Annotated in this window: 121 protein-coding genes (1 of these 121 cut by a window edge); 75 read left to right on the forward strand and 46 right to left on the reverse strand. The window is 52.3% G+C overall.

The genetic code is table 11. The features are described from left to right. Positions 1–117: 117 nt before the first annotated feature. The 4 genes from KNP78_RS05865 to KNP78_RS05880 all read right to left on the reverse strand — a co-directional run bounded on the left by KNP78_RS05865 (position 118) and on the right by KNP78_RS05880 (position 2,851). Positions 118–891 carry a YflT domain-containing protein gene (locus tag KNP78_RS05865; RefSeq protein WP_214797375.1) on the reverse strand — a complete coding sequence of 258 codons (774 nt, stop codon included), beginning with the start codon at positions 889–891 and terminating at the stop codon, positions 118–120. A 13-nt stretch (positions 892–904) separates the two neighbouring features. Next, the gene (locus KNP78_RS05870; RefSeq protein ID WP_029596367.1) at positions 905–1,420 is read right to left on the reverse strand and encodes a YflT domain-containing protein; all 516 of its coding nucleotides are present in this window, start codon (positions 1,418–1,420) and stop codon (positions 905–907) included. A 113-nt stretch (positions 1,421–1,533) separates the two neighbouring features. After that, positions 1,534–2,457, reverse strand: a complete 924-nt coding sequence (locus KNP78_RS05875; RefSeq protein WP_233005141.1) for a hypothetical protein — start codon at positions 2,455–2,457, stop codon at positions 1,534–1,536. Next, a complete protein-coding gene (locus KNP78_RS05880; protein WP_034780495.1) occupies positions 2,438–2,851 on the reverse strand; it encodes a methylglyoxal synthase in 414 nt (137 codons plus the stop codon). Before KNP78_RS05880 ends, KNP78_RS05875 begins: the two co-directional genes overlap by 20 nt. Before the next feature lie 226 nt (positions 2,852–3,077). Here KNP78_RS05880 and KNP78_RS05885 point away from each other — a divergent pair, with 226 nt between their 5' ends. Continuing rightward, a complete protein-coding gene (locus KNP78_RS05885; RefSeq protein ID WP_034780497.1) occupies positions 3,078–4,865 on the forward strand; it encodes a mechanosensitive ion channel in 1,788 nt (595 codons plus the stop codon). 113 nt (positions 4,866–4,978) lie between these two features. Then, positions 4,979–6,457 (forward strand): HD domain-containing phosphohydrolase, encoded by a 1,479-nt coding sequence (locus KNP78_RS05890; protein ID WP_034780499.1) that lies wholly within the window; start codon positions 4,979–4,981, stop codon positions 6,455–6,457. 38 nt (positions 6,458–6,495) lie between these two features. Here KNP78_RS05890 and KNP78_RS05895 read toward each other — a convergent pair whose 3' ends face one another. Together KNP78_RS05895 and KNP78_RS05900 are read right to left on the reverse strand one after the other, a co-directional pair. Continuing rightward, positions 6,496–6,798, reverse strand: coding sequence for an AzlD domain-containing protein (locus tag KNP78_RS05895; protein WP_034780501.1), 303 nt, complete (start codon positions 6,796–6,798; stop codon positions 6,496–6,498). Continuing rightward, positions 6,795–7,523, reverse strand: a complete 729-nt coding sequence (locus tag KNP78_RS05900) for an AzlC family ABC transporter permease (RefSeq protein ID WP_084592950.1) — start codon at positions 7,521–7,523, stop codon at positions 6,795–6,797. The genes KNP78_RS05895 and KNP78_RS05900 overlap by 4 nt, the downstream gene beginning before the upstream one ends. A gap of 112 nt (positions 7,524–7,635) precedes the next feature. Here KNP78_RS05900 and KNP78_RS05905 point away from each other — a divergent pair, with 112 nt between their 5' ends. Further along, positions 7,636–8,337, forward strand: coding sequence for a CBS domain-containing protein (locus KNP78_RS05905; protein ID WP_034780503.1), 702 nt, complete (start codon positions 7,636–7,638; stop codon positions 8,335–8,337). On the opposite strand, the gene KNP78_RS05910 is transcribed toward KNP78_RS05905, so the two are convergent. Together KNP78_RS05910 and KNP78_RS05915 are read right to left on the reverse strand one after the other, a co-directional pair. Beyond that, positions 8,320–8,655, reverse strand: a complete 336-nt coding sequence (locus tag KNP78_RS05910) for an antibiotic biosynthesis monooxygenase (RefSeq protein WP_034780505.1) — start codon at positions 8,653–8,655, stop codon at positions 8,320–8,322. The two genes, KNP78_RS05905 and KNP78_RS05910, sit on opposite strands and share 18 nt — an antisense overlap. 78 nt (positions 8,656–8,733) lie before the next feature. After that, the gene (locus KNP78_RS05915; RefSeq protein WP_034780507.1) at positions 8,734–9,573 is read right to left on the reverse strand and encodes a M15 family metallopeptidase; all 840 of its coding nucleotides are present in this window, start codon (positions 9,571–9,573) and stop codon (positions 8,734–8,736) included. Between the two features lie 201 nt (positions 9,574–9,774). On the opposite strand from KNP78_RS05915, the gene KNP78_RS05920 reads away from it, so the two are divergent. Together KNP78_RS05920 and KNP78_RS05925 are read left to right on the forward strand one after the other, a co-directional pair. Then, entirely contained in the window at positions 9,775–9,993 is a 219-nt protein-coding gene (locus tag KNP78_RS05920) for a hypothetical protein (protein ID WP_034780509.1), read from the forward strand. A 60-nt stretch (positions 9,994–10,053) separates the two neighbouring features. Next, positions 10,054–10,524, forward strand: coding sequence for a hypothetical protein (locus tag KNP78_RS05925; protein ID WP_034780511.1), 471 nt, complete (start codon positions 10,054–10,056; stop codon positions 10,522–10,524). A gap of 17 nt (positions 10,525–10,541) precedes the next feature. Here KNP78_RS05925 and KNP78_RS05930 read toward each other — a convergent pair whose 3' ends face one another. Further along, the gene (locus KNP78_RS05930) at positions 10,542–11,648 is read right to left on the reverse strand and encodes a glycerol dehydrogenase (protein WP_034780513.1); all 1,107 of its coding nucleotides are present in this window, start codon (positions 11,646–11,648) and stop codon (positions 10,542–10,544) included. Positions 11,649–12,021: 373 nt separating this feature from the next. Here KNP78_RS05930 and KNP78_RS05935 point away from each other — a divergent pair, with 373 nt between their 5' ends. The 5 genes from KNP78_RS05935 to KNP78_RS05955 all read left to right on the forward strand — a co-directional run bounded on the left by KNP78_RS05935 (position 12,022) and on the right by KNP78_RS05955 (position 15,801). Further along, positions 12,022–12,681, forward strand: a complete 660-nt coding sequence (locus KNP78_RS05935; RefSeq protein ID WP_034780515.1) for a type 1 glutamine amidotransferase domain-containing protein — start codon at positions 12,022–12,024, stop codon at positions 12,679–12,681. A 109-nt stretch (positions 12,682–12,790) separates the two neighbouring features. After that, positions 12,791–13,216: a DMT family transporter gene (locus tag KNP78_RS05940; protein WP_034780518.1), complete on the forward strand. Its 426-nt coding sequence runs from the start codon at positions 12,791–12,793 to the stop codon at positions 13,214–13,216. An 11-nt stretch (positions 13,217–13,227) separates the two neighbouring features. Next, the gene (locus tag KNP78_RS05945) at positions 13,228–13,899 is read left to right on the forward strand and encodes a Crp/Fnr family transcriptional regulator (protein ID WP_084592951.1); all 672 of its coding nucleotides are present in this window, start codon (positions 13,228–13,230) and stop codon (positions 13,897–13,899) included. 11 nt (positions 13,900–13,910) lie between these two features. After that, positions 13,911–14,387, forward strand: coding sequence for a DMT family transporter (locus tag KNP78_RS05950; protein ID WP_131471707.1), 477 nt, complete (start codon positions 13,911–13,913; stop codon positions 14,385–14,387). Positions 14,388–14,475: 88 nt separating this feature from the next. Further along, positions 14,476–15,801 (forward strand): hemolysin family protein, encoded by a 1,326-nt coding sequence (locus tag KNP78_RS05955; RefSeq protein ID WP_138860144.1) that lies wholly within the window; start codon positions 14,476–14,478, stop codon positions 15,799–15,801. A gap of 10 nt (positions 15,802–15,811) precedes the next feature. Here KNP78_RS05955 and KNP78_RS05960 read toward each other — a convergent pair whose 3' ends face one another. Continuing rightward, a complete protein-coding gene (locus KNP78_RS05960) occupies positions 15,812–16,996 on the reverse strand; it encodes a M20 metallopeptidase family protein (RefSeq protein ID WP_214797380.1) in 1,185 nt (394 codons plus the stop codon). Continuing rightward, positions 16,987–17,439: an NUDIX hydrolase gene (locus KNP78_RS05965; protein ID WP_138860142.1), complete on the reverse strand. Its 453-nt coding sequence runs from the start codon at positions 17,437–17,439 to the stop codon at positions 16,987–16,989. Before KNP78_RS05965 ends, KNP78_RS05960 begins: the two co-directional genes overlap by 10 nt. A gap of 138 nt (positions 17,440–17,577) precedes the next feature. Between KNP78_RS05965 and KNP78_RS05970 the strand changes: the two genes are divergently transcribed. After that, entirely contained in the window at positions 17,578–18,126 is a 549-nt protein-coding gene (locus KNP78_RS05970; protein WP_034780526.1) for a LemA family protein, read from the forward strand. Between the two features lie 21 nt (positions 18,127–18,147). Beyond that, positions 18,148–19,029, forward strand: coding sequence for a zinc metalloprotease HtpX (htpX, locus tag KNP78_RS05975; protein ID WP_034780909.1), 882 nt, complete (start codon positions 18,148–18,150; stop codon positions 19,027–19,029). Between the two features lie 306 nt (positions 19,030–19,335). On the opposite strand, the gene nagE is transcribed toward htpX, so the two are convergent. The 3 genes from nagE to KNP78_RS05990 are packed head-to-tail and all read right to left on the reverse strand — an operon-like array spanning position 19,336 to position 22,176. After that, positions 19,336–20,823, reverse strand: a complete 1,488-nt coding sequence (gene nagE / locus KNP78_RS05980) for an N-acetylglucosamine-specific PTS transporter subunit IIBC (RefSeq protein WP_214823438.1) — start codon at positions 20,821–20,823, stop codon at positions 19,336–19,338. Then, complete coding sequence (locus tag KNP78_RS05985) at positions 20,820–21,668, reverse strand: PRD domain-containing protein (protein WP_034780531.1); 849 nt, start codon at positions 21,666–21,668, stop codon at positions 20,820–20,822. The genes nagE and KNP78_RS05985 overlap by 4 nt, the downstream gene beginning before the upstream one ends. 19 nt (positions 21,669–21,687) lie before the next feature. Beyond that, a complete protein-coding gene (locus KNP78_RS05990; RefSeq protein ID WP_051627763.1) occupies positions 21,688–22,176 on the reverse strand; it encodes a PTS sugar transporter subunit IIA in 489 nt (162 codons plus the stop codon). Between the two features lie 459 nt (positions 22,177–22,635). Between KNP78_RS05990 and KNP78_RS05995 the strand changes: the two genes are divergently transcribed. Continuing rightward, positions 22,636–24,546: an endonuclease MutS2 gene (locus KNP78_RS05995; protein ID WP_214823439.1), complete on the forward strand. Its 1,911-nt coding sequence runs from the start codon at positions 22,636–22,638 to the stop codon at positions 24,544–24,546. Between the two features lie 90 nt (positions 24,547–24,636). After that, on the forward strand, positions 24,637–25,344 hold the full coding sequence (locus tag KNP78_RS06000) for a membrane protein (protein ID WP_034780533.1): 708 nt from the start codon (positions 24,637–24,639) through the stop codon (positions 25,342–25,344). Positions 25,345–25,372: 28 nt separating this feature from the next. Here KNP78_RS06000 and KNP78_RS06005 read toward each other — a convergent pair whose 3' ends face one another. Beyond that, entirely contained in the window at positions 25,373–25,942 is a 570-nt protein-coding gene (locus KNP78_RS06005) for a hypothetical protein (RefSeq protein ID WP_214823440.1), read from the reverse strand. Positions 25,943–26,084: 142 nt separating this feature from the next. Between KNP78_RS06005 and KNP78_RS06010 the strand changes: the two genes are divergently transcribed. The 6 genes from KNP78_RS06010 (at position 26,085) to KNP78_RS06035 (ending at position 33,213) form a co-directional block, all read left to right on the forward strand. Then, positions 26,085–26,735 carry a response regulator transcription factor gene (locus KNP78_RS06010; protein WP_214823441.1) on the forward strand — a complete coding sequence of 217 codons (651 nt, stop codon included), beginning with the start codon at positions 26,085–26,087 and terminating at the stop codon, positions 26,733–26,735. Then, positions 26,732–28,009, forward strand: coding sequence for a sensor histidine kinase (locus KNP78_RS06015; RefSeq protein ID WP_214823442.1), 1,278 nt, complete (start codon positions 26,732–26,734; stop codon positions 28,007–28,009). Before KNP78_RS06010 ends, KNP78_RS06015 begins: the two co-directional genes overlap by 4 nt. Continuing rightward, positions 28,000–28,740, forward strand: a complete 741-nt coding sequence (locus KNP78_RS06020) for an AAA family ATPase (protein WP_084592953.1) — start codon at positions 28,000–28,002, stop codon at positions 28,738–28,740. The genes KNP78_RS06015 and KNP78_RS06020 overlap by 10 nt, the downstream gene beginning before the upstream one ends. A 211-nt stretch (positions 28,741–28,951) precedes the next feature. Then, positions 28,952–29,803: a BglG family transcription antiterminator LicT gene (gene licT / locus KNP78_RS06025; protein WP_214823443.1), complete on the forward strand. Its 852-nt coding sequence runs from the start codon at positions 28,952–28,954 to the stop codon at positions 29,801–29,803. Positions 29,804–29,902: 99 nt separating this feature from the next. Then, complete coding sequence (locus KNP78_RS06030) at positions 29,903–31,753, forward strand: beta-glucoside-specific PTS transporter subunit IIABC (RefSeq protein WP_214823444.1); 1,851 nt, start codon at positions 29,903–29,905, stop codon at positions 31,751–31,753. 14 nt (positions 31,754–31,767) lie between these two features. Then, positions 31,768–33,213 (forward strand): glycoside hydrolase family 1 protein, encoded by a 1,446-nt coding sequence (locus KNP78_RS06035; protein ID WP_214754354.1) that lies wholly within the window; start codon positions 31,768–31,770, stop codon positions 33,211–33,213. A gap of 120 nt (positions 33,214–33,333) precedes the next feature. On the opposite strand, the gene KNP78_RS06040 is transcribed toward KNP78_RS06035, so the two are convergent. Next, positions 33,334–33,768: a DUF6188 family protein gene (locus KNP78_RS06040; RefSeq protein WP_214710730.1), complete on the reverse strand. Its 435-nt coding sequence runs from the start codon at positions 33,766–33,768 to the stop codon at positions 33,334–33,336. Between the two features lie 238 nt (positions 33,769–34,006). Here KNP78_RS06040 and KNP78_RS06045 point away from each other — a divergent pair, with 238 nt between their 5' ends. Next, entirely contained in the window at positions 34,007–35,524 is a 1,518-nt protein-coding gene (locus tag KNP78_RS06045; protein ID WP_214823445.1) for a sensor domain-containing diguanylate cyclase, read from the forward strand. Beyond that, the gene (locus tag KNP78_RS06050; RefSeq protein ID WP_034780556.1) at positions 35,521–36,015 is read left to right on the forward strand and encodes a hypothetical protein; all 495 of its coding nucleotides are present in this window, start codon (positions 35,521–35,523) and stop codon (positions 36,013–36,015) included. Before KNP78_RS06045 ends, KNP78_RS06050 begins: the two co-directional genes overlap by 4 nt. Positions 36,016–36,053: 38 nt before the next feature. Here KNP78_RS06050 and KNP78_RS06055 read toward each other — a convergent pair whose 3' ends face one another. Beyond that, positions 36,054–36,926, reverse strand: coding sequence for an ROK family protein (locus KNP78_RS06055; RefSeq protein ID WP_034780558.1), 873 nt, complete (start codon positions 36,924–36,926; stop codon positions 36,054–36,056). Positions 36,927–36,939: 13 nt separating this feature from the next. After that, positions 36,940–38,724 carry a type I phosphomannose isomerase catalytic subunit gene (locus tag KNP78_RS06060; protein ID WP_214823446.1) on the reverse strand — a complete coding sequence of 595 codons (1,785 nt, stop codon included), beginning with the start codon at positions 38,722–38,724 and terminating at the stop codon, positions 36,940–36,942. A 141-nt stretch (positions 38,725–38,865) separates the two neighbouring features. On the opposite strand from KNP78_RS06060, the gene KNP78_RS06065 reads away from it, so the two are divergent. The 9 genes from KNP78_RS06065 (at position 38,866) to KNP78_RS06105 (ending at position 46,116) form a co-directional block, all read left to right on the forward strand. Beyond that, a complete protein-coding gene (locus tag KNP78_RS06065; protein ID WP_021067999.1) occupies positions 38,866–39,162 on the forward strand; it encodes a PTS sugar transporter subunit IIB in 297 nt (98 codons plus the stop codon). A 4-nt stretch (positions 39,163–39,166) separates the two neighbouring features. Further along, positions 39,167–39,511 (forward strand): PTS sugar transporter subunit IIA, encoded by a 345-nt coding sequence (locus KNP78_RS06070; protein WP_021068000.1) that lies wholly within the window; start codon positions 39,167–39,169, stop codon positions 39,509–39,511. A gap of 23 nt (positions 39,512–39,534) precedes the next feature. Beyond that, positions 39,535–40,845, forward strand: coding sequence for a PTS cellobiose transporter subunit IIC (gene celB, locus KNP78_RS06075; RefSeq protein WP_214754518.1), 1,311 nt, complete (start codon positions 39,535–39,537; stop codon positions 40,843–40,845). Between the two features lie 32 nt (positions 40,846–40,877). Next, positions 40,878–42,302, forward strand: a complete 1,425-nt coding sequence (locus KNP78_RS06080; protein ID WP_214823447.1) for a glycoside hydrolase family 1 protein — start codon at positions 40,878–40,880, stop codon at positions 42,300–42,302. A 79-nt stretch (positions 42,303–42,381) separates the two neighbouring features. Then, positions 42,382–43,110, forward strand: coding sequence for a GntR family transcriptional regulator (locus KNP78_RS06085; RefSeq protein ID WP_021068003.1), 729 nt, complete (start codon positions 42,382–42,384; stop codon positions 43,108–43,110). Between the two features lie 39 nt (positions 43,111–43,149). After that, complete coding sequence (locus KNP78_RS06090) at positions 43,150–43,824, forward strand: ABC transporter ATP-binding protein (RefSeq protein WP_214823448.1); 675 nt, start codon at positions 43,150–43,152, stop codon at positions 43,822–43,824. Continuing rightward, positions 43,821–44,828: an ABC transporter permease gene (locus tag KNP78_RS06095; protein ID WP_214823449.1), complete on the forward strand. Its 1,008-nt coding sequence runs from the start codon at positions 43,821–43,823 to the stop codon at positions 44,826–44,828. Before KNP78_RS06090 ends, KNP78_RS06095 begins: the two co-directional genes overlap by 4 nt. Continuing rightward, positions 44,825–45,436: a class I SAM-dependent methyltransferase gene (locus KNP78_RS06100; RefSeq protein ID WP_029596332.1), complete on the forward strand. Its 612-nt coding sequence runs from the start codon at positions 44,825–44,827 to the stop codon at positions 45,434–45,436. Before KNP78_RS06095 ends, KNP78_RS06100 begins: the two co-directional genes overlap by 4 nt. Positions 45,437–45,453: 17 nt before the next feature. Further along, positions 45,454–46,116, forward strand: coding sequence for an NAD(P)H-dependent oxidoreductase (locus KNP78_RS06105; protein WP_214823450.1), 663 nt, complete (start codon positions 45,454–45,456; stop codon positions 46,114–46,116). Between the two features lie 36 nt (positions 46,117–46,152). Here the strand turns inward: KNP78_RS06105 and KNP78_RS06110 are convergent, their stop codons facing one another. Together KNP78_RS06110 and KNP78_RS06115 are read right to left on the reverse strand one after the other, a co-directional pair. Then, positions 46,153–46,788, reverse strand: a complete 636-nt coding sequence (locus tag KNP78_RS06110) for a nitroreductase family protein (RefSeq protein WP_034780571.1) — start codon at positions 46,786–46,788, stop codon at positions 46,153–46,155. Then, on the reverse strand, positions 46,785–47,231 hold the full coding sequence (locus KNP78_RS06115) for a MarR family winged helix-turn-helix transcriptional regulator (protein ID WP_029596329.1): 447 nt from the start codon (positions 47,229–47,231) through the stop codon (positions 46,785–46,787). The genes KNP78_RS06110 and KNP78_RS06115 overlap by 4 nt, the downstream gene beginning before the upstream one ends. Positions 47,232–47,413: 182 nt before the next feature. On the opposite strand from KNP78_RS06115, the gene KNP78_RS06120 reads away from it, so the two are divergent. The 6 genes from KNP78_RS06120 to modB all read left to right on the forward strand — a co-directional run bounded on the left by KNP78_RS06120 (position 47,414) and on the right by modB (position 53,581). Beyond that, the gene (locus KNP78_RS06120) at positions 47,414–49,606 is read left to right on the forward strand and encodes a malate synthase G (protein ID WP_251128468.1); all 2,193 of its coding nucleotides are present in this window, start codon (positions 47,414–47,416) and stop codon (positions 49,604–49,606) included. Then, positions 49,603–49,899, forward strand: coding sequence for a hypothetical protein (locus KNP78_RS06125; protein ID WP_029596327.1), 297 nt, complete (start codon positions 49,603–49,605; stop codon positions 49,897–49,899). Before KNP78_RS06120 ends, KNP78_RS06125 begins: the two co-directional genes overlap by 4 nt. Before the next feature lie 66 nt (positions 49,900–49,965). Next, positions 49,966–51,246 carry an isocitrate lyase gene (gene aceA / locus KNP78_RS06130; RefSeq protein WP_214823452.1) on the forward strand — a complete coding sequence of 427 codons (1,281 nt, stop codon included), beginning with the start codon at positions 49,966–49,968 and terminating at the stop codon, positions 51,244–51,246. A gap of 147 nt (positions 51,247–51,393) precedes the next feature. After that, positions 51,394–52,101: an iron-sulfur cluster repair di-iron protein gene (gene ric / locus KNP78_RS06135; RefSeq protein WP_029596325.1), complete on the forward strand. Its 708-nt coding sequence runs from the start codon at positions 51,394–51,396 to the stop codon at positions 52,099–52,101. Positions 52,102–52,208: 107 nt separating this feature from the next. Continuing rightward, a complete protein-coding gene (gene modA / locus KNP78_RS06140; RefSeq protein ID WP_214823453.1) occupies positions 52,209–52,943 on the forward strand; it encodes a molybdate ABC transporter substrate-binding protein in 735 nt (244 codons plus the stop codon). Beyond that, positions 52,940–53,581 carry a molybdate ABC transporter permease subunit gene (modB, locus tag KNP78_RS06145; RefSeq protein ID WP_214823454.1) on the forward strand — a complete coding sequence of 214 codons (642 nt, stop codon included), beginning with the start codon at positions 52,940–52,942 and terminating at the stop codon, positions 53,579–53,581. Before modA ends, modB begins: the two co-directional genes overlap by 4 nt. On the opposite strand, the gene KNP78_RS06150 is transcribed toward modB, so the two are convergent. After that, positions 53,578–53,949 carry a DUF3221 domain-containing protein gene (locus KNP78_RS06150; RefSeq protein ID WP_034780581.1) on the reverse strand — a complete coding sequence of 124 codons (372 nt, stop codon included), beginning with the start codon at positions 53,947–53,949 and terminating at the stop codon, positions 53,578–53,580. The genes modB and KNP78_RS06150 overlap by 4 nt on opposite strands. 134 nt (positions 53,950–54,083) lie before the next feature. On the opposite strand from KNP78_RS06150, the gene KNP78_RS06155 reads away from it, so the two are divergent. From KNP78_RS06155 to KNP78_RS06185, 7 genes are all read left to right on the forward strand, one after another. Beyond that, positions 54,084–55,211, forward strand: coding sequence for an MFS transporter (locus KNP78_RS06155; protein ID WP_214823455.1), 1,128 nt, complete (start codon positions 54,084–54,086; stop codon positions 55,209–55,211). Then, a complete protein-coding gene (locus KNP78_RS06160; RefSeq protein WP_214823456.1) occupies positions 55,192–55,479 on the forward strand; it encodes a hypothetical protein in 288 nt (95 codons plus the stop codon). The genes KNP78_RS06155 and KNP78_RS06160 overlap by 20 nt, the downstream gene beginning before the upstream one ends. Further along, positions 55,472–57,718: a molybdopterin oxidoreductase family protein gene (locus KNP78_RS06165; RefSeq protein ID WP_034780591.1), complete on the forward strand. Its 2,247-nt coding sequence runs from the start codon at positions 55,472–55,474 to the stop codon at positions 57,716–57,718. Before KNP78_RS06160 ends, KNP78_RS06165 begins: the two co-directional genes overlap by 8 nt. After that, on the forward strand, positions 57,715–58,257 hold the full coding sequence (locus KNP78_RS06170; protein ID WP_015880388.1) for a 4Fe-4S dicluster domain-containing protein: 543 nt from the start codon (positions 57,715–57,717) through the stop codon (positions 58,255–58,257). The genes KNP78_RS06165 and KNP78_RS06170 overlap by 4 nt, the downstream gene beginning before the upstream one ends. 20 nt (positions 58,258–58,277) lie before the next feature. After that, positions 58,278–58,784, forward strand: coding sequence for a QcrA and Rieske domain-containing protein (locus KNP78_RS06175; protein ID WP_034780593.1), 507 nt, complete (start codon positions 58,278–58,280; stop codon positions 58,782–58,784). Then, positions 58,774–58,977 carry a hypothetical protein gene (locus KNP78_RS06180; protein WP_214718588.1) on the forward strand — a complete coding sequence of 68 codons (204 nt, stop codon included), beginning with the start codon at positions 58,774–58,776 and terminating at the stop codon, positions 58,975–58,977. The genes KNP78_RS06175 and KNP78_RS06180 overlap by 11 nt, the downstream gene beginning before the upstream one ends. A gap of 110 nt (positions 58,978–59,087) precedes the next feature. Then, positions 59,088–59,780 carry a Crp/Fnr family transcriptional regulator gene (locus tag KNP78_RS06185; protein WP_034780597.1) on the forward strand — a complete coding sequence of 231 codons (693 nt, stop codon included), beginning with the start codon at positions 59,088–59,090 and terminating at the stop codon, positions 59,778–59,780. Here KNP78_RS06185 and KNP78_RS06190 read toward each other — a convergent pair whose 3' ends face one another. Continuing rightward, on the reverse strand, positions 59,781–60,293 hold the full coding sequence (locus KNP78_RS06190) for a hypothetical protein (RefSeq protein ID WP_214754328.1): 513 nt from the start codon (positions 60,291–60,293) through the stop codon (positions 59,781–59,783). A gap of 222 nt (positions 60,294–60,515) precedes the next feature. Here KNP78_RS06190 and KNP78_RS06195 point away from each other — a divergent pair, with 222 nt between their 5' ends. The 10 genes from KNP78_RS06195 to KNP78_RS06240 all read left to right on the forward strand — a co-directional run bounded on the left by KNP78_RS06195 (position 60,516) and on the right by KNP78_RS06240 (position 67,776). Then, positions 60,516–61,832, forward strand: a complete 1,317-nt coding sequence (locus tag KNP78_RS06195) for an MFS transporter (RefSeq protein ID WP_211781932.1) — start codon at positions 60,516–60,518, stop codon at positions 61,830–61,832. A 63-nt stretch (positions 61,833–61,895) separates the two neighbouring features. Next, positions 61,896–62,903 (forward strand): GTP 3',8-cyclase MoaA, encoded by a 1,008-nt coding sequence (gene moaA, locus KNP78_RS06200; protein ID WP_214797395.1) that lies wholly within the window; start codon positions 61,896–61,898, stop codon positions 62,901–62,903. A gap of 5 nt (positions 62,904–62,908) precedes the next feature. Further along, on the forward strand, positions 62,909–63,412 hold the full coding sequence (locus KNP78_RS06205; protein WP_114164944.1) for a MogA/MoaB family molybdenum cofactor biosynthesis protein: 504 nt from the start codon (positions 62,909–62,911) through the stop codon (positions 63,410–63,412). Then, a complete protein-coding gene (locus tag KNP78_RS06210; RefSeq protein WP_214797396.1) occupies positions 63,409–63,957 on the forward strand; it encodes a molybdenum cofactor guanylyltransferase in 549 nt (182 codons plus the stop codon). Before KNP78_RS06205 ends, KNP78_RS06210 begins: the two co-directional genes overlap by 4 nt. Then, complete coding sequence (locus KNP78_RS06215; RefSeq protein ID WP_214797397.1) at positions 63,957–65,192, forward strand: molybdopterin molybdotransferase MoeA; 1,236 nt, start codon at positions 63,957–63,959, stop codon at positions 65,190–65,192. The genes KNP78_RS06210 and KNP78_RS06215 overlap by 1 nt, the downstream gene beginning before the upstream one ends. Next, complete coding sequence (gene mobB, locus KNP78_RS06220; RefSeq protein ID WP_034780611.1) at positions 65,168–65,644, forward strand: molybdopterin-guanine dinucleotide biosynthesis protein B; 477 nt, start codon at positions 65,168–65,170, stop codon at positions 65,642–65,644. The genes KNP78_RS06215 and mobB overlap by 25 nt, the downstream gene beginning before the upstream one ends. Beyond that, the gene (locus KNP78_RS06225) at positions 65,622–66,077 is read left to right on the forward strand and encodes a molybdenum cofactor biosynthesis protein MoaE (RefSeq protein ID WP_015880399.1); all 456 of its coding nucleotides are present in this window, start codon (positions 65,622–65,624) and stop codon (positions 66,075–66,077) included. The genes mobB and KNP78_RS06225 overlap by 23 nt, the downstream gene beginning before the upstream one ends. Further along, complete coding sequence (locus tag KNP78_RS06230; protein ID WP_015880400.1) at positions 66,074–66,301, forward strand: MoaD/ThiS family protein; 228 nt, start codon at positions 66,074–66,076, stop codon at positions 66,299–66,301. The genes KNP78_RS06225 and KNP78_RS06230 overlap by 4 nt, the downstream gene beginning before the upstream one ends. Positions 66,302–66,304: 3 nt before the next feature. Next, positions 66,305–66,769 (forward strand): cyclic pyranopterin monophosphate synthase MoaC, encoded by a 465-nt coding sequence (gene moaC, locus KNP78_RS06235; RefSeq protein WP_214718575.1) that lies wholly within the window; start codon positions 66,305–66,307, stop codon positions 66,767–66,769. Continuing rightward, on the forward strand, positions 66,766–67,776 hold the full coding sequence (locus KNP78_RS06240) for a ThiF family adenylyltransferase (protein WP_214797399.1): 1,011 nt from the start codon (positions 66,766–66,768) through the stop codon (positions 67,774–67,776). Before moaC ends, KNP78_RS06240 begins: the two co-directional genes overlap by 4 nt. Positions 67,777–67,814: 38 nt before the next feature. On the opposite strand, the gene KNP78_RS06245 is transcribed toward KNP78_RS06240, so the two are convergent. After that, the gene (locus tag KNP78_RS06245; RefSeq protein ID WP_214823457.1) at positions 67,815–69,008 is read right to left on the reverse strand and encodes a LysM peptidoglycan-binding domain-containing protein; all 1,194 of its coding nucleotides are present in this window, start codon (positions 69,006–69,008) and stop codon (positions 67,815–67,817) included. A 278-nt stretch (positions 69,009–69,286) separates the two neighbouring features. On the opposite strand from KNP78_RS06245, the gene KNP78_RS06250 reads away from it, so the two are divergent. Beyond that, entirely contained in the window at positions 69,287–70,042 is a 756-nt protein-coding gene (locus tag KNP78_RS06250; RefSeq protein WP_214823458.1) for a FixH family protein, read from the forward strand. Between the two features lie 34 nt (positions 70,043–70,076). Here KNP78_RS06250 and KNP78_RS06255 read toward each other — a convergent pair whose 3' ends face one another. Next, complete coding sequence (locus tag KNP78_RS06255) at positions 70,077–71,702, reverse strand: ABC-F family ATP-binding cassette domain-containing protein (protein ID WP_034780623.1); 1,626 nt, start codon at positions 71,700–71,702, stop codon at positions 70,077–70,079. Between the two features lie 132 nt (positions 71,703–71,834). Here KNP78_RS06255 and KNP78_RS06260 point away from each other — a divergent pair, with 132 nt between their 5' ends. Continuing rightward, complete coding sequence (locus KNP78_RS06260) at positions 71,835–72,446, forward strand: stage II sporulation protein M (RefSeq protein ID WP_214823459.1); 612 nt, start codon at positions 71,835–71,837, stop codon at positions 72,444–72,446. Between the two features lie 23 nt (positions 72,447–72,469). Here the strand turns inward: KNP78_RS06260 and KNP78_RS06265 are convergent, their stop codons facing one another. From KNP78_RS06265 to KNP78_RS06295, 7 genes are all read right to left on the reverse strand, one after another. Then, on the reverse strand, positions 72,470–73,192 hold the full coding sequence (locus tag KNP78_RS06265; RefSeq protein ID WP_214754829.1) for a DNA/RNA nuclease SfsA: 723 nt from the start codon (positions 73,190–73,192) through the stop codon (positions 72,470–72,472). Between the two features lie 2 nt (positions 73,193–73,194). Then, positions 73,195–73,641 (reverse strand): SACOL1771 family peroxiredoxin, encoded by a 447-nt coding sequence (locus tag KNP78_RS06270; RefSeq protein WP_214823460.1) that lies wholly within the window; start codon positions 73,639–73,641, stop codon positions 73,195–73,197. 55 nt (positions 73,642–73,696) lie between these two features. Next, positions 73,697–74,935, reverse strand: coding sequence for a peptidase T (gene pepT / locus KNP78_RS06275; protein WP_214823461.1), 1,239 nt, complete (start codon positions 74,933–74,935; stop codon positions 73,697–73,699). A gap of 145 nt (positions 74,936–75,080) precedes the next feature. After that, positions 75,081–75,755 (reverse strand): LrgB family protein, encoded by a 675-nt coding sequence (locus KNP78_RS06280; RefSeq protein WP_214823462.1) that lies wholly within the window; start codon positions 75,753–75,755, stop codon positions 75,081–75,083. Beyond that, the gene (locus tag KNP78_RS06285; RefSeq protein ID WP_034780640.1) at positions 75,752–76,108 is read right to left on the reverse strand and encodes a CidA/LrgA family protein; all 357 of its coding nucleotides are present in this window, start codon (positions 76,106–76,108) and stop codon (positions 75,752–75,754) included. The genes KNP78_RS06280 and KNP78_RS06285 overlap by 4 nt, the downstream gene beginning before the upstream one ends. A gap of 202 nt (positions 76,109–76,310) precedes the next feature. Beyond that, a complete protein-coding gene (locus KNP78_RS06290; protein WP_214823463.1) occupies positions 76,311–79,454 on the reverse strand; it encodes an efflux RND transporter permease subunit in 3,144 nt (1,047 codons plus the stop codon). A gap of 24 nt (positions 79,455–79,478) precedes the next feature. After that, entirely contained in the window at positions 79,479–80,051 is a 573-nt protein-coding gene (locus KNP78_RS06295) for a TetR/AcrR family transcriptional regulator (RefSeq protein ID WP_052090260.1), read from the reverse strand. Positions 80,052–80,279: 228 nt separating this feature from the next. Here KNP78_RS06295 and KNP78_RS06300 point away from each other — a divergent pair, with 228 nt between their 5' ends. The 3 genes from KNP78_RS06300 (at position 80,280) to KNP78_RS06310 (ending at position 83,826) form a co-directional block, all read left to right on the forward strand. Next, positions 80,280–81,347 (forward strand): Fe(3+) ABC transporter substrate-binding protein, encoded by a 1,068-nt coding sequence (locus tag KNP78_RS06300; RefSeq protein ID WP_034780649.1) that lies wholly within the window; start codon positions 80,280–80,282, stop codon positions 81,345–81,347. 134 nt (positions 81,348–81,481) lie between these two features. Beyond that, the gene (locus KNP78_RS06305; RefSeq protein ID WP_214823464.1) at positions 81,482–83,119 is read left to right on the forward strand and encodes an ABC transporter permease; all 1,638 of its coding nucleotides are present in this window, start codon (positions 81,482–81,484) and stop codon (positions 83,117–83,119) included. After that, positions 83,119–83,826 (forward strand): ABC transporter ATP-binding protein, encoded by a 708-nt coding sequence (locus tag KNP78_RS06310; protein WP_021068048.1) that lies wholly within the window; start codon positions 83,119–83,121, stop codon positions 83,824–83,826. Before KNP78_RS06305 ends, KNP78_RS06310 begins: the two co-directional genes overlap by 1 nt. 93 nt (positions 83,827–83,919) lie before the next feature. Here KNP78_RS06310 and KNP78_RS06315 read toward each other — a convergent pair whose 3' ends face one another. From KNP78_RS06315 to KNP78_RS06325, 3 genes are all read right to left on the reverse strand, one after another. After that, a complete protein-coding gene (locus tag KNP78_RS06315; protein ID WP_214823465.1) occupies positions 83,920–84,816 on the reverse strand; it encodes a class F sortase in 897 nt (298 codons plus the stop codon). Positions 84,817–84,836: 20 nt separating this feature from the next. Further along, positions 84,837–86,177 carry a globin family protein gene (locus tag KNP78_RS06320; RefSeq protein ID WP_214754841.1) on the reverse strand — a complete coding sequence of 447 codons (1,341 nt, stop codon included), beginning with the start codon at positions 86,175–86,177 and terminating at the stop codon, positions 84,837–84,839. Between the two features lie 82 nt (positions 86,178–86,259). Beyond that, the gene (locus KNP78_RS06325; protein WP_214823466.1) at positions 86,260–87,039 is read right to left on the reverse strand and encodes a helix-turn-helix domain-containing protein; all 780 of its coding nucleotides are present in this window, start codon (positions 87,037–87,039) and stop codon (positions 86,260–86,262) included. A 114-nt stretch (positions 87,040–87,153) separates the two neighbouring features. Between KNP78_RS06325 and KNP78_RS06330 the strand changes: the two genes are divergently transcribed. Together KNP78_RS06330 and KNP78_RS06335 are read left to right on the forward strand one after the other, a co-directional pair. Then, complete coding sequence (locus tag KNP78_RS06330; RefSeq protein WP_214823467.1) at positions 87,154–88,803, forward strand: glycoside hydrolase family 13 protein; 1,650 nt, start codon at positions 87,154–87,156, stop codon at positions 88,801–88,803. A gap of 104 nt (positions 88,804–88,907) precedes the next feature. Beyond that, positions 88,908–89,414 carry a flavodoxin domain-containing protein gene (locus KNP78_RS06335; protein ID WP_034780662.1) on the forward strand — a complete coding sequence of 169 codons (507 nt, stop codon included), beginning with the start codon at positions 88,908–88,910 and terminating at the stop codon, positions 89,412–89,414. Here KNP78_RS06335 and KNP78_RS06340 read toward each other — a convergent pair. After that, positions 89,378–90,976 carry a glycoside hydrolase family 55 protein gene (locus tag KNP78_RS06340; RefSeq protein WP_214823468.1) on the reverse strand — a complete coding sequence of 533 codons (1,599 nt, stop codon included), beginning with the start codon at positions 90,974–90,976 and terminating at the stop codon, positions 89,378–89,380. The genes KNP78_RS06335 and KNP78_RS06340 overlap by 37 nt on opposite strands. A gap of 267 nt (positions 90,977–91,243) precedes the next feature. Here KNP78_RS06340 and KNP78_RS06345 point away from each other — a divergent pair, with 267 nt between their 5' ends. The 4 genes from KNP78_RS06345 to KNP78_RS06360 all read left to right on the forward strand — a co-directional run bounded on the left by KNP78_RS06345 (position 91,244) and on the right by KNP78_RS06360 (position 93,059). Continuing rightward, positions 91,244–91,444 (forward strand): cold-shock protein, encoded by a 201-nt coding sequence (locus KNP78_RS06345; protein WP_016507985.1) that lies wholly within the window; start codon positions 91,244–91,246, stop codon positions 91,442–91,444. 126 nt (positions 91,445–91,570) lie between these two features. Next, positions 91,571–91,984, forward strand: a complete 414-nt coding sequence (locus KNP78_RS06350; RefSeq protein ID WP_029596304.1) for a pyridoxamine 5'-phosphate oxidase family protein — start codon at positions 91,571–91,573, stop codon at positions 91,982–91,984. A gap of 192 nt (positions 91,985–92,176) precedes the next feature. Further along, entirely contained in the window at positions 92,177–92,680 is a 504-nt protein-coding gene (locus KNP78_RS06355) for a DoxX family protein (protein ID WP_214754845.1), read from the forward strand. Positions 92,681–92,762: 82 nt separating this feature from the next. Then, positions 92,763–93,059 carry a DUF3817 domain-containing protein gene (locus KNP78_RS06360; protein ID WP_214797414.1) on the forward strand — a complete coding sequence of 99 codons (297 nt, stop codon included), beginning with the start codon at positions 92,763–92,765 and terminating at the stop codon, positions 93,057–93,059. A 21-nt stretch (positions 93,060–93,080) separates the two neighbouring features. Here the strand turns inward: KNP78_RS06360 and KNP78_RS06365 are convergent, their stop codons facing one another. Next, complete coding sequence (locus KNP78_RS06365; RefSeq protein WP_214715122.1) at positions 93,081–94,334, reverse strand: MFS transporter; 1,254 nt, start codon at positions 94,332–94,334, stop codon at positions 93,081–93,083. 110 nt (positions 94,335–94,444) lie between these two features. Between KNP78_RS06365 and KNP78_RS06370 the strand changes: the two genes are divergently transcribed. After that, complete coding sequence (locus KNP78_RS06370) at positions 94,445–95,635, forward strand: helix-turn-helix domain-containing protein (RefSeq protein ID WP_214797415.1); 1,191 nt, start codon at positions 94,445–94,447, stop codon at positions 95,633–95,635. A gap of 4 nt (positions 95,636–95,639) precedes the next feature. On the opposite strand, the gene KNP78_RS06375 is transcribed toward KNP78_RS06370, so the two are convergent. Both KNP78_RS06375 and KNP78_RS06380 read right to left on the reverse strand, forming a co-directional pair. Further along, the gene (locus KNP78_RS06375) at positions 95,640–96,647 is read right to left on the reverse strand and encodes a S66 family peptidase (RefSeq protein WP_214797416.1); all 1,008 of its coding nucleotides are present in this window, start codon (positions 96,645–96,647) and stop codon (positions 95,640–95,642) included. Positions 96,648–96,710: 63 nt separating this feature from the next. Next, positions 96,711–97,037 carry a winged helix-turn-helix transcriptional regulator gene (locus KNP78_RS06380; protein ID WP_034780682.1) on the reverse strand — a complete coding sequence of 109 codons (327 nt, stop codon included), beginning with the start codon at positions 97,035–97,037 and terminating at the stop codon, positions 96,711–96,713. A gap of 106 nt (positions 97,038–97,143) precedes the next feature. Between KNP78_RS06380 and KNP78_RS06385 the strand changes: the two genes are divergently transcribed. Then, on the forward strand, positions 97,144–97,944 hold the full coding sequence (locus KNP78_RS06385; protein WP_138860099.1) for a VOC family protein: 801 nt from the start codon (positions 97,144–97,146) through the stop codon (positions 97,942–97,944). A 14-nt stretch (positions 97,945–97,958) separates the two neighbouring features. Here KNP78_RS06385 and KNP78_RS06390 read toward each other — a convergent pair whose 3' ends face one another. Beyond that, positions 97,959–98,951 (reverse strand): 5'-3' exonuclease, encoded by a 993-nt coding sequence (locus KNP78_RS06390; RefSeq protein ID WP_034780689.1) that lies wholly within the window; start codon positions 98,949–98,951, stop codon positions 97,959–97,961. A 192-nt stretch (positions 98,952–99,143) separates the two neighbouring features. Further along, positions 99,144–100,466, reverse strand: a complete 1,323-nt coding sequence (locus KNP78_RS06395; RefSeq protein WP_034780692.1) for a hemolysin family protein — start codon at positions 100,464–100,466, stop codon at positions 99,144–99,146. Between the two features lie 191 nt (positions 100,467–100,657). Between KNP78_RS06395 and KNP78_RS06400 the strand changes: the two genes are divergently transcribed. After that, positions 100,658–101,455 carry a glucose 1-dehydrogenase gene (locus KNP78_RS06400; protein WP_034780694.1) on the forward strand — a complete coding sequence of 266 codons (798 nt, stop codon included), beginning with the start codon at positions 100,658–100,660 and terminating at the stop codon, positions 101,453–101,455. Positions 101,456–101,496: 41 nt separating this feature from the next. On the opposite strand, the gene KNP78_RS06405 is transcribed toward KNP78_RS06400, so the two are convergent. Beyond that, entirely contained in the window at positions 101,497–103,452 is a 1,956-nt protein-coding gene (locus KNP78_RS06405; protein WP_214797417.1) for a HAMP domain-containing sensor histidine kinase, read from the reverse strand. Between the two features lie 191 nt (positions 103,453–103,643). Here KNP78_RS06405 and KNP78_RS06410 point away from each other — a divergent pair, with 191 nt between their 5' ends. After that, positions 103,644–103,964, forward strand: coding sequence for a PadR family transcriptional regulator (locus KNP78_RS06410; RefSeq protein ID WP_034780699.1), 321 nt, complete (start codon positions 103,644–103,646; stop codon positions 103,962–103,964). After that, the gene (locus KNP78_RS06415; RefSeq protein ID WP_214823469.1) at positions 103,961–104,986 is read left to right on the forward strand and encodes a DUF4097 family beta strand repeat-containing protein; all 1,026 of its coding nucleotides are present in this window, start codon (positions 103,961–103,963) and stop codon (positions 104,984–104,986) included. The genes KNP78_RS06410 and KNP78_RS06415 overlap by 4 nt, the downstream gene beginning before the upstream one ends. A 58-nt stretch (positions 104,987–105,044) precedes the next feature. On the opposite strand, the gene KNP78_RS06420 is transcribed toward KNP78_RS06415, so the two are convergent. The 4 genes from KNP78_RS06420 to KNP78_RS06435 form a co-directional block, all read right to left on the reverse strand. Beyond that, on the reverse strand, positions 105,045–105,740 hold the full coding sequence (locus tag KNP78_RS06420; RefSeq protein ID WP_214823470.1) for a LutC/YkgG family protein: 696 nt from the start codon (positions 105,738–105,740) through the stop codon (positions 105,045–105,047). Continuing rightward, positions 105,737–107,140 carry a LutB/LldF family L-lactate oxidation iron-sulfur protein gene (locus KNP78_RS06425; RefSeq protein WP_214823505.1) on the reverse strand — a complete coding sequence of 468 codons (1,404 nt, stop codon included), beginning with the start codon at positions 107,138–107,140 and terminating at the stop codon, positions 105,737–105,739. The genes KNP78_RS06420 and KNP78_RS06425 overlap by 4 nt, the downstream gene beginning before the upstream one ends. Before the next feature lie 2 nt (positions 107,141–107,142). After that, complete coding sequence (locus KNP78_RS06430) at positions 107,143–107,880, reverse strand: (Fe-S)-binding protein (RefSeq protein WP_214823471.1); 738 nt, start codon at positions 107,878–107,880, stop codon at positions 107,143–107,145. A 238-nt stretch (positions 107,881–108,118) separates the two neighbouring features. Then, positions 108,119–109,408, reverse strand: a complete 1,290-nt coding sequence (locus KNP78_RS06435; protein ID WP_214823472.1) for an NCS2 family permease — start codon at positions 109,406–109,408, stop codon at positions 108,119–108,121. A 237-nt stretch (positions 109,409–109,645) separates the two neighbouring features. Here KNP78_RS06435 and KNP78_RS06440 point away from each other — a divergent pair, with 237 nt between their 5' ends. From KNP78_RS06440 to KNP78_RS06460, 5 genes are all read left to right on the forward strand, one after another. Further along, complete coding sequence (locus tag KNP78_RS06440) at positions 109,646–109,879, forward strand: hypothetical protein (protein WP_214715099.1); 234 nt, start codon at positions 109,646–109,648, stop codon at positions 109,877–109,879. Between the two features lie 11 nt (positions 109,880–109,890). Further along, entirely contained in the window at positions 109,891–110,850 is a 960-nt protein-coding gene (locus KNP78_RS06445; RefSeq protein WP_214823473.1) for a LacI family DNA-binding transcriptional regulator, read from the forward strand. A gap of 67 nt (positions 110,851–110,917) precedes the next feature. Next, entirely contained in the window at positions 110,918–111,199 is a 282-nt protein-coding gene (locus tag KNP78_RS06450; RefSeq protein WP_034780715.1) for a HesB/YadR/YfhF family protein, read from the forward strand. 94 nt (positions 111,200–111,293) lie between these two features. Then, a complete protein-coding gene (locus tag KNP78_RS06455; RefSeq protein ID WP_021068076.1) occupies positions 111,294–111,431 on the forward strand; it encodes a hypothetical protein in 138 nt (45 codons plus the stop codon). Between the two features lie 96 nt (positions 111,432–111,527). Beyond that, a complete protein-coding gene (locus KNP78_RS06460; RefSeq protein WP_214823474.1) occupies positions 111,528–112,457 on the forward strand; it encodes a manganese-dependent inorganic pyrophosphatase in 930 nt (309 codons plus the stop codon). Between the two features lie 51 nt (positions 112,458–112,508). Here the strand turns inward: KNP78_RS06460 and KNP78_RS06465 are convergent, their stop codons facing one another. Next, on the reverse strand, positions 112,509–112,612 hold the 3' portion of the coding sequence (locus tag KNP78_RS06465) for a DUF418 domain-containing protein (protein ID WP_214792955.1). Its footprint extends 1,024 nt past the window's final position; 104 of the gene's 1,128 nt are visible here — the last part of the coding sequence; its start codon lies off the right edge, out of view — the gene reads right to left on this strand; the stop codon is at positions 112,509–112,511.

Below are 112,612 nucleotides of genomic sequence, written 5' to 3' on the forward strand. Positions count from 1 at the left end.
AAACGGCTTGAGCCCTGTCGAATACAGGGCTCAAGCCGCCTAGGCTAGTTTTCATTATTTGCCCTGTCTACTTGACGGGGAGCAGTTCATTGTGGTCAGGTCCTTGTTGCATTTTGATTAGAAACGGCGGATATTGTCTGGATCTTCGTAATCGTTTCGGAGGGCCCGGTCATCGAGTCCACGCAACTTGTTCTCACGGTCAGTCAACTCGGATTTTTTATCCAATTTGTCCTGCTCGGGGTCGACGGCCCGGTTCGGATTGTCGGCCGTCGATTCGTTGAACGGTTTCGAATCGATTTCTACACCATCAGACGTATGGCGATCGTCCCGGTTCGCGTCACGATGTTTCGGGTCATTATATGGCTCCGAATCAATCTCCACACCATCGGACGTGTGATGATCTGAGCGGGTCGAACGGGTCGTGTCAGATTTCGGATCATTATACGGCGTCGAATCGATTTCAAGCCCATCGGCCGTATGGTGGCCTTGGTGACTCGTATCGTGTCTCGAGTCGGTATAAGGTGACGAATCGATCGTCAGCCCTTCATTATGACGACGCTCGAAATCTTCATCCACATAGATTAAAATCTTTCCAGCCTCGACATCGCTGTAGTGGCGCTTCACCTCGTCTTCGCTCAAGCCCATATTGCGAAGTCCGGCATGGACGTCCTCATGTCCGCTCAAGAAAGCCCGTACCTTATCAAACCAGCCGGCGTGGTGTGCTGCTTCGGTATGGACGTCCGTTTGACGACGCAAAATCGAGACGTTATCTTCATGTTTGGCGACGACATAGATGTCTGAGTCTTTATAGCCCTTCGCACGCAACTCCTCGACTTTTCCGAGTGCCGCGTCCTGTGTGTCATACATGCTGATAAACCGTTTCTCACTCATCTTCGTTTCCTCCTTATAATCGACGGTGGTCTTCTAGACCGGAATGTCCGCGGACGATCGGGTCCTCTTTCGTACCGCGAGGTTCTTCGTCGTGATCATTGAATGGCTTCGCGTCGAAGGCGATGCCATCCGCTTCTTCCCCTTTATCATGGTCGAGTTCACTATCTTTCTTATACATATTCGGATAGCGTTCGTATGAGTGTTTATCGATGTAAAGCAATAATTTGCCGGCATCGATCGACGTATAATACTCTTCAGCCTCCGCATCACTGAGTCCCATGTTCCGCAATTCATCACGAATGCGGTCACTGCCGTGAAGGAACGCTTTCACACGGTCCAGCCAGTTGACATCACGAATCCCCGATTCGGCGTTCACATCGGTATGGTAGCGCAAGGCGGAAATTTCCCCGTCCCGCTTGGCCACGACATGCATGTTTTTCTCTGCTTCCCCAGCTTGTTTGAGTTCGTTCACCTTATCCATTACTTCTTGCTCGTTATGGAACAACCCAATAATTTTGCGATCCGACATGTTGTGCCTCCTTCGATTTCGTTTCATTTTTTAATTGACGTCACGCTATTAGTAATTTCCGTTCTAGCAAAGGTTCAAACAAAAAACGCCATCTCCTAGAGAGAATGGCGTGATCAATAATAAATCATTAACGTCTCATTGCCGAGGTGGCACCGCGTGTTCTTCCAGACGAACTCGACCAATGTCCACATGGCCATGAATCCGCTGATCGCAAGCAGGATGAGCGCATACACAGGTGTCAATTGAATCAAGAACGACCATCCGAGTGCGAACAAGATGGGCTGGGTCAATAACACGAAACCGACGTACAAGGCTATGATGAGCAATGCGAAGACAATCCGTCGTCCTAGCGTTTGGAAGTGGTGACGGAAACGCGTCAATAGGCCAAAGATGGCACCAGTCAATAGAACAGGGAGGACGAAGCCGAAATAATCGAGCGGGTAAGGCGTAGCGGGTGCCGTGAACAAGCGCAGACTGAACACATCATCCATCACAAGCAATAAGTTGGCGTAGGCGAATGCCAAAATCATACCGAGTAGCCAACCGAATTGATTCCAGACGCGACGAGATGACTTGATTGCCTCAATTTTCGTATAGGCTAAAAAGGAGACATCACGCATCTCGACATCCTGGAGCTTGACTTGAACTTCGTTGAGCCGCTCAATCGCCCAATCGAATTCCCGATTCGCCTGCGCTTTCTCATGAGGTTTCAATTCATCCGTCGCCTCAATCATCATATGGTAGCGACGTTGGTACTCCTCGTTTGTCGCCGGTTGTTCAATTAAAAATCGAGCATAGTCGTGCGGGTTTTGTTTCGTGAGTCCTTCGAGAGGCTGCCCGTTCTTTTCCGCCTGTTGAATATAGCCGGCTAAACTGTCGAGCAAGCGATCGGCTTGCTGCTTGTCATCTAATAAGTCGTTTAAATGCGTACGGACTTGATCGTAAAACTGTTGAACGACCGGGTCGTTCGATACGTGTGGTTTCAGAAAAATTCCTCTCTTCTTCTTGATAAGTTGTTCATACAGGTGGTTTGTCATTATGGGTCAAGGTCAGCGATTCAAAATCGCCTTGCTCGATACTGCGGATGAGAATCTCACTTCCCCCCATATTAGTGGCCAAAGGGATGGAATAGACATCACAGAGACGCATCAAGGCACTCACATCAGGTTCGTGCGGTTGAGCCGTCAATGGGTCACGGAAGAAAATAATCATGTCCATCTCACCCCGGGCGACGGCGGCACCGATTTCTTGGTCTCCGCCGAGCGGGCCCGACTGAAAGCAATGGACGGGCAATCCGGTCGCCTCGGCAATGCGCTTACCGGTCGTGCCAGTGGCGAACAGATGGTGTTTTTCCAAGACATGAGCGTAGGCTTTCACAAGTACGATTAAATCATCTTTCTTCTTGTCATGGGCAATTAGGGCGATGTTCATCTTACTTCCTCCTCAAAAAGACTTCTTCTTTTAATTCGTATCACATTTGACCTAGAAAGACACGCCTTCTTTCTTTAAGAATGCTTTCTGAAAAAGCAGTTTTCCCATCAAGTCTTTATCGGGAAATAGGAAATGGCAAGGTTTAGGTAGATGAAAATGTTGGTATTTATACAAAGAGTCAAATAAATGAAATCATTTTTAAAAAGAGATGGGAGGAAGATGTTAGATGAACGAAACTACTTATAATTTCAACACGTTCATGTCATGGCTGCCTGAGCTTTTGCTCGCATTGCTTATTCTTGTCGTCGGATTCATTTTGGCGAAAGTTCTGGAAAACGTGACGCGCAAAGCGCTTCGCAAAGCACGCCTCGACGATCGTGTCGGTGTCAAACCAGAAGGGGAACCTGGAAAACCGGGTAAAGAGGAGAAACGATGGACGCCTGAGCGAATCATCGGGAAAGTCGTCTTCTTCGGCGTATTGCTTCTCGCATTTTTAATCATCTTCGAATTCATGAACGTACCGGCTATCACACAACCGTTCAGTCAAATCTATGCTGGCTTCTCTGGGTTGATCACAGGGGTCATCAAAGCGGGTCTCATCTTGCTCGTCGCATGGATTATCGCGACGCTCTTGAAAAAAGGTATTCAAATGGCGGGTCATCGCCTCAACTTGAACAAGTTGATGGAGAAGACGGGCCAAGAGTCGACGAGCGTCAATCAGACGAAATGGGTCGACACGGTCGCCAATATCGTCTTCTACCTCGTCTTATTGTTAGCTCTTCCGGCGGTGCTTGATGCGCTTGGGTTGCAAGGCATCAGCGGACCGTTTGAAGACTTGTTGAACAGTTTCCTCGCCTTCATTCCGAAACTTGTCGCGGCTGCACTCATCTTCGCGATTGGTTATATCGTTGCGAAAATCGTCCGTGACATCTTGACGAAGTTCTTGGAAGCAGCAGGTCTTAACCGCTTCGCTGAAAAACTGCACTTGTCAGATTACGTAAAAGGGTCAAGTCTCGCGAAAGTGGTCGGTACGATCGTCTTCATCTTGATTATGATCCCGGTCACGATTTCAGCGCTTGAAGCGCTCGATATTCGCGGAATCTCGGATCCAGCCATCTCGATGCTCAACGACGTCTTGGCAATGATTCCAAATATCATCGTGGCCATCGTCTTGATTCTCGCAGGTGTCTTCCTTGCTAAATGGTTGAAAGGCGTCGTTGTGTCTCTCCTTGAGAACTTAGGCGTCAACTCACTCGCTAGTAAAATGGGTCTCGGTGGTCGCTCGTCGTCATCGACATCGATCGCGCAAGTGATCGGAACAATCGTTCAAATCATCATCATCTTGTTGTTCGTATCGGAAGCCCTTCAAGTCGCAAACCTCGACTTTATGGCTTCGCTCGCGACAGCCATCTTCGCATACTTGCCAATGGTCATCGCTGCCATCGTTATCTTGGCGGTCGGTTTCTGGCTCGCGAACATGGCAGAGCGTCTCGTCGGCAGTGTGCTCGTAGATGGAGCTGGCCAACCGAGCGTCCTGCGCCACGTCGCGAAGTACGCGATTCTTGGAATCGCCTTCTTCATGGCCATCAGCCAACTTGGCATTGCGCCAATGATCGTCAATACGGCATTCTTGCTCATCCTCGGTGCAGTTGCTCTCGCCTTCGGCCTTGCCTTCGGTCTCGGCGGACGTGAGACAGCAGCTCGCTACTTGAAGAAAGCTGAGAAGCGAATCGATGAGACAGAAGTGTCAAAAGAAGGTCTCGAGCAAGAAAAAGCCCAAATGAACCAAGAAGCCGAGGCTGCGAAGCGACAGGCGAAACAAGGCATGGAGCAGTCGAAGCGTGAAGCGGATCAAACGAAACAAGAGTTGAAACGTGAAACGAATCGTCCGCAAGCCTCACAATCTGATGTGACGAACGTGGACGGTCCAGAACCGAACCCGTTCCATGACAACATCACACCAGATCAAGACAATCGTTCACTTGATGACAACGAAGGTCCACGTCGTCCGTAACGGTGAAGGACGGGTCCCTAAAAAGGGGCCCGTTTTTGTATTTCTGTAAAAAAGTGTCACTTTTGTCGATATAATAAGAAAGAGGTCGATGAAAAGGCAGGAGTGAGGGGAAGATGTTTCAACGATTTCAACACACATTAATCATGAATTACATATGGGGTTCAGGCATCGCCGTGTTCGGTGTCGGGGGGCTGTTCATCTTTCAGACGCTCGATTTATCCAAGACGGAGATGCTCATCCTCTTGGCTATCATGGGGCTGTCCGGGATGATGATGATTGGGCTTGAACTGCTCCTTTATCGACGTCACATCCGGCCGATCCGTCGTGTGTTTCAAACAGAGACACCAACGTATGAGGAGCTTCAACAGGCGTTCGATCAAACGAGTCACTTTCCTACGTTGACGGTGAAACGGATTCTCGGTCCACATTTGTTCGGCTTGTCCGTGCCGGCGATGAGTATGACGGCACTCGCCATCGAACAAGGGTGGATTGACTTGCCGTATCGGTTGATTGGCTTGGCGGCGTTCGGTGCTATTTTAATCGCCATCTTGCATGCGTTGATTGAATTCTTTTTGACCTATCGCTCGGTTGAACCGTTGTTGCTTCAGTTGCAGGAGATGAGCGGAAACTTGTACGGGCGGCCGCTCCAAGCGACGTATCGCTCCATTAGCGTCCGGACGAAACTATTGATCAGCATGCTCGTCATCGGTGTGTTCCCGGTCGCATTGTTCATCCTCGCGTCCGGGGTGCAACTGTCGACTGTCAATCAGGTCGATGCATACTGGCAGTGGGCGGCTGTGATTTTAGTCGTTATCATCGGGGTCGCGACGTTTAGCAGCTTTTTGCTGTATGACAACATCAAACGTCCAATCAGTGCATTAACCGAAGGGGTCGCCGCGTTAGATGCCGGACGATTGAATCAGATTGATAACCCTTACTCGGATGAGTTCGCCCAACTCGTCACGGGCTTTAATCAGATGGTCACGAACGTCACGTATCGAGATGCGGAAAACGAGCAACTGTTGAACAGTCTGTTCGTCTTGTTCGCTGCAACACTCGATGCCCGGGATTCGTATACGGCCGGGCATTCCGAGCGAGTCGCCGCCTATTCTGTCGAGTTGGCACAGGCGCTCCAGTTGCCGGCCGGACAAATCGAGCTGCTCCGCAAATCGGCGCTACTCCACGATATCGGGAAGATTGGTATCCGTGACGATGTGTTGTTGAAGGAAGGGAAGCTGACGGATCATGAGTTCGCGCAAATTCAAGAACACCCGACCATCGGAATTCATATTTTGAATCAAATTTCCCTCCCGGCTGCGTTACAACCGATATTGGCAGGTGTCCGGTCCCATCATGAACGGATTGATGGGCGCGGATATCCGGATCGGTTGGTCGGAGAGGAGATTCCGCTCTTCGGTCGTATCATGGCAATCGCCGACGCATATGACGCTATGACCTCCGACCGTCCATATCGGGACGGGATGCCAGTCGAGAAGGCTCTATCGATTTTAGAGAGCGGTCGCGGTACACAGTGGGATCCGGCGTTCGTCGATGTATTCATTAGGTTAAGACGTCAGGCCATCTCTGCTTAAACAAACAGGTCCGCCCCACAATTGGGCGGACCTATTTGTTAAAAGAACGTTTCAATGAGATACACCCCGGTGATGCCGCCGATGACGACGAGCATCAAGTTGACCCGAAGGAATGCGAGCGTTGCGGCGACCACCCCACCCGCTAAAGCTGACGTAAGACTAGTCGTTGCCTGCAGGATGCCCGGGAAAATGAGACTGGCGAGCACCGCATAAGGCGTGAAGAGTAAAAACCGCTTCAAGAGCGGAGGTAATTTCAAGTCCCGGAGCCATAGCAGCGGAACGAGCCGCGGAATGTATGTGACGAGCGCCATGGCAAGGACGAGCAACAAGAGGCTGATCATGTTTCGTCCTCCTTATACAGCAAGGCTCCGGCTCCAGCGGCGACAATCGTGGCCAAGATGATGCTCAAGCCGGACGACAGCGGGATGAATGGAGAGACGCCGAAGTAGAGAATGGCTTGAGTCAAGACGGCGATTGCAGCCACGACAATGACCGGTTTGCGGGTAAGGGATGGGACGAGTAGGCCGATGAACATGGCGTACAAGGCGATGCCCATACTCGCTTGGACCGAGGCGGGCAAGCCGAAGGCGAGAAAGACGCCAATCCATGTTCCGACGTTCCAAGCGAGAAAGGCGATCATATTCAACCCGAGCACAAAGTGGCCGCGCGTCGATTCGTCACGCGTCGAGGCGACACTGAACGTCTCATCGGTCACGCCGAACGCGATGGCGGCCAGAAATCGATTCGAGGTCGTCTCGAGACGCTGGGACAACGACGCCGACATGAGGAAGTGCCGTAAGTTCAGGATGAACGTCGTCAAGATAATCTCCCAATACATCGAACCGGCCATGATCAGTTGGACGCCAATAAATTGACTGGCGCCGGCAAAAATGAATAATGACATGGCGAGCGTGATGACGTTTGGCATATCGAATGATTTCGCAAGCAGCCCGAAAGCGATGGCAATCGGGATATAGCCGACAGCGACGGGAATACCGGCACGCATGCCGGAACGGAAGGCGTCCTTATTCGGGATCGGTGTCATTTGCGAGACCGGAGTTGCCATGAGAACCCCTCCATTTCATAGATGATTAGTTGTGGATTCGAGATTGGGTCACGCTTTCCTGCTCGAACCCGAAAAAAATAGGGTATATATAGGCGATAAGGAGTGTGAATATATGAGTCGTGCAGAAGAATTTATCGCATCGTATCACCGGATCGAGGATCATTTGAGTCGCGAGATGGGGGACGGCCAGCATTTCAGTTTCAGCAACATGGTCAATCGTCTTGCCAAACATAACCCAATCATTGAACGTTACAAAGAAGATTTACATCAAATGAGCCAATTGCGAAACGCCATCGTCCACGAGCGGCGCGAGCCAGATTTCATCATCGCGGAACCGCATGAATCGCTCGTTAATTTGATTCTCGAGGTGGAGAAAGAACTCCTTCATCCGCGTCAAGTCATTCCGATGTTCCGTAAAATCGTGACGACGTTCGACGCCGACGACTCGTTGGTCGACGTGCTCGGTGAGATTCGGGATAAGAACTACTCGCAGTTCCCGGTCTATAATCATGACGGGTCGTGGCGCGGATTATTGACGAAAAAAGGAGTGACCAGTTGGCTCGCCGAAACGGTCGACGGGCCTCGTGTGTCACTCGAAGGCGTGCAGGTCAAGCACGTGCTCCATCACGACCCGCACCTGCGACGGTATCGGTTTATCGCGAAAGAGACGTCGGTCATCGAGGCGCATCATCATTTCATCAACATGAAAGACGGAGTTCGGCTCGATGCCTTATTGATTACCGAGACAGGACAAGAAGATGAACCTTTGCTCGGGATCATCCGGCCGCAAGATATTTTATACGTCATCGGTTGAGGCGCCGTGCTCGATGGCGACCTCATATTGGGTGACCGTGTTTCCAAGGACGATGGGCTTCACTTCAGAAGTACCGTCGTCCCGTTTTTTATGGGCATGTTTATACGCTCCGCTATCACGCCAATTTTCGAAGCTCGCCGCATCGCGCCATGTCGTCATGATGACGACTTGATCTTTCGTCTCGTCCGACGTATCGGTCAACACTTGCATCCGAACGAACCCATCCATCGACTCGATGCCTTTCGTCGTCTGGAAACGGGCCGTGACCGCAGCGACTTTCCCTTTTTCAACGTCTAGTTTGTTCATGACAATCCACATGCACATGTCCTCCTCTGCGATATCGTACGCGTCCATTATACCTTGAACGCATTCAATGAATCGCTCGAGATGCTCGCGTCAACGTTTCGCCCACCAGTCCTCGAACGTCCAGTTTTGTTGTTTGATTATCGTCGCTTCTTTTACACCGACATAACGAAGATGCCACGGTTCATAATTGTAGCCGGTGATTTTCTCTTTGCCTTTCGGATAGCGAACGATGAACCCGTAACGGTGTGCCTGTTGGAGCATCCATTTTCCTTCAGGGGTTTGGTCGAACGAGGCATAGAGCCCCATTCGCATCCGCGCACTCGTCATATCGACGGCGAGTCCGGTCTGATGTTCGCTATGGCCGGGACGGGCGACATATTTTGAGGCGTATGCCGTGCCGCGGGTATTGACCCAATACGTGTAAAGCGATTTTTGCGTGGCATAGGAGCGATAGGCACTGAGCGCATACAGCGTATGTCCTTCTTTTCGACCGGCATAATAGAGACGAGCGAGGGCGTGAGCGGCTTCAGCGGCCATGAGGGTGCGCTCGCTTCCTTTTGTATAGACGGTCGGGATGGTCAACGTGACGAGTTGACGAGAGCGATACGTGCTCGATAGTCCGTGTTGTTTATTGACGAGTCGAAGCCGTTCTGTAGCCGTAAGTGTTGGGATCCCGGCTTTCAAATTACTAGACGGAGTGTAGTAGCGTGTGCCATTGATGTAGACATTCGACCAGCTTCGGTTGTAGGTCGTGTAGCGGACAGGCGTATTGGTCAAAAGCGTCTTGGCGACCGGAGACGATTGCATCGCCCGCCAATACAATTTCGTCGTCTTGATGGTATAGCCTGGCTGAGGTGAAGGCGTCGCGGCAAAGGTGGACGTGGTGGGGAAGATGAGCAACAGGACGAGGAGTACACGGATGAGCTTCACAGGAAAGACCCCCTTTTTTGCTGGATAGTCTTCTTTTCCCGGTTTTTAAGGGGATGAAAAGAAGAGAAATTGGGGAATAGTGAACAGGACTGTCTCCGTCTCTTGACCTGCTTCCTGTACTGCGCGAGCCCGATGTGATGGAGAGCGGGAAGTAGTACACTAAATGTAAGAGAATGGTTGAGACTAGAAAGGAGTGAGCGTATGGAACTCATTTTTGGTTTACCGTTATTGTTGCTCGTCTTGTTCTTCGCCTTTTTGTATTTCAACATCAAAGGGTTATCGAACATGTGGAAAGACTATGATCGGACGAAGTCGATGATGCCGCTCGGGTTCTTTATCGTCGGGATTATCGGAATCTTCACCGGCGTTTGGACGTGGCTCGTCATCTTGATTTACTATGCAGTCCGTCCGAAAGCCTGACCTGACACCATGTGCGAAAGCGCATGGTGTTTTTTGCTATACTGTGGGTGAGGTGTTGTCATGGAGAAATTGATCAAGGCGTGGTTCATCATCACGCTCATAACGTTTGTATTATTCAAACTCGGCGAGACGATGACTGCCGCCTATACAGAAACGGCGGGTGAAGGGAATCCCTACGTGCTCGTCTTGCTCATCGGTTGGCCGTTCGTCCTGTTGTTCATCTGGATTACGATTCGGCTTGCTCGGCGTGCGGTCGAATCGGTTCATCGCCTGGGACGAGTCGGTCTTTTAGCCGGAAGCCTCGTGATGGCGGGAATCGGTCTATATATCAACGCCGGTCAAGCGGCTTCGCTCCGGGCTGGAATCCGTGCTTCTGAGAATGCGGCGTACGCATCAGGATGGAACCAGTTCACGAACATCATTTATGCGAACCAATTGACGTTTTTCGTCTTGACGGTCAGTTGCATGGCAATCGGGGTAGCGTTCTCCTTCGTCACGCGAAAACAAACGAACGAGGAACGGCTCAACTAGCCGTTCCTCGTTCTTGTTCACTGCAATTTGTTTTGATAGAGACGAGCGTACCGGTCGGCCGCGATGATGGCATCGGCCACTTGTTCAGCGGTCACATCGAACCCACTATGAATCGTCTCACCTTCCGCCGTTGCCGCTTGACCGACTTTTAGGATGTCTTCACGGGAAGCGTCTTTCAACTTCACGTCTTCGAGTGTGACCGGCAACTCGAGCGCCATATACAAGGCGACGTAGCGGTCGAACTCTTCCTGCGTTCGGCCTTCGAGCGCAAGTTGGACGAGTGTGCCGAACGCGACTTTTTCCCCATGCGTCAAATGGTGGATGTCTCCGTGGAGGGCGGTGAAGCCGTTATGAATGGCGTGGGCCGCTGCGAGCCCGCCGCTTTCAAAACCGAGACCACTTAGAAGTGTATTCGCCTCAACGACGGACTCGAGTGCCGGAGTGACGACTTTGGCCTTCACCGATTCATAAGCAGGGATTCCGTAATCGAATAGCACCTCTTCGCAGCGTTTGGCGATGGCTTCCGCCGCAATCGTCGGGACACCACCCGCCATCGTTTTGCCGCCGAAGGCGAGGACGCTCCGGACTTCGACCCATGTCGCGAGCGCATCAGCAATCCCCGAGGCGAGGAATCGGGCCGGGGCCTCGGCGATCAATTTCGTATCGACGAGGACCAAATCCGGGTTCTTTTTATAGAAGCGATAGCTTTCAAAGTTTCCTTCATCCGTATAGATGACGGACAAGGCGCTCGTCGGGGCATCCGTTGAGGCGATGGTCGGGACGATGACGATGCGGGCATCGAGTTCGTCGGCGACAGCTTTCGCCGTGTCGAGCGTTTTTCCGCCGCCCATTCCGATGACGAAAGCAGTATGGCTCTCTGCTGCCGCTTTGGCGATCCGTTCAATCTCGTGACGTGACGCTTCCCCGACAAAATCGGCCTTTTCTGCGTTCACGCCACTCGACTTGAGTGAATCGGTCACCCGTTCCCCAATCAAGCGCCAGACGATGTCATCGGCAATCAAGAGAGCCTGTGATCCAAAATGGCTAACGTGTTCCCCGATGCGATCGATTGTATTTTTTCCTTGCACGTACTTGGCCGGACTGATAAATACGCGTTCTGACATATTCAACATCCTTTCTAAAGTAACAGTGACGACAGGACAACAGTAGGTTTGTTCCCGATACAGCCCCTCCTTCAAACAGTCCTACATGTGACATCTCGGTGAAACTGTTTTGGACTTCCTTCACAACCCGCCAATAATCACGAGTACCACAATCAAAGCGACGACGGCAAGAAATCCCCAGTCGAGTACATGCTTCATCACGGTCGTTCCCTCCTGCCAGCTGATGAGACCAGTATAGATGGTGGATTGATTTCTGCCATTCTAAAAATAGGACCGGGTCAAAAAAAGAGTAGCGTTACGGGTTACAAGGTTTGAATGAACTCACAGCGGGAACAACTCTTTCGTATGCTTAATTTAGAAGGAGGAATTTGCAATGTCTAAACATGTACTGATTGTCACGACTTCTGCGAATCAACTGGAGAACGGTCACGCGACAGGGCTTTGGCTCGAGGAGTTTGCTGCACCGTATCTTCAATTCGAGAAACAAGGTTATAAAGTCACAGTAGCGAGCATCGAAGGTGGAGACGTGCCAATCGATGCGAACAGCCTAGAAGGCGATTTGCCGCAAGAGGTGTTGGACACGAAGCACCTGTTGAAAGATACGGCGCGACTCGATCAAGTGGCCGATGACACGTATGACGCAGTCTTCCTTCCGGGAGGACACGGTACGGTCGTTGATTTCCCGAACAGTGAAACGTTACAGCGTGTCATCCGTGATACGTATGAAGGCGGAAACGTCGTCGCGGCCGTCTGTCATGGACCGATTGGACTCGTCAACGTTAATTTGAGCAACGGAGATCCGCTCGTCAAAGACAAGCGCGTGACAGGATTCACGGATGCCGAGGAACGCGAGATGCAGCTTGACTCAGCGGTACCTTTCCTCCTTGAATCGGCGATGCGCGAGCGCGGTGGAAAATTTGATGGCGCAGACAACTGGGCTGTCAACGTAACGGTCGACGAACGTCTCGTTACCGGACAAAATCCGCAATCTTCAGAACAAGTCGGGGCAGAAATCGTCAAATTGCTCGGATAATCCCACAGACAGCTTAGGTTATTCCTAAGTTGTCTTTTTTTCGGACATATGTCCTTTTCAAGCCTTCTCATCTCACGTAAAGTCAGACGAGGAGATAGGAGGAAATCGGATGGGTCTGTTATTTGCCGTGCTTTCGGGCACGTTCATCGCATTGCAAGGGATCTTTAATGCCAAGCTCGGCTACGCGGTCGGTGCTTGGATGTCGGTCACGGTCGTTCACCTCGTTGGTCTTGTACTTGCTCTTCTCATTTATGCGTTCAAGCGGGATGCAGACATGACGGCGTTTCGGCGCGTACCTTGGTACTATAGCTTGGGCGGTCTGTTCGGGGTGTTTGTCGTTTTCGGAGAACTGACCGCTATTCAACAGCTCGGTGTGACTTGGGCGATCTGCGTCTTGCTCGTCGCCCAATTGATCGGGGCGTTTTTGATTGATGTGAACGGATGGTTTGGTGTGAAACGGAAACCGCTCAACCAAGGTCAGCTCACAGGACTTGCCTTGATGGTCGCCGGGATTGGCATTTACACGTTCACGTAAGGGGGAGACGGATGAAAGTAGAGGCAGCACTAGAACGACTCGGGTGGGCCCACCTGTTCTCGGAACAAACATTAGAGGCATCGACGATTGTGACGTATCCGTCCGGAGCGATGCTCTGCACGAACGATAACCCGATCGAGTCTCTCTTCGTCGTGTTAGAAGGGCGTGTCAAAATCTATACGTTGAGCGAGGAAGGCAAGTTGCGCTTGCTCCGTTTAAAGATGGCCCCAACATTGATTGGGGATATCGAATACGCCAGCGGACGCAACGTACTCCACACGGTCGAGGCGGTCGGGGCAGTAACCTGTCTGCGCGTGCCGTTTGATGTGCTCCGCACGCATAACCGAACGATCGAGTTCACGGAGCATCTTCTGCGCGGCGTATCTGAGAAACTGTTCATCGAGGCGAATGCCTCGTCGAACCATCTCATGTCGACACTCGAAGAACGATTGGCGGGATATCTCGTCTCGCTCAGCGAATCAGGGAACGACTTGTTCCAAGACGAGATGAGTCAGTTGAAACGAAAAGAAGTGGCGGAATGGCTCGGGACGAGTTATCGTCATTTGAATCGGACGTTACAATCGTTCGCGGATGAAGGACTCGTCGAAAAGACGCGGACAAAAGTAACGATTTTAGATGCGACTCGATTAAAAGAACGTGCCAATGGCATGTTGTACGAATAAGGAGGCAACTCATGATAGTAGGAATCATCTGTTCGGCGGTAGCCGGCGCATTCATTAGTGTACAAGCTGCAGTCAATGCCAAAATGAACGCCCATCTGGGGGCATGGGCGACAACGGTGCTCGTCTTCATCGTCGGCTTGCTTGGATCGCTCGTCCCACTCGCTTTGTTCGGTGGTAATGTTCACGGCGTATTCGAAATCTCGCCGATATACGCGCTCGGTGGGTTGCTCGGGGTCGGTGTCGTCTTCTGTGTGATGCGAAGCATTCAATTGCTCGGACCGACGCTATCGGTGTCCATCATTCTCGTATCTCAGTTGATATGGGCGCTCGCCGTCGACTTAACGGGAGCGTTCGGGATGCAACAGTTGTCACTGTCCCCAGGGCAGGTCATCGGGTTGATGGTGTTGCTCTTAGGCGTCATCGTCTTCAAACAATCTCAAGCGGCGGCCCTGCATCAGGAAGCCGCACCCGAAGCCACTTCACGTTGAAGGGGCTTTTTTCTTGAGTGAAACGGGTACAGGTGAATAACAAATCTTTGATATGATGAGATTGTAGTACGAAATATACGCAGAGGTGATGAAAACAGTGGATTCTTCCATAGTGATCGATTTACTGATCGTTTTATTCTTGATCGTGTTGAACGGGATTTTCGCGATGACGGAAATCGCACTGATCTCGTCCAAACCGGCCAAACTTGAAGTCGAGGCGAGCCGTGGTAAACGCAGTGCCGAAATCGCACTCAAGTATTCAAAAGATCCGACCGACCTGTTATCGACGGTCCAAGTCGGAATCACGTTGATCGGTATCATCAACGGGGCTTACGGGGGTGCGCGTTTCTCGGCGCCGCTCGCCGATGTGTTCGCCAATCTTGGCATGAGTCCCCAGTACGCACCGACCGTCGGTTACGTCGTCGTCGTCACGATTATTACGTATTTGTCGCTCATCATCGGTGAGCTCGTGCCGAAACGGATTGCGCTCGTGGCTCCGGAAAAAGTCACGATGGCGATCATTCCGGCACTCGACTTATTTAGTAAAGTGATGCGACCATTTATTTGGATTTTGTCGAAGTCGACACTTTTCCTTTTCAAATTGCTTGGCCTGAAAGCGGAGCAGTCGAGTGGTGAGACCGAGCTCGAAATCAAGCAACTCTTGTTCGAAGGAGCCCAGCAAGGGGCATTCGCACACGAGGAAGTGCAGCAGGTCGAGCGTGTGTTTGCGTTCCATGACCAGCTGATTTATGAATTGATGCAACCGCGGACGACGCTGGAATGGGTCGACCTTGAAGACGATATGGACGATATCAAGAAATCGATTTATGAGAGTAAACACAATAAACTCCCGGTCGGGCGCGATACGCTCGACGAGTTCGTCGGTTACATCGATGTCCGTGACATTTTGACATTATCGACGCTTCGGGAGCCCTCACAAATTTTGAAGCGAATCAAACAACCACTCATCGTCCCAAAACAGCGAGAAGCGAGCCAAGTGTTGCAGATGATGCAAAAGAATGGCGTCGAAATCGCCTTCGTGCTCGATGAGTACGGCGGATTCCTCGGGATGGTCACATTGTTCGATATTCTAGAAGAAATCGTCGGCGAAGTGATGATTGAAGAAGAGACACCGGAAGTCGTGCGCCGTGAAGACGGTTCGTACTTGGCCGATGGTTTGCTCGGGATTGAGGATTTGAAGCGGACGTTCGGAATTCGAGACAATCGTTTTGATGAAGGGCGTAACTCGTATCATACTCTTGCCGGACTTGTTATTTATGCGCTCGGCGATTTCCCAAAACGGGGAGACGTTGTCGAAGCATATGGTCTTCGATTCGAGGTCGTCGATATGGACGGCAAACGTGTTGACCAAGTGCTCGTATCGATGTTGCCTGAACAAACAAAAGAAGACTGACGCCGCGGCGTCAGTCTTCTTTTTTAGGCGCGTTCCATGTCTCGAATGCCGCCTGCATGAGGACGCGGGCGGTATGAAGCATCGCCCGTTCGTCCACATCGAAGCGGGGATGATGATGAGGGAAGACGGCACCGACTTCCGGGTTACCGGCTCCTGTGAAGAAGAAGCTGCCCGGTACGTGTTGCATATAATAGGCAAAATCTTCTCCGACCATGAGCGGGGACATCTCGATGACGCCATCGGTGCCAACGACGCGAGCGGCGCTGCGACGGACGTGATCGGTCTCGATGGGATGGTTGATCACGGCGGGGTAGCCCCGGATATAGTCGAGCTCGTAGTGCGCTTCGCTCGCCGAACAGATATGGGCGATAGTCCGCTCCATCTCGGCGATGATGCGTGTTTGCGTCTCCGGTGTGAACGTCCGTACCGTGCCAGACAGCTTCGCTTCATCGGCGATGACGTTGAACGCCTGACCGGCAACGAACGTGCCGACAGTTAAGACGGCCGGTTCGAGCGGGTCGATGCGACGACTGATGACTTGTTGCAATTGGCTGACGATATTCGTTCCGACCATGACGGCATCGACCGTGTGTTGCGGGATGGCGCCATGACCACCTTTGCCTTTGACGGTCAGTTCGAAGCGATCAGCCGCGGCCATGATCGGTCCCGTCTTCACACCAATCGTCCCGTATGGAAGCGGGGTCCAAATATGAGAGCCGTAAATATAATCGACACCGTCAAGACACCCATCTTCGATCATCGGTTTGGCACCGCCTGGCGCGAGTTCTTCCGCGAACTGGTGAATGAGGACGACATCTCCCGGAAGGTCGATTTCCGTGAGTGCTTTCGCAAGGACGAGCAATGTCGCCGTATGCGCATCATGACCGCAAGCGTGCATCGAGCCATTTACTTTCGAGCGGTACGGGACGTCCTTTAAATCTTGAATCGGCAAGGCGTCAAAGTCGGCCCGAAACGCGATGGTCGGGCCTTCGCCGCCATGAATGCGTGCGACAACACCGTTGCCACCGACATGTTCGCGCACATCGAGGCCGAGGTCGCGCAAATAAGCTGCAATCGTCCGAGGTGTCTCTCGTTCTTCGAATGAAAGTTCGGGATGTTGATGGAAGTGGCGGCGGAGCGTCACCATCTCGTCGTATAGCTCAGTCAAGCGTGAATCGAGGTCAGTCACAAGCATGATTTACACTCCTGTCCGTTGATCATTTTTGGTTGAAGCAAGGTCCATACGTCGTGTGAATTCAAATCGTCGAGAATCGGACGATGTAATAAGGTTTGCGCTTCGTCAGCCGTCACCCATCTGGCATCACTGTGCTCCTCGGAGAGGGTGACGGTCGTCGCGACCGGGTGAGCCAAGTACGTCATGATGACGACTTGACGATCCGGGGCGGTCAAAAACGTCGTGGCGTACAACAATTGCTGGACCGCCACATGCAAACCGGCCTCTTCGAACACTTCCCGTTCAAGAGCGTGTTCGAGCGACTCGCCAAAGTCGAGTTTGCCTCCGACGAGTTCCCACGTGCCGGGATTGACCTCGTCATCATCAGCTCGTTTGATGATGAGCATGTGGTCGTCTTGCACAATCACCGCTTTCACGGCAACAACGATGGTAGGAACGGACATGATGACACTCCTTTGTATGAATTCGTGAGAGAACCCACAGCATATATGAATCATTTTCTACATATTCCCTAAGTTATGCTTATGGTATACGACAAAAGGGAATTAATACAGGAGAAAATCATGAAATGAGGTGTCGAAATGGGTTGGATTATCGCAATCGGTATCATCGTTGTCTTGGCGTTCATCTATTTTTCGATGTACAACGGACTCGTCAAATATCGGAACTGGGTCGACGAGGCGTGGGCACAGATTGATGTGCAGCTGAAACGGCGTTACGATTTGATTCCGAACTTGGTCGAAACGGTAAAAGGCTATGCCAAGCATGAGCAAGAGACGCTCGCAAAAGTTGTTGAGTTACGGAATCAACTCGGTTCGAAGACGAGCCGTCAAGAACAGATGGAAGTGAACGATCAATTGAGCGGCGCATTGAAGAATTTGTTCGCGCTTCGGGAGGCATACCCAGATTTGAAAGCGAACGAGAATTTTAAGATGCTCCAAGAAGAATTGACGCAGACGGAGAATAAAGTCGCCTATTCACGGCAGTTATATAACAATACGGTCATGAAATATAACACGAAAGTCGAATCGGTCCCGACGAACATCATCGCCTCCGTCCATAATTTTGAAAAACGCGACATGCTCGAAGCACGTGAGGAAGAACGCGAAAACGTGCGTGTCTCATTCTAATGGATTGGGGTGGCGACGATGATCCTGTATGAACAAATTCGTAAAAATAAAATCAAAACCGTGTTCATCGTGGCCGGATTCGTCCTGCTCGTCTTGGCCGTTGGAGTGGTCATCTCATATTTGAACTATGGTGACCCGCTCCCAGGCCTCATCTTCACTCCGGTGTTCTCGTTGTTTTATATCGGGATTGTCATCATGTCGAGCACGAACATCGTCATGAAGATGAACCATGCCCAAGAAATCACCTCGGTCGACCAGCACCGATTTCTGTGGCATACGGTTGAGAACATGGCCATGGTCGCGCGTGTCCCGATGCCGCGCATCTTTATCATCAACGATGCGTCACCGAATGCGTTCGCGACCGGCCTGAAACCAGAGAAAGCGGCCGTCGCCGTGACGACCGGACTGCTCGATCAGTTGACGCGAGAAGAAGTCGAAGGCGTCATCGCCCATGAAGTCGCCCATATTAAAAATTACGATGTGCGATTGGCGACGGTGACGCTCGCCCTCGTCTCGGTCATCGCCATCATGAGCGATATCGGCTCACGGATGCTCTTCTTCCGAAGTGTCGGTGGACGCCGCGACAACAACCAAAACCCGATTTTTATGATCGTCGGGCTGGTGTTATTGATTCTTGCGCCGCTCATCGCCACGCTCGTCAACTTGGCCATCTCGCGAAATCGCGAGTTTTTGGCGGATGCGAGCGGGGCCGAGTTGACACGTAATCCGGATGCGCTCGCGTCGGCGCTAGAGAAAATCGCGAATATCCAAACACCGGTGAAGGAAGCCTCTCGCGCCTCGGCGTCGCTCTACTTTTCAGACCCGCTTAAGAAAAAGCTGAGCGGTCTGTTCTCGACGCACCCGAACCCGGCTGAACGGATTGCCAGACTTCGCAGTATGTAGCCTATAACGAAGGTCCTCTTTTTAGAAGAGGGCTTTTTTGTACGTGAATAGGACCAACTCATTTCGCAAATCCAGTTTGTATCAATATTAAATGGGAATGATAGTAAAAAGAGGATGAAATGGAGGAGATTCCATTTTTGAGTCGGCACTCGAGTTAGGCATTGTCCTATTTTTATTGATTTATTCCATCACGGTTTCGCTCATGTTGATGTCAGTCAAAAAGAAGAGCTGAGTGAACGACAATTTTATTAACATATGAGCCAAGACGGCAAAAAGCCACCTCGTGCGCGAGGTGGCTTTCGTCAGTTACCCGGCGCGATGGCTCCGGAGTTTTTCAATCTCTTCGAGGACGAATTGGACGTTCGTTCCGACGATGACTTGAATGTGATTCGGGCTGACGACCTTGATGCCAGGGATGCCAGATTTCTTGATTTGGGCTTGGTCGACCGTATCCATGTCTTTCACATCGACGCGGAGACGTGTGACACATGACTCGATGCCCGTGACATTTTGATCGCCACCGAGACCATCGTAAATCATCGCTGCCATCGCTGAATATTGACCCCCAGCAGCGACTGGAGCCGTCTTCGTTTCGCCTTCAGGAGCAGTTTCGGTTGCGACTGCGTCAACAGCTTCATCTGACTCGCGGCCAGGCGTCGCCAAGTTGAGTTTGACGATCATGAAGCGGAAGATAGCGTAGTAGATGGCACCGAAGACGAGACCTTGAACGAGCAACATGTACGGCTGGTTCGCGAGCGGTAATCGTGAGCTGAGGACGAAGTCGACGAGGCCGGCACTGAAGCCGAATCCGGCTGTCCATTGGAACGTCGCCGCGACAAAGAGGGAAACCCCTGTCAAGACCGCGTGGACGAGGTAGAGAACTGGTGCGAGGAACATGAACGAGAATTCGAGCGGTTCCGTGACACCTGTGAAGAACGATGCGAACGCTGCGGCGAGAAGGAGCGAGGCCGCTTGTTTCTTCCGTTTTGTTTTCGCTGTATGGTACATGGCGAGGGCTGCTGCCGGAAGACCGAACATCATAATCGGGAAGAACCCGGCTTGATAGCGTCCAGTAATCCCTTTCACACCTTCACCTGACCAGAAGTTACCGATATCGTTAATGCCGGCCACATCGAACCAGAATACCGAGTTCAAGGCGTGGTGAAGACCAGTTGGGATTAACAGACGGTTGAAGAAGCCGTAAAGGCCTGCCCCGATTGCACCCATTTTAGAGATCGTTTCCCCAAATCCGACGAGTCCTGTGTACACAACCGGCCAGACGAAGTAAAGGGCGACCGAGACGAGGATCATCGAGAATGCCGTCATGATTGGCACGAGACGCTTCCCACTAAAGAAGGCGAGTGCGTCTGGTAGCTTCACATGACTGAAGCGGTTGTACATTTGAGCGGCGACGATACCTGACAAGATACCGACGAACGCGTTGGCAATCTTACCGAACGCTGGGTTGACGGCTTCGACGTCGACACCTTGGAACAAGGCGACCGTTGCCGAAGACAAGAGCGTTGTGACCGTGAGGAAGGCGACAAGTCCGCTTAGAGCGGCTGAGCCGTCACGGTTTTTCGCCATACCGAGGGCGACCCCGACTGCGAAGAGAATTGGAATGTTATCGATGATGGCTGAACCGGCTTTGATCAAGAACGCGGCGGCGATGTTTTCAGAACCCCAGCCGACCGGGTCGATCCAGTAACCGATCCCCATGAGAATGGCCGCTGCAGGAAGTACCGCAACCGGCAACATGAGGGAACGTCCGAGACGTTGTAAAAAGTTCATCATTGTGAATGTCCTCCTTTTTGATGGTGTTGATCTTGCAGGCGTTGAATGTGGAGCGTGATGTAACCAAGCTCTGATTCGGGCAAGACGATGCCGTATAAGTCTTCCATTTCGTTGGCGACGTCAGACGCACATGCATAGGCCGACGAGAACTTCGTTTGAATCATGAGAAGCATATCTTCGTCGATCGTATGGTGATCGTAATGGTTGACCCGATCCATGACGAATCGTAAATGAGTTAATAAGCGTTGATAGGATAAGTCATCTTCTTCTATAGATAGATCGAGTCGTCTCGAAATCGATTGAATCATGTCACGTACGATTGTCGTCTGTTTGACCGTCTTGCGTAAATCACCTCCCTTCACTTTTAGTGTATGGATGTGTAGCGCGATGAAGGCCGCCTCATCTTTCGGCATCTTGACGCCGAGTTTGTCCTCGATGAGGTGAAGCGCCCATAGTCCGATCTCGTACTCGTTGCGATATAAAATCTTAATCTCGTTCAACAGCTTGTTGCGGAGCGAGATGCCTTCTTGCTCGCGCTCGATGGCAAACGAGATATGATCGGTGAGCACGATATGGATGTGTTCGTTGAACGTCGTCTCGAGCCGTTTTTCCGCATGCGAAATGATTTCTTCTGAAATCGTGAAGTGCTCAATCGGAATCCGTGTCAGCAGTTGTTGAAACTTATCATTCTCCGACATGACGAACAGCTTTTCCACCTTATGCGGATTGACGATATCGTTGCGAGCCTTCTTGAACGCGACGCCTGGTCCGATGGCGATCTTCTCTTCGCCCTCGTCCGAGACGATGACCGCGTTGTTGTTTAAAATCTTTTTAATTTTTAACATGTGTCCTCCTAACGAGGAGTCATTGTTCCGCTTGAGCGACGACGGTTTTCCCGGGAAGCGATGGGCCTCCTGCATGGAACGAATACGGGTGCTCTAACGTGCTCCCGTTTGTGATGACCATCGGAGTGACCGTGTCTTTACCGGCTCGCTGAATTTGTTCCAAGTCGGCCGTCAAGAGTGGCTGTCCGGTCGTGACCGTGTCACCGACTTTGACGTGGACGTTGAATGGGCTACCCGCAAGTTCGACCGTATCGAGTCCGACATGAATCAAAATTTCAGCTCCGTCTCCCGAACGGATACCGATCGCGTGCTTCGTCGGTGCGACCTGAATGATGGTTCCATCTACCGGTGCGACGACCGTTCCGTCCGTCGGCATGATGGCAATCCCGTCGCCCATCATCTTCTCGCTGAAGACGGGGTCGGTCACTTCCTCAAGTGGAATGATGTCTCCTTCCATGGGTGCGTAAAGTGTCAGTGTATGTCTCTTCATCCACTTATTCAATAACATGTTCGATTCATCCTTTCGCTTGAAAAATGATTGTGAAAAAACAAAACAGGCATGGAGTATAGACGGGTGGCGTGAGCCTTTCGTCTTACCCCATGCCTGATCGAATCAGTCACATGTGATCATTATTCGTTTCGTCACCCTCAAGATAGCACGCCGATGTATAGATATCAAGACCTAATTTGAAAGCGTTCTCTAGAAATTTTACTTCTTCGAAAATCTGTTGTATAGTTAGGGCGAAACTGAATGAGAAAGGTGTTGCATGTTAATGAGTGAGGTTGTATCTGCCTAACGAACTGAAAAATGTTGGATGACGCGTCTTTTTGTCATGCCTTCATGTTCTGTTACAGATACCGCCCTTCATAAACTGCCAGACACCGGTCTGTCTTTTTGCGTTGGTCGTCATCGGCCGACGCTTTTTGTTTGCGCGGTATCTCCATCACAAAATAAGGAGACTCCATCATGAATGAACAAACATTAGACAAACTACAATACAACGACTTGATTCATCACGTCGAACGATACTGCATCAGCGGATTCGGACGCAACTTGTTACGAAACCAGCGTCCGACGAGCCATCTGCAAACGGTGAAAAAACGGCTTCAAGAGACATCGGAAGCACGCGCGATTCTCGACGCGACGTCACACGTCCCCTTTATCGGGGTGTCTGCTATGGAACCGCTCATCGGTAAAATCAGCCGTGGCATCCAGCTCGAGGCAAGCGAACTCGAAGCCGTCGCCGAATTTTTCCGCGGGGCCCGGAAACTGAAGCGGTTCATGGCCGAGCAGGCGTTCTTTGCCCCACTCTTGTCCCTTTACGCGGATGAGATGAGCGAGTGGCGCAGTATCGAGGAAGACATCGTCCAATCGATTCGTGGGGGACGGGTCGTCGACGAGGCGTCCAAAGAATTGAAACGCGTCCGCAAACAAATCGACATTCTCGAAGGACGGATCGAGGAGCGGTTGAGCAAGTTCTTGAAGAGCGCCACAAACCGGGAAGCGATTCAAGACGGCTTTGTGACGAAGAAACAAGATCGATTCACGATTCCAATCAAAGCGTCATATAAACATAAAGTCGCTGGGACAATCATCGACACGTCGAGCCGAGGGACGACGGTCTTCATCGAACCAGAGGCGGTGGCGAAGTTGAACGCGGAACTCGTCGTCAAACGAACGGAGGAAGCGGTCGAAATCTATCAAGTTCTCGCCACGCTCACCGGCATGGTGGCGGAAGCGTTGCCGACCATCGAGGCGACGCTTGATGTCATCGCCCAATACGATATGGTGTTCGCGAAAGGGAAGTATAGCCAAGTCATCGATGGTATCGCCCCGCGTGTGAACGGTGTCGGGAAAATTCGATTGAAACAAGTCCGCCACCCACTCCTCGAACGGGCGGTCCCGCTCGACTTCTCGCTCGGGGACACGTACCGCGGTCTGATCATCACCGGACCGAACGCCGGCGGGAAGACGGTCGTCTTGAAGACGATCGGTCTGCTCAGTTTGATGACGATGAGCGGACTTCATATCCCGGCCCATCCGGACACGGACATCTCGACGTTTGACGACGTATTCGTCGACATCGGGGACAACCAGGACATGGGTTCGGCGCTCAGCACGTTCTCGGCCCATATGCATAACGTGGCGAACATCATGCAGAAGGCGGGGAAACGGTCGTTACTGTTATTCGATGAGATCGGAAGCGGGACTGAGCCGAACGAGGGAGCGGCACTCGCCATCGCGATTTTGGAAGAGGCATACAAACGAGGCTGTCTCGTCGTCGCCTCGACCCATTACGGCGAAATCAAAGCGTACTCCGAGACGCATCCGGACTTCATGAACGCGGCCATGCAGTTCGACCCGGATACGCTCGAACCGAAGTATCGGCTGTTGATTGGGCAGTCCGGCGACAGCAACGCCTTATTCATTGCCCGGAAAATGAAATTGCCCGAATCGATTTTGAAGCAGGCGGCCCGCTATATGCACGACAAGACGTACGACCAGTCGCTCCTTGATGCGACGCGACTGACACAAGAAGTCGTCCGCCCTGTCGTCGAACCTGACCAAATGCTAGTGAAAGGTGACCGGGTCCGCCTGCTCGAGACGGATCAAGTCGGTCTTGTCTATGCGATGGACGAATCGTTGCGTCAAGTCACCGTGTATGTCGACGGTGTCTTCAGTGAGCAACCGCTCCGCCGAGTTCGACGCGAGGCGAAAGCGCTCGACTTGTATCCAGCTGGTTATGACCTGGAAACGTTATTCATCGATTACCGGGACCGGAAAGAAGCGCATGACTTTGCTCGCGGTTCGAAGAAGGCGCTCCGTCGCGTCGAGAAAGAGATTCGGGCGCGGCAACGTTCCGAACGAGGCGAATGAGTGTATCCGGCAGGGCACTCGGGTAAGGAACAAGGACCGGGAGTCATCACGTACAGTACGGCTTTCGGGTAACGTTTCGGAGGTGACTGGATGTTTTGGTTAAGCTTGTTGTTCGCCATCGGATTTGCCTTGATTCATTACTTCTCTGGACAATTGATTCATGTGCGCGAGACACCGCGGAGCCGTTTTTTGTCGCTCGCCGGCGGTGTCGCCGTCGCCTATGTGTTTCTACACCTTTTACCTGAGCTGAACGAATATCAACGCGAGCTCGAAGGACATCTCGAGAGTGGGCTGTTCGCCTCGATCGAGAATCACATCCTCGTCGTCAGCATGCTCGGATTGGCCGTGTTTTATGGGCTGGAACGATTGGCCACGCAAATGAAGAACCGTGGGAAAGGCAATGTATTTTGGATTCATATGGCGTTGTTCGTCGTTTACAACTTCAGTATCGGCTATGTGCTCGCGGAGAGCGAATTTGATACGGTGTGGGCGATGACGCTCTACTTTCTTGCGTTAGGGATTCACTTCGTCACGGTCGACCAAGGTTTGAGGCATCACCATCGCCAGCAATATGACAGGCGAGGCCGATTGTGGTTGTCGTTGGCCGTGCTTGCCGGGTGGGGCGTCGGCGTATTTTCAGCGCTCCATGAAGTGACGCTGTCGATGATTGTCGCGTTCTTGGCCGGTGGGATTATTTTGAACGTCATGAAGGAAGAGTTGCCGGAAGAGCGGGACAGCAGTTTCCGCGCCTTTGCCGTTGGGCTTATCGGATACGCTCTGCTGTTATTGGCCATATGAAAAGGCAACCTCGCGGTTGCCTTTTTGCTTACAATGAGTTGGTGCTCTGTTTGTCTACATTGTCGTCCGTTGAAGAGACAGCTTCGTCGTTTTGGTCCGGTCCACCGAATTGGCCACCGTGACGAGGACCGTGCCCGTGACGGCCTTTGCCGCCAAAGCCACGCATATCACCCAAGTCTTCGTAACTCGTGATGTCAGCAAAACGCTCTTCATGGTCGGCAAGAATCGCGTCGGCCTCATCTTGCGTCAAGTCACCGGATTCGACCGCGGCGTCAAGTTTCACTTCATGAGAAGAGATGATCGCCTCAATGAACTGTTCGATCGTGATGCCTGTTTCTTCCGCGAGTTCAGGAAGCGATTGTCCTTCTTCTCGCGCTGCTTCCACTTCGGCTTCGGTCAAACCGAGCGCCTCGAGCAAAGCGGCCTGCCCGGCTGCCCGGTCACCGAACATGCCCCGCTCGCCGCGTTCTCCGCGTTCGCATTGGGTCGTCGTTTCCGTTCCGTCGGTTGTTGTCGTATCGTTCGTGGCGGCATAGACGCCGGTTCCTGAGACGGCAAGTAGGCCGGCCAGGGCGATGGCTAATTTAGATGTTTTCATATTAATCTCCTCCTTTACTACTTCAAGTGTAGGACGTGGACGTTCAAAAGTTGTGAGGGAGTTGCAAGGTTTCTGCAAATTGTCTTTGGGAAATGATGGGTTCGTTTCGCGATGCGATATAATGGGGTTGGAGGCGATAAAGATGAACGTACTCGTAGTCGAAGATGAACCGAAATTAGCGGACGGGCTTGCCCGCTTTTTAACGTACGCGGGGTTTCATGTCAGTGTGGCCGGTACACTCGCCGAAGCGAAGCAGCAGCTCGAGCAACCGTTCGATGCGGTCCTGCTCGATATTCGTCTGCCGGACGGGGAAGGATGGACGCTCATCCCGAAATTGAAGACGCTCAAGCCGCGGCCGGCCATCATCTTGGCGACGGCACGAGGAGAGGCGGATGACCGTGTGTTCGGCCTCGAGCTCGGGGCCGACGATTATTTGGTCAAACCGATTGTGTTAAAAGAACTCGAAATTCGCCTGAAGCGTCTCGTCAAACAGACGGACGAGATCTCGTTCGGCGACATGATGGTGGACGCACGATCCCGGATGGTGACCGATCACGGCCAAGCGATTCGGATGACCAATAAAGAATACGAGTTGCTCCTCTTCTTCTTGAAACATAGTGGAGAAGCGCTCGATCGCAACCGCCTACTTGACGAGGTGTGGGATTATACGTTCGCCGGGGACACGCGCACGGTCGACACGCACGTCAAACAGTTGCGTGACAAATTGCCGACGATGAAGCGGTACTTGAAGACGGTGCATCGCGTCGGTTATCGATTGGAGGAAGTCCGATGAGCCGGTTGATGAAGAAGTTGCTCTGGACCGCGATTCTCCCTCTCGTCGTCATGGCGGTGCTCACATTTGGTCTGACATCACTCTTGATTGGGCGTTTCGCGGAGACGGAGAGCTATGACCAACTCGAGCGTGAAGCGGACATCGTGTATGAGGCGCTTGTGGATGGACGCGGCATACCGGGTCAACTCGATGTTCTCGTGTTTCAAGACGGGGAAGCGGTCAATCTTGATCGTGGGGGCAGGATGCGTCGACATATGTCGCCAGTCCTCGATCCAGACTCACTTTCTGAACGAGATGAGGTCAGTGTGAACGGGGCGCGGTTATTGACGTTCCTTCGGGAAGAAGGGGATGTGCAAATCGTGACGTACGCACCCGTCCCGCTGTCGAATCCGCAGTTTCGTCAAATCTACGTCATTCTCGGGAGCGGGTTCTTGCTCGCGCTCATCGTCGCCGTCGGTGTGACGTATTGGATGGGGCGGCGTTTGACGTCCCCGCTCGTCGAGTTGAAGCAGGCGACCACAGCCATCATGTCGGGCCGGCATGACATCACACTACCGCCTGTCACCGACGACGAGATTGGAGATTTGACGGAAGCGGTCCGTCAGATGAACACATCACTCGAAGAGAAAGAACGGATGCAAAATACATTCATCTCAGGGGTTACGCACGATGTCCGGACCCCGCTTGCCATTGTCCGGAACGAGGCCGAAATGCTTGAACTCGGTGTCGTCAAACAAGAAGATGTGGCGGCGACGGGTCGCAGTTTAACCGAGGAAGTCGATCGGATCGATCGGCTCGTCAGTCAGATGCTCGAATACTCCAAACTATCCGCGGGCAACGTGACACTTTCGCTCGAGTCCGTTCGTTTGGATGCATTGATTAAAGAGACTGTCTCGCGGATGGATGAATGGTTCCGTCATAAGGAAGTGACGGTCACACTTGAACTCGTCGAGGACGCGGTCGTCCAGGCGGACCGATTGGCGATGGAGCGTGTGCTGTCGAACTTTCTTCAGAACGCGTATCACGCCAGTCCACTAGGAGGTGTGATCACGATCAGGCTCTCCGAGCGACGGCTTGAAATCGAAGACGAAGGGCCGGGCATTGCCGAGACGATGCGCGCCAATATCTGGGATATGTATGTGAAAGGGGACCGTTCGAACGGTCACGGACTTGGTCTGGCCATCAACAAGCTGTTGCTCGAGGCTCAAGGGCTCGTTTACGGAGTCGAATCGAGAGAGGGAGAGGGGGCGTTGTTTTGGATCGAATGGGACTAAACTTATTTTTGCGGGGTGTCCGCTTAGAGCGAGATCGGATTGAAAAGCCAGGGTACCCGTTCTCGCTACCGATTTTTGATGGATTTGATGAATTGACGCTGACGAAGCCGGTCACGTTCTTGGTTGGTGAGAATGGGAGCGGGAAATCGACGTTGGTCGAAGGGATGGCCATCGCCGCTGGATTCAATCCGGAAGGCGGCGCGACGACGTTCCGTTTTGAGACCGAGTCGACACATAGCCCGCTGTTCGAAGCGCTTCGTCCGATTCGGGGCGCGTACCGGCCGAAAGACGGATTTTTCCTCCGGGCCGAGACGGCATATCAATTGTCGAGTTATGTGGATGAGATTGCACGAACGTCGCCCGACCCGGAACGGTTTTATGCGTCCTACGGCGGTCGATCGCTCCATGAGCAGTCGCACGGGGAAGCGTTCTTGTCGCTCATGCTCCATCGATTCCGAGACGGAGGACTGTATATTTTAGATGAGCCCGAGGCCGCCTTGTCGCCGATGCGGCAGTTGACGATGCTCGCACGCATGCATGAACTCGTGCAATCGGGCAGTCAATTCATCATCGCGACCCATTCACCAATCCTCATGTCGTATCCGGACGCCGACATCCTCCAAGTCGAGACGGGACTCCGTCCGACGACGTTCGATGAACTCGAGCACGTTCGTGTCATGCGCGACTTCCTAGCGGCTCCGGAACGGATGCAACGTATCCTATTCGAATGAAAAACGGTCACGGTGTAAGCGTTTTATTTTTATGTTGACGTCAAGATTTCAAGGGGGTATGCTAGTAGCGAGAAGAAGAAAATCCACTTTGGGATTGTTACTGGTCAAGCAGGCAAAACCTAAATTGATGCCGATCATCCAGATGTGGGGACCGGTGTGAATTTAGGTTTTTTTCTTTTCAATCGAACTTGAGCGGAGGTGAATTGATTCCATGCAAATTTCAAAAGTGTTCAACAATAACGTCGTGGCCATTCAAGCGAACGGTCAAGAACAAGTCGTCATGGGACGGGGAATCGCGTTCCAAAAGCGTCCAGGCGATGCGATCGATCAAACGCGGATTGAAAAAGTCTTTACGCTCGAGAGTAAAGAAAGCCATGAACGGTTCGTCCATTTTTTGAATGAGATGCCAGCTGCCGAGATGGATACGGTCAAAGAAATCGTCAAGCTCGCGGAGACGCGACTCGAGAAGCCGGTCCATGACTCGCTTTACGTGACCCTCGCCGACCACATCCATTTCGCTCTCAGCCGATATCGAGATGGAATCATCATCCGTAACCCGCTCGTTTGGGAAGTGAAGCGGTTTTATGGACCCGAGTTCGCGATCGGGAAAGAAGCGGTCGCCCTGATTAACGACCGGCATGACGTCAAGTTAGACGAAGACGAGGCGGTCGCGATCGCCCTCCATCTCGTCAACGCGACGATGTCGGGTGCAAAAGGTGAGAACTTACATCTCGTCACCGAGATGACACGCGCCACGCAAGCGATTCTCACCATCATCACGTACCACTTTCAAATTGATTTGGACGAAGAGTCGTACGCCTACTCACGGTTTTTGACCCACTTGAAATACTTCGTCCAACGGCTCGCCTCCGGGGAGAAGATTAAACCCGGCGGTGATGAGACGCTGTTTGAGATGGTGAAGCTGCGTTATCCGGACGCTTATGAGTGTGTCGAGAAAATCGCAGGGTTGATCGCCACGAAGTACAATTACGAGGTCTCGACCGATGAGCGGTTGTATATGATGATTCATATCGAAAACTTAATGAAAGAACGACGATCCTAAGGATGGTTACTGATGATGCAGGCCAAACCTAAATGACGACACCTCCCGTGTGCGTTCATTTAGGTTTTTCTTTTTACACAAATTGAAGGAGTGAACACTATGAGCCAAACAAAAACGCTCGCGGCGGACATCATTCGTCACGTCGGCGGGAAAGATAACGTCAAAAGCGTGTTCCATTGTGCGACACGGCTACGTTTTAAATTAAAAGATGAACAGAAAGCCAATCCCGAGGTGTTAAAAAACCATGATGGTGTCATCACGGTCGTCCAAAGCGGCGGTCAGTTCCAAGTCGTCATCGGCAACAACGTCCCTTACGTCTACCAAGACGTGGTCGAGGCGGGCGGATTCCAGACGTCATCGAACGACGATACGGAAAAAACGGGCGTCTTTAACCGGTTGATTGATGTGATTGCGGGGATTTTTACCCCGATTCTCGGTCCGATGGCCGGTAGCGGTCTATTGAAAGGGTTGCTCGCGATTCTCGTCGCCCTCGGTCTGCTCACGCAAGACATGGGCACGTATATTGTTTTGAACGCAGCGGCTGACGCGCTCTTCTACTTCCTACCGGTCATTCTCGGCCATTCGGCAGCGAAGAAGTTTGGCGGTAATCCGTATATCGGGATGATTATCGGGGGTGCGCTCGTCTACCCGGCTATCGTCGCGATGCAAGGAGCGGGCGAGTCGCTCACGTTCCTCACGGTACCGGTCGTCTTGATGAGCTACGCGTCATCGGTCATTCCAATCATCTTAGCAGCGTATGTGTCATCGAAAATTGAGACATTCTTTAACAAACACACGCATGAAGCGGTCCGTAACTTCACCACACCGATGATGGCACTCTTGATTGTCGTCCCGCTCACATTCCTCGCGATCGGTCCGGTCGCGACATACGCGAGCCAAGGACTCGCCGGCGGCTATTCGTTCTTATATGAACTTAGCCCGGTCGTCGCTATTGCCTTCATCGGCGCGTTCTGGCAAGTGCTTGTCATGTTCGGTCTCCACTGGGGGCTCGTGCCGATCATCATCAACAACTTGGCGGTCGTCGGCATGGACACGATCGTCGTCGGGGTCCTCATGGCGACGTTCGGTCAGGTCGGGGCAACGCTCGCCATCACATTGAAGGCGCGTGACCCGAAGACGAAAGGGCTCGGGACGTCATCGACGATTGCCGGCGTGTTCGGCATCACAGAGCCAGCGATTTATGGATTGACGCTTCCGCGCAAGAAACCGTTCGTCTTCGGGATGGTTGGCGGTGCGGCCGGCGGGGTCGTCGGCGGTATGCTTGGCACGGCGGCTTACGCGATGGGTGGTCTCGGCGTGTTCAGTATCCCGGTCATGATTCCGGCGACGGGTCTCGATATGACGTTCTACGGCGCCTTGATCGGTCTTGTGGTCGCGACACTCGTCTCGTTCGGAATCACGTTCGCATTCCATAAAGAAGTCGAGACAGGCGAACAGACAACGGCAGAAGTAGCGCCGGCCGTATCGGAGCACGTCGGTTTCCCGGTATCGGCTCCAGTCAAAGGAGAAGCGGTTTCCCTCGAGACCGTTCGCGATGAAGTGTTCTCGAGCGGCGCGATGGGGAAAGGACTTGCCATCATGCCGACAGAAGGGGTCGTCTACGCCCCATTCGATGGCGAAGTCGTCACGGTCTTCCAATCGAAGCACGCCATCGGACTCCGCTCACATAGCGGCGTCGAAGTATTGATTCACGTCGGGCTCGACACGGTCCAGCTCGGTGGGAAACATTTTGAAACGTTCGTCCAAGCCGGACAGCGTGTGACCGAGGGCGAGGTGTTAGTGAAATTTGATCTAGAAGCCATTGCCCAAGCCGGTTATGACACGATTACCCCGGTAATTGTCACGAATACAGGGAATTACTTAGATGTCTTGCCGACACATGTCGGCATCGTCGAACCAAACCACGGCGTCTTGCGCGTCTTAGCCTAAGAGGAGGAACAAACATGAAACAAGTAGCGAAGAACTTTTTATGGGGTGGCGCCACGGCGGCGAACCAATTTGAAGGTGGATACCAAGAAGGTGGAAAAGGGCTCTCGATCGCGGATGTGATGCCGGGCGGCAAAGACCGAATGAAAATCATTCATGACCCCACGTTCGATTTCGAGTTGCATGACGAGTACACGTACCCGAACCATGAAGGCATCGACTTCTATCATCACTACAAGGAAGACATCGCCCTCTTCAAAGAGATGGGATTCAAGACGTTCCGCATGTCGATCGCTTGGTCGCGGATCTTCCCGAATGGAGATGAGCTCGAACCGAACGAGGAAGGGCTCAAATTCTATGACCGTGTCATCGATGAACTCGTCGCGCAAGGAATCGAGCCACTCGTCACGATTTCACATTACGAGTTGCCGCTCCATTTGGCGACAGCATACGGTGGTTGGCGCGACCGTCGCCTCGTGACATTCTTCGAGCGATACAGCCGTGTCTTGTTCGAACGTTACCAAGGCAAGGTCAAATATTGGCTCACGTTCAATGAAATCAACGGGGCCCAGTTCATGCCGATGCTCAGTCTCGGCATGGCGATTCGTGAAGGGGACGACCAGTTGCAGTTGACGTACCAAGGGTTGCACCATCAACTCGTGGCAAGTGCGCTCGCGACAAAAGCGGCAAAAGAGATCGATCCGTCGATGCAAATCGGCTGCATGCTCATCGCGGCGCCGGTCTATCCGTACAGCTCGAATCCGGAAGACATCTGGTATGCACACGACGCCGAGCGCATGATGAACTTCTTCTGTGGTGACGTCCATGTCCGTGGTGAGTATCCATCATTCGCGAAACGCTTCTTCCGTGAGAACGGAATCGAACTCGTGATGGAAGACGGGGACCTCGAGACACTGAAAGCGAACACGGTCGACTTCTTCTCGCTCAGCTACTATATGTCGCGTACCGAGAAAGCGGAGAAGACGGAAGACGAGGCAGCGGGGAACATTATGAGCGGGGTGAAAAACCCTTACCTCAAGGCGAGCGACTGGGGTTGGGAAATCGATCCGATGGGACTTCGCGTCATCTTGAACAAACTGTATGAGCGCTATGAATTGCCGCTCTTCATCGTCGAGAATGGTCTCGGTGCTTATGACAAGGTTGAAGCGGACGGATCGGTTCATGACGATTATCGGATTGAGTACTTGCGTGACCATTTGAAAGCGATGGTGGAGGCGATTGAAGACGGTGTCGACGTCATCGGCTATACGAGCTGGGGCTGTATCGACCTCGTCAGTGCATCGACCGGGGAGTACAGCAAGCGTTACGGCTTCATCTACGTCGATAAGCATGACGACGGGTCGGGGACGCTCGAGCGTTCGCGGAAAGACTCGTTCTTCTGGTATCAAGACGTCATCCAGACGAACGGGGCGAGCTTGTTCGAAGATGAGACGGTAAAATAAGAAAAGAGCGGCCGCGGCCGCTCTTTTCTTATGCTTTCGTGACTTTGCGCAAGACGATGATCGCGAGACTGACACCACCGGCAATCAACATATACGTGAGAATCTCCGTCCAGGCTGCCATCAGACGTCTTCCTCTGCAAAGACGGCCAAGTCCCCTTGAGGCATGGCGACGAGTAAGAAGTGTTCGCCTCCGAGCGGACGGGCGTCTCCGGCCTGCCAACTTTCATACTGTTCGTGATAGCCGTTCACGAACAGGACGGCTCCAGATTCAAATGTCAGTTCAAGATGGGGATTGTCTTCAGATAACAGGATGGAACGGACGCGTTCACGCCGGAGTCCGACGAGGTGATGGAGTTGTTCATCTTCGTTGAACGAAGGTCCCGATGAATGGACGTACCAAGGTCCTTCAATCGAGAGCCACGACTCGTTGCCGTCTCGGTTGAAGTAGAGTAGATGATGATTGGGGCCGGAACCGAAGTCGATTCCGACGAAGGAAGACGCGTTAAACAAATGCTGTAAAATCCGTGTTGCTTCAAGATGTTCGGTACGGGTCACGCTTCCACCTCGCTTAAATAGGTTAGTTAATTCCATCATTCCACGTTACTTCGCTAAAGTAAATGAAAGGATTATGTGAAATCACTCATATGAGAAAGAACAAGCGAGTTCGACAACTTATGGAAAATACTTCAAGTAAGTTAAAAGTTTGGTCAGTGATTGGACAAATCCGGTCCCGCGTTCGATGATTCGACTTATAATCAAATGTATAGATGACTCGATGAAACGAGGGGTAACCATGGTTTATGGCCTATTGATTGGCGGCATCATCCTAATCACCATCGTCCTCAACGTCCTTCGGTTGATGACGACCCCCGCCTTGAATCGCTGGCTGCTCGCAGGGACGAGCAGCCTTGTCGTGATTTGGCACGGGGTGTTGTTCGATTTTTATGATTTACATTGGTCAGTGCTGTTATTGATTATGACAGGGCTCGTCTGTTTTCACTGGAAAGGCATGACTGTTGCAATCATGGTCAGCTGGCTTTTAGTATACAGTCAATCCGGGACATTATCTTTTCCGCTGTTGCTTAGTTATATCTTCTTCGGGCTAGGAGCCGCGTTGCTTTTCGGTTACGTCAACCAGTTGAAGCGAGAGCGATCAGGCCGGTTGCGGATGCTGACGGCGAGTTCCCGTCAATTGAACGTCTTCCGGGAAGTCAGTTTTACGATGCAAGACACGCTCGACCCGGACCGATTGCTGCAAACGATTTTGACATCGGTGACGGCGGGGCACGGACTCGGCTTTAACCGATCGATCATCTTTTTCGCTGATTTGGAAAAAGATAGTATTTACGGAGTCATGGGCACGGGGCCGATGAATCCGGAAGACGGGTTTCAAATTTGGGAAGAAATCACCCGACAACATTATGATCTCCAAGGACTGATTGATGAGAAAGAGACGGACTCGTCACACGATGAGCAGTTGAACGAACGGATTCGGAAAATGACGATCCCGTTTCATGGAGACCATCTGTTCAAACAGACGCTCGACTCGGGACGGCCGCTCCACGTGTATGCGAGCATCACCGATGATCCGGTGCTGCGCATGTTACATACCGACTTACAGATGGACGAGTGCACGATTTTCCCGCTCCATCATCAAGGAATTCCATACGGACTTCTCGTCATCGACAACGTCGTCAATAAAAAACCGATCACCCCTCAAAAGATTGACAGTGTCCGACCGATTGCGGAACAAGCCTCGCTCGCGCTCCATCAGACGATGCTGTACCAGCGCATCGAGACGTTGGCGCTTCGTGACGGGTTGACGCGTCTTAAAAACCATCGCTCGTTCGAACAAGATTTGGATGTCTTGTTCCGGGAGTGCGAAACGGACGAGCTGTCACTGATTGTGATGGATATTGACCATTTCAAGCATTTCAACGACACAAACGGTCACTTGGCTGGAAACGAGTTACTCACGCGGCTCGCGAGTGTCATTCGACGAAGCGTGCCGGATGAACAGATGGCGTATCGGTTCGGTGGCGAAGAGTTTGTCGTTCTCTTGCCGCAGTTCGACGAAGTCGAGGCGTCCCACGTCGCGGAGACGATTCGTGCGGCCGTGCTCGGCACGAACTTCATGTACGGGGAGCGACAACCAGGTGGTCAGTTAACGCTGAGCTTCGGTGTCGCTTCGAAGCACACGCTTCACGAACAGTCACGCGAACAGTTGATTGAGTGCGCCGATCAAGCGTTGTATGCGGCCAAATCACGAGGGAAAAACCAAGTCTGCCGCTGGGAAGGGGTGCCGCTATGACCGAATTCAGTGTCATGATCATGACCGTCGCCTTTATCGCGACCATCTTGTTTACGAGCCGTCCGAGTTATCGATTTGTGACGGGTAGTGTGGCCAACCGACATGCGGAGGCACTGGGCGTCTCGCTGAAAGACGTCTCATTCTCGTTCGACCAAATGGTGTATTTCATCGCCTTGCCGACAACGATTCCCGTAGTGCGGGATGCGATGAAAGAAGAGCTGGCCGTCGAACCGTATTATGAGTCGTATTTCTTTCCAGAAGTGAACGGCGTGCAAGTCTCGGTGAAATCAGGGTCCGCCGTGATTCCTATCGCCTATTTGCCGATTGACGACTTCAGCCTTCCCGTGTTGGATCGACACTTGGAGGCCGGCAAGGTTAATGAACGCGTCAACCGAACGATTCGGGCACACATGATCGTTCATGAGCGTACGCTCGCAGCGATTCGAGACGAGGTGTATCATCACCTCCATGAAGACCGCCTGGCACAATAAAAGGGTTTCCATCACAAACTTGTGATGGAAACCCTTTTTTACTGCGCTAACATGTGAAACCGTGCGGCACCGATCAAGTTGGCCTCGTTGAAGTGGGCACACGTCTCGACGTCGATGCGGAATGTTCCGAACGCGTCGCAAAGCGCATCCAAGTGTCGCTTGATGCCGTCCCGAACTTCCGGACGACGACTGATGCCGCCACCGATTAAAATACGCTCCGGGTCGAGCCCGAATTGGAGGTTGTAGATGCCAATCGCGTTCCAGCGATAGAAGCGCTCCAGTTCCACCTGGATGATTGGGTCGCTTTGAAGCGCGAACACATCTTTTCCGGTAAGGGGACGTCCGAGTTGTTCACTGCATCGATGGACAAGAGCGGCCGTGGCACCGATTTTACTCCATGTCCCATCTGGGTGGGGAAGAGACGGGTCGAGAATCCAATATCCGAACTCACCGCCATGGAAGTGGGATCCGATCATCACCTGATCATGGTCGACGAATGCTCCGCCGACGCCCGTCCCGATGACGACCGTCGCGTAGCTCGTCACCGACGCCGCGGCACCGGTCCATCCTTCTGCGAGCGCTGCCGCGTTGGCATCGTTCAAGACAGTGACAGGCAAGTCATACCGCTCTTTGAACGCCTGTAAGAAAGGACGATCATGAATGTAGGGAAGTGCACTGATTCCATGAATCACGCCGGTCGTCGAATCGACGGCGCCGGGCGCACTGAAGCCGATACCGTCGAAGCGGGCTTCGGCGGTCGTTTCGTTAAAGATCACATCGACTTGTTCGAGCAAGCCGTCCCACGTCGCAGGGGTTGGGACGTGTTTGTTTGACAGTAGGGTGCCATCGGATCGGACGACTCCGTATTTGATACTAGTTCCACCGATATCGATGGCTAAATAATGTTGCATTTCTTTCCACTCCTTATGGCAAGAACGCGGCCCCGATGACGCCAGCGTCGCCGTGCAACTCATGCAGGACGAGGGGGGTCGCTCCTCTCAAATGGGGGTATACTCGCATCGCGACCGCGTCTTGTAACTGATTCCAGTATAACGGAGCCGATGCCGTCACGCCTCCCCCGAGGATGATGATATCGGGGTCGACCGTATGGATGATGTTGGCGAGACCCGTTGCTAAGTCCTCGACGAACGTATTGCGTTCGATGTTGTCTGTCAAAAGCGTCATCGAATCAGTCACTCCTTTAGTGAGGGCGCGTTCGTGAAGTGCCGTTCCACTCGCATGCGTCTCAAGCGCTCCGACGTTCAGTGTCGGATGTGCTGGTCCGTCCGTACGAATGATCATATTGCCGACTTCTCCGGCGCTACCGTGAGCCCCGCTAATCAAATTTTGCTTATAGACGAAACCGCCGCCGATCCCTGTGCTGACCGTGACGTAAAAGACGGAGTCGACATGACGGCCGGCCCCAAACTTTGCTTCGGCGAGCGCTGCTGCGTTGGCATCATTCTCTAACGTGACAGGTAGACCGAGCAGAGTGCATAGCGGCTCCACAATCGTCTGATGATGCCAGTTCGGGAGGTTTGGCGGGGTCAAAAACGCACCTCGTTTTAGGTCGAGCGGACCCGGTGCAGCGATACCGACGTGCGTGATGTCATATTCGAGTTGGAATCGTTCGACGGCAAGTGTGATTTGATTTAACAAGGCGTCGAGCTCAAGGTGCGGCTGTGTCTTCAATTTATATTGTTTCTCGACACGTCCGTCCGTCGACACGACGGCGACGCGTGTATTCGTGCCGCCCAAATCGATGCCGATGCGGGCTTTTTGTTTCGTTGGAGAGGATACACCGGTGACGAGGCACGTGGCCGTTCCGTCCAGCTGAAATGACTGACCTGCTGGCAAAAGCAACGTCGCACCAATCTCGAAGGACGAACCGTCAATCTCAAGTGTCCCTTCGACGACCGAAAGCAGGCGGAACGTATCCGTCGAGACGGATTCCTCGCGTTCGATGTTCCATTTTTCGACGAAGAAGTATGGGTTACGTGTCAACTGTGTCCGGAAATGATCCAGGCGCAGGACAGGTTCCGCATAGTCGAGATGGGGTGCGAACGAGGCGAGGGTGCCTTGCTCGACATGGAGGTCACGAGTGTGTCCAGTTGATGTTTCAATTCGTTCGTAGTCGTAGAGACGGTACGTCGTGTCCGAACTCTGTTGAATCTCAAGGACGCACACGTCTTTCGTTAAGGCGTGGACAGTCCCGGCCGGAACGTACAGAAAATCGCCACGGGTGACAGATTTTCGAGTTAATCCGGTCATCACGTCTCCGGTCGCGAGCGCCTGTTGCAACGCGTCTTTCGATTCGAACGTATGGCCATAGATGATTTCTCCTCCCTCTGGTGCGTCGAGGATGTACCAGCATTCATTCTTTCCGTAAGGCTGACCCTCGAGCGACTGTGCCAACGCATCGTCGGGATGGACTTGAATCGAAAGGTCATCGTTCGGATCAATCCACTTGATCAATAACGGAAACACAGGTGAATCAATGCCGAACAGTTCTGGATGCGTGGCATAAAGGTCGTCTAGCGTTGTCCCGATATGCGATCCGGCAGACACGACGGAACTGCCTTGCGGCAACGCCGAAGCGGTCCATGCTTCGCCAATCGAGGCCTCGTCAAAATGAAAACCGTAACGCTTTAAGCGGTCGCCTCCCCATAAGCGATATTGGTAATACGGTTGTAACGGGATGATCTTCATCGTCAATTCCCTCACTCTCGTTTATTATCATATACACTTTTAAATTTAAAAACTAAACAAAGTTTAAATCAAGTATAGACATGAAATAAATCATGTGTATAATAAAACTTGTAAACGATTTCAAAAAAGGAGTGGTTGAACATGAAAAAAGTATTACTCGCTTGTAGCTCAGGGATGTCGACGAGCCTGCTCGTCACGAAAATGCAACAGCACGCGGCGTCAATCGGGGACGAAGCGAAAATTTGGGCAGTCGGTCAAGACCAGGTCGGTAAGGAGATGGAAGAAGCGGACGTCATCCTCATCGGACCGCAAATGCGCTTTTTGCTCGACAAATTGAAAGCGCAAACATCGAAACCGGTCGAAGTCATCGACATGATGGCCTACGGAACGGCGAATGGGAAAGCGGCGTATGAGCAAGCAATCAAATTGATGGGGTGAGGTCATGGAAGGAACGGAAGAGTTAACGTTAGAACAGATGGCGTTCATGATGATTTTGCATAGCGGCAACGCTCGGAGCACGATTCAAGAAGCGATCCAAACGTATAAGAACGGTTCATACGAAGCGTTTGAAGCGCAGCTGGCGACAGCACGTGAACAGTTAAAAGAAGCGCATCAGACGCACTTCGGCCAAATTCAAAAAGAGGCGAATGGGGAGAAGACGGACATGTCACTGTTGCTCCTTCACGCCGAAGACCATCTCATGTCGACCCAGACGATGCTCGATTTGACGGCAAGCCTGATCGAGATGATGGAGCAAAAGATTGTAAATCCTAATCAAGAAGGGTGAATCCTATGTCACAGGACAACAAAATGTTCTTACTGATCAGCAAGTTGCTCATGCCGATGGCGACTTACTTGAACAACAGTCGGTATTTGCAAGTATTACGGGATGCGTTCATGCTCGCGTTCCCGATTACCATGTTCGGTTCAATCGTCGTCGTTATCGCCAACTTGCCGTTCTTAGACAAGTTCATGTCGGAAGGGACGCTGAATGCGTTCAAATCGTCACTCGGTAACGCCCCATCGGCCACGATGGGAATCATGTCAATCTTCGTCGTTTTCGGTATTGGCTATTATCTTTCGAAAAGTTACAACGTCGAAGCCGTCTTCGGTGGAGCGATCTCCCTCGTATCGTTCCTCTTGTTGACACCGTTCCTCATCGAAGTCGAAGGAATGACAGAAGCGGTCGGTAACGTCCTCCCGCTCGATCGTCTTGGCGCCAAAGGAATGTTCCTCGCCATGATCACCGGTTTCCTCTCAGGTGAGATTTATCGATTCGTCGTTCAAAAGAACTGGACGATCAAAATGCCGGACGGCGTACCGCCGGCGGTGGCGAAGTCGTTCTCGGCGCTCGTACCGGCCTTGTTGACGCTCACGGTCTTCTTGCTCCTCAACATCGGTGTGACGAGCTTGTTCAATACGAACTTACATGACGTCATCTTCAACGTCGTGCAACAGCCGCTCGTTAAATTGGGTAACGGTCTCGTCCCAACGTTGATCGCTATCTTCTTCGTCCAATTGTTCTGGTTCTTCGGGTTGCACGGACAAGTCATCGTCAACTCGGTCATGGATCCGATTTGGAATACGTTGTCGCTTGAAAACTTGAACGCGTACACGGCGACCGGAGAAGTACCGAACATCATCAGTAAACAGTTTGTCGAAATCTATACGGTCGGCCTTGGTGGCTCGGGCTCGACGCTTGCCGTCATCGTAGCGATTTTGTTGTTCTTGAAATCGAAGCAGTTGAAACAAATCGGGAAACTATCACTCGGACCAGGGATCTTTAACGTCAACGAACCGGTCATTTTCGGTCTGCCGATCGTCATGAACCCGCTCATCATGATTCCGTGGATTGTCGCTCCGCTCATCACGGTCACGGTCACTTACTTTGCGATGTCGACAGGGCTCGTCCCGCCGCCGACTGGGGTCGCGGTACCTTGGACCGTCCCGATGTTCATCAGCGGGATGATGGCGACGAACTCACTTGCCGGCGGATTGCTACAACTCGTCAACTTCTTGATCATCTTGGCGGTCTGGTTCCCATTCCTTAAATTTATTGACCGTTTGAACGTGAAGAAAGAACAGGAAGAAGCCGCTAACCGTAAAGACGAAGCGGTATGAATGAGAAATAGAGAATAAGGGAGAGAGAGTTTATGACGAACCCGACAGAAACGAAAACATCAGCAGCAGTGACGTATCAATTCCCGACCGATTTTTGGTGGGGGACGGCCTCTTCGGCGACGCAAATGGAAGGTGCGGCGTTTGAAGGCGGCAAAGGCTTAAATATTTGGGATTACTGGTATATGCAACAACCGAACCGATTCTTCAATGGTGTCAGTGCGACCGAAGCGTCTAACTTCTATCATTTGTACGAGCAAGATATCGCGCTCATGAAAGAGCTCGGACATAACACGTTCCGCTTCTCGATTTCGTGGTCACGTCTGTTCCCAGAAGGTGTCGGCGAGGTGAATGAAGAGGCGATCGCGTTTTATAACAACGTGATCAATTGCCTCATCGATCATGGCATCGAGCCGTTCATCAACTTATATCACTTCGACATGCCGATGGCGCTTCAAGACCGAGGCGGCTGGGAATCACGTGACGTCGTCGACGCTTACGTACAGTTCGCGAAGACGTGTTTCGAGCTTTTCGGGGATCGCGTGACGACGTGGTTCACTCATAACGAACCGATTGTGCCGGTCGAAGGTGGCTACTTGTACGATTTCCACTATCCGAACGTCGTCGATTTCAAGCGTGCCGTCCAAGTCGCTTACCATTCGATCTTATCGAGCGCGCTCGCCATTCAGGCGTACCGGGATCAGGGACAGGCCGGTCAAATTGGGATCATCCTGAATTTGACACCGTCGTATCCGCGCAGCCAACATCCGGCCGATGTGAAGGCGTCACGCTTGGCCGACGCGATCTTCAACCGCTCGTTCTTGGACCCGTCCGTGCTCGGGACGTTCCCTGAAGAGCTCATCGATGTGCTACAGGAACAAGACGCGATGCCAGAGATGCAATCTGGAGACTTGGATCTCATTCGGGCCAACACGATTGACCTTCTCGGCATCAACTACTATCAACCGCGTCGGGTCAAGGCCAAAGCGTCGCTCCCAAATCCTGATGCGCCGTTCCTGCCTGAGAATCTGTTCGACTTCTATGAGATGCCGGGTCGCAAGATGAACCCGTATCGTGGTTGGGAAATTTATGAGCAGGGCGTCTATGACATCTTAATCAACTTGAAAGACAACTACGGCAACATCCCCTGCTTCATTTCTGAGAACGGGATGGGCGTCGAAGGAGAAGAGCGTTACCGCGACGCCGACGGAAGCGTCCAAGACGACTATCGAATCGACTTCATTCGTGAACATTTGAAGTGGACGCATCGGGCGCTCAAAGAAGGCGCGAACGTGAAAGGGTACCACTTATGGACGTTCATGGACAACTGGTCATGGAGCAACGCTTATAAGAACCGTTACGGGTTCGTCGGTGTCGACTTGGCGACCCAAGAGCGGACCGTTAAAAAGTCTGGTCACTGGTTCAAACAAGTGATTGCCGATCATGGATTTACAGAATAATAGGAAAAGCTGACAAGGACTACTCTTTGTCAGCTTTTTTTGATATATTATTTGTATATGTCTATACATGAGGTGGAATATGTCTACAAAGAAAAAACCAAAATATGAATCGATTGCGGATGAGATTCGGCATCGGATCAATGAACAGGCTTATGAACTCGAAACACCGCTTCCGGATGAGATTCAATTAGCGGAAGAGTTTGGTGTCAGCCGCATGACAATGAAGCGCGCTCTCGAGATTCTCGTGATGGAAGGCTTGATTTATCGGAAGCGTGGCAAAGGGACGTTCATCTTGCCGGCCAGTTTCCAAAAAGAACGCATCAACATCATCAGTAAAGAGACGAGAGGATTGACGCAAGTCATCGGCGACCGCAGTTTGCGCAGTGAAGTGCTCGATTTTGAAGTGAAGTTCCCGACCCAGGAAGTCGCCGACCATTTGATGATTGAGCTGACGGAACCGGTCTATGAGATTCGTCGTGTCCGCTATGTGGACGAAGAGCCGTACGTCATCGAATTGACGTACATGGTCGCCAATCTAATTACAGGACTGTCGCGTAAAATTTTGGAGAAGTCGGTCTATAGCTACATCCAACAGGAGCTCGGCTACACGATCACGAGCTCACACAAGATGATTCGGGCCGATAAGCCTGACGAATATGATCAACGTTACTTGAAGAATGACATTACCGACCCAATCATCGAGGTCGAACAAGTCGTTTACTTGAGTAACGGGAAACCGTTCGAATACTCATTCGCTCGGCACCGCTATGACAAGTTCGTCTTCTCTTCGGTCAATATCGTTCGATGACGTCGCCTGAAAAGGCGACTTTTTGCGAAGGAGGTTCTCATGAACGTTCACATTGAACAAGCCGGGTATGAACACGGTGAGTCGGTCATCGAGGCCATCCGGTTCGAGGTCCGGCCGGGCGAAATCGTCGGGATGATTGGGTCGAACGGGGCCGGGAAGAGCACGACGCTCGCCTGTCTCACCGGAACGATCCCGTGGATGCGTGGAACGGTGCAAATCGACCGCTACGCCTATATCCCCGAGCAACCGGTTTACTATGATTATTTGACGCTCGAGGAACATATCGCTCTCGTGTTGGAATTGACGGACGTTGATAATCGTGAGCGGACGGAAGAACTGATCCGGTTGTTTCGGTTCGAGACGGTCCGCCACGACTATATCTCCTCGTTCTCAAAAGGGATGAAGCAAAAAGCGATGATTCTCTTGGCGCTCATCCAAGAAGCGAAGTTTCTCCTTGTCGACGAACCGTTCGTCGGACTCGATGCGACGACGACGATCCAGCTGCTTCGTTTACTTGAAGCGGAACGTCGTCAAGGCACCGGGGTGCTTCTCGTCACCCACGTCCTCGATACGGCAGAGCGGTTATGCGACCGCTTCGTCTGGATTGATGACGGACGCATGCTCGCGGGCGGGACAAAAGAAGAGTTGCGTCTCAGCCTGCAAACCGAAGGCGAGTCGCTGTTCGAGATGATGGAAGATGTGGTCATGCGATGAATGAACATCAGCTGTTCGTTAGACGTGTCCGCACCCATATGACCAAACAGTGGAAGACGTGGCGGCTCATCTTGGATTGGACAGTCGTTCTATACGGCGTCATTCCGTTCGCCATCTTTCTCGGGTATCAATACCGATTGCTTTGGCAAGGCGAAATCGAGTGGGTGAGTCAGGTGCCGATGTTCGTTTGGGCGCTTGGAATTGGAATCGTCCTCCTTAGAAATCCGTTTTTCGTCTGGGTCGAACGGGCGGACGTGACGCTGGTGGCCAAACGTTCTTTGGTTCGCAGGTTGAAACACGATTCGTTGCTTTATCACGCCATCACACTCGGCTTGAAGATTCTCTACGTCATGTTGGCGTTCATGCCCGTGCTTTGGCTTGACGGTTGGCCCGTTGCCTCTATATTCGCATTCGGGATCAGCCTCCTATTTTTGACCGGGATTCATACGTGGATCCGTTATCAGTTGACGGTCCGGCGCAGCCATTGGATGTTACGAGTTACGGTCACGTGTGTGACGTTCGTTTGTATGTATGCGCTCCTCAACGACTCACCTTTATGGTCGGCCGTACTCGGCAGTGGTCTTGTTGCATTTGCGATGTATGTCGGAGAAGGGTGGCTGTCACGCCACCCATATCTTAGCCAAGAACTCGAACGTAGTGAGGCGTTGCGTACCGCCTTTGACCGGGCATTATTATCGACGTCGGGCGCCATCGAGAAGCCGAGCCGGCGCAAGCGTCCGCTCTATCGACCGAGACCGAATCGGTTTGGGACCGCCCGGCGCACGACGGCCATCTTACTTTATATACGGACGCCGCGTCATCGGAACTTATGGCTGCGTCTCATCCCGCTTGCCGTCACGGGGATGCTCCTCGTACCGAGTTGGTTCAAGTTGCTCATCCCGCTCTACGTCGGCTATGTGATGTGGCAAGAACGACAGGCGTTTAAACAAGAGATGGAGCGGCATCCGTTTTTCCGCGCCATCCAAGAAAGGACACATTCATGACTGAACAAGACTATGAACGATTGCTCCAAATCGAGACGGCGAAACCGCAACAAGGGTTCCCGGCCTCGGCTGAATATCATCGCTATGAACCGACCCCGTATGAGGCGCTCGACTTGTTGCGTGACGCCTATCCGCTCGCGGCCACGGACACGGTCGTCGACTTCGGATCGGGTAAAGGGCGCCTCCCGTTTTATCTCGCCTATACGTTCCGAGTTCGGGCCATTGGCATCGAGATGGATGGCGGCTTCCACGAAGCGGCACTTGAGAATTGGATGAACTACGCCAAGAAACACCGGACGCGTGGCAGTGTCCAGCTCGTCCGCGGTTACGCCGAACAGTTTGAGGTGCCGGCTGAGGCGAACCGCTTTTATTTCTTCAACCCGTTCTCGGTGAACGTGTTCCGGCAGGTCGTTGCGAACATCATCGAGTCGGTCGAGCGCGCACAGCGTCCGGTCGACCTCATCCTCTATTATCCGGCCGATGAGTACTTACATTTTTTGAATGACGAGACGCCTTTCCGCTACGTACAGGACGTTCGCTTGCCGTTAAAGAATCTCCATGAGCGCTTTCTTATTTATCGTTTTGATATGATGGAGTCATCTTGGTAAATGGGGAGTGGATCATCGTGAAAAAAGAAGAGATTTTAGATGCGTATCGTTGGCGTCAAGCGACGAAAGAGTTCGACGCGGACCGCAAAATCGATGAGGAAGATTTCGAATTCATTCTGGAGACGGGTCGCTTATCACCGAGTTCGTTCGGTTTCGAGCCTTGGCAGTTCGTCGTCATTCGTCGCGAAGACTTGCTCCGGAAGATCAAAGACCACGCGTGGGGTGCCCAAGGACAGGCGTTAACGGCGAGCCATTTCGTGTTGATCTTGGCGCGGACGCCTGAAGCGATGCGCTACGACTCGGACTACATCCGTCACATCGTCACGGACGTCCAAGGACGGACCGAGGACGAGTACGCCCTTCGGGTGAAACGGGTCCGTGAGTTCCAAGAACAAGATTATCGACTGTTAGATGATGAGCGTGTGTTCCAAGAATGGATTAAACGCCAGACGTATATCCCGCTCGGCAACATGATGACAGCCGCCGCACAGATCGGCGTCGACTCATGTCCGATTGAAGGGTTCAATCAGGCAGACATCGATGAATTATTGATTTCGGAAGGCGTCATGGAACGAGGTGCCTGGTCGCTCTCGGTCATGGTCGCGTTCGGACATCGGGCCCGCGACTTCGCGCCGAAGACACGTCGCGATTTCAATGAAGTCGTCAAATACATCGGATGAAAAAAAGCTCAAGCGCCGAGGCGCTTGAGCTTTTGCTTATTTCCAGTCGGTGATGCGGTCGATTGGGAAGCGGACCGATTGGTAACCGTCTTCCGCGGCTTTTCCGATTGAGAGGAGCATGACCGGAAGGTAGCGCTCTTTCTCGAGGCCGAACGCTTCCGCGATGTTCGCTTTGTCATAGCCACCGATCGGGTTTGTGTCGTAGCCGTGAGCACGGGCGACGAGCATGAGTTGCATCGCGACGAGACCGGAGTCGAGCAAGATGCTGTCTTTAACAGACTCTTTCGGTGCGTCTTTGAAGATGCCTTTGATCATGTCAACTTGACGGTCGCGGACTTCTGGTGGCATGAGGCCACGCTCGACGGCCGTATCAAAGATCTCTTGTGTGTAATCGGCCATCTGGTAGTCGGCAAAGATGGCGATAACGGCTGATGACGTCTCGACTTGGCGTTTGTTGAAGCTTGCGAGCGGAAGGAGAGTATCTTTGCCTTCTGCGCTATCGATGACGACGAAGCGCCACGGTTGAAGGTTGAGTGATGACGGTGCCGTCGTCGCTTCCTCCAGGATTTGTGTCATCTCTTCTTTTGAGATTTTGACGTTCTCATCATAGACGCGAATCGAGCGGCGTCCTTTGAGGATTTCCATAAAGTCTTTCTGTGTTGTCGTGTTCATATAAGGGTCTTCCTTTCATGTTGAATGTTGGTTTGTAACGTATTTAAAAGTTCGAGTAACTGTCGTTGCTCCTCTACCTTCATGTTTACAAAAAGACGGTCCGATAAGCACTTCTTTTGCTCGGTCCAATGTGCAATCCGCTCCCGACCGACATCGGTCAAATCGACAAAGATGACCCGATTGTCTTGGAGGCAGCGTTCGCGCGTAATCAAGCCCTGTGTCTCGAGCTGTTTCAAATGTCGCGTGATGGCGGCATGATCGACGCCGACCCGTTGTTGCAGTTCACGCTGACGCAAAGGGCCGACGTGATGCAAGTTGCTCAAAATATCGAAGCGGGTCGAGCTGAGCCCGTCCATTTCCGTATCGAACAGTTGGGCCAGTTCTTTTTGTACGGTGATGACGTGGTAGAGAATCTCATCGCTGAGCGAACAAGCGTCGCGCATCGGATATCCTCCTTCAAAAACTAATTGATGAATCAATCATTGATAGGTCACACAATGTATACTAATCGGTTTTGAAATAGATCGCAAATAAAAAGTTTCAAAAAACTGTTGTCAAACTGTTATATAATAGTCTATATTAAAGTCAACTGATATATAACAATCGAATGGGAGGATGTGACGGCTTGGAACATTACAAACAAGTAGGTACTTATCACGTACATGAAACGTTGCTCGATTTCATCTCGGCTCGTATATTGCCTGAAGAAGAGGCACACCAACAATTTTGGGCTGGGGTCGGGCGCCTACTCGATGAGTTCATTCCTCGCAATGAGGCAATGCTTCACGAACGTGAGTCATATGAGCGACTATTACAGGGGTGGTACAGCGAGCATAAGCAAGCGTTTGACATGGAAGACTACGAGCGTTTCCTTCGGTCCATCGATTACATCGAAGCAGCCGTCCCCGATTTCAACATCGACGTTACGGGTGTCGACTCAGAAATTACAAGGCAAGCCGGACCGCAGCTTGTCGTTCCGCTCGACAATGCACGCTATGCATTGAACGCGGCGAACGCTCGCTGGGGAAGCCTCTATGACGCCTTGTACGGAACGGACGTCATCGACGAAGAGGACGGGAAAACGAAGTCGAGCGGCTATAATCCAGTTCGCGGTGAAGCTGTCATCGCCTATGCCAAACAGTTTCTCGACGATACATTTCCGCTCCAGGAGGGCTCGCACGAAGAAGCGAACGGCTATCTCGTGTCAGAGGGCAGTCCATACGCCATCATCGAAGGGAACCGCATCGCGTTTCAAGACGATTGTCTCGTCGGTTATGTGGGGAATCCAGAAGCTCCGACAAGTTTATTACTCATCCATAACGGGATTCATGCCGAACTAAAATTTGATCGGAACCATCCAATCGGACGGACGGATCGAGCAGGGCTCGTTGACATCGAACTCGAGTCCGCCTTGTCTGCCATCGTCGACTGTGAAGACTCGGTTGCCGCTGTTCGGGCGGAAGACAAGGTCCACCTTTACGCGAACTGGCTAGGCCTGATGGACGGGACGCTCGAAGCAACGTTCACGAAAGGAGGTCGGCCGCTCACTCGGAAGTTGAACCCTGACCGGAAGTATGTCGGGAAAGACGGGCGTGAAGTCACGCTTCCGGGCCGATCGCTCCTCTTTATTCGAAACGTCGGGCACTTGATGACGACGGATTTGATGCTCGACGCGGAAGGACGTGAAGTACCGGAAGGGATTTTGGACGGGATTTTCACTGCGCTCATCGCGAGCCGCCACCTTGATGCCAGACGAAATTCCCGCGAACGCTCCATCTATATCGTCAAACCGAAGATGCATGGCTCGAAAGAAGTCGCGTTCACGAACGACTTGTTCGATGCGATTGAAGATGTACTCGAGTTACCGCGTCACACGCTCAAAGTCGGCGTGATGGACGAGGAGCGACGCACGTCGCTTAATTTGAAGAACTGTATCGAGCAAGTGAAGGAACGCATCGTCTTCATCAATACCGGATTCCTCGACCGGACGGGCGATGAGATTCACTCCTCGCTCACGCTCGGACCGATGCGCAAGAAAGGCGAGATGAAGACCTCGGAGTGGCTCGATGCTTATGAACGTCTGAATGTCCAGATCGGGCTTGACGCAGGATTCCATCAACACGGGCAAATCGGGAAAGGGATGTGGGCGATGCCCGATCGGATGCGCGATATGATGCGTGAAAAAAGCAATCATGTCCGGTCCGGGGCGACGACGGCTTGGGTGCCGTCCCCGACGGCGGCCACGCTTCATGCGCTGCATTACCATCAAGTCGATGCGTTTGACGTTCAGCGTGAGTTGGTGAATCGTTCGTTTGATCCAGCAACTGAGCGAGGGCGTCTGCTCGAGGTACCACTCGCCACGCGTCTCTATACAGATGAGGAAGTGAACGAGGAGCTCGAGAACAACCTGCAAGGGTTGCTCGGATATGTCGTCCGTTGGGTCGAGCAAGGTGTCGGTTGCTCCAAAGTGCCAGATATTCATCACGTCGGGTTGATGGAAGACCGAGCAACGCTTCGTATTTCGAGTCAACATGTCGCCAACTGGCTATACCATGGAGTCTGTAGCCGTGAACAAGTCGAAGCGACGCTTTACCGGATGGCCGAGGTCGTCGACGCGCAAAACGCGGAAGATCCGCACTATCGTTCGATGACGCCAGATGTAGACCACTCTATCGCCTATCAAGCGGCGAAAGAGTTAGTGTTTGAAGGCGACGAGTCGCCGAACGGATATACGGAACCCATTCTGCACCGGCGCCGCCGACAGTTTTTACAACAAGTGACATTAGAACCGAATTTAAAAGGAGGAGCATCATCATGACAACGAAAAAAATCGAAAGCGAACAGTTGATTGAACGTTGGGTCGTCCGTCGGATCGTCTCGGGGGAATCGACAGCGGCGCTCGCTAACACGGCGTTCGTCTATGGGAACGATTTGATGCGCCTCGTGCTCGACCGGGCCGACGGGTCGCTCCAAATCATGAGAGAGCCGGTCGAAGAGGTCGTCATATTCCGTAAACCAGAAGATCGTGACGAAGAAAACGTCTGTCGTTGCTGCGGGATGGAGCACTCGTCATTCAAAGCGGCGCTCGAATGCTGTGCATACTTGGATTAAGCTTGCATTATCTGTTATATAACAAACAATAAATATATAAATTAATATAATACAGGAGGAATGGATATGAATGAACAACAAATGCAACTAGAGGATATGTTACAGTCGGAACGGTTTAACGGGGTCGAACGTCCATATGGGATCGAAGACGTGATGAGGCTTCGGGGGTCTGTCCTAATCGAGCATACGCTCGCGACAAAAGGAGCGGAACGGTTATGGGAGTTACTCCACGAACGAGACTACGTCCACGCGCTCGGCGCGTTGACAGGGAACCAGGCCATCCAGCAAGTGAAGGCGGGTCTCGAAGCCATCTATTTGAGCGGATGGCAAGTCGCCGCCGATGCGAACTTGTCGGGGCACATGTACCCGGACCAAAGCCTGTACCCGGCTAACTCGGTGCCGAGCGTCGTCAAACGGATTAACCAGGCGCTTCAACGGGCCGATCAAATTCAAACGGCGGAAGGGAAAGGCGATACGCATTGGTTCGCCCCGATCGTCGCTGACATGGAAGCCGGTTTCGGCGGTGTGCTCAACGTGTTCGAGTTGACGAAGGCGATGATTGAGGCGGGTGCAGCCGGCGTCCACTTGGAGGATCAACTCTCTTCAGAGAAGAAGTGCGGTCACCTCGGCGGCAAAGTGTTGCTGCCCACACAGACGGCCGTGAAAAACTTGATTGCCGCACGTCTCGCGGCAGACGTCATGGGGGTGTCGACGATTATCGTCGCCCGGACGGATGCTCACGCAGCGAATTTGATTACGAGCGACATCGACCCAATCGACCATCCGTTCATCGTCGGTGACCGGACGCCGGAAGGCTTTTACCGGACCGAGGCGGGAATTGAACAGGCGATCGCGCGCGGTCTCGCCTATGCACCGTACGCCGACCTCGTCTGGTGCGAGACGTCCGAGCCTGATTTGGACGAAGCGCGTCAATTCGCGGATGCGATTCATGCGAAGTATCCGGGGAAACTCCTCGCTTACAACTGTTCGCCTTCATTCAATTGGAAGAAAAAGCTGTCGGATGAGGAGATTGCATCGTTCCAACAAGAGATTGGTGCGATGGGATATAAGTTCCAATTCGTCACGCTCGCTGGCTTCCACTCGCTCAACTTCGGAATGTTCGAACTCGCACGCGGGTATAAAGACCGCGGGATGGCCGCCTACTCGGAACTGCAACAGGCCGAATTCAGTGCAGAACAGCACGGTTATACGGCGACACGTCACCAACGTGAGGTCGGGACCGGGTATTTCGATGAGGTGTCTCTCGTCATCTCGGGAGGCCAGTCGTCAACGACGGCGCTGGCCGGTTCGACCGAGGCAGAACAATTTGAAGCGCCGTCCCATTAAGCGTCGCCCCTCCACAAGAGGGGCTTTTTTTGTGTCCAAATTCAGAACGCGTGCATCCTGTTCACTTAAATGTGACGTATTTCACATTTTTGTCGTCAAACTCTTGCTACGCTGAACATGTCAAAATGAATATGGAGGTTATGACAGATGACACAGACATTCACGGGCGATACGCACGTATCTGAAATCGTCAAACAATGCCCGCAAGCGGCAGACATTTTCAAACGGAACCGAATCGATTTTTGTTGTGGCGGCAACCGGCCACTCGCTGAAGCGACTGACAAATCGAAACGGTCGACGGAAGACATTTTAGAAGAAGTCAATGCGCTCTATCAACGCAAGCAAGAGATGAACGAGAAGAGCATCGATTGGGATGCTGCTTCTTCATCGGAATTGATTGAGCACATCATTTATAAGCATCACCAGTTTTTGACGGACGAATTGCCACAGCTCACACCATATGTGACAAAAGTGTTCCGGGTTCACGGACAAAACCATCCGCACCTCGGACGCATTCATCAACTGTTCAATCAATTGAAAGTGGAACTTGAACAACATATCGTCAAAGAAGAGACAGAAGACTTCCCGACGTTGCTTCGTCACGAGACGGCACCGACAGCTGAAACGAGACGGGAGCTTGATGACATCTTGGCCTCGCTCGAGTCAGAACACGCGGCAGCCGGTGACATTTTAAAAGAGTTGCGTCAAATCACGAACGACTATACGCCGCCTGAAGGAGCGTGTGGGACGTATCGTCTTGTCTATCAACGGTTAGAAGCGCTCGAATCGGATACATTTGAACACATTCATCTCGAAAACAACATTTTATTCCCGCGGGCGCGCACGTTCGCTTAAGCAGTGGCACACCTCTACTTACGTGGGGGTGTCTTTTTGTGACGTTTGATACAGATGGGAGGCAAATCAAGCGCTACGATAAAGGGGAGGCAAAGGAGTGATTAATCATGAAACGGGTGAGTGGAGTCATCGTAGGGGTGACGGTCGCCTTATTACTAAGTCAAGTCTGGTCGAGTTCAGATTCGGAGGACACCACCGTGACCATTTTGGCGGCGGCAAGCTTAGGACCGGCTTTAGAAGCGGTAGAGCGACAACTTGAAGCGGAATTCGATGGGATCGACGTTCGGGTCGTGACGAACGGGAGCGGCGCCTTGCGAGCACAAATCGATCACGGGTCTCCGGCAGATATCTTTTTAGCCGCGAGCGTTGATGATGTCGACCGATTACAAATCCCGATTCTAGAGCGGGATGCGTTTTTGCATAACGAGCTGTGGCTCGTGACACCGAAAGGGAGACCGTGCGCGGAGACGTGGGACGACTTAAACGCATGTGCTCGGATCGTCATCGGTGACCCGGTCAATGTCCCGGCCGGTCGCTACGCGAAAGCGGCGCTAGAAGTGGAAGGCGTGTGGGAGGAAGTGGAACCGCGAATCATGTTCGCCCAGAATGTGAGACAAGTGTTGACGCTCATCGAACAAGGCGACGCCAATGCGGGATTCGTCTATAAGACGGAACTGACGACGGACGTCGAGTCGCTTCAGGCGGTCCCGTTTGAAGCGACGGGTACGATCGCGTATCCGGCGGTCCGATTGACGCACAACCCATACGTGCGCGATGTTTACGCGCGTTTGTTTGACGATGATATCCAAGCTCACTTTTTAGCGAAAGGATTTTCTAAATGACGCAATCTCCACTTCAACTCACATTCGAAGTCGGGATGATGGCGACGGTGAGCGCCTTCATCCTCGCCTTCGGAGCGGCCTATTTCATGCATCACCGTCAATTCAAAGGAAAGCGGCTGTTGGAGACGGTGTTTTTACTGCCGCTCATCTTGCCGCCGACAGTCATCGGACTATACGCCTTGATTGTCCTCGGGAACAACGGGATCGGCGGATTGTTACCGATTACTATCTTGTTCACCAAACAGGCGAACGTCATCGCGTCCGCCTTGGCCGCGTTCCCACTCATCTACCAAACGATTCGTCTCGGTCTCAAACAACTCGATGCGGAATGGTATGAGGCCGGACGCGTGCTCGGCGGGTCAGAGCGTCAACTGTTCACCTACGTGACGATTCCGCTGCTGTTACCTGCGTTGACGAGCGGCTTTGTCCTCGGCTTCGCCCGATCAATCGGCGAGTTTGGGATTACGATGATGATTGCCGGAAATATCCCGGGCGAGACGATGACGCTCGCCACAGCGATTTATATGGCGACAATCAACGGAGATATGACCCAGGCACTCGTCTGGAGCGGATGGTTGGTTGGTTTGGCGTTTTTAGTCCTCTGGCTGAGTGAACGTTATGGCAAGCGTTCATATTAGTCGATCACGTCGATTTTTTTCACATAAGACCGGTTCGGAGTATTTAAGATACTCGGACCGGTCTTTTTCCAAATGTGGACGTGGTCTCCGACAGTGATTTGCTCGAACGTGGCTTTCACTTGAAACTTGAACCAGCTTACGTCTTCCGGTTCACTTTGTGCGAACAAGGTGTCAGGAGAGAGCGTGGCCTCTTCTGCGGTAATTCCGCTGATGACGAGTGCGGTGCGGTCAGATTCATTTATTTCAATCACATACCCCTCGACATCTGGTTCGGTCGTCGCTCGATTGGCGAAGACGAAACCGATGGAAAAGACGACGAGCATGGCCGCGATGGTGAGGAATAACATGATTTTAAGCGATGATTTCATAAGGGAACGCCTCCTTCGTTCATTATTCTGTCACGTCTCGAATCGCTTATCTGTGAAAAAAGTAACAGTTAAGTCGAGATGTCATCTTTATGATGAAACTATGAAGTCGCTCGGAAAGAGAAGGGGGAACACATATGTCCGATCGTTATTTTTATTCGACCGCCGCAAAGTGGTCGTTCGTAGGATTCACCGTCTTGGTGCTCTCGACATGGATCGCCTCGGCAGGATTTGAGCACGTAGACATGGCGCTGTTCGGCTACTATATCGCCGCCGTCATTTGCATGATTGGGATGGTCGTCCGCTTGACGTTATTTTTTGCACGGCCGGCCACCTCACAAGTATTGAAGCGGAGCCTCAAACAAATAAAGGCAGAAAAGAAACGGGCCAGCAAGGCCGTCGCCGCCACGACCGTCAACAATATTGTCTTACAGAAGTTCATCTGGGAACGTGGCTGGTACCGCTGGACCCAACATATGTTGATTGCCTGGGGATGTCTCGGGTCGTTCGCCATCACATTCGGGCTGACGTTCCAATGGATGCGGTTTGATTTGATTGATATCGAGACGTATCAGATTGTCGTCTTTAACATCCCGACCATCAAGATGGCTGCGCACGGGTTGTTCGCGGAGCTCGTCTATAACGGGTTGAACATCACCGCGCTCATGTTGCTCGTCGGCGTGCTCATGGCACTCTATCGCCGGATCAACGACCAGGACGTGAAAGTGACCCAGCGGTTCGAATTTGATATTTTACCGCTCCTCATGTTGCTCATCGTCACTGTCTCGGGGTTGTTGTTGACCGTGTCGTATGTATTCTTCGGAGGCTTCATCCATCACGAGCTCGCCTTGTTCCATCAATTGACCGTCATCATCTTTTTATGTTACTTCCCGTTCGGTAAACTGTTCCACTTGCCGGTCCGACCGATGGCGGCCAGCGTCCCGATGAACTACCGGGAAGTCGAAGCGGATGAGACCCGTGTCTGCGCCGGGTGCGGGACACGTTATGCGACGGATAATCAAGTCGAGGACGTCCAAGCGATTTTGCAAGCACAGACGATCCAGCTCGGGCTCAGTGACGGGACCCAGCTCTCCGATTACTGCCAACCGTGTCGACGTTCGATGCGTGTGAAGATGCAATTGAACTTGATGAACGGACAGTTACCGACACACCCGGTCGATACGAACACGGGCATGTCGATGCCAGGATTCGGCCGACCGAAGGAGACGAAAGGTGAGGCAAAAGATGAGACACCTGTGCGTTAAGTGCGGCGAACCGACCGGCACGCTTGAAGAGATTGAACAAGTGAAACAATTGCTCGAGGGGTCGGACCAACTCGTGAAAGTCGATGTGGCGCACACGGTCCAAGACCTCTGTCACGCCTGTCGTCGTCGCGCCCGGCTCGATTCGGCGCTCGGACGGCCCGGAAGTGACGGGATGCATTATCCGCTTCAAACGATTAACGGCTATCACGTCAGTGGATTTTCAAAACGAAGAGCGGAAACGTTCTATGGAGGGGAAGACGATGAGTGACTTTTTAACGTCGCCAGAAGTACAGAATTTAATCAAACCGGGTGAAAAGTTGATCACGACCCACTGTTGTTACTGTGGCATGCAGTGCGGCATGCATATCCGGGTCGATGAGAAAACCGGGGCCGTCAAAGGCGTTGAACCACGCTACGATTTCCCGGTCAACAAAGGAAAACTTTGTCCGAAAGGCGTCACGGCCTATCAAACGATCGAACATCCGGACCGCATCATGACTCCGCTCATCAAACGGAACGGCAAGTTTGAAAAAGCGACATGGGAAGAAGCGCTCGACGTGATCGAAGCGAACTTTAAACGCATTCAACGAGAGCATGGGAAAGATGCGGTGTCCGTCTTCGGCGGCGTCTCGATGACGAATGAAAAATGTTACCTCGTCGGGAAGTATGCCCGGGTCGCACTCGGCACACGGTTCATCGATTACAACGGTCGCTTCTGCATGTCGTCAGCTGCCGGCGGTTTCTTAAAGACACTTGGGATTGACCGCGGAGCGACGCTTCCATGGACGGAGTTCGAGCACGTCGACACATTCTTTGTCGCCGGTTCGAATATTGCCGAATGTCATCCGACGACGACACAACATATTTGGAAGGCGAAAGACAAAGGCGCGAAAATCATCGTCGCCGACCCGCGTGAAATTCCGATGGCGCGCGTCGCCGATGTCCATCTCGATTTGAAGCCAGGGACGGATGCGGCGCTTGCGATGGGACTGCTCAACTTTTTAGTCGAACACGATTATGTTGATCAAGCGTACGTGGATGAGCGTTGCGATAACTACGAAGAGTTGAAAGCGTCGGTCCGAGACTGGACGCTCGAGCGGACAAGTGAGGTGACCGGTGTCGCCATCGAAAAACTCGAGAAGGCCGGTCATATTTACGGGAAGAGCCCACGTTCGGTCATGTTGTTCGCCCGCGGCGTCGAACAACAGTCAAAAGGCGTCGACAATGTCTCGCTCTATACGTCGATGGCGCTCTTACGAGGCATGATTGGGAAGTTTGCTTCGGGCGTCGCCACGATGACGGGGCAAGGGAACGGGCAGGGTGGACGAGAACATGGACAAAAAGCAGACCTGTTACCAGGCTACCGGAAATTAACTGACCCGAAAGCCGTTGAATATGTGAGCGGGGTTTGGGGCATCGATCCTTCAGAGATGCCAAAACCAGGTGTGTCCGCGTTCGAAATGTTCGATGAGATTCAAGCGGGAACGATTCGGGCGATGCACCTCATGTGTTCGAACCCAGCCGTTTCAGCACCGAACCTTCCGTACGTGTGGGACAGCTTCAACAAACTCGATTTCTTCGTCGTCAGTGACTTCTTCATGTCGGAATCTTGTGAGTTCGCTGATGTCGTCTTACCGGCTTGTTCGTGGGCCGAAGACGAAGGGACGACGACAAACCTAGAAGGACGTGTCATTCGAATCCGGAAAGTGCGCGAACCGCTCGGGGATTCGCTCCCAGACTGGGAAATCATGAAGCGGATCGCTGAGCGGATGGGACGTGGACAGTACTTCCCATACGAGACGGCGCGTGACATTTGGGAAGAGTTCCGCATCGCGACGAAAGGTGGAGCGGCTGACTACTCTGGGATCACATGGGAACGAATCGACGACGAGTATGGTGTCTTTTGGCCATGTCCGTCCGAAGATCATCCCGGCACACCGACGATGTTCAAAGAACGGTTTGGAACGGCGAACGGAAAAGCGAATTTGCCTGTCGTCACATATCGGCCGGCCGGTGAATATGCGAATGAAGAATATCCGGTCACGCTCACGACAGGGCGGGTCGTCTTCCATTACTTGTCGGGCAATCAGACGCGCCGTGTCGACTTCTTGAGCACGATGTCAAAACTGCCGTTCGTGGAAATCCATCCGGAGTTGGCATCAAGTTATAGCCTTCAAACGGGCGACAAAGTCGAACTCCGCACACGTCGCGGATCGATGGTCGTCGAAGCACGTTTGACGAAGGCGATTCGAAAAGATACGGTCTTCGTCCCTTATCATTGGGGCAAGGAGCTCGCCATCAATCAATTGACGAACCCGTGTCTCGATCCGATGTCACGCATGCCGGAGTTCAAGGTATGTGCGGTACAAATGAAAAAGTTACCGGCCAACACCCCGTTACACATTAATCCGTTGACGGTCCCGCTCGGATCAAGCGTGCCGTTCATGGCGGACCATGCGATTGCGACGAGCTGTCACGTCATGGATGAGGAGGTTCATACGAAATGAATAAGGTCATGTATTTAGAGTTTGAACGTTGTATCGGCTGTCGGGCCTGTCAGGCAGCTTGCCGCGAATGCGGGGACCACGAGGGGCTCGAGCGCAACTATGTGGATTATATCGATTTCTCGGAGAACCGTCAGACGTTCCCAATGATCTGTATGCAGTGTAAAAATCCGGCTTGTGCTCAAGTGTGTCCGGCCAATGCGATTCAAATCACGCCAGAGGGCGTCGTGTTATCGGCTTCGGAAGAAAAATGTATCGGCTGCCGGAACTGTACGTTCGCTTGTCCGTTCGGGATTCCGAAGTTCGACTTTGAGAAGAATAAGATGTATAAGTGCGACATGTGTTACGACCGCTCCAAACATGATATCGCGCCGATGTGTGCGTCGGTTTGTCCGTCAGATGCGATTCGCTTCATCGACCATGACGAGATGATGCAACTCCGTCGTCAACGCGTCCAAATGAACATGATCGAAGGGAAAAAGCCTTCGCAAGACGATAAATGGAATTACGTCCCTGAATTCTTTGGCGTCTATTCCGATTGAGATGGAAAGGAAGATGACTTATGTCAAATGAATCAAAAGACCGGGAACGGTTATCCGCACTCGTCGATAACTTGAGCCGGGCCGATGACGTGAAACTGAATCGACGGGCGTTCATCAAATCAACGTTCGGCGCCGGTATCGCACTCGGTCTCGCGACCGTCCCGTTCAATATCGCGGCCTTCGTTCGAAGCGAGCCGAGAACTGACCGTCAGTTCATCACGACGGTCGAGGCGCTAGAGCGCGGGAAATCACTCGAATTTGAATATCCGGGTACGGAACCATCGTTGCTCGTTCATTTAAAGAATGGTGAGTTCGTTGCCTATAACAACAAATGCACCCATCTGCAGTGCCCGGTGTTTTACGTAGAGGAGGAGGACGTACTCCTCTGTCCGTGCCACCGTGGTTACTTCGGTGTCGACGGCCAACCACAGGCCGGTCCGCCGCAGCGGGAACTCCCTAAAATCTTGCTTGAAATCGAGAACGGGAAGATTTTTGCGGTCGGAAGAGAGATTCATCATGGGGCGTAACGGTTGGAGTTTAATCGGATTGGTCATATTGCTCGCGACGAACATGGTACTCTTGCAATATACAATTGAGAGCTACATGGTGTATGATCATGCCTCGATGCGACTGTATATGATCATCGCTGTCATCAATGTCGGATTGATCGGCTTATTATATCGATATTGGAAAAAAATTGAATATCGTACGAAAGAATAGTCCTCCCCTTGAAACGCTTCCAAATGTTGATTGCGTTTCGAGGGGGTTTGTGTTTAGAATGAAGGCAAGCTTTAATATGGCGCAACGTGTTTTAAGGAAGGTCGGTGGAAATGGCTCATTCAAGTAAAGCGATGGTGCTCGAGGAAACAAAAAAATTGGCACATCGAATCATTCATGTCCCAAAAGGCGGTTTTCTGTTCCGAGAACAAGAAGACGCAGCTGAATTTTATATTGTAAAGAGTGGACTGATCCAAATTTCGAAATTGACGGAAAATGGAAAAGAATTGACGTTACGTTGTTTAAGCGCTGAGGCTTGTTGCGGAGAGTTGACGTTATTCGCAATCGAACCAAAATATTTATTTAACGCCAAGGCGTTAGAAGATAGTGAAATTTATGCGGTCAAAATCGAGCGTATTGAAACGATGATTTTGTCGTCGAACCCGGAATTCGTCCGCGAGTTCATGGTCATGATCAACGAACATATGCGGAAACAGCATACGAAATTTAGAGACTTGGTATTGAACGGGAAAAAAGGAGCGCTCTACTCGACGCTCATTCGTATGGCGAACAGCTATGGGGTGGAAGTCGAAGACGGCATTCTCATCGACTTGAAACTGAAAAACCAAGAGCTCGCCAACTATTGCGGGACATCGCGTGAACGCGTGAACCGCATGTTGAACGAGCTCGCTCAAGAAGGGATTATTTCGCTCCCTTCCCGTCAAATCATTATCCATGACCTCGACCGGTTGAAACTGCTCAACCATTGTGAGGACTGTCCGGTCTCGGTCTGTGTCATCGATTGATCACATTACGGCGGCAAGTGATAGCTCGCCCTCGAAATGTTCTAACCCATCGGCCTCGATTGTACAGGCCGATACATAAAAATCGCCATCTTCCATCAACTCATAAGACCGGAGCACGCCTTCGGCTAGCTTGACCCCGTTAGCACGGACCTCGACGACGACACCTTCCATCGAGCGAACGCGCGCTGCGGACAAAAAGTCCAGCCAACGTTTGAAGTGGCGATAGACGGTGACCACCGTCCCGTCCCCTAAGTAGCCGATGACCGCCTGGGTATCATCGATCGTCACGTCGTGGTTTGTATCGATCCGAACGAGCAAGGTGTGCAGCGCTTGTAGTTCTTCCATCGGACTTTCCAGTGGGAACGTGATATCGAGCCCCGTCTCGGTGAATGCAGCCTCGGCGATCGCGACGCCGAAGACACGGAACACGTGGGCCCCGTCTTGACTGAAGAAATATGGTTGTAGCGCCAAGCGAACTTCGGGCGCACAGTGGATTTGAATGAGATGTGACAAATTAATCCCTCCTCTATTCCTTATCGTAAGGAATCGGGGAGGGTTTTTCTGTGTTCAATGTCACAGAAACAAAAGATAGGCGATTTTGTCACAGATTGATGACAGGGTGAGAAAAAAACTCAAGATGCGAAATAAGTGTGAAAGAAGGCACACTTTTTTAAGAGGACGGTCGATAGGATGGGATTAGGGTACGAATTGAACCGTTAAGAGGAGGAATAGACCATGCAACAATTAGACAAAGGGTCACACGCACTCGCCGAGTGGAAGCCGGAGGATGTGGGATTTTGGGAAGGGACGGGAAAACAAGTCGCCAATCGGAACTTGCTCGTCTCGGTCCCGGCACTGACGCTTGCATTCATCGTCTGGCAAATGTGGTCGGTCGCGGCCGTCCAATTGAATTCAATCGGGTTTAGCTTTACGCAAGGCCAGTTGTTCACGTTGGCCGCCCTACCTGGACTCGTCGGGGCGACGTTGCGCTTTTTCTATACGTTCGCAAACAGTATATTCGGCGGTCGGAACTGGACGATCTTCTCGACATCGATTTTGTTGTTGCCGCTCCTAGGCATCGCCTATGCCGTTCAAAACGTCAATACGCCGTATTGGGTATTCATGATTTTGGCCGCACTTTGCGGACTAGGCGGCGGAAACTTCTCGTCATCAAACGCCAACATCGGCGCGTTTTATCCGAAAGCGAAAAAAGGGACGGCGCTAGGGATTAACGGAGGCATCGGGAACTTGGGCGTCTCGCTCGTCCAATTGATCACACCGCTCGTCATCACGACAAGTATTTTCGGGTTCATCGGCGGGAACGCACTCGTGACCGAGACCGGCGAAGAGATTTGGCTTCAAAACGCCGCGCTCCTTTGGGTCGTGCCGACCATCATTTTGACGGTCTGCGCATACTTGTTCATGGATAACTTACCGACCGCGCGTCAATCGCTTCGTGAACAGGCGAGCGTGTTTAAAGACAAACATTTTTGGATTCAAACGTTGCTCTACACGGCGGCGTTCGGTTCCTTCATTGGATATGCCGCAGCGTTCCCGATGATTTTAAAGTTAAAGTTCCCTGAGTCGGACTTGATGGCGCTCGCCTTCCTTGGTGCATTCCTTGGCGCCTCTTCGCGTCCGTTCGGGGGCTGGATCAGTGATAAGATCGGAGCGGCCAAAGTGACATTAATCGTGTTCGGAATCATGGCGCTCGGTACGATCAGTGTCATCATGGCCATCACGAACAGCAACTTGACGATGTTTTTCATCTCCTTCGTCGTCTTGTTCATCGCAACAGGACTCAACTCTGGAGCGACGTTCGCGATGATTCCCCACGTGTTCGTGGCGACGAAGACACCGGCCGTCGTCGGATTCTCGGCAGCGTTTGCTGCTTACGGAGCCTTCTTCATTCCGAAGATGTTCGGTTGGTCGCTCGAGCTCGTCGGTTCGTTCAACGGTGCGTTGTTCGTCATGCTAGGGCTCTATGCGATCTCGATTGCCACCACAATTTATTATTACTTGCGCAGCGGTGCTGAAAAGCCGATTCGCTGACAAATCGACGCAGGGACTGTGAGGGTCCCTGCTGTCGTTGATGGATAGAAAGGATGAACCAAGATGACACCATGGACCGATCGACGGAGACGACCGTTGGAAGACTTACGCATCTCAGTCATTGATAAATGCAACTTTCGTTGCCGATACTGCATGCCGGAAGAGGCGTTCCGCCACCACCAATTTTTAAAACGAGATGAGTTGTTATCGTTTGACGAGATCGAGCGCTTCGTTCGCATCATCGCCCCACACGGCGTGAAAAAAGTGCGTCTGACCGGGGGCGAACCGCTACTCAGGCCGAATCTCGATGAACTGATTCGCCGCCTTCGCGCGGTCACGACCATCGAGACGATCGGGTTGACGACGAACGGCGTCTATTTAGAACGGATGGCGAAAGTGTTGAAGCAAGCTGGGCTCGACCGGGTCAACGTCAGTCTAGACGCCTTATCGGCCGAGACGTTCGGGATGATGAACGGACGCGGCACGTCGCCCGAGACGGTATTACGAGGAATCGATGAGGCGAAACGGCAAGGGCTCGAAGTGAAAGTGAACATGGTCGTCCGAAAAGGCTGGAACGATCATGAAGTCGCCCCTATGGCCGCGTATTTCAAAGAACGGAACATCACGCTCCGTTACATCGAGTTCATGGATGTCGGCACGGCGAATGAATGGAACGTCGAACATGTCGTGTCGTCTGAATCGATTCTTGAGGTGTTGAAACAACGAAATGGATTACTTGAACCGCTTGCACCCGAAACACTAGGAGAAGTCGCGCAACGTTACCGTTACACGGATGGGGCGCAAGTCGGCTTCATCTCTTCGGTCAGCCAACCGTTCTGCGGAACGTGTACGCGAGGCCGCCTATCGAGTGACGGCAAATGGTACACGTGCCTGTTCGCTGAAGACGGGACCGATATCCGCGAATTGCTCCGCAGTGGGGCGAGCGATGAATTGATCGCCATGACACTGAAAATGGTATGGGAAGTACGGGACGACCGCTATTCGGAAGAACGGTCACAAACTGGGAGTCGGACACGTAACCGGATTGAAATGAGTTATATCGGAGGATGAAGACGATGCAAGCACACAACCATGTACATCAAAACACACAGCGTGTCCGGGCAGCGATTTTAACGATCTCGGATACGCGCACACTCGATACGGACGTGTCAGGCGAACATATTTGCACGCTGTTAAAAGAAGAAGCACACACGGTCACATACCGTGAGATCACGAAAGATGACCCATTTGAAATCGAAGCGGCTGTCAGACGAATGGTCGACGAAAAAATGGATGTCATCTTGACGACCGGAGGAACGGGCATCACGAAACGGGACGTCACCATTGAGACGATTCGACCGCTGCTTGACCGGGAAATGGTCGGCTTCGGCGAGTTGTTCCGTTATGTCAGCTTCACGGAAGATATCGGACCGGCGGCGATGTTGTCGCGAGCTTTAGCAGGACGCATCGGGGATACGATCATCTTTTCGATGCCAGGGTCGCGAGGCGCCGTCGACTTGGCGATGACTCGCTTGATTCTCCCTGAGCTCTCCCATATCGTCTGGGAAGCGACACGATGATTGGGATCGTCTTGGCAGGCGGGAAGTCACGTCGGTTCGGGTCTCCCAAATGGAAAGCCCGTTATGAGGACGTCTCGTTTGAAGACCGGGCACGACAGACGCTTAGTACCACGACGACGTCCCAATGGAGCGTCGTGCCGGCCGGACAGTCGATGACACCCTATCAACTCGAAGACGACAGAGAATGGTGCGGCATGGGGCCGCTCGCTGGCATCGTCACCGTCATGCGGCACGTCCCGGCTGAATGGTATGCCATCTGTGCGTGTGATACACCTTTGTTGCCGCCGACCGTTTATGAACGGCTTGCGATAGAACGAGGGAATCAGCCGGTTGTCGCCTACGCCGACAATCGAATCCATCCGCTCATCGCCTTGTATCCCCGCTCGATACTGTCCCAGTTCGAATCCGCGTTACGTCGAGGCGAACGGGCGGTCATGCCTCACTTGACAGAGGCGACAATCGTCTCGTTTGCTGAACGGGACTGGTTTAAAAATGTGAACACACTGAGAGATTATGAAGAAGTGCTAGGAAAGGAAGTGGAGTAATGGAAAAGGGATCGACGCTATTTCGTAAGCCGCTCGCCGTTGACGAGGCGGTCGCACGCGTCGAAGAAGCGACGGGGAGAGGTCGGACGGAAACGGTACCGTTGCATCGGACGAACGGACGGATTTTAGCGATGGATCTCGTCGCGACGCATGACGTTCCGGCGTTTGACAAGTCGCCATATGACGGTTTTGCTGTCCGTTCCGCGGACTTGTTGACTGCGAACCGCGATGAACCGGTGACATTACCCATTCAATACGTTCAGGGAGCTGGACACGTCGGAGAACCGCTCCGCGCCGGCGAGGCGATTCGCATCATGACCGGGGCAAAAATTCCAGACGGAGCCGATGCGGTCGTCATGCTCGAGCTCGTACAAGCGGATGAACGAGTCGTGACGTTCAAACGACCGGCCCGTGATGCCAACATCTCCTATCGCGGGGAAGATGTGGCGGCAGGAACGCATATCGTCGGCCGAGGCACCCGCATCAATCCAGGCGTCATCGCCTTGCTCGCAACGTTCGGCTATGAACAAGTCGACGTGTACGTGAAACCACACATCACCGTGTTCGCGACTGGAGACGAGCTCGTCGAACCGGGGCGGAAGAAAGCCGACGGGCAAATTTATAATTCGAATGCGTATATGATTCTTGCCCAAATCGAGGAGCTTGGCGGCGCGGCAACGTATGGCGGCATCTTGCCGGATACGTTCACTTCGACGAAGCGGGCGGTCGAAGAAGCGCTTCAGACGAGTGATGCCATCGTCACGACAGGCGGGGTATCGGTCGGCGATTTCGATTATTTACCGGATGTGTATGAGGCGCTCGGAGCGACAGTACTGTTTAATAAAGTCGGGATGCGGCCAGGATCCGTCACGACGGTCGCGCATGTCGAAGGTCGGCTGTTGTTCGGTTTATCCGGCAATCCGTCTGCCTGTTTTGTCGGCACGGAACTGTTTGTCGGTACGTACATGAAGACGTTGTTCGGACAAACGGAACGTCCTGTCATTTTGGCGGAACTCGGTGTCGATTTCCCGAAACCGAATCCGTTCGACCGCTTCGTCCGTGGACATGTGACGATTGATGCGACCGGGCAGACGGTCGTTCATCCGAGCGGTAAAGATAAGTCGGGCATCGTCTCCTCGCTCGCGACGTGTAACGCGTTGATTCATCTGCCAGGCGGGACGAGAGGGTTTCAGAAAGGAGACACGGTGCGATGTCGAATCATCGATCGGCTTTGATTTTACAAGTGGTCGGCTATCAAAATAGCGGCAAGACATCGTTCGTCTCCGAGCTGACAACACGCTTGTCGGCGACGGGGCTCCGTGTCGGCGTCATCAAGCACCACGGTCACGGAGGGTCGTTCGACTTGCCGATGACTGACTCGCACCGTCACGCGTTGGCCGGTGCCGTGCTATCGAGTGTGATCGGTGAGGACGGGACGTTGATCGAGTGGCAAGCGGTCGATACGTTTGAATTGCTCCTCAACTGGTACGAGGCGCACGTCGACATCGTGCTAATCGAAGGATACAAACGGAAAGATTATCCGAAAGTGGTGCTCGTGCGAGACGGGCATGAACAACCGGTCGATGTGACGAACGTGATCGCACGCGGAGACTCCGTGGCAGACAAGGACCGGTTGATGCGTTCAGTGGAAAGGTGGATGGAGGATGAAATGGTATCAAGTGAATGAACATCCGCTCGAACCGATGGCACTTTACGAAACGGTCCGACATCGAAACGTCGGGGCGGTCGTGCTGTTTATCGGGACGGTGCGGGAAATGACTGGTTCCAAACAGACCGAACTCTTGGAGTATGAATCATACGTACCGATGGCCGAGAAGATGCTCGAACAAATCGCGAAAGAAGTAGCGGAACGTTGGCCTGGTGCGTTGACGGCGATCCATCACCGGATTGGACGACTCGATATCATGGAAGAAGCGGTCGTCATCGCGACGAGTTCTTCCCATCGCGCCGACGCCTACGAGGCGAATCGTTACGCCATCGAACGGATTAAAGAAATTGTCCCGATTTGGAAACGGGAGCATTGGACCGACGGCACGAAATGGATGGGTGATCAAAAAGAACAACACCCAGGACGCCCGGAAGGAGTGACGTACACATGATTGAGGTATTATGTTTTGCCCACGTGGCAGAAGAGTTGGCGGTCCGGTCCTATACCGTTTCAGCGCCACAAACAATCGCCGCCTTGCGAGCGGATTTGGCCGAGCGGGGCGTGTCAGGAGCGGAACGTCTCATGTTCGCGGTCAATGAGCGCTATGAGACGGACGAATACACGGTTGCAGACGGGGACACGGTCGCCGTCATTCCAATGGTGAGCGGAGGGTAAACGATGGAATTGACACATATGAACAACCAAGGGCGGGCGAGGATGGTCGATGTCTCGGATAAACCGGAAACGACACGTACTGCTCGGGCCCGTACATCAGTTGAACTGAGCGGTGAACTCAAACAGCTCATCACGGATGGGGGTCTTGCAAAAGGGGATGTACTCGCTGTCGCTCAAGTGGCTGGCATCATGGCCGCCAAAGAGACGAGCCGCATCATTCCGATGTGTCATCCGCTCGCCTTGAAAAAAGTCGATTTGACGTTCGAATGGGACGGGACACAGCTCATCATCGAGTCGTTTGTGAAAACGAAAGGCGATACCGGTGTCGAGATGGAGGCGTTGACGGCAGCAATGGTCGCTGCATTGACCGTGTACGATATGACGAAAGCAGTCGATAAAGGCATCGTCATCGGACCGACATACTTGCTCGAGAAACAAGGCGGGAAGTCAGGGGACTACATCCGATGACACATATCCCGGAACGTTACGCGCGGCAGGCCCGGTTCCACGGCATCGGGGTGGAGGGCCAAGAACATCTGATGGAGAAACGAGTGCTCGTCGTCGGTCTCGGCGCGCTCGGGGCAGCCGTTAGCGATCAACTTGTTCGGGCCGGCGTCTCGCTCATCCTCGTCGACCGCGACTATGTCGAGGTGACGAACTTACAACGACAGACGCTCTATACGGAACAGGACGCACGTTCCGAGACGCCGAAAGCGGTCGCAGCGCTCGAACGCCTGCGGGCCATCAACTCAGACGTTGAGTTGGACGCGCAAATCGCCGATGTCTCGTGGGATTGGCTTCGGCCTTTGCCGTCCGTTGATCTCATCTTGGACGCAACCGATAACGTCGAGACGCGTCTTCTATTGAACGATTTCGCACTCGAGCGTGGCATTCCGTTCTTGTTTGCCTCTTGCGTCGGGGCATACGGCATGAACTACACGGTGATGCCGGGAGAAGCGCCGTGTCTTCGTTGTCTCATGCGTCATTTGCCGCTAGCCGGGCAAACGTGCGCGACAGCGGGGGTGGTAGCGCCAATCGTTCAACATGTGGCAAGTCGTCAAGCCGTTGAGGCATTGAAATATTTGACGGGGCGTCATGAAAAGATGGAACGTCGACTCTTGATTGAAGATATGTGGGAAAACCAGTCACAGCGACTAGATGTCGCACGTCTCGTCGATGTGTCTTGTCCTTCTTGTCAAAACCGCGACTATCCGAGCCTCGTCCCGAATCGGCAACAGACAGCACTCCTCTGTGGGCGTGACGTCGTCCAAGTCCGTCGGTCCATTGAAGGGCTTGAACCAATCGCACATCAACTCGAGCGTGCGGACATCGCTGTGAAACAGACACCGTTCACATTAGAATGGCGATGGCGGAATCATCGGATGCTTTTGTTTAAAGACGGTCGTGTGCTCGTCCATGGAATTGATGACGCGAACGTCGCAATCGCGATGGTCGATGAGTGTCTTGGCGCATAAAAAAGTGTCCCCCCGAAAAGCGGAGGACACTTTTTTGGTTAGCGTGGGATTGTAAGCACTTGCCCGACGCTAATCAAGCTGACGTTCGTAATATTGTTGGCGGCTGCAATCTTAGCGACAGTCGTGTTATACATCGTCGCAATCTTGTAGAGCGTATCCCCTGATTTTACCGTGTATTTCACCGTAGTCGTCGGTGGTGTGACGGTTGTACCTGGGATGATCAGTACTTGTCCGACATAGATGGAGTTGACGTTCGTAATATTGTTGGCGGCTGCAATCTTAGCGACGGTCGTTTTGTACAAAGTGGCGATCTTATAGAGCGTGTCACCCGATTTAACCGTATACTTGACGGTCGTCGTAGGTGGAGGAGTTACAGTGGTACCCGGGATGACGAGCACTTGTCCGACATAGATGAGACTGTAGTTTGTAATTTTGTTGGCCGCAGCGAGCGCAGCGACTGTGACGTTGTAAGCTCGGGCGATGCTATAGAGCGTATCGCCTGATTTGACGGTATACGTTTTGCTGGTAGATGTGTTTTGGTAAGCGAGCAATTGCGAGACGGTGACGAACTTGTAGCCTTTCGCTTTCAACTGGGCAATCATCGTCGGCAAGGCGAGTGGTGTACCTGGAGCGCCGGCACCGGTGTGCATCAAGACGATTGAGCCTGGTTTGATGTTCGCCTGTACTTTCGTATTGATTTGGCTAGCGGTGACTCCTTTCCAGTCCACGGTATCGATGTTCCATTGAATCGTATAGCCGTAGCCGGCAGCGCCGACTCCGCTCAACACGGCGCTATTGACGGCGCCGAATGGTGCCCGGAAGATTGGTTTTGTCGTTTTACCGGTAATGGATTTGATTTTTGCTTCCGTCCGATCAAGTTCTGATTTCATTTGCGTGGCGGTCAACTTTGTGAAGTCTGGATGGGTATACGAATGGTTACCGAGTTGGTGACCTTTAGCTGCGATGTTTTTAATGTATTGAGGATGGTTATTGGCGCCTGATCCAGTCAAAAAGAAAGTGGCTTTGACATTGTTCTTGGCAAGTATGTCCAAAATCTTATTCGTATTCGCACCATCCGCCCCGTCATCGAACGTCAACGCGACAACTTTACTCGTCGTATTCACGCTTGTGATGAATTTCGAAGCGGCGGCGTCAGCCGATTTTGGATAAGCGACTAACGGTGCCAACATAATCAACAAGGCCATCAACACACGTACAAACTTGCTCTTCATTTTGGTTTCGCCTCCATTCTTGGGTGTATGTATCTTGATGTTAAGGCTTTCCATATATTGAGCTGTGTATATATTTTATATACCCCCTTTTAGTGGTAAACATCGTCTAACCCTAAAAATAGGGAAAGGAATTTTTGGATAATGACTCTCAATATTTGTGTTCAATTTATGAGTGACAAACGTGTCAAATATCACACAATCCTCACACATTTCCTAAAAAAGGGTGCTATCATGAACAATGTGTGAAGAATGTAAGCGATTGAATAGGGGGATTCAACATGAGCAAATCAATGAAACGGTTCGGGGTGGCATTTGGTCTCGTCGGTCTGTTCGTCCTTGGGGCGTGCGGAGCCGATGAAACGGCCAGTGGTACGGAGACGGTGCAGTCGATGGAACCGGTAGAAGCAGAATTAAACGTTCCGGCCACGGCGGACAAAGACGAGACGGTCACGTTGGCGGTTCGCGTCACACAAGACGGTGAAGCGGTCGATGATGCCGACGAGATTAAGTTCGAGGTCTGGAAAAATGGCGCCAAGGAAGAGAGCGAGATGACGAAAGCGTCGCTCACAGAAGATGGAGTCTACGAGGCGAAGACGACGTTTGTCGAAGAAGCAGTTTACACGGTGCAAGTCCATGTGACGGCCCGTTCGATGCATACGATGCCGACGACGAACGTTACGGTCGGCCATCCGGAGACGGCGGCCGAGGCTGAAGCTGAAGCTGAGCAAGACCATCACAACCACGCGGGAGCAGACATTGTCCTTGATCCGACTCAAGCTGTCGCCAATGAAGTCCAACCGTTCACAGTCAACGTCGAAATTGAGCATGAGGCGTTGACGGGTGCGGACGTCCAACTCGAAGTGTTCAAAGACGGAGCGGACAAGCACGACTGGGTGAAGCTTGATGAAACGGAAGGCGGAAGCTATGCAGGTGAGCATACATTCAAAGAGTCAGGCATATACAACGTTCAAGTCCATGTGACGAAAGGACACGACATCCATGAACACATCATGGAGACGGTCGAGGTCAAATAAAAAAAACGATCGGCCGCGGCCGATCGTTTTTTTCTTATGCGTTCTGATAGAGTGACTCGACTTGCTGTTGAAGCGATTCGTTCTCGAGGAACTCGTCGTACGTCGCTTCTTTGTCGACAATCCCGTTCGGCGTCACTTCGATGATGCGCGTGGCAATCGTCGAGATGAGCTGATGGTCATGCGAGCTGAAGAGGAGTACGCCTTTGAACGTTTCGAGACCGTTGTTGAGCGCTGTGATCGACTCGAGATCCAAGTGGTTCGTCGGATCGTCGAGGACGAGGACGTTCGAGTTCGAGAGCATCATTTTCGAGAGCATGCAACGCACTTTCTCTCCCCCTGAGAGGACAGATGCTTTCTTCATGACTTCTTCGCCTGAGAAGAGCATACGTCCGAGGAAACCGCGAAGGAACGTATCCGACTCGTCGGCTGGTGAGAACTGGCGTAACCAATCCAAGATGCTCTTATCCGAGCCTTCGAAGTATTCCGAGTTGTCTTTCGGGAAGTACGACTGTGTCGTCGTCACGCCCCATTTGACCGTACCCGTGTCCGGTTCCATCTCGCCCATGATGATTTTGAAGAGAGTCGTAATGGCAACGTCCGAACGGCCGACGAATGCGACTTTGTCCGTCTTGTTGAGTGAGAACGTGACGTTGTCGAGTACTTTGACGCCATCGATCGTCTTCGAGACGTTGTCGACGTAGAGCACGTCGTTCCCGATTTCACGTTCCATCGAGAAACCGACGAACGGATAGCGACGTGATGATGGACGGATATCGTCGAGCGTGATTTTATCGAGCAACTTCTTACGCGACGTCGCTTGACGCGCCTTCGAGGCGTTCGAGCTGAAACGGGCGATGAAGTTTTGAAGTTCTTTGATTTTCTCTTCTTTTTTCTTGTTCTGGTCGTTGGCCATACGCGAAGCGAGTTGGCTCGACTCGTACCAGAAGTCGTAGTTCCCGACGTACAATTGGATCTTCCCGAAATCAAGGTCGGCCATGTGCGTACAGACTTTGTTCAAGAAGTGACGGTCGTGGGATACGACGATGACGGTATTCTCGAAGTTGATCAAGAACTCTTCAAGCCATTGGATCGCTTTGAGGTCAAGACCGTTCGTCGGCTCATCGAGGAGAAGAATGTCAGGTTTGCCAAACAATGCTTGAGCAAGGAGGACTTTGACTTTCTCGCCACCTGTGAGCTCGCTCATGAGCTTGTGGTGTGAGGCATCCGTGATCCCTAGTCCTTGAAGGACCATGGCAGCTTCTGATTCGGCTTCCCAACCGTTCATCTCAGCGAATTCGCCTTCGAGTTCAGCAGCGCGCATACCATCTTCGTCAGAGAAATCTTCCTTCATATAGATGGCGTCTTTCTCTTTCATGACTTGATACAAACGCTCGTGGCCCATGATGACCGTCTCGAGTACCGCTTGATCTTCGTACGCATAATGGTCCTGCTTGAGGACGGCGAGGCGTTCGCCAGGTGAGAAGCTGACGTCACCTGTCGTCGTTTCTTGCTCGCCGGCAAGAATTTTTAAGAATGTCGACTTTCCGGCACCGTTCGCGCCGATCAAGCCGTAGCAGTTGCCTGGTGTGAACTTGATGTTCACGTCTTCGAACAACTTGCGTCCACCGAATTGGAGACTTACGTTATTTACTGTAATCATGTATAGGATCCCTCGTTTTTCTGATTAGTTTACGACGTGTATTGTATCACGTTTTTTGAAAACGCGCAGTCGTGGGTAAAAATGAAACAAACAGCAGCCTGATTCGTATAGAGAAGAAAGGGGGAATCAGCCATGAAAACAACGCTCTCGTTGAAAGAAGCGTGGTCAAACTACTACCGTCGAGATTTCTTCCGGCTCTGGGTCATCTTCCTCGTGACGGGCATCGGATCGTACTTTTTATTCCGGGCCGTTATCGCTCCTGAACAAGTGGATGAAATTTTAGCTCAGCTCGGCGAATCGTTTGAATCACAAGGATTGACGTTCGATTCGAGCGCACGCGAGACGATGATTGCCCTATTCGTGAACAATACGCGCGTCACGTTGCTCGCTTTCCTACTCGGGATGATCCCACTCTTCATCCCGTATATGTTCGTCGTCATCAACGCCGCGGTCATCGGCCTGGTCGCCATGCTTGTTGGGTTTGCCGGTGAGTCCGTGATCCGGGTCATCGTGCTCGGCATTTTGCCCCACGGCATCACCGAAATCTCGGCCATCTTGCTCGGAGCGGCGATGGGGTTGTCGCTTAACCGTTACATCTGGAAAAAACTACGCGGGAAAAAGACCGACGTCACGTTCAAGGCGCTGTTCGTGGCAGGCGTGAAGACATTTCTCGTCATCGCAGTTCCGCTCCTCGCCCTCTCTGCGATCATCGAGGCGTACGTGACCCCACTGTTATTACAGTAAAAAAGCCATCGCTGATGGCTTTTTTACTTGAAATGAGGCGTCGTCTCGACACAGTGGGTTAAACGAATCCCTTCCGTAGACACCTCGCCATTCACTTGCCAGATTTCAAGTCCGTCCGCGATTGCGTCGCGAATCAGCTGCCGAATTCGTAAGTCGTGTTTCCGATTCGGGTTGCCGGTGAAGATGGGCGCATCATATAAGAAAACATACAGCAAGACGGCCCGACCCGTTTTCGGCAACGTCGCAATGAGTGTCTCGAGATGTCGAATCAACCGTTCGGTCTCGATTGGTCTCGTCACCGCACGCCGTTCAAAGCGGGGGAGAGGCGTTACGAACAACTCGGCTAGAGGTGCTTTCACTTCGATATAAGTGCCATCGACTTTAAAGTCGATTCGTGACGCATCGACGACTTTCTCTCGTTCCACATGTCTCGGAGAAGGAAAAGCTGAAATCACGTTCGTCCGCAACCAATGTTCGACGAAATCGTTGACGCGGCCTTGATGAATTCCAATCCATTGTCGGTCCGCGTCAATCGAGATGGCCTCCACCGTGAAGGCGGTGTTCCGTCGCGGGTCGTCCGTCGCTGAGACGAGGCAAGGAACCCCGTCAAAGACGAGGTCACCGATGCGGCCTGTGACCGGACAGTGGCAGGCGACGACAGTGTCGCCGAGCAATACGTCCATCACGAACCGATTGCGGCGTTTCAGGATGACCCCTTCCTGCAAGGGGGATACGAAGCGATACATCGTCAGACGACGCGCGTGACCGTCGTGTCGAGTTCGAACGCGACGTTGCCGGCCAAGGCGCGTGAAATCATACAGCCATCCTTCGCTTTTTTGGCGATTCGTTCGACGAGCGTGATATCGCGATTTGTGGCCGTTTTTGGAACGTTGATACGTGTCGTGTAGCGAATCGTCTCATACGTGAAGACACCGTTCGTCACGTCGACGATGCCTTCGGCGTCAATCGTGATGCCTTGATGCGGCAGTTCGCTTCGCCCGAGCATAGCCGCAAGTGTGATGATATAGCAGGTCGCCGCAGCACCGAGCAACATCTCATCGGGGTTCGTGCCGATGCCGGGCCCGTCCATTTCCGGGGGAATCGATATCTGTGTCTTTAACCGTTCGGCCTCGATCGTTCCGACGTCGTTGCGTCCGCCGGTCCAGTCGAGGTTCATTTGAAACGTATGCTTCATAAAAAATCGCCTCCAATGTCTCTATTCTAGAAGAGAACGATTGGAGGCGCATGTGTTATGCTCGCGCGCGTTCAGCGAACGTACGGAGCGTCTGGATGATGACGTGGGTCGCTTTTTCCATGTTGTTGACGGAGACGTACTCGAACTTGCCGTGATAGTTCTCGCCACCCGTGAAGATGTTCGGGGTCGGGAGTCCCATATACGACAGTTGCGAACCGTCCGTCCCGCCGCGAATCGGTTCGATTTTCGGTTCGATGCCTAGTTCGCGCATGACGTCGGCGACGGTGTCGACGATGTGTTTTACCGGCTCGATTTTCTCGGCCATGTTGTAATATTGATCGTCCATTTTCAAGTCGATGCGCGCTTCGCCATACTTCTGTTTCCATTCGACGACGAGCTTTTCAAGCAACGCTTTGCGCGCCTCGAACTTTGTGCGGTCGTGGTCGCGGATAATGTATTGCAGCGTCGTCGTCTCCACGTCGCCAGAGAAGCCGTTCAGATGGAAGAAGCCTTCATAGTCGCTCGTATGTTCCGGTGCCTCATCGGCCGGGAGGCGGTTGTGGAACGCCATCGCCAATTTCATCGAGTTGACCATCTTGTTTTTGGCGCTGCCCGGGTGCACGTTCGTCCCATGGAACGTGACCGTGGCGCCGGCAGCGTTGAAGCTCTCGTATTGCAGTTCACCGAGCGGGCCGCCGTCCATCGTATAGGCGAAATCGGCGTTGAAGCGGGCGACGTCGAACTTATGTGGTCCGCGTCCAATCTCTTCGTCCGGTGTGAAGGCGATTCGCACCGGGCCATGCGGGATTTCCGGATGGGCCAATAAGTATTCGACCGCAGTGACGATCCCGGCCATGCCGGCTTTGTCGTCGGCACCGAGCAGCGTCGTGCCGTCTGTCGTGATGAGTGTATGTCCGACGTAGCCATCGAGCTCCGGGAAGTCACTCGGCGACAAGATGACACCGAGCGCCTCGTTCAAGACGATATCGCCGCCCTCGTAATGTGCGACGAGTTGCGGGTTGACGTTCGTCCCGGTGAAGTCGGTCGCCGTATCGACGTGGGCGAGCAGGCCGATCGTCGGTACGTCATGGTCGACGTTACTCGGAAGGGTGGCGAACAAGTAGCCATAGTCATCCGTCTCGACGTCCTCGAGTCCAATCGCTTTTAACTCAGCCTCGAGATGGCGAATCAAATCCCATTGTTTCGCCGTCGACGGTGTCGTCTCACTCGTGAAGTCGGACTGTGTATCAATTTTTGCATACGTGATTAAACGTTCAATTAATTTCGATTGCATGGTCTGCCTCCTCTAATCAATCTGTTCTCGTTTAGTGTAGCATGAGAGCCGTTTTGAGAAGTATCGAAATTGTTTGAAAATAAAAAGAGAGGCGCAAGGCCTCTACTTTTACTCAATTTGTATGAAACAAGGGTGCTGGCCTTTTTTAAAGAAGGAACGGCAGGAGAAACGGCAACAAAAACGACGTGAAGATGGCGGACAGGCCCATCGCCGCGCCCCCGGTGGCCCCTGAGAGCGGATGTTCTGTCGCGGCTTGAGCCGTGCCGATGCCGTGGCTGATCGTTCCGAGTGCGAGTCCTCGCGTGAACGGATCAGTCACTTTGAAAAGCGACAACATTAGCGGACCGAACATGGCACCGAGTATGCCACAGGCGACAGTGATGGAGGCAGCAAGCGCCGCGTCTCCTTGGAGCTGTTTTGCCAGTTCGAGTGCAATCGGAGCAGTGACGGATTTGACCGCTAGCCCGATGAGCACTTGGTCCGTCAGTTTGAGCGCCGTTCCGATCATGACTGCGACGATGATCGTCGAGACGGTACCGGCAACGATTGCACTGAGGGCACGTCTCGCGCGTGCGAGTAGCGTCGGCAAGTTGCGGTACAACGGCAGACCGAGGGCGACGGTCGCCAGGCCGAGTAAAATCGTGATCAAATCTTTGGCCGGTTCATACACGTCGTACGGTTGTTCAAAGAGAAGGAGGATCACAATCAAAATAGTTGTGCTCAAGAAGACGACGTTCGTGAACGGAGACGCCCATTTAAATGATAGTTTTCGGCTGATGAGATAGACACCAACTGTGACGAGTACCCAAAATAATGTCATGACGCTTCACCTCGTCTTCCGGAGATGATGGCGGTCACGATGAGCCCCACACTTAGACTGATCATCAAGGCGAGAAAGAGCGGAATCCCTTCTGCTTTTAATAGATTACTATAAGACATGAGACCGACCGCAATCGGGATGAAGAAGAAAGCGAGATGTTTCGTGAGGAAGCCGGCACTGTCCTCGATCCATTCGACTCGGATGATTTTTGTCATAAGTAATATCAACAACAGCATCATCCCGACGACGTTCCCAGGCACTTTCCATTCTAAAGTGGCGACGATCCAATTGCCGAGCGCGCTTAACCCGAATAAGAGCGAAAGGCCGATCATCCATTTGATAAAGAGTTGCATGTATACCATCCTTTCGCGAATACGTTCAAAACGTAAGAATTTTCTCAGATTTATTTGTACAGGTCAAGGTTAGGCAATCATCAAAAAGTGAAGTTCTTCTCTCCAAAGAGGTTTTATAAAAGCACGGAAAGCCGTGAGGAACACATCAGGAATGACCGAATCGAAAAGAGAGTCGACCCTTTATGGGCGACTCTCTTTTGAATTACGCTTCTTTTTTCTTACGGAACCGTGCGAAGAACTCATACACGATTGGAACGATGAGGAGCGTCAATAGCGTTGAACTTGTCAATCCACCGATGACGGTCACACCGAGACCTTTCGAAATCAAAGCGCCACCTTCAAGACCGAGCGCGAGCGGTGCGAGGGCACCAATCGTCGCGAGTGCCGTCATGAGGATTGGACGGAGGCGCGTACCGGCTGCCTCGAGCAAGGCATCACGCGTCGAGAGACCAGCTTCTTCTTTATGAATAACACGGTCAATCAAGACGATGGCGTTCGTCACAACGATCCCAATCAACATGAGCGCTCCAATCAAGGCAGATACCGAGATCGTCTCGCCAGTGATGAGAAGGGCGACAAGTCCCCCGATAATCGCGTAAGGGAGCGAGAACAGGACGACGAACGGTGTAACGGCACCGCCGAACGTGATGACGAGCACCAAGTAGACGATGGCAACGGCTGCGAGCATGGCGAGACCGAGCTGAGTGAACGATTCTTGAATCTGTTCAGTGACACCGCCGACATCATACGAGACGCCAGTCGGGAGCTCGATGTCAGACACACGTTCTTCGATGGCCGCCGAAGCTTCCGTCGCTTTGTCCGTGCTGAGCTCGACGTTGACGCGAGCGAGGAGCTTGCCGTCACGCTGAACGAGCGTATCCGGTGTCGTGCCTTCCTCGACTTCGATGAAGTCTGAGATTGGACGTGGTCCGAACGGCGTCGTCACTTCTTGTTCCTGCAAATCGTCAATGCTGTCGTACGTGACTTGTTCTGTCGGAATGATGACGTCGAGTTGCTTGTCATCAATCGTCACGGTCGAGAGCGGACTTTCTTGCGCTTGGAACTGTCCAATCGTCTGGGCGAGCTGAGCGGCCGATACACCTGCCTCAGCAGCTGCTTGCTGGTCGACGTTGAACGTGTACTGGACGTATGATTCACGAAGATCAGACGTCGCTTGACGGACGTAATCCGTCTCTTCTTCAATCGTCTCAATGAACGTCGGAACGATGGCTTCGAGGTCTTCGAGTGAGTTGGCGTAGACGTTGTACGTCACGCCGCTCGTTCCGGCACCGCCGGCGAAGTCTTGTTCTTTCCATTCACCGCCAGAGGCGAGTTCGTTCAAGCGTTCGACGTCGGCGATTTTGACATCGGCGAAATCTTCCGTGTCCGGATCGTACTGGACGATGAAAATTCCTTGTTTGTTGTTTCCTGGGTTAAGCGGGTTCTCGCCACCGACCGTGAATTGAACATCGGTCGCGTCCGCTTGCTCTTCCATGAAATACGTCTCGGCGATTTCGGCCGCCGCAATCGAGTCGTCAAGCGTTTGTCCCGGCTCTGGGTCGAACGTGACGTAAAGCGTCTTCTCAGATTCTTGGTTCAAGAAGTTGACCCCGATGGCTGGGACGAGGGCGAAACTTCCGATTAAGAGAACGGTAGCCAGGCCGAAGACGACGAGTTTATGGTTGAGCGACCAGTTGAGGACGCCGCGATACCATTCGGCGAGTTTCCCTGGTCCTTCTTCCGGCTTCAACTTGTCACGGTTCTTAAAGAACGAGTCGGCCATCATCGGCACGACTGTGATCGCGACGAGAAGTGACGCGAGCAAAGCGAAGACGACGGTCAAGGCGAACGGTAAGAACAGCTCACCGACGAATCCGGTGACGAACCCGAGCGGCAAGAAGACGGCAATCGTGACGATTGTCGACGACGCGATCGGAATGAACACTTCTTTCGTCGCGGCGATAATCAGCTCTTTGCCGCGCAACGTCTCGTTCGGACGGGTGAGGCGACGGTAAATGTTCTCAATGACGACGATGGAGTCATCGACGACCCGTCCGATGGCAACGGTCATCGCGCCGAGCGTCATGATGTTGAGCGTGATGTCGAGCTGTTTCAAGACGATCAACGCCATCAAGAGCGAGAGCGGGATGGAGATGACCGCAATAATCGTCGAGCGGAAGTTACGAAGGAACACGAGAATAATCAAAATGGCGAATAGACCACCGAGTAACGCTTTCGAGACCATCGTCTCGACCGATTCTTCAATCGGTTGACCTTGGTCGAGCGTGACGGAGACGTTGGCCGTGTCATAGTCGGCCTCGAAGTCGGCGAGCACCTCTTTGACGGCGTTGACGACGTCGACGGTGTTCGCGTCTTGTGTTTTCGTCACTTGAATCCCGATTGAACGTTCTCCGTTTGAGCGCGAAATCGATTCCTCGATGCCACGATCTTCAATCGTCGCGAGTTCGCTCAAAGCGACGGTCGGGACGGTTGTCGGGATATTGGCAGGTGGGACGGCACCTGGTATTTCAGTCGGGACTTGTGGGGTCTCGTCAGTCGGAAGTTCCGTTGGCGCACCTGGCACCGGCTGTTCCGTTTGTGCGGGTGAGTACGGAATTTGGAGGTCGCGGAACGCCTCGAGCGTCTCCGACTTCCCATCGATGACGACGGCTTGCTCCGTATCACCAAGTTCATACAGGCCGAGCGCGATGCGGGCGTCGTTCGCTTGAATCAACTGTTTGACCGTGTCTTCCGTCAAGTTGTATTCGGCGAGTGCCTCCTCATCGAACTGAAGCTCGACGCGACGAATCTCTTGTCCGGCGATTTGGACGGTCTGAGCGCCTTCGACGCCTTCAAGGGCCGGTTGCAACTCATCTTCGACCAATTTCGTCAATTCGGCCAAATCGAGACTCTCATCTGAGACGGCTGCACCAACGACAGGGAACGCGTCAAAGCTGAGTCGTGATACTTGTGGGTCTTGAACGGCTTCTGGTAATTCGACGTTGCTGAGCGCGTCTTTGACGAGCTGTTCAGCTTCTTCCATATCGGTGCTGAAATCATAATCGATTTGAATGTTTGAAGCGTTCTGGAACGAAGACGAACGAACTTGTTCGACCCCGTTCAAGCTCTTCAAGCGCTCTTCGAGCACGGTGCTGACTTCGTCGAGCACTTGTTCAGGTGAGGCTCCTGGGTAAATCGTCGTCACCGAGACGGTCGGTGTCGTGATATCAGGCAATGTTTCTAGTTTCATCGTCAAGCCGGCGAAAATTCCGGCGGCCGTCAAGATGATGGTCATCAACCAGACGGCGAACTTGTTATTGACGGAGAAGGACGTGATTTTTTGCATGGGGTTCATTTCTCCTCTAATAGATTAGTCTGTTTTACCCGAATCGATATTCTGGGCTCGCTCGATCAAGCGAGCGATAATGTCTTGTTTTAAAGCAGGTGGGGCGACGCCGACATTGAAGTGCTCGGACATCATCATTCCTTCGAGCGCATAGCGGATGATCATCGTCTCCACTGGATCGCTCGTCTGTTGAAACTGTGCGAAGAACGTGTCGAGGTCGTGCTTCCACCGCTCTGCGTACTCTTGGTCGACGGCGAACAATGTGAGGAACGCAATCATCTTTTCGGCGTCGATGTGGATGGCTGAGCGCTCCGGATGAAGTTTCGTCTCGTCAAAGAGACGCACGAACGCCTCAACAGGGCCATTGCCATCGGCTTGGAGCGATTCGTACAAATCGTTTTGCTCGGTTTGGAGCCGTTCCACGATGGCGGTCAACAACGCTTCTTTGGATGGATAGTGGTACAAGAGACCACCTTTCGAGACACCCGCCGTCTTGGCGACTTCATCCAATGTCAGGTGATGCACACCGTGCTCCATGATGATATCGGTCGCGGCATCCAACAGTTTTTGCTTGGTGATTATTGATCGGTTTGTCATGTCATCCCTCTTTTCTGTACCGACCAGACGGTTTGTTCTCTTCCACTATAGGTGCGTAGTCATTTTGAAGTCAAGAAATGATGACGTCAAAACTGTTAAGTTATGTATTTATAACTACTGTAAACGATTTCAAAAAAAGGTTGACGTGAGAATGATTATCAGTGATGATAGTAACTGAGAGTAATTATCATTACCAACAATAGAGATGAATAAGTGGGGGATAATCAAATGAACAAAAAGTACATGGCGCTCGGCCTATCGGCTGCGCTCACAACATCACTCCTGGCCGCTTGCGCGAGCACGGAAGAGACGACGTCAAATGATAACGAGACAGCAGAAGAGTCGAAAGTCGTCAACGTCTACTCGAGCCGTCACTATGACGTCGATAAAGAACTTTACAAGCAGTTCGAAGAAGAGACGGGCGTAAAAGTCAACGTCGTCGAAGGGAAGAGCGATGAGCTTCTCGAGCGTTTGAACACAGAAGGTGAGAGCACAGAGGCCGACCTCTTTATCACGGCAGACGCCGGGAACTTGTATCAAGCGAAAGACGCGGGACATCTTCAAGCGGTCGATAGCGACGTGCTTGAGTCGAACGTCCCTGAAAAATATCGTGATACGGACAACGAGTGGTTCGGTCTCACGAAACGGGCACGTGTCATCGTCTATGCAAAAGACCGTGTGAAACCAGAAGACTTGTCAACATACGAAGCGCTCACAGAAGAACAGTGGAACGGAAAAGTGCTCGTTCGTCCGTCTGAGAACATGTACAACATCTCACTCCTCGCTTCATTCATTGAAGTGAACGGTGTCGATCAAGCGAAAGAGTGGGCAAAAGGCATGGTCAACAATATGGCGCGTGATCCACAAGGGAACGACCGTGACCAAGCGAAAGCGGTCGTCGCCGGTGAAGGGGACGTCGCCATCATGAACACATACTACATGGGTCTCATGTTGAACTCGGAAGATGCGGAAGAGAAGAAAGTGGCCGAGCAACTCGGTGTCTTCTTCCCGAACCAAGACACGACGGGGACACACGTGAACATCTCGGGGATTGCGATGACAAAAGCAGCGAAGAACTCAGAAAACGCGAAGAAACTCATGGAGTTCATGTCTGATCCGTCAGCACAAGAGCAGTTTGCGAGCGTGAACTACGAGTATCCGGTCAACGAATCGGTTGAACCGAACGAGCTCCTTCAATCATGGGGTGAGTTCAAAGAGCAGGACATCAACTTGTCTGTCCTCGGTGAAAACCAGCAAGAAGCCATCCGTATTTTCAACGAAGCGGGCTGGAAATAAGACGACTTCGGCTTGAACAGATGTTCAGGCCGAAGGTTTTTGTGTTTCATGGCACGCTGACGGTACACCGTAGGCGCGGAAACTGATATGATGGGACAGGAAGTGACTGAACGAAAGAACGGGAGTTGTACGACATGAACTGGTACGCGCTGAAACGACAACTGAATGGATGGGCCATCCTCAGCTTTATCGCGCTGGTGTTCATCGTCCTGCCAGGCGTCGTCGTCTTGGTCGAGCTGTTCGCACCGGTCAACGAGAACTGGCAACACATTCGCGAGTACTTGTTGCCGACTTATGTGCGCAATACACTGTTCATCATGCTCGCGACCGGATTGTTGACGACCGTCATCGGAACGAGCCTGGCTTGGTTCGTCACGGTGTACGACTTTCCATTCCGTCGGTTCTTCAAATGGGCGCTCATCTTACCGCTCGCCATCCCGCCTTACATTGGGGCTTATACGTATCACGGGATTTTAAACTATACGGGCGTCATCCAGACGACGCTTCGCAACGAGTTCGGTATCACGGTCGACCAGACGTATTTCAACATCATGACGATTCAAGGGACGGTGTTCATCTTCACGCTGTTCTTGTATCCATACATCTACACGATCACGCGTGCCTTCCTGCACAATCAATCGTCCTCGATGATTGAAAACGCCCGTATCCTCGGCCGCGGCTCGTGGGATATCTTCTTCACCGTCGTCATCCCGATTTCGCGCGTCGCCATCATCGGCGGGGTCAGCCTCGTCTTGATGGAAGTGTTGAACGACTATGGCGTCGTCAAATACTTCGGGATTCAGACGTTCAGTACGGCCATCTTCAGTACGTGGTTCGGGATGAAAGATACGTCCTCAGCGCTCAAATTGGCTGGGACGCTCATGATTCTCGTCATCGCCATCTTGACGATGGAACGGCTGATCCGAGGTCGAAAACAGTTCAGCTATGCGACGACGAAAGTGAAGCCGCTCAAACCGAGACAACTGAATGGATGGCATCGATACGCCGTGTTCGGTTATGTAGCGACCATCTTCGCGGTCGCATTCTTCATTCCGTTCGTTCAACTCGTTGCTTGGACGGTATTGACGTTTGAACAAGTGTTCACAGCCGAGTTTTTCCGTCTCGTCTGGAACACGGTGAGCGTCGCCTTCATCGCGACGATGATCATTCTCGTGTTTGCGCTCATCATCGCGAACTATACGCGCCTGTTCCCGTCAAACATGACACGCGTCATCTCGAAAGTGACGACGCTCGGTTATTCAATCCCGGGAGCGGCCATCGCCATCGCCGTCATCACGTTGTTCTTGCTGCTTGATGAGTGGGTGTTGAACATGGCGCTCGCTTTGGACTTAGGCCAGACGTTCGTGTTCAGGACGACGCTCATCATGCTCATTTTCGCCTACGTCATCCGCTTCCTCGCCATCGGCTATAACTCGATCGAGAGTGGATTTGAGAAAGTCGGGAAGTCGTTCACGGAAGCGTCACGCATGCTCGGGTGGGGGACGGTGCAGACGTTCTTCCGGGTCGATATCCCGATGATTAAAGGGGCGATCATGAGCGCGTTCATCCTCGTCTTTATCGATATTATGAAAGAATTGCCGCTGACGCTGTTTTTACAGCCATTCAATTTTTCGACGCTCGCCACACAGGCGTTCAAATATGTCAGTGACGAGAAGATACATGAGGCCGCGCTCGCCTCGATCGTCATCGTGCTCATGAGCGGACTGTTGATCTTTGTTTTCCATAAGGTGCTTGATAAGGAGGCCGACTAATGTTTGTTCAAATCAACGATTTACACTTCAGCTATAAAGGTGCGCAAGCCGAGACGATTAAAGGATTCTCGATCTCGATCACGAAAGGTGAAATCGTCTCGCTTCTCGGTGACAGCGGTTCTGGGAAGAGTACGATTTTACGCCTCATCGCAGGGCTTGAGATGCCGAATCAAGGCGTCGTCGTCGTCAACGACTGTGTCTGTTGCGACGATTGCCAGTTCATGCCGCCTGAACAGCGTGGTGTCGGGATGGTGTTCCAAGACTATGCGCTCTTCCCGCATATGACCGTTGAGAAGAACATCCGCTTCGGTCTGCATAAATTGAGCCGGAAAGAGCGGAACGAGCGCGTCGAAGAGATGCTGACGCTCGTGAACTTGTCCGAGTTCCGTCATCGCTATCCGTACGAGCTCAGTGGCGGTCAGCAACAGCGTGTCGCGCTCGCGCGTGCGCTCGCTCCGAAACCGTCGCTCCTCATCTTGGATGAGCCGTTCAGCAACTTGGACACGTCGCTCCAACATCGCATTCGGGACGATTTGCGCCGCCTCCTCAAACAGACGGGGACGACGACGATCTTCGTTACCCACGATGAAGAGGACGCAGAGGCGCTCGCCGACCGTATCGTCTATCTCGGCGAAGGCAAAATCAAGAAACAGATCATGACGGAGAACAACAAGACGTTCAACCCGCAGATCCCATGTTTCGTCTAAACGAAAAAGCATTCCTCATCGAGGGATGCTTTTTTTGAAGGCGAAATCAGCTACAAAGCACCCACAGATGGCGGTCTGTGGGTGCTCTGGTCATCACTTCGTCTGTGCGGAAGGACTCGACTCGTTCCCGAGTTGATCGATCGCTGTCACATAATAAGCTGCCTGCTCGTGCGTGACTTCGATGCTCTTCCGGGCGTGCGACGGGATACTTTCGATATGCGTCGCTTCACCGTCGACGACCTCATAGACGCGATAGCCGATGACGGCGTCGTCACGGACGGCGTGCCACGTCAATAAGTTCCCGCGGAGTTCGACGCTCGTCGGTGCGTCGAGTTCGACTTCGGTATTGATTTCGGTATCGACAAGTTCGGTATAGACGACGAAACGCTCGTCGTAACCGCCGTCACCGAACGTACCGGAACACGTGATCAAGTTCAAATGTCGACTCGACGTGGCCCCGAAGATATCCTCGATCGGTGCGTTTTTCGTATCGTAACTCTCTGTTTTTGTGACACGAAACGTCAACGTGTTGCCGTTCTCGTCGATGATTGTCACGTCATCGCCGGTCTTAAGTTGATCGAGCTCATAAAAGACGGCAGGGCCGGTCTTGCTGTCGACGTGTCCCGCGATGACGGCATTTCCTTTACTGCCTGGCTTGACGCCCGGCTCGAACCAACCGACTTGGTTCTCGTCTTTTGGGACGCCCATCTGTCCGTTGTCGAGTACGCCGACCTGTTCGATTGCGGTGTCGACCTTGATTTTGGGAATTTGAAGTTGGACGGGTGTCGCGGCCTTGGCACTTTCCTCTTCCTCGGCTAATCGAAGCTTCTTCACCTCTTCCTGTAGAAGTGAGAATTCAGCCGATAAATCTGGGCTCTCCTCTATTTGTTTTTCTTCTACAGGTGGTGACGACGATTCTTGGGCGCTCGTCCACGTCCAGAAGCCAAAACAAAAGAGAGAGAGCGCCAGAAACAAATGGCGCTTGTTCATGGGGCTCCCTCCTTATTGAATTATTGAACAGATTCTTTACGGTTGCGAAGCGTTACGAAGGCGAGTAAGATTCCGCCAAGTACAGCAAGGCCAGCGTAGAGCGTGTTCATTGATTGTTCTTGTGCACCACCGAGACCGGTTTCAGGCATCTCTTCAGGCATTGTTGTTTCAGCGAACTTGTCAGGCATTTGTGTCACGATCGCGTTACCGAGTGTCTCACCAACACCGAACATGAACGCGTATCCTTCACGGAATGACATCCAAGCGGCATCCGCGTCACCAGCTACATACTGATCGAACGTTTGAAGCACGAGGGCCTCATGTTGTTTGATGGCTTCTTGGCCAGCTTCTTGTGGCAAGTTACCTTCTGTCGCTGCGTCGAGGAATGTGCTGAAATCGACAGCGAACTGGTCGAGCTTCATGCGTGCTTCTTCAATTTTAGCTTCATCGCCTTCGAGTGTAGCGGCAACGATGTCACCTTGTGCTGTGATGTGGTTCCCGTTCCATACTTTTTCGAATTGGGCCGCACCTTCGTCACCGTAGACTGAGCCGATGGCTGCTTTGAAATCGAGTGTGTTCTGATCTTCAGCCCAGCTCACGTAGTCGTAATCTTCTGCTTGATCGTAGCCTTTTTGCATGCCGATTGCTGCGAGGGCGAAGTGTTCACCAGCAAGGCTGTTCAATGTCGAACGAAGCTCGACGGCCGGTGTGTCAGCAGCAGTTTCAAACTTGTCAGGCATCTGTGTGACGATTGCGCCTGAGAGGGCTTTACTGATGTCGAACATGAGCTTGTACCCTTCACGGTACGTCATGTATGCCGACTCGTAGTCACCTGCGACATAGTTGTCGAATACTGAGAGAACTTGGTCTTCATGAAGCTCAAGTACGTCAGCTGCAGCGTCTTTTGGTAAGTTACCTTCTGTTGCTGCATCAAGGAATGTTGAGAACTCTTCGACGAATTCATCGACTTCGGCTTCCGCGTCAGCGCGAAGCTCTTTGTCTTCTGATTTAGCCGCTTCGACGAAGTCAGCTGAATAGTCGTTGTGACCAGCGAAGATGTCTTCGAACTGGGCTGCGCCTTCATCTCCATAAATCGAAGCGATGGCCGGAGTCATGTCGAGTGCGTTTTGATCGAGTGCCTTCATCGCGACTTCAGCGTCTGGCGCTCCGTCGTAAGCTTTCATCATCGATGTGACGGCTAAGACATAATGCTCAGACAGTAGTTGGTCGAGCGTGGCTCGTAAGTCACCTGCTGGTGTGCTAGCTGTCGGCGCGTGATCCGCTGCCTGTGCATTCAATGGTACGAGTAAGCCGAGTGCGAGTGCCGGTGCTACAATCTTGTTCATTGTTTTCTTCTTCATGGGTAATCGCTCCTTTTTTTGAGTGGTTGTCGTTGTTTACACCCATCTAACGGAGCGGTTCAAAAAATGGATCACTCTTTTTTTATTTTTTTTCGTTTTTTTGTTGAAGTGTGCGATAAACCCCTGGTGCGACGCCATATTTTCGTTTAAAGATACGATGGAAATATGGATAGGAGCGGAATCCGGACAGCTCGGCAATCCGTTCGAGAGAGTGTTGGGTGTACTGCATCTGTTCTTCGGCGAGCTGAAGTCGAATCGATTGGGCATAAGCGACAATCGTCATACCGGTCACTTCTTTGAACAAGTGGACGGTCCGCGATACACTGAGCCCGACCGCGTCTGCGACGTCCGCCACTTTGAAGTCGCTCGTGACGTTTCCTTCTATATAACGCATCATGCGTGACACGACAGGTGGTCGCACGTTTGCGTGCACTTCTTGGAGTGAACGGTCGAGCATGAGGAGCAAGGCTTCAACCAGTGTTTCAATCAAGGCTGGACTTTGTTCAGTCGTCGGGCGTCGTGCCTCTTCGGTGATGTGTTGCCAGAGTGACAACAGGCGAGGATCGATTGAGATGGGCGTGATGCGTGAACGATTCGCCGCAGTCCACCACGTATCAAGTGATGAACCGTTGCAGAAGAGATGATAATCCCCGCTCGCCGGGGTGTCGACATGCAGTTCATACTCGTCACCAGGTTTGACGAGCAACAAATCGCCAGGCCGTACCGTATACGTCTTTCCATTGACGACGATTCGTGCCGTGCCTTCTGTCTGCAAACGAATCAAATACGTCTCTAATCGATTAGGGGAAGGAAAAGTATAGGTCGTTGTATGATAAGAATAGCCACAAAAGCCAATTTCCATCGAATCATCCTTTCTTAATAGCAAAATCGTGCATATTCTCATCATATCATGGATAGAAATCAAGGCGAGGAGCGGGTACGATGAAATCGACAGAACGTATGAGGAGGATGAAACATGAAACAATGGTGGAAAGAAGCGGTCGTCTATCAAATTTACCCGCGCAGCTTTAATGACTCGAACGGCGACGGGATTGGGGACATCCCTGGAATCACCGAGAAGATGTCGTATTTGGCGGAACTCGGCATCGATGTCATCTGGCTATCGCCGGTGTACGATTCACCGAACGACGACAACGGATACGACATCCGCGATTACCGGGCCATCATGGATGAGTTCGGAACGATGGACGATTTCGATGCGATGCTCAAAGAAGCGCATCGTCACGGCATCAAAATTATGATGGACCTCGTCGTCAACCACTCGTCGGACGAACACCAATGGTTCATGGAGTCGCGCTCCTCAAAAGACAGCCCGTACCGGGACTACTACATTTGGAAAAAAGGCGAGAACGGTCAGCCACCGACGAACTGGGGTGCTTTCTTCGGAGGGAGTGCCTGGCAATACGATGAGGCAAGCGACGAATACTACTTGCATCTGTTCAGCAAAAAGCAACCAGACTTGAACTGGGAGTCAGAGACGTTGCGCCGTGAAGTATACGATTTGATGACGTACTGGCTCGACAAAGGGGTCGACGGTTTCCGAATGGACGTCATCAATATGATCTCGAAAGATCCGAGTTATCCAGACGGCGAGACGCGGGGGACAGGTTACGGGGACGGCACACCGTTCTTCTTCAATGGGCCGCGCATCCATGAGTTCATGCAGGAGATGAATCGTGAGGTCCTGTCGAAATACGATACGATCACGGTCGGTGAGATGCCGGGCGTCAGCGTCGACGAGGCGAAGCTTTATACAGGAACAGACCGTGACGAGTTGAACATGGTGTTCCATTTCGAACACGTCGACGTCGGCAACGGCAGTTTCGGCAAATGGAATCCGATGGACTGGAAGTTGACGGACTTGAAGACAATCTTCTCGCGTTGGCAAGAAGGTCTTGAAGAAGATGGCTGGAACAGTCTCTACTGGAGCAACCATGACCAACCGCGAGCCATTTCACGGTTCGGGAACGACTCGGACGAGTATCGTGTCGTCTCTGGCAAGATGCTGGCGACGCTCCTGCACATGCTGAAAGGGACGCCATACATCTATCAAGGTGAAGAGTTCGGGATGACGAACGTGGCGTTCGACTCGATTGATGAGTACCGTGACATCGAGACACTCAACGCGTATCGGGATTACACGACGAATGGCTTGTTGACGCATGATGAGATTTTCCGCGGTATTCACGCACGTGGGCGCGACAACTCGCGGACACCGGTCCAGTGGTCGGCCGAACCGCAAGGCGGATTCACGTCCGGAACGCCGTGGATCGGGGTCAACCCGAACTATATGACCGTGAACGCGGAAGCGGCGCGGCGTGATCCGGACTCGCTCTTCCATTATTATCGCCAGTTGATTCAGCTCCGGAAACAAAATCCGATCGTTGTCTACGGGAAGTATGAACTGTTACTCCCAGACGATGAAGCGATATACGCCTTCACTCGAACGTTCGAAGGGGAGACGTGGCTCGTGCTCTGTAACTTCTCGGATGAGACGGTGACACGCGAACTCCCGTATGACGTGACAGAACGTGTCATCGGGAACATGGAACCGATTGAACCGTTCACGCTTCGTCCGTACGAAGCGCAAGTGTATAAAGTGTGACGAAAAAAACTCGCCTCCTTGGCGAGTTTTTTTGTGGTCACTAGTAAAGGTGGATGCTTTCGGGAATAGAGATAGTAGAGTCTGAACGAAAAGGGGGAAACGCGATGAATACGTTAATTGCTTATTCGACCCGCTACGGGACGAGTGAGAAAGTTGCCCATTTGTTGGCCGAACGGCTTCCGGGAGACGTTCACATCCAAAATGTAGTCGAGCAGCCGGATGTCGAGTGGGCGACGGTCGACCATGTGATTGTCGGCAGCTCGATCCGGATGGGCAAAATTCAAGACGAGATGACGGCTTGGCTGCACATGAACGAAACCCAACTGCTCAAACGACCGCTCGGCCTCTATTTATGTGCCGGTACGCCGACTGCGGCCGAACGGCAACGAGAACTCGAGGATGCTTATCGAGAAGTGTTGCGGGCACATGCTTATTTCGTCGAAGTCGTCGGCAACGGCTATGATTTCGAACGAATGGGCTTTCTCGACAAAGCCATCGTCCGCATGATGGCGAAACAGACGGTGAGTTCACTTAATTTAGATGAGGCGATGCTTGATGAACTCGTCGAGTCGGCTCAAGCGTCATTGCGTACGCGATCGGAAAACCCATAAGCGAATAAATCATGAGCCTCGATCGGGCTACTCGTGGAGATGAGTACATCTCCACTTTTTTGTTCGCCTTCAATCCGACGGAGCATGACGTTCGTCAGTTGCCCGCCGACTTTCAACGCGACCGGGGCCGAGTTACGGCAAATGACGTCCTCGATTGTGACGTGATCGGTCCGGTTATCGCCGCCGAACAGTTCGATGTCGGCCCGTCCCGAAGTAAATCCGCTCGCCGCAATCCGTTTCAAGCGGACGTTCCGAGACTTGTATTGAACGGCGAGCGCCGGATTTCCACGATAGTCATATTCAGGATTCCCAATCGCCGTGAACCCGTGAATGAACACGTCTTGATACGCTGATATGACGAGGCTACGCGCAGAAGACTTCTTATAAAGACTCGAACGGACCGGCTCCATCGAGACGAGGTTCGTCCCTGAAAGGAAGCGTGCCGTCTTCGACTGCGGATCATCAGCCAAGTGGTGGCTGATGTGCCGGAAGTTGAACGAGCGATTATCGTGATATGAGAAGTGTCCGAATATGTGGACGTCGTGAGCGGCTGAAGACGTCCCGTGCGCCTTCACTTCGACGCCCCCGAAGCAACCCTCGCTCATATTGTTGACGAGTGTGACATGGCGTGACCCGTCATCAATCTCGATTCCGTTCGAGTTCGAGAATCCATGGGCATGGGTGCGTCCGTGTGGATGATGACAATAGCAGTTCGTGATATAGATGGCGTCACTATGGTGGGTCGTGATGCCATCGTCGCCGTAATTCGTCGCCTCGCAATGATCGAGCCACACGTAGCGGCTGCCTTTTGTGGCGCGTAATCCGTCTCCCAAGTAATGATAGTGGGGTGCAGTGATATCAAAGGCATGCAGTCCCGCGTTTTTCGCCGTGACGTGATGGATCCAACCGAATTTGACGTGCGCGAACGTCAACGCGCTCGAAGCGGTATCGCCACTCGACGTCCGGTCGACGTCACCGAGGCGCTCCACGTTCCAGTCGAGCGTCAAATGTGCGACTTCGATATGGTGGTTGCCGGCGAAGGGAGTCGCATTTCGAAGTAATCGTCGATGTTTCGATGCCCGGTCTGAGAGCTTGATGATCGTTTCCTGCTGGCCGGCCCCTTCGAGCACGCAGTTCGACGGGATACGGATGCCGCGGACGATATATACGCCGGCCGGCACGTGGACGTGGCGGCTCGACCTGAGGGCGAGCCGAAAAGCGAGCGTGCAATCCGTCTGCCCATCCCCGATGGCGCCATAATCGGTGACGTCGACGTGCTGACGCGTCATTTGTCTCAAGTTCAAGTGCTCGGCGTCGAGCCGGCGCATCCAGACCGGACGGACGATTCCTTCTACTATTTCAAGCGGCAACGAACTCGTCACTGGAACGATACGCTCCGTCATTGGCAAATGGGAGAGATAAGTTTTTGCTTGATCGGGATAGGCCGTACGTCGAGTCGCCTCATGCCAATCGAGTGTTTCCGTCAGTAACTTATCAAGTGCCCAATTCGAATGCTGGGCGATCGTGGCGGCAATGTTCGAACGGTCAATGTATGCTGTCATATGGTTCATCCTCCTAGCGTTCACTACAATTGGATGTACCCGTTTTAGAAGTATTTTTAGCAAACCGAAGTATTTAGTAGACAGAAGCATTTATCCATGGTATATTCTATATGTGCTTAATTAAGAATAGCTGGAAACATAATTCACAAAACGCTTTGGATTATTTTTCGTTTAAGATAATCCTAGAGGTTTGTGATTTTTTATTGGTCAGTTTTTTCTAGTAAGGCACTACTAGAACGCACAGCGTTTATTTCAGGAGGGTTCATTATGAACACAGGTAAAGTAAAATGGTTTAACTCAGAAAAAGGTTACGGCTTCATCGAAATGGAAGGCGGAGACGACGTATTCGTACACTTCTCAGCAATCCAAGGCGACGGCTTCAAGACACTTGAAGAAGGCCAAGCAGTAACTTTCGAAATCACTGACGGAGCTCGTGGACCACAAGCTTCTAACGTTGAAAAAATCTAATCTTCCTTTCTAAGGAATTTTATAACCTGCTCGCTTCGGCGAGCAGGTTTTTTGTTGTCCGCGTGTTTAATCACTTGCCCCGGGGGAATCAATATACGAGTGACTACCACAAGGAGGTTTTTCAGAATGGATGCAATGCAAACGGCAAAACAGATTTTAGATCATAGTAACGTAGGGACAATGGCAACGGTTTATAAAGGGAAGCCGCACAGCCGTTATATGACATTTTTCCATGATGACTTGACGCTCTACACCGCAACTTCGAAAGAAACGGATAAAGTGGATGAACTGAAAAATAATCCGTATACACACATTTTGATTGGCTATGACGGGGACGGCGTCGGGGATACGTACCTCGAGATTTTAGGCGAGACGAGTGTATCTGACGATGAATCGATGAAAGAAAAGGTATGGAACGAGAAACTCGAAGGTTGGTTCGACGGTCCGGATGATCCAAAACTCGTCATCTTAAAAATCGCGCCACAATCGATGCGCGTGATGAATAAAAAAGGACAGCCACCTCAAGAGGTGAAGTTGTAACTCAAACAAGGACGTCCCTCGCGGACGTCCTTTTCGAATTGACCAATTTCCAAAAAGTGACTGACCTGTGACGCACATATGAACGAAACGTGAACTCTTGTCCTAACCTATGTGAAAAGATGAACATGGATGGTATATTGTGAATGTAATCACATATAAGTCATCATTCACTCATTCTAAGGAGGAATTATCATGTTCACAAAATTTTGGCAAAACCACAACGTCGCCACCGGTATTTTGACAGTCCTTCGTCTCTGGCTCGGCTATCACTGGCTCACAGCAGGGTGGGGCAAAATCACAGGCGGATTTGGTTCAGAAGGATATCTTCAAAACGCAGCTTCTCTCGCCACGGGTGATCACCCAGCCGTAGCCGGTTGGTGGGCAGCGTTCCTTGAAAACTTCGCCATTCCGAACGCGGCCTTGTTCGATGTGTTGATCCCATACGGTGAATTCCTAGTCGGTCTTGGACTCTTGGTTGGTGCCCTCACACGTAGCGCAGCCTTCTTCGGTCTTGTTATGAACATGGCGTTCTTGCTCTCAGGTACGGTCAGCACGAACCCGACGATGTTAATCGTATCAGTCCTCATTCTCGTCGCAGGCTACAATGCTGGTAAACTTGGTGTCGATGGATTGTTCCTTCGCAAGTTCGTGGAAACAAAAGTCATGCATCGTTCACCAAATCGTCAAATAGCGTAACGAATTTATGACGTTCTCCTGTGACAAACCTCACCTCTTTCGGCTACGATGGACGTAGCAACGATTGAAAAGGAGAACGAATATGAACGCAACACGTTTTAAATGGCTCGGATACACAGAGGGGATGTCTTTCTTACTCTTGTTGCTCATCGCGATGCCGCTCAAGTACTTGGCGGGCATGCCGCTTGCCGTCAGCATCGTCGGCGCGGCCCACGGTTTCTTGTTCGTCGCTTATGTGGGGGCAGCCGTCTATATGGCATGGCGTTTCAACTGGGGCTTCAAAGTGTTGGTCCTCGCGGTTATGGCATCCGTTATCCCGTTCGGACCGTTCTTGTTAGAGAAACGAGTCCTACCATCTACAGAAAAGACATCGAATTGAGGTTCGATGTCTTTTTTGCGTTCATGCACTCTCTGCTTGCGCTGACACAGCGGCTTTTTCGGCAGTGATGTCGTGACGGATCCGATACATCGCGAACAACGTGATGGTGAGCAGGCAGAGCATGCAAATCGTATAGAGTGAAGCGACCGGCATCCATTCGCTTAATAGGCCAAACACGATGAAGCCGAACGGTGTGATGCCCATCGCGAGGGATTCGAGGACACCAATCACGCGACCGAGATAACTCGGTTCCGTGTTCGTCTGTAAATAGAGCTGGATGGGGATATTGACACGGATGATGAAGAACCCGCTTAATAAGGCGAAACCAGCGAAGAAGACGATAGCTGGTGTGACTGAGAAGTCGAAATAGAGCGGGACGGCCGGTCCGATAAAGAGGCAACTCATAATGATCAGCGCGGTTCGGGTCGTGGCTAGCCGATGTTTGATTTGAAAGACCGGCAATGCATGGGCGAGCGAGGCGACTAAAAATCCGACGGCGAACATGCTTTCTAAAAATCCGAATTGAAGCGGGCTGACGCCGATTTCTTGTAGGGCGGCAATCGGGAACAGCACTTCGGTGGCAACAAAAAAGAAATTGAGCAAGGCGGCCAAGAGGGTCAACGTCCAAAGTACGCGCTGGCGTTTCAAGTAGCGGAAGCCAGACCGGACCTCGGACCAAGTCGATTGCTCGCTGGGGACATGGTCGTACGCTTTAAAGTGGAGACGAGAGGCGACAAGAGCGGCGATCATAAATAAGAGAGACGAGCTGAAGAGAAACGCTGATACCGGAAGTAACGTGAACAGTGCCCCGGCGAGCAGCGGCGTGCCGATGCTTGAGATGGAGATGGTACTTTGAATGAGGGAATTGGCGCGTTGGAGTCCGTCTTCGTCGAACAAGAATGGAATCGAACTCGATAATGTGACGGATAAGAAAGTCGAGACGACAGAGAGCAGACATGTGATAATCAAGAAAGCAGGAACGCCGAACGTCCAGACGAGACTCGCGATGCCGGCAGCTAAAAATAATAAGGCGTTCACGGACTCCATCGTAATGATCACGCGCTTGCGATCCAGTTTGTCGGCAAACGCCCCAGCAAACGGAGATAATAAGACACGTGGCACTGTGCCGGCAAGCAAGACGAGTGCGAACTGTAGTCCCGAACCGGACGTCGTCAGAACCGTCAGTCCCGCGACGAACGTGAAGAGACTGGATGCAAACAACGACATGAATTTTCCGAGCAATAATACATACAAGTTTGATGAAGTGGTCGTCATATCGATTCTCCTTTACAGTTAAGTTCAATCTGATTTAACTTTATAGTAAACGATGACACTCGATTTGTATACAATAAGTTCAATTAAATTTAACTTTTAAGAGGTGCTCTATGATTGGACAACGGATTAAAGCGTTACGCAAAGAAAAAAAACTGACGCAAAGCCAGCTCGCTGAAGGCATCATCACGAAATCGATGCTCAGTATGATTGAGAACGGCAAAGCAGAGACGTCGATGCGCAGCCTTCGTGAAATCGCGAAACGACTCGACGTGTCGGTACAGTCATTGCTCGTCGATCCTCGCGAGGAGGACTTACAGAAAATCGTCGAGGAGATTGAATATACGCAAGGAGGTCTCCACTCATGGGAAGACGAGGCCGTTCAGAAGGCGCTCCTCCCTTACGTGGACGTTGAGATGAACTCGGTATGGCAAGGGAAGGCGTACACGTTACTCGCGGACAGTGTATTTTATAGTGGGAATCAACAACAACTGTTGGAGTGGTATGATCGGGCAATCGCGGTGTTTGAGCGGCTCGAGGAGAAAGAAGAATTGATTATGGCCCGCATCAGCCAAGCGTTTTATCTGCTTATGTGGAATCGGTTTGATGAGGCAATTGAACGGATCGATACGATTGAATTGATTGATTCGAGAAGCATGAAGACGAAGACCCGCGTCGAATTCAGCATGTTGATGGTGTTCCGAAATATGTTGTATGACGACGATTTACCGGGCGCGATTCGTCGTCTCGAGGACACGCTCGATTATATGAAACGAACGAAAATGTATTATCGGGTCGACGATGTGTATCGAACGATTGCGATTTGTGCCCTCTATTTGAAAGATGAAGCGGCGATTGTCGATGCGCTGCAAAAAGCGAAACAATACACGAATTTCACGGATGACGTGACGATGAAAATACGCCTAGCGATGACAGAAGCGCTCTATGCGATCGAATATCGGAAGACGGAGCTTCTACATCAACAGATTGCTGTCATGAATGAACTGCTAAAGGGAAATACAGAATTCATCGCAGCGTTCGAGATGAGTAAAGGTGTGTATTTTGCATTGACCGGCGAGATCGAGACAGCCCGGAAATCGTTTTTGAGACTGTTGGAGCATCATGATCAATGGGCGAAGCATGGGTTTGTCGATCAAGCGATTTACTTCGAAGGGTTATTAATTGGAACGAGTCATGGGTGTGGGAATGAATGGGTGCCGTTGATCGAACAAGAGGTGGGTTTATTCCCAGAAGGGCGTTTCCGAAGCCATCTAATGTCTCTTATCAAAAAAATCAAGGGCTGACGCGTCAGCCCTTGAACGTTTGGATGAGTGTCCCTTTGCCGTTCTCGACTTGAATCGAGGCATGGGCACCGTTGATCAGTGTCATTTGCGGCGGGACGTGTCCGCAGTCGATGTCGTAGATGACAGGAACGTCGAGCAATGCCTGTAGTTCCGTATACACGTCCTCTGCCGTGTAGCCTTGGACGGGCTGTTGTGCCGCACTGCGTCCGAACAGAATGCCAGACGTATGATCGAACCAACCGGCCCACTTCATTTGAAGCAGGGTCCGTTTGAGTGCCGGTACATCGAGCTCGGCGTTCTCGAAATACCAAAGAATCGGTTCCCCGTTCAAATGAATCTGTTGGAACGTAGCGACGTCGCCATACGGTGTGCCGATCGTATGCAACAAGACGTCGATACAGCCGCCGAGCAGTCGTCCGGTCGCTTCCGTCCCACCGAGTGATTTCCATTCGGTCGGCTCGGTCAAGTGATACACATGAGGGCTCGGGTTCTCATGCTGCCACTCTTTTTGGAACTGTTCCGAGGCGAGCTGGATGACCGTCTCGCCTTCTTTCGCCGATACGACGTCGAGCCAACGCGAGCTCGTCGCGTCCCATTCTTCGCCGCGCAGGTCGACGAGGTTTGTGCCGTGGGCCGAGGCGATGCCGGTCTTGAGCGTGTACACGAATAAAAATAAGCTGACGTCCGAATATCCGAGCATCCATTTCGGCGGGAGCGCATCCCAGTCGATGGTGTCTAATAGCTCGATCAATAAGACGCCGCCCCATGGCGGAATAATCAGGTCAATGGCCTCGTCATGGAACAAGAGCGTCAACTCATCGGCCCGGACTTCTGCCGGTGCCGATTTCGCTTTGTCTTGCGTCCAGACCGATGGTTCAAATTGAAGCGTGAAGCCATGGCGAGTGAATGTGGCTTCGGCCTCGTGGAGCAACTTGTGCAGTTCAGCAGGAACACCCGATGAAGGGGCCGTCACACCGAAGTGATGACCGGTTAACTGTGGATAACGAATCATGTGAGCCTCCTGTGGATAAGTGATAGATAATGTTGCGGAAATGGGTTATCCACATGTGGACAATTATTTGTTGCGCATGCGTTCGGCGTGTTGAATGCCCCAGGCGTTCATCGTCTCGAGCACCGGGATGAGCGTTTTCCCATACTCGCTCAAGCGATAGTCGACACGAGGCGGCACCTCCGGATAGACGGTCCGGATGATGAGGTCCTGCTCCTCTAAATCGCGGAGCTGGGCCGTCAAAATCTTTTGACTGATGTTCGGAAGGGAACGTTTCAATTCGCTGAACCGCAACGTGTCTTCGTTGATGAGTGCGAGTAAAATCGATGGTTTCCATTTTCCCGTGATCATCTCGAGTGCGGTATCGACCTCACAGCTTGAAATCAGTGGCATCTGCCTCACTCCTCTCTAAGTATCCTTTAGGTAACTATACCACCTTTTTGTGCCGTCTTCTGTCGATCCTACTTAGCGAGTATACTGAGGACAGAGGTGATTAACTATGAAATTAACAAACATACAACTCGGCGCTGTCACGCTGCGCGTCAATGATTTAGAAACGATGAAAACGTATTATGAGCACGTCATCGGAATGGATGTACTCGAGACGTCAGAACATCGCGTCACGCTCGGAACGAACGAAATGGCGCTCGTCGTCTTACATGAAGTGAAGGGTGTTCGTCTGAATCCACGGGCAGCCGGCTTGTTCCATATGGCCATTTTATTGCCGGACCGTGTCGAACTCGGACGGATTCTTCGTCATTTGATTGAGCAACGGATTGAAGTCGGCCAAGGTGATCATTTGGTCAGCGAGGCGTTTTATTTGAGCGACCCGGAAGGCAACGGCATCGAGCTCTACGCGGATCGTCCCCGGGAGCAGTGGGAATATGAAGCGAACGGTCATGTGAAGATGTCGACGGACCCGGTTGAATATGAATCGATGCTCGAGGCGGCGGCCGACCGTCCGTTCACGGGCCTTCCGAACGGAACGACGATGGGGCATGTCCACTTCAAAGTACGTTCCCTAGAAGCGGCAAAATTATTCTATCAAGATCGTCTCGGTTTCACGGTGACGACCGATTCGTATCCAGGCGCCTTATTTTTAGCGGCCGACGGGTATCATCACCATATCGGGACGAACGTCTGGGCCCGGCCGAGCCAGGCGATGGGACAAGAGGCCGGTCTGGAGGCGTGGACGCTTTTGGTCGACGCAGAGACAAACCGCGCGCTTGGCGGGACGACACCGGAATGGTCGCTCACCGACGATGATGGCATCAAGGTAAATATAAAAAGCGTGGACTAATTGTCCGCGCTTTTTTAGCGTGCTGAAATTTTCTTTTGACTCGAATCAAACGAGAGGCGAATGCCGCGTTTTTGATACGCTTGTTCGACACGTTTTGAATTGATACTGAGCTCAAGATGAGCGAGTTTCAAGTGTTCGAGTTCTGGCACCGTGACATCGAGACGGACGAGCTCCATGTTGCGCTCGGCCTTTTTACGTGTGCGTCTCAAGTTACGGGGCACTTCTTCTGACGTCAGTGCCGCGATCGTTTCATTGATTAATTGTCGTTTGTCGCCTTTGACGCTTAGCGCCGTATAGAGCTTATCAAGCGAACCAAAGCGTTTGATCAACTGGACCGATTGGCTTTCGTCCAATCCGGCCACAGGCGGGATCCCGTCTGAACGGTCTCCTGTCAATGCTTTGACTGCTGAGAGCTGTTTTGGCTTCAATCCTTCGTACAATGCCGCAATCTCCTCAGGACGAATCTCGAGATGTCGCTTGAGCGGGAGCGGGCGATTGTCTTTGATGTCGCAACGAGCCTGCATTTGTTGCAACTCTTGCGTTTGAAGCCAAACGGTGATGCGTGGGCTCACGAGCTGAAGCAAGTCCTTGTCTTTCGTCATGATGACGACAGGAGCGCTACAGCTAAACTTCCGAGCGATATGAGCGATCAAATCTTCTCCTTCATAGCCTTCGACTTGATATTGCGGAATCCCGCTATCTTCAAGCAATTGGCGCATGAGTTCCATTTGAGCTTTCAACTCGGGTGGTGTCTGGCGGCGACGGCGTTTATAGCCTGGATAAAGCTCGCGGCGCCATAATGTTTCACGTGAGACGTCCCACACGACGACAAAATGAGTCGGACGATGTCTACGTAGAATCGTCCGGATGAGGCCGGTCATACCGATGACGGCACTCCGATCGTTTTTAGATACCTCGCGTCCTTTTTTCGTTCGGCTCGCGGCGGCACCGTAATAGGCACTGGCCAGCATGGAGTTTCCGTCAATTAAAAATAGTTTACGTTCCATGCGTAACCTTCTTTCTGTAGTTGTTGGACCGAACATTCATGAACTGTTCGGTGATGTTGTGTCAATGAGTGACACGCACTCAAATAAGCAACATATGTGCAGTATATCACGACAAGGTCTGAAAATATAGCGACAGTTCGGACCGCCTACGAAAAGCCCTCCCCGATTTTTCGGGGAGGGCGGTCTAATTGGTCAGTCGAGTTCAGGTTGAATCTCGTCTTTATGAGCCAAAATCAAATCGACGAAAACGATACGGTGATTGTCGATTTCACGAACAATCAGCTCATGTTCGCCCGGTAAGACGAAGCGTTCTCCAGTACGTGCATTCGCTTTTTGTGATAAGACGAAGCCGCCGATCGTATCGACATCATCCTCGATTTCGATGCCGAACCGTTCTTCGATCTCTTGCGTCAAGACGAGACCGGACAGGCGATAATGCCCGGGTGTGACTTCGGTGATTTCAGCTTGCTCGTCACGGTCGAATTCATCACGAATCTCCCCAACGATTTCCTCGAGGATATCTTCAATCGTGAGAAGTCCCGCCGTACCCCCATACTCGTCGATGACGAGACACATCATCGTCCGCGCGTTCTGCATTTTCACCATCGCCTCTTGAAGCGGCGTGAACTCCGTCACGAGCGGGAGTTGATGGATGAACGATTCGAACGGGGCGTCGCTCTTGACGAGTTGAGCGGTGAATAGCTGCTTGGCGTTAATAAAGCCAAGCACATCATCGCGGTCACCGTCACGGGTGACCGGGTAGCGCGTATATTGGTGCTCTTGGACGGTAGCGATAATCGTCTCAATCGAGTCTTCTTCGTCGATGGTCACCATGTTCATCCGTGGGACCATCGCGTCTTTGGCGACACGTTCGTCGAAAGAGAAGATATTTTGAACGTAGGCGAGCTCATTCTCGTTAATTTCTCCACTGCGGAAACTCTCGGTCATGATGATTTTGAGTTCTTCTTCCGAGTGCGCCGTCTCCTGTGCCGTCGTCTGTACGCCGAACAAGCGAAGTGTTAGCCGGGCTGTGCCGTTTAGCACGTGGATGAACGGATACAATAATTTCGTGAAGAAATAAAGCGGTCGGGCGACGAGCAGTGTCAAGCGCTCGGCTTCGTGCACGGCCAGTGTTTTCGGGACCAGTTCCCCGATAACGACGTGCAAGAAGGCAATCAGTAAGAAGGCAATCAAAAAGGATAGGACGGTCGCGAGCGACGTCGATACGTTCAAACGGTCGACAAGCGGTTGAATCATCCCTTCGATTTGATCCGCACCAATCCAACCGAGACCGAGTGCGGCGAGCGTGATACCGAACTGTGAAGCCGATAGCGAGTCATCAAGGTTTTCAATCACCTTTTTGGCGACAGAGGCCCGTTTGTTTCCCTCGAGCACGAGTTGGTCAAGACGGGCGCCGCGCACTTTAACAATCGAGAATTCAGCCGCCACAAAAAAGGCGGTCATGAAAATGAGCAGGGCGACGATCAATAAGCTGAATAACATGGGACTGTCCAAAAATTCCCCCAAAAATCGGGGAGTCACCTCCATTAGAGTAAGTTGTATGTCGTTCAGGAGAATCCCTGAAAACGAATAGTTTGTTTCAGTATAGTAGATTTGCCACAAATATTCAAAAAACAGCCTAAAAGGTTTCACGAAGAGGGGAATGAGGGAACTACAAATCGAGAAGAGACGAAGGAGGAATTGATATGGCTAACTATCCAGAACTGAAAGGCAAAGTCGCAGTCATCACCGGCAGTTCGAAAGGACTCGGTCGAGCGATTGCAGAGCGTTACGCAAAAGAAGGGGTCCATGTCGTCCTGAACTATCGCAGCAGTGAAGACGAGATGAAGAAAGTGATTCAAGGAATCGAAGAGGCCGGCGGCAAGGCAGTCGCGGTGAAAGGTGACGTCGCAGAAGAAGGACTCGCCGAGAAGATGATTGAAACGGCCGTGTCCGAGTTCGGGAAGATGGACATCTTCGTCAATAATGCAGGGGTGCAGGTCGAAGCAAAAACGCATGAGATGGAACTCGACAACTGGAAGAAAATTATCGACACGAACTTGACTGGAACGTTCCTTGGTGTGCGGGCCGCTCTCAAATATTTTGTGGAGCACAAAATCCAAGGGAACATCATCAACATGTCGTCGGTGCATGAAGTGATTCCGCGTCCTGGTTATACCCATTACGCAGCGAGTAAGGGTGGCGTCAAGATGTTCACGAAATCGGTCGCGCTCGAGTACGCACCGAACAAGATCCGTGTCAACGGAATCGCGCCGGGCGCGATTGACACACCGATCAACGAAGAGACAATGCAAGACCCGGAAGAGAAAAAAGGGCTTGAGGCACTCATTCCGACGCATGAGATCGGGCGTCCTGAACAGATTGCGGCCGTGGCGGCCTGGCTTGCTTCTGACGAGTCGTCGTACGTCACAGGCGCGACGATTTTCGCGGATGGCGGTCTATCGCTGTACCCGGCTTTCGGACCTGAAAATAAAGTACAATGACGAAAGGGAGGACTCGCTTTACGCGAGTCCTCCCTTGTTCGTTAGCTGCTCATCTGGTCTTCCATACTATACTTCGGCAAGATAATCGTGAACGTCGAGCCATGGCCGACGCTCGAATCGACTCGAATCGAGCCGCCGTGCCCTTCAGCAATCTCTTTACAGATGGCGAGGCCGAGGCCCGTGCCGCCGATTTTACGGCTGGCCGAATTGTCGACGCGATAAAACTTGTCGAACAGTTTCGGCAATGCCGCCATCGGAATCCCGATGCCTGTGTCTTGAATGGAAATCTCGATGACGTCTGATTTATCATTTGTAACGCAGACGGCCACTTTCCCGCCATCCGGCGAGTACTTGATCGCATTGTGGAGCAAGTTCGTGAACAGCTGACTGAGCCGATCCCGGTCACCATATACATAGAGATTTGTGTCACATTCGAGGGCGAGCTGATGATGTTCGCTCGCGCCTTGGTGGACGGCAATCGTCTCTTTCAAGATGTCATGCAGGCTCTCCGGTTGACTATGATACGTCTGTTTGCCGGACTCCATCCGTTGCACGTCCAATAAGTTTGAAATCAAGTCCTCGAGACGCAATGTCTCTTGGTGGATCATTCCTAAATATTGGTCGGTGCGTTCGGCAGGCATCGTGCGATAACGCAACAGCTCGGTGAAGCCGATGATGCTCGTGAGCGGTGTACGCAATTCGTGCGACACGGTCGAGACGAGCTCTGTCTTCAACCGATCGACCTCGGTCTCTTGTGTCACGTCCCGGAAGACGAGCATCGTACCGTGCCGGGTACCACGCAAGTGAATCTTTTCCGCGTACATCTGGATGAAACGGGCTTCTTGATTCATTGAGAACGTCACGCTCTCTTCCATGCTCTCGCCATCAAACGCGCGACGCATAAATGAGAAGAACGAATCTTTTTGATCGACTTGAAGACCGAGTTCTTCTAGATCGGCGTCCAAGCGATACAAGTCCATCTCATTTCGTTTCGTGGCGGCTTGATTGAACATGATGAAGAGGGCCTGGTTAGCGAATTTTTCATGCGTCGTATGCTCCATATAAATGACCGCATCACGAATCGAGTGAAGGAGCCGCGCCGTCTTCTCGCGTTCTTCCTCGACTTGATTGCGTTGCGTCGCGAGCGAAGAGGCCATTTGACGGAAGGAGTTCGTCAATTGTCCAACCTCATTTCGTGACGACACAGCCGCCGGGATCGGGATGATCCGTTCGTCCGCCAAACGTTCACTGTTGATGATCAACTCATGAAGTTGACCGGTCAGTCGTTGGACGTAAGGACGGGCGGCGATGAAGAGGACGAGCAAGACCGCTAAGAGAGAGAGGAGCCATAACACTTGGGCCCACTTCGTATGTGTGGCCAGTTGTTCCCGTAGCAGATTCTCTTCTTCATTCAATGAGTTGCGATACTCCGTGAATACGGTCTCCATGTCGACGATGCTCGCGCTCATGTCAGCGGCACTTTTCGAATTGATCTTGAATTTGCGATCGGCAGGTGGTTCCGCTTGTGGATTCACTTTGCCAAGTGTCGGCATTTTCAAGAACGGTTCGGTGACCGTCCCTTCGCGTTTGGCGATGACATATCGCTCTAGACTCGGCATGACGCGTTGTTGATAGGCCGAGAAGAGCGTCCGCGCGTCGCTCGCATACGTCTTCTCTTTTTCCGTGACCGCGTTCGTTTCGAACCAAGCGGTCTGAATCTCAATCAAGTCTTGTTTTTCTTTGACGCGAGCGAGCATCGCCTCGTCGCCGAGGATGACGTAACCGCGCATTTCATATTGCATCGACTGCCACGTTTCGAATAGTTCGGTCGCGTTCGTGCGACGTTCGCTAATGTTTTCGAGCGATGATGTCGTCTGTTCGATTCGGTTTTCCGTATACATGTACACGGCGAGTGAGGTCAGGAGGATCAGTCCGATGAATAAATAGAAGACGAATAAAAACTGTCTTCCGATCCGCTGGTCAATCCATGCTTTCATAAAAATCGGTCCTTCCCGGAACTGCGTACATTCCTACTGTAACAAATATCCTGCGAGTGTCGTTCTTTCATTGTACAGATTTAAACCAGTTGTTTCCACCAATCAAGAAATATGCGGAAATTCAACTATTGTCTATTGAATAATAGTGAACGATAAGCTATTGTTTAATATATAGTAGAGGAGGCGAGGGAATGAATCCTCAATTTAAGAAAGGCGTGCTCAACTTGTGCGTGCTCGCACTTGTCGAGACGCATGATCGTTACGGTTATGAGCTCGTGCAAGCCATTTCGGCAAAAGTCGCCATCTCAGAAGGTGCCGTCTACCCGCTCCTAAGGCGGCTCACGTCAGACGGGTACTTCACGACGTATTTAAAAGAATCGGCAGAAGGACCACCGCGAAAGTACTACGCCATCACGGAGCAGGGGAAAGCTCATTTGGCGGAACTACGCGCGGAATGGGAGACGTTCACGACCGGCGTCAACGAATTGATCGAAGGGGGAACGGACAAATGACAGAAGAACAGTATTTATTGGAACTCGAACGTTTGTTGATGGGGATGAGCGTCATCGATCGGGTTGATATTTTACGGGATGTGTCGGAGTACTTTGCGAGCGGACGACTCGACGGGAAGACAGATGCGGCGATGATTGAGGAACTCGGGACGCCAAGCGCACTCGCGAGCGAGTTGCTCGGCACGGTCGAGCCACTCACTGCAGAGCGAAAGGAACCGGCTATTGTGAAAAGTCCGAACGTGGCGTTCCGCAACGTCTCGATCAATGTCCTGCAAGCACACGTCAAAGTCGTCCCATCTGATGACAGCTTTGCCTACGCGACGCTCGAGACGGAACGGGACCACGGGGTGACGATGGAGATCGTTGGAGACACGCTCGAAATCCGAATTGAGTCAGAACGTCGTTTCGGTCTGTCGAACTTGTTCGCCTGGGCAGTGACAAAGGCACCGGTGTTACACGTCGAGCTGCCGCGCCATGCGTATGAGCAAGTCGTCTTGAAAAATCGTCTCGGCTCCTGTGACGTGCGCAATCTCGAGGCCGCATCGGTCGAAGTTGAGAGTGAGAACGGGAGCATCACGGCCCACACAGTTCGCGCCGAGCGTGCCTCATTCCGCTCCTCGAACGGAAAAGTCAGTTTGACGTCGATAACAGGACAGATCCTTGACGCGCAATCATCGAACGGGAGTGTGGAAGTGGGCGCCTCGAACGTGGACCGCCTCGAAATCCAATCGTCGAACGGTCGCCTCGATATTAACGACGTGACAGGAGCGATTGAGGGGAAAACCTCGAACGGTCGCATCGACTGTGTGATTGATGTGATCGAGCATCCAATCCGTCTGAAGACGAACAATGGCCGCATCGATATGCGTCTGAAGCAAGATCCGCGTGATGCCGTCATTCGGGCCAAGACGAGAAACGGCAAAGTCGAGCTGTTCGGGGATCGGGCGAACGAGCGGACGTTCGGGGACGGAGCGGTTGAAGTCAAACTGACGAGCTCAAACGGGAGTATCACGGTCGAATAAACTGAACACAAAAAGACTCGCTACGTGAATGGCTTCATCACGCGGCGAGTCTTTTTCCTTATAAGTCATGGACGAGCAAGTAGGCGACACGGACAGGTCCGTGGACGCCGACAATCAAATTCATCTCGATATCGGCCGAGTTCGATGGGCCGGAGATGAAGTTGACTCCGTTCGGCGAGGCGAGGTCACCGGTCCGGTCAAGTTCGGCTAATTTTTTGGCTGCCTGTGTCATCCGCGGCACGAGCACCGATTTCGGGATGATGGCAATATGGTCGCGCGGCAATAAGCTGATTGTGCGTGACTTCCCAGGAGCCGCGTACTGGACGATCGTCGCACTCTCGGCGAGGGCCTGGTCGACAATCGTGATACCGATATCGGCCTTCACGGCGAGGGCACGGCTGTCTTCTGGCCGCTCCGCGTCCCACCAGTCGAACGATTCGCTCGTCTGGGGCGCCCATGCCTGGATTCGGTCGTCACGTTCGGCGATGATGCTCTGCCCATCATACCGTTCAATCAAGAGACGGAGTGTATCATCGAGGTTAGCCGACTCGCATTCGACGACGTCAGTATGGATGCGTGTCGCGACCATCCGGAACGTCTCGAGCAGTTCCTCGTCAGAGGCGTCTTTCAGCACCTCGTCTTGCGGGCGGTGCTTATACACGCGTTTCGGCGGAGTCAAGTCGACGTCACGTCCGAGCTGTCCGGCGATTCGTTTTAGAAAATCTTCGCGATTGGTGATCGTTCCTGGATTCATTCTGCATTCCCCCGTTTCTTGAACCAATCCCGTACCGTCTGCTTGGCGGGTTGCGGCAAGTCTTTCGAATCCGTCCAGGCCGGCAAGCCTTTCTCGATTTGTCCCGCTTTCGTGAATGGGGACGATGCGAACGGCGCGATGTGTTCGGCCGCTTCGAACAAGAACGGGCTCGACGACGTGACCGCAAAGCCTTTCATGGCGATGCGCTCGACGAACGGTGACTGTTTTTTCTCTTCGACGATGACACGGCGATGTTCGATCAATAGCTCGTGGAGCGGAATCTTGACCGGGCAGGCTTCCGTACAGGCACCGCATAGACTCGAGGCATACGGCAACTCTTTATAATTCTCGTAGCCGTCGAGGAGCGGGGCGAGCACGGCGCCGATCGGACCCGGATAAATCGAGCCGTAGGCATGACCACCGATGTGGCGGTACACGGGACAGACGTTGATACAGGCCGCACAACGGATGCATTGAAGGACAGATTGGAACTGTGTGCCGAGGATGCCGGAACGTTTGTTGTCGACGATGACGAGATGGAACTCCTCAGGTCCATCGACTTCGCCGTGATCGCGCGTGCCAGCGAACGTCGTGATGTACGAGGTGAGTCGTTGACCGACGGCGCTCCGGCACAACATGTTGACGAGTACTTCGAACTCATCGTACGACGGGACGATCCGTTCCATCCCCATGACGGAAATGACAGTGTCCGGAAGCGACGTCACCATGCGGCCGTTCCCTTCGTTCGTGACGAGTCCGACGGCACCGCTCTCGGCGATGGCGAAGTTACAGCCGGTGATGCCGACTTCCGCTTTCAAAAAGTCTTTTCGTAACTCACGGCGTGCATAGCGCCCGAGCTCGGTCGGGTCGTTCGTCCCTTCATAGCCGTGGGCCGTGAACGTCTCATGGACGGCGTTCCGGTCTTTATGGAGGGCCGGGGCGACGATATGCGACGGCGGATCATTATCGAGTTGAAGGATCCATTCCCCGAGGTCGGACTCGACGACCGTGCAACCTTCCTCATGGAGCGCCTCGTTCAGCCCGATTTCTTCTGTCACCATCGACTTCGATTTGACGACATGTTTGGCGTTTTTGGCGCGTACAACTTCCCGGATATAACGGTTTGCTTCTTCCGGCGTCTCGGCGAAGAAGACGTTGCCGCCTCGTTTCGAGATGTTCTCGCTCAATTGATATAAGTAATAGTCGAGATGTTCGAGTACGTGTTGGCGAATCTCTTCCGAATGGTCCCGGAACGCTTCCCAATCCCCGAGTTCACCTGCCGCGTTTAAACGACCGTCACGCAGACGGTTTTGCGCCGAACTGACGGCCTGACGCATGAACGGATTGTCGATTCCGTCTTTACGTCGATCCTGAAACTTCTCATCTAATCGAATCCCCATACTCATGCTTGTTTCACCCCTTCGTTCAACACTTCCGCGATATGCATCACTTTGATCGGATGACCTTGTTTATGCAAACGTCCCCCGATGTTCATCAGACATGAAGCGTCAGCCCCAATCAACACTTCGGCTCCCGAGTTCAAGATCGACTCGACTTTCTCATCGACCATCTGTACCGAGACGTCTGGCATCTTGACGGAGAACGTCCCCCCGAAGCCACAACAGTTGTGGACATTGTCGAGCGGGAGCATCGTCAATCCGTCGACATTTTTAAGTAGCTGGCCCGGTGCCGCCTCGATTCCGAGGAGGCGCGTCATATGACAAGACGCATGATACGTTGCCTTGGCTGGGAACTTGGCCCCGACGTCCGTCACTTCGAGCACGTCAACGATGAACTGCGTCAACTCGAACGTCTTCGCCGCATGAGCCTCGGCCCGTGCCTTCCAAGCGGGATCATCTTTAAATAAATGTGGATAGTCGCGCATCATCATGACACAAGATCCAGACGGACCGACGATATACTCAGCATCCGCCTTCTCGAACGTCTCGATCATATGCTTCGCAATCTTCTTCGTCTCTTCATGGTAGCCGCTGTTATAGGCGGGCTGCCCGCAACACGTCTGCTCAAACGGGAAACTGACGTCACAACCTAGATGTTCTAATAGTTCGACCGTCGCTTGTCCTACCGATGGGAACAACGTATCAGAGAGACAAGTGACGAACAGTGCCACTTTAGGCATGTCCATTCCTTCTTTCCGGTTCATAGTTTAATTCGTAAACGGTTTCACAGTTATTATTCCATAACAAACGAGTCCAAAACAGAAAAATGGAACGATTCTCACAAAAAAATGTTAAATCCTGTCTAATTGAGAACTAAATGATAATGAATCAATATTCAGAAGATGACTGCTATAAAACAGCATTACCCTGCCCGATAACAGAAAAACCCTCATCGGTCGACGAGGGCTCGAATCTAACTTATAAGAAAAACATTTCCAGGATGAATAGCGCGCCGAACAAGTAGATGAGCGGGTGGACTGTTTCTTTGTTCATCGCTTTAAAAATCGGATACAGGATGAAACCGAAGGCGATCCCGCGTTCGATACTGCCTGAGAGCGGCATGATGAGAATCGTCATGAACGCCGGGAAGTATTCGCTGAAGTCTGTCCAGTCGATGTAACGGACGTTCGTCAACATGAGTGCTCCGACGATGATGAGCGCCGGCGCCGTGATGGCGGCGACACCAGAGATGGCACCAATGAGCGGGCTGAAGAACAACGTCAGTCCGAACAAACCGGCTACGACCGCTGTCGTGAGACCGGTCCGTCCGCCTTGAGCGACACCGGCAGCTGACTCAATGTAGGCCGTCGACGGGCTCGTCCCGACGAGCGAGCCACCCATTGTCGCGAGCGAGTCGGCGAACAAGGCGCGGTGACCGTTCTCAATCGTCCCATCCTCTTTCAACAGGTTGGCCTGTTTTCCGACTCCGACGAGTGTTCCCGTCGTATCGAATAACGTGACGAGGAAGAATGACAAGACGGCACCGAACAAGCCGTATTGGATGACGTCTGAGAACGCCGTGACCGGGTTGACCATAAGTCCTTCCGGCAATGTCGGCATCGCCGTCACGCCTTCAATCTTCAAGAGACCCATGAAAAAGGCGGCAATTCCGGTAAGTACCATCCCGATGAGGAGTGAGCCCGGCACGTTCCGCGAGAACAAGAGCGCCGAGACGATCAAACCACCGAGGACGAGCAAGACACTCGGTGATGACAAGTCCCCGAGACGGACAAGGTTCGCCTCATCCGCAACGATGAGACCTGACAACTTCAATCCGAGCGAGGCGATGAACAACCCGATACCGGTCGTGATGGCATGCTTGAGCGACGCCGGAATGGCTTGAATCAGTTTCGTCCGAATCGGTGACAGCGACAAAATCAAGAAGAAGACCGATGAGACGAAGACGACGCCGAGCGCGGCTGACAGAGCAATTTGTTGCTGAGCGACGAGCGTATACGCGAAGAATGCGTTCAGTCCCATCCCTGGTGCGACAGCAATCGGGAGATTGGCGTAGAATGCCATGAGGCCGGTACCAATCAAGATGGCGATGATCGTCGCCGTGAACGCTTGTGCGAACGGGATGCCGGCGTCTGACAGGATTGCTGGGTTGACGACAGAGATGTAAGCCATCGTCACGAACGTTGTGATGCCGGCCATCACTTCTTGTTTAACGTTCGTCCCGTGTTGTTTCAATTGAAATAAGTTCATGAGTAGGACTCCCTATAATTAGTAATTTCCGAACGATTATGTCCGACAATCGTCGAATTAACGTTATCAACTTGATGACTATACAAAACGAGTCGCCTGTCGTCAATGATTTTGAGTGAAAAAACATTAAATATTCTCATGTAAGCGTTGAATGTTCGGAAATAGACGAAATAAAAATAGTGCTTGCTCTGAAACGCGTTTCAGACTGTACGGTTAAGTCAAAGGAGGGAAAAGCTCATGAATCCGACAACGTGGAAAACCTGGTGTAGTGGCATCGTCTACGAACTCGTCATCAATCAGTTGTATACGCCGCTCGGAAGAATGTTGTGCGCCCGTTTCCAAGACGAGTTTCTTCATCTACCCGTCGAAGAACGGTTTCGTCTCGTCCAAGCGATCCGGAAACAAGTGATTGCGAAAGGTGACAGTCAGGAGGCAGAGTGGGTACACTATATGCAAAGACTGACAAATTGAGGTGAGACAGGATGGCGAACATTCGAGATATCGCAAAATATGCGGACGTATCCGTGACGACGGTGTCGCGCGTGCTCAATGAGCACCCATACGTGTCGAAAGAGAAGCGTGAACGGGTGCGACGGGCGATGGCCGAGCTCGGCTATTTACGGAATCAGCAGGCGCTGACGTTATCGACCGGTCGCACGCAGCGTTTCGTCGTCGTGTTGCCGTATTTGGATCATCCGTATTATGGACTGTTCGTCAACGGGCTCGCGAAAGCCGCCCTCCAAAGAGATTATCGACTCGTCATGTGGCAGACTGAGTATCAACTCGACCAAGAACGGCAAGCGCTTGATCTATTGAAGCACCGTGAAGTCGATGGGGCGATCCTGTTATCCCATACGATGTCATTCGATGAGATGGAAACGTATCGACAATTTGGTCCGATCGCGGTCGCGACCGTCGGGGCGCCGCAGACGATTTCTTCGGTCCACGTCGATCATTACACCGCGTTCGTCGCCGGTTTGCGCGTGTTGGCGCAAGCCGGATATGCCGAAATCGGAATCGTGTTGTCAAGACAAGACAGTCCAAGCTCGATCGCGCGTCAGCAGGCGTACTTCGATGAAGTCGAACTTGCGCGTGAGCGGTGGGTCTGGACCGGTTACTTGACGAGCGAGGACGGAATCGGACTGGCCGATGCGTTTCTGCGTCAACAAGAGCGTCCTCGAGCGCTCTTTTTCTCGTCGGATTATGTGGCGCTCGGCTTTTTAGGAGAGTTACGCCGTCGCGGTGTCAGCATCCCGGATGAAGTCGCCATCCTTGGCTTCGATGGTCATCCGATCGGTCAGGCGTTCGGCCTGTCGACGATGCACTCGCCAAATGAAGACATCGGACGGACGTTGTTCGATGTGACGTTCGAGGAGATGAATGGCGGAGCTTCGGTCACAAACAGTTTAACGGTCACATATTTACCGGGGACGACGCTCTAGGCAACTTCCTCGCTCGGTTTTTCTGAAACGATTAGAATGGAGACAGAAGTCGAGAGGAGGATGACGAATGAAGATTAACGTGACAGAAGAAGCACTCCAATTTTTTAAAGATGAGATGGAAGTCGAGGCAGGCCAGACGGTGCGCCTTTTCGCCAAATATGGGGGTTCGACCGATTTGACGCACGGCTTCTCAGTGGGAGTCATCACAGAAGACATCGACAACGCTGTAGTCGAAACGGAAGCGGATGGGATTCGCTTCGTCGTGGCTGAACAGGATGAGTGGTTGTTCCAAGGACAAGACGTTAACGTCGAGATTCGAGGCGACGAGGTCGTGTTCGTTCAAGCGTGACATCACAGTTTGTTAACAGAAATGCGACATCCGTTTGAAGCCATCCAGCTCGGGGAACAGTCTACGACATGACAAAACCGAAAGGATGAGACAGATGTCAGAACAAGATAAAAAGCGTGAACAAGAAGAACAAGAGAAGTTGAAACGAGACCAACCGGATATTTCGCACGAAGAAGATTCAAAAGGGGATCATTCGGACCTCGAAGAGACGGACGAAGACGAACAAGCGTAAAGAGCCCCTGGTGGCTCTTTTTGTTTGGGAATTGAAAGAATGAGGATAGACGGTATAATGGATAAGGGAAAACTATCATAGTGAGGAGAATGCATCATGAGTACAGTACTAGTTTTCGGACATAAAAATCCAGACACGGATACGATTTGCTCGGCGCTCGCTTACGCGGAGCTGAAGAAAAAGTTAGGCATGGACGCTGAGGCGGTCCGTCTTGGTGAAGTGAACGGAGAGACGCAATATGCGCTCGACCACTTCCGCGTCAAGGCACCACGCCTCGTGGAACGCGTGTCAGACGAAGCGAACTCGGTCATCCTGGTCGACCATAACGAGTTCCAGCAAAGCGCGGAAGACATCGCAGACGTGCGCATTCTTGAAGTCGTCGACCATCACCGCATCGCCAACTTCCAAACAGCGGATGCCCTCTACTATCGGGCCGAGCCGGTCGGTTGTACGGCGACGATTTTGCTCAAACTCTATAAAGAGCACGGTGTCGAAATCGCGCCTGACATGGCAGGATTGATGCTATCGGCGATCATCTCGGACTCGCTCTTGTTCAAGTCACCGACATGCACGGACGAGGACATCAAAGCGGCAAAAGAACTCGCAGCTATCTCTGGTACAGATATCGAGACATACGGTCTCGAGATGTTGAAAGCCGGAGCGGACCTTAGCCAAAAGACGATTCCAGAACTCATCTCGCTCGACGCGAAAGAGTTTGCGATGGGCGACTACCGCATCGAGATTGCTCAAGTGAACACGGTCGACGCGAACGATGTATTGAGCCGTAAAGCTGAAGTCGAAGCGGCAATGGCCGTGAAGATATTAGACAAAGAACTCGATTTGTTTGTCTTCGCCATCACGAACATCTTGACGAACGATTCAGAAGCACTCGTTGTCGGTAAGAAGACTGACCTATTCGAGCAGGCGTTCAACGTCAAATTGGTCGATGGCCTTGCGACACTCCCTGGTGTCGTCTCACGTAAAAAGCAAATCGTACCGGTGCTCACAGCAGCGGCGACGAACTAAGAAACGAGAAAGGCTCGAAGCAGATCAATCTGCTCCGAGCCTTTTTTGCGGTTAAGATGCTTGTTTTTGTCGTCCATACGTTCCGATGCGCCATAATTTCTCGAACGGACCGTATCGATGCGATTTCAGCCACCACATTGAGAAGAACGCTTGGG

It is taken from the genome of Exiguobacterium sp. s28 (genome assembly GCF_018618135.1).
Classification (GTDB): domain Bacteria; phylum Bacillota; class Bacilli; order Exiguobacteriales; family Exiguobacteriaceae; genus Exiguobacterium; species Exiguobacterium mexicanum_A.

Coding starts and splice junctions, on each gene's coding strand:
- KNP78_RS06195 (WP_211781932.1), top strand. CDS start 60,516: ATGCAACAATTAGACAAAGGGTCACACGCACTCGCCGAGTGGAAGCCG.
- KNP78_RS06110 (WP_034780571.1), bottom strand. CDS start 46,788: ATGAACACGACAACACAGAAAGACTTTATGGAAATCCTCAAAGGACGC.
- KNP78_RS06265 (WP_214754829.1), bottom strand. CDS start 73,192: ATGTATCGCTTCGTATCCCCCTTGCAGGAAGGGGTCATCCTGAAACGC.
- KNP78_RS05995 (WP_214823439.1), top strand. CDS start 22,636: ATGAATGAACAAACATTAGACAAACTACAATACAACGACTTGATTCAT.
- KNP78_RS06300 (WP_034780649.1), top strand. CDS start 80,280: ATGAACAAAAAGTACATGGCGCTCGGCCTATCGGCTGCGCTCACAACA.
- KNP78_RS05885 (WP_034780497.1), top strand. CDS start 3,078: ATGAACGAAACTACTTATAATTTCAACACGTTCATGTCATGGCTGCCT.
- KNP78_RS06385 (WP_138860099.1), top strand. CDS start 97,144: ATGAAATTAACAAACATACAACTCGGCGCTGTCACGCTGCGCGTCAAT.
- KNP78_RS06095 (WP_214823449.1), top strand. CDS start 43,821: ATGAATGAACATCAGCTGTTCGTTAGACGTGTCCGCACCCATATGACC.
- KNP78_RS06440 (WP_214715099.1), top strand. CDS start 109,646: ATGAATCCGACAACGTGGAAAACCTGGTGTAGTGGCATCGTCTACGAA.
- KNP78_RS06115 (WP_029596329.1), bottom strand. CDS start 47,231: ATGCGCGACGCTTGTTCGCTCAGCGATGAGATTCTCTACCACGTCATC.
- KNP78_RS06060 (WP_214823446.1), bottom strand. CDS start 38,724: ATGAAGATCATCCCGTTACAACCGTATTACCAATATCGCTTATGGGGA.
- aceA (WP_214823452.1), top strand. CDS start 49,966: ATGAATGAACAACAAATGCAACTAGAGGATATGTTACAGTCGGAACGG.
- KNP78_RS06175 (WP_034780593.1), top strand. CDS start 58,278: ATGTCAAATGAATCAAAAGACCGGGAACGGTTATCCGCACTCGTCGAT.
- KNP78_RS06400 (WP_034780694.1), top strand. CDS start 100,658: ATGGCTAACTATCCAGAACTGAAAGGCAAAGTCGCAGTCATCACCGGC.
- KNP78_RS06020 (WP_084592953.1), top strand. CDS start 28,000: ATGGGACTAAACTTATTTTTGCGGGGTGTCCGCTTAGAGCGAGATCGG.
- KNP78_RS05905 (WP_034780503.1), top strand. CDS start 7,636: ATGAGTCGTGCAGAAGAATTTATCGCATCGTATCACCGGATCGAGGAT.
- KNP78_RS06225 (WP_015880399.1), top strand. CDS start 65,622: ATGAAATGGTATCAAGTGAATGAACATCCGCTCGAACCGATGGCACTT.
- KNP78_RS06085 (WP_021068003.1), top strand. CDS start 42,382: ATGTCTACAAAGAAAAAACCAAAATATGAATCGATTGCGGATGAGATT.
- KNP78_RS06315 (WP_214823465.1), bottom strand. CDS start 84,816: ATGAACAAGCGCCATTTGTTTCTGGCGCTCTCTCTCTTTTGTTTTGGC.
- KNP78_RS05945 (WP_084592951.1), top strand. CDS start 13,228: ATGAAAGTAGAGGCAGCACTAGAACGACTCGGGTGGGCCCACCTGTTC.
- KNP78_RS06415 (WP_214823469.1), top strand. CDS start 103,961: ATGACAGAAGAACAGTATTTATTGGAACTCGAACGTTTGTTGATGGGG.
- KNP78_RS06080 (WP_214823447.1), top strand. CDS start 40,878: ATGACGAACCCGACAGAAACGAAAACATCAGCAGCAGTGACGTATCAA.
- KNP78_RS06260 (WP_214823459.1), top strand. CDS start 71,835: ATGAAAACAACGCTCTCGTTGAAAGAAGCGTGGTCAAACTACTACCGT.
- KNP78_RS05880 (WP_034780495.1), bottom strand. CDS start 2,851: ATGAACATCGCCCTAATTGCCCATGACAAGAAGAAAGATGATTTAATC.
- KNP78_RS06050 (WP_034780556.1), top strand. CDS start 35,521: ATGACCGAATTCAGTGTCATGATCATGACCGTCGCCTTTATCGCGACC.
- KNP78_RS06250 (WP_214823458.1), top strand. CDS start 69,287: ATGAGCAAATCAATGAAACGGTTCGGGGTGGCATTTGGTCTCGTCGGT.
- KNP78_RS06445 (WP_214823473.1), top strand. CDS start 109,891: ATGGCGAACATTCGAGATATCGCAAAATATGCGGACGTATCCGTGACG.
- KNP78_RS06405 (WP_214797417.1), bottom strand. CDS start 103,452: ATGAAAGCATGGATTGACCAGCGGATCGGAAGACAGTTTTTATTCGTC.
- KNP78_RS05870 (WP_029596367.1), bottom strand. CDS start 1,420: ATGTCGGATCGCAAAATTATTGGGTTGTTCCATAACGAGCAAGAAGTA.
- KNP78_RS05955 (WP_138860144.1), top strand. CDS start 14,476: ATGAAAACAGTGGATTCTTCCATAGTGATCGATTTACTGATCGTTTTA.
- KNP78_RS05875 (WP_233005141.1), bottom strand. CDS start 2,457: ATGACAAACCACCTGTATGAACAACTTATCAAGAAGAAGAGAGGAATT.
- KNP78_RS06015 (WP_214823442.1), top strand. CDS start 26,732: ATGAGCCGGTTGATGAAGAAGTTGCTCTGGACCGCGATTCTCCCTCTC.
- KNP78_RS05940 (WP_034780518.1), top strand. CDS start 12,791: ATGGGTCTGTTATTTGCCGTGCTTTCGGGCACGTTCATCGCATTGCAA.
- KNP78_RS05970 (WP_034780526.1), top strand. CDS start 17,578: ATGGGTTGGATTATCGCAATCGGTATCATCGTTGTCTTGGCGTTCATC.
- KNP78_RS06155 (WP_214823455.1), top strand. CDS start 54,084: ATGTCCGATCGTTATTTTTATTCGACCGCCGCAAAGTGGTCGTTCGTA.
- KNP78_RS06035 (WP_214754354.1), top strand. CDS start 31,768: ATGAAACAAGTAGCGAAGAACTTTTTATGGGGTGGCGCCACGGCGGCG.
- KNP78_RS06435 (WP_214823472.1), bottom strand. CDS start 109,408: ATGAACTTATTTCAATTGAAACAACACGGGACGAACGTTAAACAAGAA.
- KNP78_RS06005 (WP_214823440.1), bottom strand. CDS start 25,942: ATGAAAACATCTAAATTAGCCATCGCCCTGGCCGGCCTACTTGCCGTC.
- KNP78_RS06320 (WP_214754841.1), bottom strand. CDS start 86,177: ATGAAGAAGAAAACAATGAACAAGATTGTAGCACCGGCACTCGCACTC.
- KNP78_RS06185 (WP_034780597.1), top strand. CDS start 59,088: ATGGCTCATTCAAGTAAAGCGATGGTGCTCGAGGAAACAAAAAAATTG.
- KNP78_RS06160 (WP_214823456.1), top strand. CDS start 55,192: ATGAGACACCTGTGCGTTAAGTGCGGCGAACCGACCGGCACGCTTGAA.
- KNP78_RS06215 (WP_214797397.1), top strand. CDS start 63,957: ATGGAAAAGGGATCGACGCTATTTCGTAAGCCGCTCGCCGTTGACGAG.
- KNP78_RS06375 (WP_214797416.1), bottom strand. CDS start 96,647: ATGATTCGTTATCCACAGTTAACCGGTCATCACTTCGGTGTGACGGCC.
- licT (WP_214823443.1), top strand. CDS start 28,952: ATGCAAATTTCAAAAGTGTTCAACAATAACGTCGTGGCCATTCAAGCG.
- KNP78_RS05900 (WP_084592950.1), bottom strand. CDS start 7,523: ATGGCAACTCCGGTCTCGCAAATGACACCGATCCCGAATAAGGACGCC.
- KNP78_RS05990 (WP_051627763.1), bottom strand. CDS start 22,176: ATGTTATTGAATAAGTGGATGAAGAGACATACACTGACACTTTACGCA.
- KNP78_RS06345 (WP_016507985.1), top strand. CDS start 91,244: ATGAACACAGGTAAAGTAAAATGGTTTAACTCAGAAAAAGGTTACGGC.
- KNP78_RS06240 (WP_214797399.1), top strand. CDS start 66,766: ATGACACATATCCCGGAACGTTACGCGCGGCAGGCCCGGTTCCACGGC.
- KNP78_RS06340 (WP_214823468.1), bottom strand. CDS start 90,976: ATGACAGCATACATTGACCGTTCGAACATTGCCGCCACGATCGCCCAG.
- KNP78_RS06305 (WP_214823464.1), top strand. CDS start 81,482: ATGAACTGGTACGCGCTGAAACGACAACTGAATGGATGGGCCATCCTC.
- KNP78_RS05925 (WP_034780511.1), top strand. CDS start 10,054: ATGGAGAAATTGATCAAGGCGTGGTTCATCATCACGCTCATAACGTTT.
- KNP78_RS06370 (WP_214797415.1), top strand. CDS start 94,445: ATGATTGGACAACGGATTAAAGCGTTACGCAAAGAAAAAAAACTGACG.
- KNP78_RS06430 (WP_214823471.1), bottom strand. CDS start 107,880: ATGCCTAAAGTGGCACTGTTCGTCACTTGTCTCTCTGATACGTTGTTC.
- modA (WP_214823453.1), top strand. CDS start 52,209: ATGAAACGGGTGAGTGGAGTCATCGTAGGGGTGACGGTCGCCTTATTA.
- KNP78_RS06100 (WP_029596332.1), top strand. CDS start 44,825: ATGACTGAACAAGACTATGAACGATTGCTCCAAATCGAGACGGCGAAA.
- modB (WP_214823454.1), top strand. CDS start 52,940: ATGACGCAATCTCCACTTCAACTCACATTCGAAGTCGGGATGATGGCG.
- KNP78_RS06295 (WP_052090260.1), bottom strand. CDS start 80,051: ATGACAAACCGATCAATAATCACCAAGCAAAAACTGTTGGATGCCGCG.
- KNP78_RS06325 (WP_214823466.1), bottom strand. CDS start 87,039: ATGGAAATTGGCTTTTGTGGCTATTCTTATCATACAACGACCTATACT.
- KNP78_RS06070 (WP_021068000.1), top strand. CDS start 39,167: ATGGAAGGAACGGAAGAGTTAACGTTAGAACAGATGGCGTTCATGATG.
- KNP78_RS05985 (WP_034780531.1), bottom strand. CDS start 21,668: ATGTTAAAAATTAAAAAGATTTTAAACAACAACGCGGTCATCGTCTCG.
- KNP78_RS05895 (WP_034780501.1), bottom strand. CDS start 6,798: ATGATCAGCCTCTTGTTGCTCGTCCTTGCCATGGCGCTCGTCACATAC.
- moaA (WP_214797395.1), top strand. CDS start 61,896: ATGACACCATGGACCGATCGACGGAGACGACCGTTGGAAGACTTACGC.
- KNP78_RS06180 (WP_214718588.1), top strand. CDS start 58,774: ATGGGGCGTAACGGTTGGAGTTTAATCGGATTGGTCATATTGCTCGCG.
- KNP78_RS06290 (WP_214823463.1), bottom strand. CDS start 79,454: ATGCAAAAAATCACGTCCTTCTCCGTCAATAACAAGTTCGCCGTCTGG.
- KNP78_RS06425 (WP_214823505.1), bottom strand. CDS start 107,140: ATGGGGATTCGATTAGATGAGAAGTTTCAGGATCGACGTAAAGACGGA.
- KNP78_RS05920 (WP_034780509.1), top strand. CDS start 9,775: ATGGAACTCATTTTTGGTTTACCGTTATTGTTGCTCGTCTTGTTCTTC.
- moaC (WP_214718575.1), top strand. CDS start 66,305: ATGGAATTGACACATATGAACAACCAAGGGCGGGCGAGGATGGTCGAT.
- KNP78_RS05960 (WP_214797380.1), bottom strand. CDS start 16,996: ATGCTTGTGACTGACCTCGATTCACGCTTGACTGAGCTATACGACGAG.
- KNP78_RS05950 (WP_131471707.1), top strand. CDS start 13,911: ATGATAGTAGGAATCATCTGTTCGGCGGTAGCCGGCGCATTCATTAGT.
- KNP78_RS06150 (WP_034780581.1), bottom strand. CDS start 53,949: ATGAAATCATCGCTTAAAATCATGTTATTCCTCACCATCGCGGCCATG.
- KNP78_RS05890 (WP_034780499.1), top strand. CDS start 4,979: ATGTTTCAACGATTTCAACACACATTAATCATGAATTACATATGGGGT.
- KNP78_RS06210 (WP_214797396.1), top strand. CDS start 63,409: ATGATTGGGATCGTCTTGGCAGGCGGGAAGTCACGTCGGTTCGGGTCT.
- KNP78_RS06055 (WP_034780558.1), bottom strand. CDS start 36,926: ATGCAACATTATTTAGCCATCGATATCGGTGGAACTAGTATCAAATAC.
- KNP78_RS06230 (WP_015880400.1), top strand. CDS start 66,074: ATGATTGAGGTATTATGTTTTGCCCACGTGGCAGAAGAGTTGGCGGTC.
- KNP78_RS06000 (WP_034780533.1), top strand. CDS start 24,637: ATGTTTTGGTTAAGCTTGTTGTTCGCCATCGGATTTGCCTTGATTCAT.
- KNP78_RS06335 (WP_034780662.1), top strand. CDS start 88,908: ATGAATACGTTAATTGCTTATTCGACCCGCTACGGGACGAGTGAGAAA.
- pepT (WP_214823461.1), bottom strand. CDS start 74,935: ATGCAATCGAAATTAATTGAACGTTTAATCACGTATGCAAAAATTGAT.
- KNP78_RS06365 (WP_214715122.1), bottom strand. CDS start 94,334: ATGACGACCACTTCATCAAACTTGTATGTATTATTGCTCGGAAAATTC.
- KNP78_RS06065 (WP_021067999.1), top strand. CDS start 38,866: ATGAAAAAAGTATTACTCGCTTGTAGCTCAGGGATGTCGACGAGCCTG.
- KNP78_RS06205 (WP_114164944.1), top strand. CDS start 62,909: ATGCAAGCACACAACCATGTACATCAAAACACACAGCGTGTCCGGGCA.
- KNP78_RS06165 (WP_034780591.1), top strand. CDS start 55,472: ATGAGTGACTTTTTAACGTCGCCAGAAGTACAGAATTTAATCAAACCG.
- KNP78_RS06330 (WP_214823467.1), top strand. CDS start 87,154: ATGAAACAATGGTGGAAAGAAGCGGTCGTCTATCAAATTTACCCGCGC.
- KNP78_RS06010 (WP_214823441.1), top strand. CDS start 26,085: ATGAACGTACTCGTAGTCGAAGATGAACCGAAATTAGCGGACGGGCTT.
- KNP78_RS06460 (WP_214823474.1), top strand. CDS start 111,528: ATGAGTACAGTACTAGTTTTCGGACATAAAAATCCAGACACGGATACG.
- KNP78_RS06280 (WP_214823462.1), bottom strand. CDS start 75,755: ATGACATTATTTTGGGTACTCGTCACAGTTGGTGTCTATCTCATCAGC.
- KNP78_RS06380 (WP_034780682.1), bottom strand. CDS start 97,037: ATGCCACTGATTTCAAGCTGTGAGGTCGATACCGCACTCGAGATGATC.
- KNP78_RS06270 (WP_214823460.1), bottom strand. CDS start 73,641: ATGAAGCATACGTTTCAAATGAACCTCGACTGGACCGGCGGACGCAAC.
- KNP78_RS05865 (WP_214797375.1), bottom strand. CDS start 891: ATGAGTGAGAAACGGTTTATCAGCATGTATGACACACAGGACGCGGCA.
- KNP78_RS06410 (WP_034780699.1), top strand. CDS start 103,644: ATGAATCCTCAATTTAAGAAAGGCGTGCTCAACTTGTGCGTGCTCGCA.
- KNP78_RS06355 (WP_214754845.1), top strand. CDS start 92,177: ATGTTCACAAAATTTTGGCAAAACCACAACGTCGCCACCGGTATTTTG.
- KNP78_RS06255 (WP_034780623.1), bottom strand. CDS start 71,702: ATGATTACAGTAAATAACGTAAGTCTCCAATTCGGTGGACGCAAGTTG.
- KNP78_RS05935 (WP_034780515.1), top strand. CDS start 12,022: ATGTCTAAACATGTACTGATTGTCACGACTTCTGCGAATCAACTGGAG.
- KNP78_RS06245 (WP_214823457.1), bottom strand. CDS start 69,008: ATGAAGAGCAAGTTTGTACGTGTGTTGATGGCCTTGTTGATTATGTTG.
- KNP78_RS05930 (WP_034780513.1), bottom strand. CDS start 11,648: ATGTCAGAACGCGTATTTATCAGTCCGGCCAAGTACGTGCAAGGAAAA.
- KNP78_RS06360 (WP_214797414.1), top strand. CDS start 92,763: ATGAACGCAACACGTTTTAAATGGCTCGGATACACAGAGGGGATGTCT.
- KNP78_RS06170 (WP_015880388.1), top strand. CDS start 57,715: ATGAATAAGGTCATGTATTTAGAGTTTGAACGTTGTATCGGCTGTCGG.
- nagE (WP_214823438.1), bottom strand. CDS start 20,823: ATGATGAACTTTTTACAACGTCTCGGACGTTCCCTCATGTTGCCGGTT.
- KNP78_RS05965 (WP_138860142.1), bottom strand. CDS start 17,439: ATGTCCGTTCCTACCATCGTTGTTGCCGTGAAAGCGGTGATTGTGCAA.
- ric (WP_029596325.1), top strand. CDS start 51,394: ATGACACAGACATTCACGGGCGATACGCACGTATCTGAAATCGTCAAA.
- KNP78_RS06420 (WP_214823470.1), bottom strand. CDS start 105,740: ATGAATCCAGGAACGATCACCAATCGCGAAGATTTTCTAAAACGAATC.
- KNP78_RS06285 (WP_034780640.1), bottom strand. CDS start 76,108: ATGCAACTCTTTATCAAATGGATGATCGGCCTTTCGCTCTTATTCGGG.
- KNP78_RS06450 (WP_034780715.1), top strand. CDS start 110,918: ATGAAGATTAACGTGACAGAAGAAGCACTCCAATTTTTTAAAGATGAG.
- KNP78_RS06125 (WP_029596327.1), top strand. CDS start 49,603: ATGACAACGAAAAAAATCGAAAGCGAACAGTTGATTGAACGTTGGGTC.
- KNP78_RS06030 (WP_214823444.1), top strand. CDS start 29,903: ATGAGCCAAACAAAAACGCTCGCGGCGGACATCATTCGTCACGTCGGC.
- KNP78_RS06310 (WP_021068048.1), top strand. CDS start 83,119: ATGTTTGTTCAAATCAACGATTTACACTTCAGCTATAAAGGTGCGCAA.
- KNP78_RS06390 (WP_034780689.1), bottom strand. CDS start 98,951: ATGGAACGTAAACTATTTTTAATTGACGGAAACTCCATGCTGGCCAGT.
- KNP78_RS06045 (WP_214823445.1), top strand. CDS start 34,007: ATGGTTTATGGCCTATTGATTGGCGGCATCATCCTAATCACCATCGTC.
- mobB (WP_034780611.1), top strand. CDS start 65,168: ATGTCGAATCATCGATCGGCTTTGATTTTACAAGTGGTCGGCTATCAA.
- celB (WP_214754518.1), top strand. CDS start 39,535: ATGTTCTTACTGATCAGCAAGTTGCTCATGCCGATGGCGACTTACTTG.
- KNP78_RS06350 (WP_029596304.1), top strand. CDS start 91,571: ATGGATGCAATGCAAACGGCAAAACAGATTTTAGATCATAGTAACGTA.
- KNP78_RS06090 (WP_214823448.1), top strand. CDS start 43,150: ATGAACGTTCACATTGAACAAGCCGGGTATGAACACGGTGAGTCGGTC.
- KNP78_RS05910 (WP_034780505.1), bottom strand. CDS start 8,655: ATGTGGATTGTCATGAACAAACTAGACGTTGAAAAAGGGAAAGTCGCT.
- KNP78_RS06455 (WP_021068076.1), top strand. CDS start 111,294: ATGTCAGAACAAGATAAAAAGCGTGAACAAGAAGAACAAGAGAAGTTG.